This is a genomic window from Pseudomonas sp., assembly GCF_028293835.1.
Classification (GTDB): Bacteria; Pseudomonadota; Gammaproteobacteria; order Pseudomonadales; family Pseudomonadaceae; genus Aquipseudomonas.
On sequence record NZ_JAQGNX010000086.1, the window covers coordinates 57,672 to 145,887 of the forward strand.

Sequence of the window (88,216 nt, forward strand, 5' to 3'; positions counted from 1 at the left end):
GGTGTTCTGAGATCCGTTGAATTCGAAGAGAAGGTTGAAAGTCTGTGAACCCCGCCAGTCGGGCGAATTAAGCGGGCACGATCTTCTGCGAAAGGCTGTGAAATTTTTGTAGCATGCATCGGCTGAAATGTAAGCCAGCATTTCAGCCTGGGTTCACCTTTCAGCCTAGCGCTTACAGCGCCGAATCAGTCGTTACTGGGCTTGTTCACTGCTTGCAGGACGTACTGCGGCAACGCGAATGCACCGATATGGATTTCAGGATTGTAGTAACGGGTGACGATACCGCTGCCGGAAAAGCGCTGGCGCAAGGTTTCCAACGGCAGTTTACGGTAGGCTGTGCTGGTCGCTCCCCAGGCAAAGGTCATTGCGCCACCAATGTAAGTGGGAATAGCCGCCTGATAGAAATGCCAATCAGGGAACAGGCTGCGCAGACGCCCTGCGGTGGTCTGGACTTCCGTCAACTGCATGAACGGCGTGCCGTTCTGAGTGACCAGAATGCCGCCCTCGTTCAGGCAGCGTCGGCAAGCCTGGTAAAAGTTTTCCGAGAACAGCACCTCTCCCGGACCGATCGGGTCGGTGGAGTCGGAGATAATGATGTCGAACTTTTCCTGGGTGGTCGCGACGAAGCGCATGCCGTCATCAATGACCAGGTTCAGTCGCGAATCGTCAAAAGCGCCCTTGGAATGATTGGGCAAAAACTGTTTGCACATCTCTACCACGGTGCCATCGATTTCCACCATGGTGATGTGTTCGATGCTGCGGTGCTTGGCCACTTCACGCAGCATGCCGCCATCGCCACCGCCAATGATCAACACGCGTTTGGCAGAACCGTGGGCCAGGATCGGAACGTGGGTGAGCATCTCGTGATAGATGAATTCATCGGCCTCGGTGGTCTGGATAACCCCATCAAGGGCCATTACACGGCCCATGCGGGGGTTTTCGAAGATCACCAGATGTTGATGCTCGGTGCGGACTTCGTGCAGCAGTTTTTCCATACGGAACCGCTGGCCATAGCCTTCGTATAATGTTTCCTGGTAATCGCTCATGGGTAAGTCCCCGGTGAATGCTGGTGGCAACGGACAGCGGCGGCTTCAGGAAAAGCCCCGCCCCTAATAAAGGAGGCGGGCATTCTACGTCGCAGACGATGTCAGGTCGAACCTCTATTGGTCGGCCGATGGGTCTTGCCTCGCAAATGAAAAGGCGCCTGACAACGATCCGCTGTCAGGCGCCAGGGTTCAGCATTGAATCGTACTGGATGAATCAGAGGCGTACATTGCCCCGCGGTCCGGCGATGGCCCAGATGATCAGGCCCAATACCGGCAACAGCAGAATCAGCAATACCCAAATGATTTTCATACCGACTTCTGCGCCACTTTTCATTACATTGATGATCGCCCATATATCCAGCGCCAGGATAATCAGCCCAATCAAACCGTTAAAAGTGGTACCCATGGTGTTGCTCCTAAGTTGATGCTATCCAGCTTAGGATGTTTACTCGCAGCGAGGGTTCCGTTTGGCCAGTATCTTATTTTGTCGTGGGCGAGGCTCGACGGCGAATGAAGGTTTTGTGTTTGCAGCGCGACAGCGCGGCGTCGAAGACGTGGCGGACCCTCCTACCGATATCTCGAGGCCCACGCGATCTTCTGCGCGGGCCTGCATCAAACAACGGATATACAGACGAAACCCAGCGCCGACCTGGAACCGCACGTCAAACGTAAAGTGCAATCCGTAACGCTTCCAATGACGGCGCCACCGCAATCCCAACGGCCGCGCACAATTCGATTACCCGATCCACATCATTGCCGTAGACCAACACCGCCTGCATGTCATCGTCCAACGGCTGGCTGAGGTTCATCAGCACGTAACCGCCCTTCTCTTTGTTCATGGCGCTCAGCTGGATCTGAATCCGGTTAAGGGCGACCAGCGGTTCAACTTTCGCCAGCTGCCTGGGCTTGATGTTGAACGTCACGCCAGGACCAAACGACTCAACAATCTGTGCGAACAGGTCCACATAGCTGTCAGCTTGAAATAGCACGGTGTCCGGCAGGCTACCAATCACCATCCATTCACCCAACGGGATCGGGAAGCTGTCGTCGTAGTTTACGTCGGGGTTGGCGGCAAGAAACGCCTGAGGATCGGCGTAGGCGCTTGCGGCCTCGTCAGCCACGTTCGCGATTTCTTCCGCTTCCATGCAACCCGAACTGATTTTGCCGATTAATTCTATGAGTTGGTCTTTCATGGGAAATCCTGGCTGGCGGCGTAAAGCGGCTGGGAAAACAAGCCGCGCAGAATAGCCGGAAATCAAGTCCAGCTCTAGCGCGAGCCCGCACATCAGCCGGTAAGCTTGCTCAGTAGCTCGGCAGTGTCCACCGCACCCATGGTTTGCGCGGCCGCCAACGGCGTAGCGCCGCGGGTGTCTTGGGCGTTTGGATTTGCCCCTTGGGATATAAGGTAGTTAACGATTTCGGTGCGGTTGAACATAGCCGCCATCATTAACGCCGTGCGCCCATCCGCCGATGCACCTTCGACCTCGGCACCGCTCTCGACCAATAATTTGACCACGGGCAGATCACCTTTAAAGGCCGCACCGGCAATAGGGCTTTGGCCGTTGCCGTTACGAATCTCTGGGTCGGCCTTGAATTCCAGCAATACCCGAACGGCTTTTAAATGACCGTGATAGCTGGCAAGCATCAGCAGCGTGTCGCCTTTGTGGTTGCGCAAATTAGGCGTCAGGTCCCGCTCCAGCAATAGGCCCAACATCCGCGCGTCGCCCTTGCGCGCCAGATCAAACACCTGTTCGGCGAATTCCGCCGCTTCGTCTTCGGTCATTTGCTTGGCCTCAGGGGCCGGCCTGCAATCATCTGTCATGGTTTTGCTCCTTAAAAGCCTTAGGCGCAGGCCGACCAAGCGGCCTGTTGCGATTCGCCCGCAGTTTCCATAGCAACCTATTCAGGGTCAAGGTATGCCAGTGATAGAAAAGCTCTATCGCAGCCGCGTGCAATCGATGTCCACGCCAGCCGCAGCGTTTGATGTAATCCAGATTAGAGGACGAAGGGCCGGATAAATCCCCGTCGGCACTGTCACAATCATGGGGATAATTACAAATGACCTGAATATCGCATCATCGTCGAGGCAACTTACCCGCAAAATGCAGGATGCCAGATGGCCATTCATGCAATTTGCACGACTGCCCATATTTCGCCCTAGTCTAAGCCCATGATTTTAATCGCTATTTTTGATCCAGGAATACTGGCACAGACACTGCAACGGTCTCTCCAAGCTTGTTATCCCTTAAGCAACGGAGCCGCCAGACATGACCTTCATCCAAGAAAAATTTTCGTCAGTATTCTCCGAATTCGAAGTGACTACTCAGTTGCGTCCAGACGGCGGCGTGCTGCTGAGCCTGCGCAATAACGAGGGCAAACAGATCCGTCGCTCCGTGACTTATGCTCAACTGCACACCCCTGTTCAACTGGACTGGGTGATCAGCGCTATCCGCCGCGACCTCGCCGCCCAGGCCAGCGAGCTGCCTGCGATTTCCATGTTGCAAAGCCAGCACCGTTTTGATTTACCGACGTACCATACCCGCTGAAGTACAGCCCTCGGCGCTGCAACTCTGTTGCGCTTTTGAGCAACAACCCGAAGACCCTGGCGCCTAACCGGCACCGGGGTCTTTTTGTATGCGCACTAAAATAGTGTCCCGGCACAACAGTTAATAGATTCTCCGTGCGGTTTACACCTATCTGTCCGGGTAGTTTTAATCCGCTGTTGTTCGTCATAACGTTTCCCATCAAGCGCTTCGCTTGATTTAACCAAAAAGGGAAAAAAATGATGACTAAGCCCATTCTCAACCGAGTCAAACCGTCACAAAACCAAACCTTCGGTTTTTATCCGCTGACCAAGTGGTAATAACAGCACGCTAAATAACCCGTCGCGGTCTATGACAGCGGCAGGTTCTATTGAAGGTAGGGAGTTAGCATGAACCGTTTAAAGCACTTTGAAAGTTTCTTTGATTCAAGGGACATCACCTTGCTCACAGACTCTGCAGAACTGGCTGCCCATGCGTTGGCCTGTCACATCCCTGTAAGTTTGATCAACGAACTGCGCAGCCTGCCCGCCAACAGCGTGTGCATTACCGTGAGCAGACAAGGCACCGAGTCGCTGTTCCAACTGTCGGCCCGCAGTGAATCCGGACGGGCCATTTATACCCAGGCCCACGCGTTCGACCCGGCCCTGGACAGCGTGATATATACCTTCGAACAAATGTGCAACAGCGACTATCGCCAGGCCATGGGCAAGCAGGAAGAACTCTTGGCACTACTGGACGATCACCAACGACTTTGCCTTGCTGGACCGAACTCTGCCGGACGGCTGATTATCAACGAGGGCATGGCACCGTACGCGATGATCGAAGAAGATATCCAGACCGCCAACGATAAATTCATCTTTCCGCTGGCTGAGTTACTGGAGGTCCATTACACCCACATGGACCCTGATGAACCGCGCTCTTTCACCCTGAATGGCGAGTTTCAAGTCGCAGGGATTTTAACGGCGCGGGGTTATCATGATCCGTCTATTCCCATGCGCTTGATCGAGTCGCTGGCGGCGCTTTCTGACCTTGTTGCCCGTCACGGCGCCAGCGTCATTATCAAGGATAGCCAGCTCAAGTCGTTCAGGATTGCCGGCCGCGACTACTGCATTTTATTGAACGAAGCCACCGGCCCACGCGGCTTACACCTGACCGAATGCGCATTCGGAGTCAATGCCAGCATTGCAGGCACCATCGATTACCGAATCAACTCGCAACTCAACGAAGGCATTGAAGGCATGCACATTGCGGTAGGCGACGGCCGTCACGGTTACCACATCGATCTGTTGATGCCGGACGTAGTGGCGGCGCCACTGCCGTGTTAAATCATTTAAGGATGCCTTGGTACAGCGCCTCCCCCACGGCTTGTGCCCGGTTTGAAACCCCTAGCTTGCAATAGATACTTTTAAAGTGATATTTCACCGTGGCTTCGGATATCTCACGAATAATTCCGATTTCCCAGGCAGTCTTCCCCGCCCTCGCCCACTTAAGAACTTCCAGTTCTTTGTCGGTGAGTGCTTTGACATGAAACTTCCGTCCTCTACCTGCCATGTGCAAGATCGGTACGAGGCTACTGAGCAAGTACTTGTCGTTGTCGTTAAGTGGGCGAGTCATCGCATTCAGTGAACAGACCGTGATCACACCCTGACTGCCCAAGGGTTCGTTGGAATACCCATACGAAGCACCGGGCATCAGGCGGTGATCCTCAATGACCTCTTTGAAGGCTGGGGTGGGAGGGTGTAAGGCATAAACCTCATCCCACTCCAAAAAACCTAACTGTTCGCGATAGCTGCGCATCACCGGATCATCAATGTTCAACCGTGCATGGCGATACAGATCGCGCCAGATGATATCCACGTTCGACGTGATACAGGTCAGCAGTACCGGACCCTTGAATTGATAAAACATTGCCCGCTCACTGCAGCACTGGGTGCGTAGCCACTCCAATGCATTCTCGATAGCTTTATCACCATTAAGCTCGGTAATGCCAGTGACCATCTGCTGAATAAGCTGATTTAAATCGGCATTGAGTACCTCGACAGATTCCATCTATACGCTCCCTTTACCCCGACATATGTCGCTCTAGTAAGTATCGACAACTAACCTATCGACCGACAAAGAGTTGCACAGTAAAAAGCTTTTAAAAATCGGAAAAACAATAAACAGGTCCTTCTTATCGAACAACAGGATTATTCTTACAAAGCAATAAAACATGACCTACAACGATCACCCTCCTCGACGAAGAGGGCGAAGCCTTCAGAAAGCATTCAGGTCAATGACCGCGAAACTGCCTGCATTGGGGTGACCCGGCAACTCGCCATCGCCCCGAACCAGGCCACAGGTCGCCATTCCCGCCTGCTGCGCGGCATCCAGCTCTTGGACGATGTCCGACAAAAACAGGATCTGCTCAGCCGGAAAACCCATCGCCGTAATGATCGTACGATAGGACTGAGGTTCACGTTTGGGTCCTGACGTGGTGTCGAAGTAACCACTGAACAACGGCGAAAGATCCCCGGCCTCGGAACAGCCGAAAATCAGCTGCTGGGCTTGAATCGAACCCGACGAGTAGACGTATAGCGCGTAACCTTCTTCGTGCCAGCGCTTGAGTGCTTCAACGGCATCCGGATAAACATGCCCCTTCAGTTGGCCCGCCTGATAGCCCTGTTCCCAGACCATCCCTTGCAGCGCTTTGAGCGGTGTGGCTTTGCGATCTTCTGCAATCCAGTCCATCAGGATTTCGATGACGCGTTCGACGTCTGCACGCAGTTCGGCACTGTCCGCACGCACAGCCTGCAGTTGTATCGCTACACTTGGCTCGGTGGCGTGCTGACGAACGAAGTTCGGCAAATGCTCCGTGGCGTAGGGAAACAGCACCTCAAACACGAAACTGACCGCGCTGGTGGTGCCTTCAATGTCCGTCAGGACAGCTTTGATGGGCATTTGAACTCCGTGTACTTCAGTCTTCGAGGCGTGGGAATTGGCTGGCGATTTGTTCGCCGGTGAAATTCGCTACCCACCCCTCAGGATTATTGAACAAGCGAATCGCGACGAAATGCGGATGTTCGCCCATGTCGAACCAATGCCGGGTCCCGGCGGGCACCGAGATCAGGTCATTTTTCTCGCACAATACGGCGTACACATAATCGTCGATGTGCAGCGTGAACAACCCTCGCCCGGCAACAAAGAAACGTACCTCGTCTTCGCCATGCTGATGCTCGTCGAGGAACTTGGCGCGCAATTGGGCTTTTTGAGGGTGGTCACGGTCAAGGCTTATCACGTCCACGGTGACGTAGCCACGCTCGGTCATCAACTTGTCGATCTGCACCTGATAGGCCGCAATGACCTCCTCTTGGGAGGCGCCAGGAGTAATGGGCACCGATGCTTGCCAGCGGTCAAAGCCGACGCCGTGTTCGGCCAGCGTCGAGGCGATGTCTTCCAGGTGGGTTAACACCTTGTTCGGCAAGTCGGGGGAAGAAACGTGATAAACGGACAGGCTGCTCATAGCGGCAACTCCTTGACGTTAAGTAGCGAGCGGGTCTTGAGCTCGCACTCAAACAAAAACTCAAAGGCTTCGATCTGGCGCAGAGCATCGCTCATTTGCGCGCCCCAGGTGTAGAGGCCATGACCACGAATCAAGTAGCCAGGGCATTGGGGGTTGGCGTCAAGCCAAGGCTGTACCTTCTGCGCCAAGCGGGCAATGTCTTGATCGTTGTCGAAAATGGGCACGGTCACTGCTGACTCGTGGCTGACCACTCCAGCGAATGCCTTCTGCAACTCATAGTTTTCAAACAGCAGATGATCGCCCGGCGTCAGGCGCGACAAGACAGTCGCGTTGACCGAGTGGGTGTGCAATACCGCACCGACGTCTGGCCGGCTGAGATAAAGCTGAGTGTGCAGCAGGGTTTCGGCGGACGGCTTTTTGCCGGGTTCAAGGCTGTTACCGGCCATGTCGGTGACCAACACATCTTCAGGCCCCAACTGACCTTTGTGCTTACCCGAGGCCGTCAGCAGCGCCGTGGTAGCCGACAACCGGGTCGAGTAATTGCTGCTGGTGGCCGGTGACCAACCGCGGCTGTACAGAAAGCGCCCGGCTTCGATGATTTGCTGAGCGAGTTGATTGCGGGTCATGCCCTGTCCTCTTTCATTCGTGTGGCAATCATGACGGCAGCCGCCAACGCGGCAAGGCTGGCGATACTGAACGTCCAGTTTGGGCCCAACGCGTTCCAGCTGTAACCGGAATACAATGCGCCCACGGCGCCGCCCATTCCCGACAATGCGGCATACAGAGCCTGACCCTGCCCTTGTTGCCGAGCCGCAAAACTGCGTTGTACAAAATGGATCGCGGCCGCGTGAAAACTGCCAAACGTTGCGGCGTGCAACACTTGAGCGAAAATCAGCACCGGCAAGTACTCAGCGAAACTACCCAGCAGCAACCAGCGTAGCGCTGCCAATAAAAAGCTCGCCAGGAGCACCTGCCGGACGGAAAAACGCCGCAGTATTCGGCTCATCGACATGAACATCAATACTTCGGCGACGACACCAAACGCCCACAGCAGGCCGATTACCCCGCGACTGTAGCCCAAGTGTTCAAGGTGCAGTGTCAAAAAAGTGTAGTACGGGCCATGGCTCAATTGCATCAGCGCCACACAGCCGTAGAACGCCAGAATGCCGGGTTGGGTCAACTGCTGGAGAAAGCCACCACCGGTTAACGGCGGCGTAGTCGACATCGGCTGCGCATTGGGCACCCACCAACTGCTGGCGACGATCCCAGCCATGACCAACAGCAGCGCCTGTGGATAAACATCAAGGCTGGACCACTCGAACAGTCGACCCAAGGCCACCACGGTCAGAATGAAGCCGATGGATCCCCATAGCCGAACCTGGCTGTATCGGGACGTTTGCCCGTGCAGATGCGCCAGGGTGATGACCTCGAACTGCGGCAGCACGGCGTGCCAGAAGAACGCCTGCAAGGCCATGACCATGGCCAGCCAGGCATAACTTTTGTCGAACAGAATCAGCGAAAAGGTCAGCAAGGTGCAGACTGCGCCAATTCGTACGATCCCCAGACGACGCCCGGTGTAATCGCCGAGCCAGCCCCAAATATTCGGCGCGATGCAGCGCATCAACATGGGAATGGCGACCAGTTCCCCAATACGCGCGCTGGAAAACCCCAGATGATCGAAATACAGCGCCAAAAATGGCGCTGTTGATCCAAGTAACGCGAAGTAGAACAAATAGAAACTGGACAGCCGCCAATAAGGTATCGGTCCCGGCGCTGGCCCTTCTGGAAGCACTGCCACCGCTAAAGCGCCGTAGCAGCGTCACCACTATCACGCATTACAACTGGCCCAGAACGGGTGTCGACACCTGCACGTCGGCGTTTTGGCCACGGTTACGCAGCAGGTGATCCATCAGGACGATGGCCATCATTGCTTCAGCAATCGGCGTGGCCCGGATACCCACGCATGGGTCATGGCGACCTTTGGTAATCACATCCTTCGCAGCGCCATTAACGTCAATGGAGCGCCCCGGCGTGGTAATGCTGGAAGTTGGCTTGAGTGCCAAATGGGCCACAATCGGTTGACCCGATGAGATCCCGCCCAAAATGCCGCCAGCATTGTTCGACAGGAAACCCTCTGGCGTCAGCTCGTCGCGATGTTCTGTGCCGCGCTGAGCGACGCTGGCAAACCCGGCGCCGATTTCTACGCCTTTAACTGCGTTGATGCTCATGAGCGCATGGGCCAGTTCGGCGTCCAGACGGTCGAAAATCGGTTCACCCAGGCCCGGCTTGACCCCCTCTGCCACCACGGTGATCTTCGCGCCCACCGAATCCTGATCCCGGCGTAGCTGGTCCATGTAGGCCTCCAGCTCTGGAACTTTGTCTGGATCAGGGCAGAAAAACGCGTTCTGCTCCACCGAATCCCAGGTTTTGAAAGCAATCTCGATGGGTCCCAACTGACTCATGTAGCCACGAATCTGAATGCCCTGGGTCGCCAGGTACTTTTTGGCAATTGCACCCGCTGCCACGCGCATGGCGGTTTCACGGGCGGAGCTGCGACCGCCACCGCGATAATCGCGCACGCCATATTTGTGGTGATAGGTGTAATCAGCGTGCGCCGGGCGAAACACGTCCTGGATCGCCGAATAGTCCTTGGACTTCTGATCGGTGTTACGAATCAACAGGCCGATAGGGGTACCCATGGTTTTGCCTTCGAAAACTCCTGAAAGAATTTCGACCTCATCCGCTTCCTGGCGCTGGGTGGTATGGCGACTGGTGCCGGGCTTGCGGCGATCAAGGTCGCGCTGCAGGTCTAGCGATGACAGTTCAAGCCCCGGCGGGCAGCCGTCTACGATTGCAACCAATGCTGGGCCATGGCTTTCACCGGCAGTGGTGACAGTGAACAGCTTGCCGTAGGTATTGCCGGACATGCAGGACGCTCCGCGAATATTCATCAAAATCACAAGTGCGCCAGTATACGCAGGCTGCCTGCGTAGTTCATCCTCCCAGGCTGTTCTGTTCATCACCGAACCTTATACGTACGGATGCGTCCAATCGGCACTTATACTGAACGTGGCCTTCCAGATGTTACGAGTCACCGCTGTAATCCGAGTTCTCACCTTGATCCTTCCGCTTTTCACTGGCCTCGCTCAAGCCATAACCCTCCCGGCCGTTGCGCCTACGGTTATATTGCAGCGTCCCATCAGCCTCGATACCGGCACCGGCGAATTGTTCGGCACGTTGGTGCTGCCCAAGTCAGACGTCCCGGTGCCTGTGGTCTTGATGATCTCCGGTTCCGGCCCGACTGATCGCGACGGCAATAATACCGATGGCGGGCGCAACGACAGCATGAAACGCTTGGCGAAAATCCTCGCCAAACACAACATTGCCAGCGTTCGCTACGACAAACGTGGCGTGGCGGCCAGTACGGCGGCGACGCCCGATGAGCGCAACCTCAGCATCGAAGCCTATGTGTCAGATGCCGAGGCCTGGGGTCAAAAGCTTAAAAGCGACTCACGTTTGGGGCCGTTGATCTTGATGGGCCACAGTGAAGGCGCATTGGTCGCATCCCTGGCCGCGCAAAAAGCCGGGGCGGCCGCGGTTATTTCCATTGCCGGTACAGGGCGCCCGGTGGACCAGGTGGTGCGCGAACAGCTGCAATACCGCTTGCCGCCAGCGCTACTTTTGCGCAGCGAGCACATTATCGAAGCGCTGAAAGCCGGACACACCGACGACAACGTGCCACCTGCGCTGGAGGTGGTGTTCCGCCCCAGCGTGCAGCCGTACCTGATTTCCCTGTTCCGCCAGAACCCGGCCCAAGCGTTCGGCAAGCTTCAGGTTCCGGCGCTGATCATTCAAGGCCGCCATGACATTCAAGTGGGCGTTGGGGATGCAGAACTGCTGCATGCCGCGAAGCCTGACGCTGACTTGGCACTCATCGACGGCATGAACCATGTCATGCGTATTGTTCCAAACGACATCAAGCGTCAGTTAGCTTCCTATAAAGATCCGCAGTTACCCCTCGCCAGCGAGTTGTCTACGCGCATCCTGCAATTCATCGGCACGCTACCTTCCGCTTGAAGGCGCCACCGGGCGAGCAATCAGCGTTACACCCTACAGTCCTGAAAGAAACGGCCGATAGCTGATAACTGGCACCAAGTTTGCTGCTGGGTGCCAGGCCACAGGATTGCCGACATGACCGAAACTCAAGCCGTACTCGATGTTGAAGCTGATACCAAAACCGAAACCGCCCAGGCTGAGCCGGTGTCGGCGCATTTGCCGTGGGAGGAGGTCCAGCCCGACCATTTCCAGATGCTTCGCCTGTCTCCACTTGCGATCCACCGGATCACCGGCGCACGGCCCTTGCGCTTCGTGCAGTTCGGACGGGTCGAACGTCATAGCAAAGAACTCAGCTTGCTGCGTCTGGACATTCAGTTGGCCGGACAGCGGGTGCGTAAAGAACAGAACCATCTGGACGTATGGGTTGACCACAGCACTCATCGAATCAGATTCAGTCCCGAAGCTGGCTTGCAGATCGAGCCATGGAACCGCGGCATAGGGCGTTTTTTAATCGCACACAGCATCGCTTGGGCACGCCACAAATGGTCCGATTACACCGTTGATGGCATCACGCTTGCCAACAAAGATGCACTGAACGATGACACGCGGTTGCGTCGCGATTATGTCCTCAAGACCCATGGTTTTGCAGTGTCGTATGCCGATGCCCAGCACATGAAAGGCACAGTGAAAGACGTTCGATTGGGCGAACTGCACAGTTCCTGGAACAACGATAAAATTCAGGTCATGGAAGTGCTTGATGCCGCCAACATGCTCGAACAGGCCGAAGGCAAACTACTCGAGCACGAAATCAAGCAGCGCAGGCAAGAAGAAACCGTCGCCCAGTTCAAGCGTGAAGACACCGGGTTGCGCTTCACCATCGCCTGCCTGGTCGCGTTTGCGGTGTTCCAGGCGGCGCTGTTGATTTGGATCGCTACGCATCGTTAAGGATTGGCGGCCGTCACTGCGGATGGCGGCCGCCTCTGTAGGAGCCAACGTGTTGGCGAGGTAGTTCGGACTTATCGCTGACCGCCTCGCCAACACGTTGGCTCCTACTGATTTCTAACCATCACACCCGCGCGGCGAACAACCCTTGGTGCTCGCGGCATTGCGCAGCCGTCAGCAGGAACACGCCGTGCCCGCCACGTTCAAACTCTAGCCAGGTAAAGTCGACTTCCGGATAAAGCGCCTCGACGTGGATCTGGCTGTTGCCAACTTCGACAATCAGCAGGCCTTTTTCCGTCAGATGCTCGCCCGCCTGGCTAAGCATTCGTCGAACCAGGTTCAAACCGTCATCACCGCACGCCAACGCCAGCTCTGGTTCGTGCTGATACTCATCGGGCATGTCAGCGAAGTCTTCGGCGTCAACGTACGGCGGATTGGACACGATCAGATCGAAACGCTGGCCAGGCAAACCGTCAAAGCCGTCACCCTGCACCGTGTAAACACGGTCATCGACGCCGTGGCGCTCGATATTCTGGTTGGCCACTTCCAATGCTTCGTAGGAAAGATCGGCCAACACCACCTCTGCCTCAGGAAATTCGAACGCGCAGGCAATGCCGATACAGCCCGAACCGGTACACAGATCAAGAATCCGCGCAGGCTCGGTCGCCAACCAGGGTTGGAAGCGTTTTTCAATCTGCTCGCCAATAGGTGAACGAGGGATCAGAACCCGATCGTCGACAATGAACGACAGACCGCAAAACAGCGCTTCGCCCAGCAGATAGGCGGTTGGAATGCGATCAACGATGCGACGCTTCAACAACCGTTGCAGATTGACCAATTCATCGTCTTCCAGGCGGCAGTCAAGGTAGCTGTCCGCGATTTCCCACGGCAGGTGCAATGCACCGAGCACCAATTGGCGGGCTTCGTCCCAGGCATTATCGGTGCCGTGCCCAAAAAACAGATCCTCCCCATGAAAGCGGCTGACAGCCCAACGGATGTGGTCGCGCAGGGTGCGCAGGCGGGAAGTGATCACAGGCAGACTCCTCAAAAAACGACCGGCGATTCTATCAGTCATGGGCCGAACAAACGATGCCTGCGGCGGGTGAATCAAAAAGCCAAGATGGCAGTGTTTATTTCATTCGGAAACCGGCTTTGCTTGGCAAAAAGCCATCTGTCATGGCCGGGCAAATGGTCCGTAAGCCAACAACCACGCTGCTTGCAGGTATAGCCATTCACATAACCGCTCAGCCAGAGGACAATGTCACAAAAGCCCCACCCGAAGGAGCCCCAGATGTCCGATCCAAAAACGATGCTTCAACTCAGTGGCCGTGGTTACGCGGCGGCCAATTTGAGCAATGCCACGCTGATTATCATTGACGCGCAAAAAGAATATTTGAGCGGTCCGCTGGCCTTGAGCGGCATGAAAGAAGCAGTGGCAAATATCTGCAAATTGGTGGAGGCAGCCCGCGCGGCCACTTGCCCGATTGTGCACATTCGCCACCTCGGTACAGTGGGCGGCTTGTTTGACCCACAAGGCGAACGCGGTGAACTGCTTCCTGAGCTGCTGCCGGAGGACGACGAACACCTCGTCGAAAAACGTCTGCCTAACGCCTTCAACGGTACCGGCCTGGATGACCTGCTGCAGAGGCTGGGGCATCTGGACCTGATCGTGTGTGGTTTCATGAGCCACTCGAGCATCAGCACCACGGTGCGCGCGGCCAAGGACTACGGCTACCGTTGCACGCTGGTAGAAGATGCCTGCGCTACCCGTAACTTGCCAAGCAAACAGGGAGTCATCAGCGCCGAAACGGTTCATCAGACCGAAATGGCGATCATGGCCGACAACTTCGCTACGCTCGCCTTGACCACCGACTTGATCTAGGCCGCTGCCGGCTGAACCAGAACCGCCCTCGCTGCTTCGGCGGTTTTTACGTACGTAACTTGGGTTTTACCCGTGAGGTAAAACAATTAAACCGTATAACCGCCCATCCAATAATCACTTGCATTTGCCTTTGAACCCCCTTTATCGGGAACCAGGCGGTCATATACTGGTCAGAGCGCCGATACTCTGAGAGGAAAATCGGAATGAAATCATCCGATGGATTCGATGCTCGTCGCTTGCGCCCAAAAGGCCCGAGCAACTGGCGAACACGCTTTGGCGCTGCAGTTGCCGCCGTAATGGCGACCTGCGGCGTACTGCTGATGTTAGCGGGTATCGCCAGCCTGATTGGGCACCCGCCCGCCCTGGGAGATCTCAACGCCAGCCCACTCGGCGCATCATTGGTCGTCGTGGCCGGGTTGTTCGTGTTGTACATCGGCGTGTGGTTATGGCGCAGCTGCCGTCGTCGCCTGCGGCGCGCCGGCTCGTTGAACATGTCCCCACATCTGATGAAAAAGCACGATTGAACCGTGGCGCCCCCCCTTGCGGGAGTCTCGCGGCATTTTCATGACGTTTTAGTTGCGCGGAGCACGGCGTGACTTGGGTAGACTAGCCCTCCTGCGCGGAGGCTTACATGCAAGACGACGACTTTTCCCTGTTCAAGAATGAGATCCGCGGCGTAAAGCCGATCAAGCACGACCACGCCGAGGTGGGCAAACCCAAGACTGACCGTAAACACTTGGCCAAATTACGCCAGGCAGCCACCGTGCGCACTGACGCGGTGACGGTCGATGGCTTGTCGGACCAATTCGTGATTGATGTTGGCCCTGAAGATGAGCTCAGTTGGTCCCGAGACGGGGTACAAGAAGGGCAAATGCGCAAACTGAAGCTTGGCCAGATCAGTTTCGAAGGCAGCCTGGACTTGCACGGTATGTCGGTGGAAGTCGCCCGGGAAACCCTATGGGAATTTCTGGCTGAAGCCACCAGGCTGGAAGTTCGCTGCGTGCGGGTGACCCACGGCAAATCAGTTCGAACAGATGGCAAAAGACCGCTGATCAAAAGCCACGTCAACACCTGGCTACGGCAGCACCCCCAAGTCCTGGGCTTTTGCTCCTGCCTGGCGAAACACGGCGGCGCGGGCGCGCTGTACGTGGTTCTCAAACGAACAATGATGGAAGGCCGCGACGAGTAACGCCTACGGTCACGGCCTCCACGGGTTGCTCAAACCGGTTTATCTAACGTCCAGGCCCGACTGACGATCAGTAACGGCGGTTATCCGCGTAACGGTGGTCATGCCAGTGGCCGTCGTGCCAAGGTCCGAAGAAACAGCCCGACATTGATGAAAACACTGCAACAACAATTGCAACTTTGATGAGTCGACTCATTTCATTCACTCTCTTCACGGCAGGTATTTGTTACCTGATAATTCAGACAGTGGAATGCGGACGATAGCGTGCCGACGACTGTAAAGGTTGGGTAAAGAACTGAATTGCATGCATTTAATGTAACGTCCATGGCGCATGCAGCGGGTTAGCAAGCCTGCGGGCGTACCCCTGCCTGCTCGCGTACGCTACTATGTCGCCCATTATCGAACCCACATGGAAACACAGCCCTGTGACACTGGAACAGAATTACACCGCGATTTTGGGTCAACTGGGCGAGGACATTTCTCGCGAAGGCCTGATCGACACGCCAAAGCGTGCAGCCAAGGCGATGCAGTACCTGTGTCGCGGCTACGAGCAAACACTGGAAGAAGTCACCAACGGTGCCCTCTTCAGCTCCGACGCCAGCGAAATGGTGCTGGTCAAGGACATCGAGCTGTATTCGTTGTGCGAACACCATTTGCTGCCTTTCATTGGCAAGGCCCACGTTGCGTACATTCCCAACGGCAAAGTGCTCGGCCTGTCGAAAGTTGCCCGTATCGTTGACATGTACGCTCGCCGATTGCAGATCCAGGAAAACCTCAGCCGTCAGATTGCCGAAGCTATCCAACAGGTCACGGGAGCGATGGGCGTGGCCGTGGTCATTGAGGCGCAGCATATGTGCATGATGATGCGTGGTGTAGAGAAGCAGAATTCGTCGATGATCACTTCGGTGATGCTTGGAGAGTTTCGCGAAAACGCCGCTACCCGCAGCGAGTTTCTTAGCTTGATCAAATGATCTGCAGTCCAGGCGCAAATCGGTTGCGCCTGAACGACGTCATGCCTGTGTTTATTTCTTATCGCGAGGCTTTACCGTGTTTATGAAGGCTTTAAGGGTTGGCTTGGGCCAGCTCGTGCTCCTGATCGATTTCATTACCCGTCCGAGCAAGAAAAAGCGGACACCTGAAGCGCAAGCGGCGGTTGATCAATCAGCCCAGGACCTGACCTTGTATCAGTTCCACGCTTGCCCGTTTTGCGTGAAAACCCGCCGTACCCTGCGTCGGCTGAACGTGCCCGTTGCGTTGCGTGATGCAAAAAACAACGAACTGGACCGCAGCACCCTGCTTAACGAAGGGGGCAAGATCAAAGTGCCGTGCCTGCGCATCGAAGAAAGCGGCCAGACGGTTTGGCTGTATGAATCCAAAGCGATTGTCGCGTACCTGCAACAGCGGTTTTCAGCGGTTTGATCGGTAGGATGCTGGAATACCCAGCTAATCCGGACAGCCCTCCTGCCGGCACGCTACATACGCTTTTAATTGCTCGACCCGCTGCAAGGTTAATGCGGCCATGCATTGCGCGTGCAGCAGCGGCCAGATCGAGCCTGAGTCTTCGGGCTTTCCGACTTGATACAAACAATCGGCATCCCGGAACGCGATCCATTTGATCTGGGCGTTCTTCAATGCCTGCTTGCGTGCCGGGGTTGTCAGGTAGGCCATTTGGGCCTGGTACTGCCGGTTCAGATCAGCATCAGCATTGGCTAAATCTCGGCCAGCGCAGGCGTTCATTGACGCCTGGTCAGCATCACAGTCGTCAGCCATCGCCGGTTGTAAGGTTGCCAACCCCATACCCAACGTCATAACCATCGCGAACACATAGCGCATGGTGAATACTCCTTTTTGCCGCAGCATCGTTAGTCCAGCATTCCGATATAACCTGGCTGCTGCGCCACATGGGCGAGCCATTGGCGAATGGCGGGGTATGTGTCGAGGTCGAAGCCGCCCTCATGGGCAACATGGGTGTACGCATACAGGGCGATGTCGGCGATGGTGAACGTTTCGCCCACCAGAAACGAAGTGCGAGTGAGCTGCTGCTCCATCACGGTCAACGCCCGGTAACCGGCTTTTTGCATGGTGCGGTATTCGTTCATGCGCGCCTCCGGCAGGCCCAGGTAGAACTGGATAAACCGAGCGACCGCAATATACGGCTCATGGCTGTATTGTTCGAAAAACTGCCACTGCAACACTTGGGTACGCAAACGAGGCTCGCCGGGCAGGTATTGGCTACCGTCGGCGAGAAAGTTGAGAATGGCATTGGATTCCCACAGATAAGTGCCGTCTTCGAGTTCCAACACTGGAATTTTGCCGTTGGGGTTCATGGCCAAAAACCCAGGCGTCTCGGTTTCTCCGCCCAGAATATCCACCGGGACCCATAGGTATTCGACCCCCAACAGGTTGAGCATCAATTTGATCTTGTAGCAATTGCCTGAGTTGTAGTCACCGTAGACCGTGTACATGCACTGCTCCCCGCTATGTTTTTTTCAAGTGACATCACGACACCAACTGCATGACTGCCGTTATTCGTAAGATTCAACCAGGCAGCGAGTATATCTCGCTCCGACCCTTTCAAGCGGCCCGACTGCGACAGCCCACCTGTCGTCGTATTTTTTTGACTGTACGGCTCATTGTGCTGGTCGCTGTATAGCAACATGCAGTAATCACTGGGCTTAGGCTTACTCACGACCAGACGTTGTTAAGGAAACCGTATGACCGATGTCACTTCCCCTACCCGCCTGCGGCCTTTCGCCGACAGTTCGCCTTCAGCGGTAGTCGCCGGATTCATTGCGATGATGACTGGCTGTACCAGTTCGTTGGTGCTGATGTTCCAGGCCGGGCAAGCAGCGGGGTTGAGCAGTGCACAGATATCGTCCTGGATCTGGGCGCTGTTCATTGGCATGGCGGTATGCAGCATCGGTTTGTCATTGCGTTATCGCACCCCGATCACCGTGGCGTGGTCGACCCCTGGCGCAGCGCTGCTGATTACCAGCCTCGGCGGCGTCTCGTACGGCGAAGCGATAGGCGCATTCATTACCTGTGCCGTGTTGGTGACCCTGTGTGGCGTTACAGGCAGCTTTGAACGCCTGGTCAAGCGAATACCGGCCTCGCTGGCCGCGGCATTGCTGGCAGGGATATTGTTCAAGATCGGCAGCGAAATCTTTGTCGCAGCGCAGCACCGTACGGGGTTGGTGCTGAGCATGTTCTTTTGCTACTTGCTGATCAAACGCGTATCGCCGCGCTATGCGGTACTCGCTGCCTTGATCGTCGGCACCGCTGTCTCGGGCCTGCTGGGGTTGCTGGATTTCAGCGGTTTTGCCCTGGAAGTAGCCACACCGGTCTGGACCACACCGTCGTTCTCGCTGGCAGCCACTATCAGCATTGGTATCCCACTGTTTGTGGTGGCGATGACCTCGCAAAACATGCCCGGAATTGCCGTGTTGCGCGCGGATGGCTACAAAGTGGCGGCCTCTCCCTTGATTACGACAACCGGTGTCGCCTCGTTGTTAATGGCACCGTTCGGCTCCCACGGCATTAACCTGGCGGCCATCAGCGCGGCCATTTGCACCGGACCCCACGCCCATGAAGACCGCGACAAGCGCTACACGGCGGCAGTGTGGTGCGGGATTTTTTACGGGATTGCCGGGGTATTTGGTGCGACCTTGGCTGCGTTGTTCGCGGCATTGCCCAAAGAATTGGTGCTGTCCATAGCCGCACTGGCGTTGTTCGGCTCGATCATCAATGGCTTGACCGTGGCCATGAACGAACCCAAGGAACGTGAAGCAGCACTGATCACCTTTATGGTCACCGCATCGGGCCTGACGCTGTTCTCCATAGGTTCGGCGTTCTGGGGGATCGTTGCCGGTGTGCTGACGTTACTGATACTGAACAGTCGCAAGGGCTGATGATCGGCGGTGCATCAGGTACACCGCGTCATGGCATCCGCGAACAAGTACGCTCCCACCGGCATGGGGAACAACCCATGATCAGCGCCATGCGGAGATCCGGTGGGAGGGAACTTGTTCACGAAGAAGCGTGCCGACCTTATCGCAGCCTTCGGCAGTTCCTACAGCGACTGTGTTTGCTGCGCGACAGCGCGGCGTCGAAGACGTGGGGGAACCTCCTACAGCTACAGCCTGAAGTGCCCGACCATGCCTTTTAGTTCTGTGCCCAGCTGCGCCAGTTCGATGCTGGAAGCGGCGTTGCCCTGCATGGCCATGGCCGACTGATCGGCGCTGGCGCGGATGCTGGTGACGCTGCGGTTGATCTCTTCGGCCACCGAGCTTTGCTGTTCGGCAGCAGCGGCGATCTGCTGATTCATCTGCTGAATCATCGACACGGCTGCAGCGATGCTGCCCAGCGCACTTTCGGTCTGCAGTGCATCACTGACCGCCATCTTGACCAACTCGCCGCTGCTTTGAATCTGCGCAACAGACGCCTGAGCACCGCTTTGCAGGCTGACCACCAGCCGTTCGATTTCTTCAGTCGATTGTTGAGTCCGTTTGGCCAAGGCCCTCACTTCATCGGCAACCACCGCAAAGCCACGTCCCTGCTCGCCGGCCCGGGCCGCTTCGATGGCTGCGTTGAGCGCCAGCAAGTTGGTTTGCTCAGCGACGCTTTTGATCACCCCAAGCACTTTGCCAATGTTCTGGATCTCAGCACTGAGGTTCTCGATGCTATGGCTGGCGGAGCTGGCAGAGGTGGCAAGCGCCTCAATCCGCAGCATGCTTTGGCGGACAACCTGCTGACCGCTCTCGACTTTGTTGTCGGCGGTTTGCGCCGCCAGCGCAGCTTCTTCTGCGTTGCGCGCCACATCGTGCACGGTCGCGGTCATTTGATTCATGGCCGTGGCCACGTGCTCGGTCTCGTCGCGCTGGCTATGGACCTCCAGATTGGTCTGCTCAGTCACCGCCGACAGGGAATTCGCGGACGTTGCCAACTGCTCGATACCAGCCTGTAGACCGCTGACAATGCCACTCAAACTCGTGCCCATCTGCTGCATGGCCAACATCAACTGGCCGATTTCATCACGACGTTTCACTTCCAACTTAGCGCTCAAGTCGCCCGAAGCGATCTGCTGTGCAGCGCGGATCACGCTGCGTAGCGGCGACACGATCAAACGCGTAATAACCCAGGCAGCAATCAGGCCGACCAATAACGCCAGCACCGATGAACCAATGATCTGCATCGAATTGGTTTTAAGTTGCGTCTGCATCGCCTCATCTTGAGCCGCGTACGCCTCATTCACGCGCTGCACCACTTGCTTGGCGTTGTCTGCGAGTTGCACATTGACTTGGGCTTCGTTGGCGAGCAACCCGGTGTATTCGTTCAGTTTGTCAGTGAAGTTCGTAATATGGGTGCCGCATTCCGCCAGAACGGTCAGGTAGCCCGAATCCTTGATAGACCCTTTCAACTGCTCGGCCAGCACGGACGCCTGATCGGCCTGTTCGATCTTGCCTTCTTTAGGCGCCTCGCCCGAGCCTTGTTTACGGCTTTGATCCAGACGCATCCGCGCCTCGCTCATGGCTTCCAGCATTAGTCGCGAAACCTGGCTGACCTGGTTTGCCTGGTCGAGAAATTCAGAGCCTTCCTTGCCTTCGGATTTTTTCAGCGCATAAGCGCCGTCATCGGCCAATCCGCTTTGCAACACGTCAAGGTTGTTGGCCACACTGGACACAGACCAACTGGCCATTTCCAGTGCCAGGTCTTTGCTTTGGCTGATGCTGACGAACTGGTCAAAGGATTTGCGGTACGCCGTGAGCGCGGTCTGTACCTGACCCATCATCGTTTGGTTGGCCGCTGACTGACCCTTTAGCTGCTCGGCCAGGGCTTGCAGGGCATCAACCCCGGCGTGCAAGCTTTCCACTACCTTCGGGTCACCGTGCAGGCCGTAGTCTTGTTCTTGCAGTCGTACTTTGAGCAGGCCGCTGTTAAGCGCCGACATTTGCTTGAGTCCGTCAAAACGAACGCTGATGGTCTGCAGTGACCAGACCCCAATGGCCGCGACTAACGCGGTCAGCAACAGAACCAGGGTAAAACCAATGCCCAGTTTCTTCGCCATACCGAGATTGGCAAAACGTCCTTGCACGGCCGAAATCATAGCGCTCAATCCCCGTTCGAATGTCTAAGGTGCTCAGGCTATTGATCAAGCCATCATGTGCTTGTGCAGATTCTCAACGGGACCGTGCCAGCACAAGCCTCTGGCGCCGGAATAATGGCCAAAAGCTAGATGATCGTCGTTTTTAGAATGTTATAGGTCGGCTATGCATTGAACTTTTTCGGGTAACGCTTCAGCGGCACGCTGGCGCTACCCACAAGGTTCCTGCGTCGGCGTCCAACGTAGCATATGTCCCCAGTGGCACCGCGATATTTGGATCACCGTGGCCGATGGACAATCCGCCCAACACAGGAACGCCAAGGTCGCCCAATCGCTCGTTCAGAACCTCCGCCAGGCTAACTTTCCCGGACACGCCAACGGGCTCACTGAATTGCCCCACCGCAACGCCCGCGACTCTTTGCAGAATGCCGCAATTGCGTAAATGAGTGAGCATTCGATCCACCCGGTAAGCCGATTCGCCGACGTCCTCGATCAACAGGATTGCACCGTCAAGGTCAGGCATGAATGGCGTGCCGATTGAGGTACTGAGCAGGCTCAGGTTTCCACCCAGCAGCACACCATTGACGATGCCCTTACTGTGCACGCTGGCCGTGGCTTCTTTCAAATCGGCCTTGATTAGCATCGGCTCGGTGGTCATCAGCGTGTGTCTGACGCTGCTGTTGGTCAGGCCACCGCGTTCGAGTTGCGCACCTACCGGACCATGGATTGTCGCCAGTCGCACATTACGCCACAGTGCAGCGTGCAGCGCTGTGATGTCGGAAAAACCCAGGACCAGCTTCGGGTCGCGCTGCACGGCAGCAAAGTCCAAATGCTCGATAATACGCTGCACGCCATACCCGCCACGGTTGCAGATCACCGCCCGAATGTCAGGATCGGCCAAGGCGTCGTTCAAATCGGACGCGCGCTGTTCATCGCTGCCCGCGTAAAAGGAATAGTTATCCAGCGCATGGGGGTAGACCCTCGGCTGCAGACCCCAACTGGCGAGCACCTTGACTGCCGCTTCCACTCGCGCCTGGGGCACAGGGCCGGCGGGCGAAACCAACGCGACCGCATCCCCGACCTGCAGTCGTCTGGGGTGAAGTGTCGGTTGCTCACCGCGCTTTCGACTGTGATGAAAATCCATGTCTCTCAATGCCCCTCAGGTTTCGATGAGGCAGTTAAACACAAAATCGCCCGGCTGTTCCCGGCCAAGCCACGGACGGCATGAACTGATGACCGTTGTTGAGGTATGCTCAACCGGCGCTCGGTTGCTTAAGTAGCGCCCCCATTTATTCGTCAATAAAGAACGTTCATGAATATTAAAATCCCGGCTTCTATCATCGCGCTCGATCAGATTCTGCCTCAAGAACCGTTGTTGATGATGGGCGCGGGGCCTGTGCCACTGCCGCACAAAGTCGCGTACGCCAACTCGATCGTGATCAATCACTTGGGCGACGTCATGAACCAGGTCATCGACCAGGTGAAGGACATGGGGGCGTACGTCTTCCAGACCGCCTCCAAGCACGTCCTGGGTGTGGCGGGACCCGGTTCGGCGGCGATGGAGATGGCGATTTGTAACCTGGTGACACCGGGCAGCAAAGTGCTGTCCATCAGCAATGGGTATTTCAGCCGACGCATGGCCGAAATGGCCACGCGGGTTGGCGGCGTGGTGACCGTTCTGGAAGTACCGGATAACCAGGCAGCCGACCCTGAGCTGGTCGAACAGTATTTGAAACAGGGCGACTTCCGCACACTGACTATCGTCCAGGGCGAAACGTCGAACACCGTTTATAACCGCGAACTGGAAACCATTTCCCGGTTGGCGCACTCCTACGACTGCGCGGTGATCGTCGATGCGGTCTGTACCTTGAGCACCATGGCGTTCGACATGGATGAGTGGCAGGTCGACGCGGTGATTACTGGCGGACAGAAAGGCTTGTCCTCGATCCCCGGGGTTTCGCTGCTGGCATTTTCCGACTACGCGTGGGAACGCATTGAGGCCCGGAAACAGCCCATCGCCCACTGGTGCCTGGACGCCGTGCTGGCTGATAAATTCTGGAACAAGCGCTCGTACCACTACACCGCACCGGTTTCCGGCATTCTGGCGTTACATGAAGCGCTGCACCTGGTGTGCGAAGAAACCCTCCCGCGGCGCTTCCGTCGCCATGAACTTTGCTCCAAAGCGCTGCAAGCGGGGATGCAGGCCATGGGCCTGGAATTGTTGGTACCGGAAGAGGTGCGCCTCAACTCGGTGATCGGGATCAAGGTTCCGAACGGCGTATCGGCCGATGTGGTTCGGGACCATATGACCTCCGTGCATCGGGTCGAAATCTCTGGGTCGTTTGGCTTGAACATCGTGCGCATCGGCCAAATGGGCGAGCAAAGCCGGGTGCATAACCTGTTCCGCACCTTGCATGCCCTGGGCTCAAGCATGCGGCATGCGGGCGCATCGCTGGACCTGCCCACCGGCATCTCCGAGCTGGAACGCTATTTGTCTCGGGACAGTTTGACCGCAGCCGCGGCCAACTGACGGCACCCCTCTGTAGGTTTTGGTATGCAGCGCAAATCCTTGGGAAGTAGGCAATCAGACCGGGGGCTGCGTTCGGTTCACGCTTTTGCGCAGCCAGTTCAGGAAGCCGCCCGGTTCGATTTCAACCGGTTTGTGCAGCAGCAACATTGAAGCCCTGGCCTGAGCCCGGAAACGCGACAAACCGACCAATGCGCCACGTAGCTCTGGATGCTCGTCCAGCCAGGGCTCAAGGTCTTTGGCATCCATGAGGTAAACCAGGCAATCGGTTCGGGCGGTGAAACGCACCGCCGACGCCGACTGGTCGATAATCCCGCTTTCCCCCAGCACTTCCCCAGGTCCCATACGGCCCAGCTCGCACAAGCCATCCGCGCGCTCGATGTCCACCGACACTACACCGGACTCAATGATCAGCAGCGACTCGGGCACCACGCCCTGAGGCAAAATGACCGCGCCAGCCGGGAAAGAACTCAAGCGCATATGCCGTTCAAGCTCCAAACAGTCTTCATTGCTGAGCCCGCGTAACGCGCTGACGCTGTTGAGTGCCGCCAGCGCGCGGGTAGCCGGCTGCAGTTGCGTTCGGTTTTGACGAATGGTTTCCGAAGCGTTCAATTGACGGTAAATCAGGTCGTACAGCTGGTTACTCACCGCACCACGGCGATCCCGGGATTTGACGTAGCCGGTCACTTCGTATTGCACGCTGCGTAAACCGGATCTTTTGACCACGGCGCTACCTTTGGGCTTGGCCAGTAGTTCGCGGCAGCCCTGTATGGCTTTGTCCAGGGAATCCAGCACCAGATTCGGGCGCAAGCGAACCGGTAGTTCGATGGTCAGTACCACGGAATGAAAATGGTCTGGGCGGCTGAGGTTGATGATGCGGGTTTTGGCCGCCATGGCGTTGGGGATGACTACCGTACTGCCGTCGGAGGTGAGCAAGTAGGTCGAGCGCCAATCGATTTCGATGACTTTGCCTTCGATGTCATCGACGCTGATCACGTCGTCAACCCGAAAGGGTTTGGTGGCGTTGAGCACAATCCCGGAAAACACGTCGCCCAACGTGCTCTGAACGGCAAGGCCGAGAATGATCGCCACTGCCCCGGAGGTAGCCAGTAGGCCCTTGACTGGGAGGTCGAGGATGTACGCCGCCGCTGCAACGATTGCGACCAGAAAAATAATCGCGCCCATCAAATCCTGAAGTAAGTGCCCTTTGCCGCCGATGCGCGGTTCCAGCACCACTACCGCCAACGCAGTCAGTGCTCGCGCCCCAAACAGCCACCATATGATGGCCAGCAGCGTGGCCAGCGTATGCCGCGCCGGGCCTAAACCGTCGGGTACCGGAAACAGAGGGCTTAATCCGCCGTTCAACAACGCCATGCTAAACAGGACAAACAGCACCAGACGCGCCACCATTTTGCGGCGCATGTACCTGGGGTCGACCCATTGCCAAAAGACCAGGTCGATAATCAGAAACAGCGAAGCGCTCGCCAGCGGATAAGCGAACCACAGGGAATCCATCGAAACACTCCAGACACATCGGCAGCCGTGAGCAGCGAGCTTAGCCGATGAGCCTCTGTAGCAGCCAACTTCTTGGCGAGGCGGCGTATTTAGCACGCCGCGTTGGCTTCTCGCCAACAAGTTGGCCTTACAGAACCGGGTATCAGAACGCCGTAACACCGCCGTCTACGGCCATAGCAATACCTGTAGTGAAGCTGGCGCCATCGCTGCACAAATAAAGCACTGCGCTGGCGATTTCGTTGACCGTGCCGACACGGCCGACCGGGTGCATGACCGCAACGAACTCGGCTTTCCTGGGGTCGGCTTCGTATGCGCGGCGGTACATGTCGGTGTCGATCACCGCTGGGCAAACGGCATTTACGCGGATCTTCTTTTTCGCAAATTCAATCGCCGCCGACTTGGTCAGGCCGATGACCGCGTGCTTCGATGCACTGTAGATGCTCATCTTCGGCGCAGCTCCCAAACCGGCCACCGAAGCAGTATTGACGATAGCGCCGCCGCCCTGGGCCAACATCAGCGGCAACTGGTATTTCATGCACAACCAGACCCCTTTGACGTTAACTCCCATGATTGCGTCAAATTCGGCTTCGCTGCCTTCGGGCAAGCGACCTTTTTCGATCTCGATACCAGCGTTGTTAAACGCATAATCCAGACGACCGTAAGCATTCACCGCCTGCTCCATCAGGTTTTGCACATCAGCTTCCAGGGTAACGTTGCAACGTACAAACAGCGCATCGCCGCCCGCAGCACGGATCAGTTCTACAGTGGCTTCGGCGCCCTCGGCATCGAGGTCCGCCACCACCACTTTCAAGCCCTCGGCGGCAAAGGCCAACGCGGTAGCGCGACCAATGCCAGCGGCTGCGCCCGTCACCAAAGCCACTTGTCCGGAAAAAGTCATGCTCATGTAATGGTCCTCTGACGATGGGTGATGCAGCAGTTTAGCCAGCGGCCGTTGGGGCGCGTCAGCACTATTCCGGACCCGGTTATGTACTTATGCGCCCGGGTGATTAAGCCTGTGAGGGTTTAATCACGGCGCTGGATCGATGCGCATTCGCCAGACGGACAAACCTTGCCTGAACGCCGGGCAGCGACTATCACGTAGCAGTTATTACCTCCTCCTACAAAAAGAGCGACCGCCATGACAACCCCACTCAATCGCCAATTTCTGCTTGCGAAACGCCCTAGCGGTGCAGCGACCAGGGAAGACTTCACTTACCAGCAAGTGCCTGTTGGCGAGGTAGTGGCAGGTCAAATTCTGGTCAAAAATGAATATTTGTCCCTGGACCCGGCCATGCGTGGCTGGATGAACGAGGGCAAATCGTATATTGCGCCGGTCAACCTCGGCGAGGTCATGCGCGCGCTCGGCGTTGGCAAGGTGATCGAATCCCGGGACCCGAAGTTCGCCGTGGGTGATTACGTACAGGGCGCGCTGGGTGTGCAGGATTTCTTTGTTGGCGAACCAAAAGGCTTTTATCAGATTGACCCGACATTGGCCCCGCTGCCGCGCTATCTGTCAGCGCTGGGCATGACAGGCATGACCGCTTACTTTGCGCTGCTGGACGTCGGCGCGCCGAAAAGCGGCGACACCGTGGTGATCTCCGGGGCCGCGGGGGCCGTGGGAAGCGTGGCTGGGCAAATCGCTAAAATCAAAGGCTGCCGGGTGATAGGTATTGCTGGCGGCCAGGAGAAATGCCAATTGCTGATCGATGAACTGGGGTTCGATGGCGTTATCGATTACAAGAATGAGGACGTGGTGGCCGGCCTGAAACGCGAGTGCCCGAAGGGTGTAGACATTTATTTCGATAACGTCGGCGGCGACATACTCGACGCAGTATTGTCCCGTTTGGCGCCCAAAGCACGGGTGATCATCTGCGGCGCAATCAGCCAGTACAACAACAAGGAAGCAATCAAAGGTCCGGCAAACTACATGTCGCTACTGGTCAACCGCGCCCGTATGGAAGGATTCGTAGTGATGGACTACGCCACACGATTCGCGGCCGCTGGACAAGAAATGGCCGGCTGGTTGGCCTCAGGTCAACTCAAAAGCAAAGAACACATCGTCGAAGGCCTGGAGAGTTTTCCTGAGACCTTGCTAAAGCTGTTCCACGGCGAGAACTTCGGCAAGCTGGTGTTGAAGGTTTGATCTTAGGCTCGCAACATTTTCTGTAGGAGTGAACTTGTCCGCGATCGGCTGCGCAGCAGTCGTGATTCACTGAGCGGATTTCTTCCCGTTAAACCGGGTTTGGCATTGGGGATCGCTTCGCGCTCCATCGCGAACAAGTTGCTCCTACCGTTTGATTTGCGCCAACAAGTTGGCTTCTACAACTATCTGTGCCAGCGCTTTGGCCGGGTCGGCGGCCTGGCTGATCGGGCGACCAATGACGAGGTAGTCGGAGCCTGCGTCCAGGGCCTGGCGCGGGGTCAGGATGCGACGTTGGTCATCCAATGCGCTGCCTGCCGGACGGATACCAGGGGTGACCAACTGCAAGGTCGGATGGGCCGCTTTCAACGCCTGGGCTTCCAGCGCGGAACAGACCAGACCATCCATGCCGGCCTTTGCCGCCAGTGCCGCCAGACGTAACACCTGCACTTGTGGTTCGACATCCAGACCAATATCGGCCAAATCCTCACGCGCCATGCTGGTCAACACCGTGACGCCGATCAGCAACGGTTTCGGTCCGTTGCGCTGATCCAGCACCTCACGGCACGCCGCCATCATGCGCAAGCCACCTGAACAATGAACGTTGACCATCCACACGCCCATCTCCGCTGCCGCCTTTACCGCCATGGCGGTGGTATTGGGAATGTCGTGGAATTTCAAATCGAGAAACACCTCAAAACCCTTGTTGCGCAGGGTTTCGACGATGTCAGAGGCGCAGCTGGTGAATAGCTCTTTGCCCACTTTGACCCGGCACAACGCGGGGTCCAACTGGTCGGCCAATTTCAACGCGGCGTCGCGAGTAGGGTAATCCAGGGCGACGATGATAGGAGTCTGGCAGGCGGACATGAGTGGGCTCTCGGGCAAGTCGAAATCGGCGCGGCATTGTAGCCGAACTGGTGCAACATCGGCAGCGCGCAATCTGCCTGGTGCTCAATTCTTAACAAACCTGGTGCGAGACGCCTAGAATTGAACCACTGGCAATGCAGATTGCTCTATAGCAGTACCAAAACAAGGAGAGCTTTTATGCCGTGGTATGCGTGGTTAATTCTAGTTGTCGCAATCGGCTCGGTGGTCGGCGGTTTGTTGATGTTGCGCGACACCGCGACCAAGGTCGACATGACCGACGAACAGCTCAAACGCGTCAAGCAGCGCAACGCGGAAATGGACGCCAAAGAAGCAAAAGACCGCTAATCGACCTTATCGATTACCAGCGCACGGTGCATCGGAAGCGGTGAAACGGCGATGCGGAATGGCTGGAATATCTTGAACATTTGGCCGTTTTCCCGAAGCTGTTGTAACAGCGCACTGAACTGAGCGCCTGTGATTGCGGCGTTGGGGCTTAGCAGAGCGAAGTGCCGATAGACTTGGTCAATGCGGTCAGACACTAGCAATTGGCTGGCCTCGCTGCGGTTGCGCGCCATGTAATCGCTGAGGTAAGAGCGGGTGACCAATGCAATGTCAGTGCGATCTCGCAGCACCATCAGCAGATTGGCGTCGTGTGAATACGTCAACGTGGCGTCAAAATGCTCAGCCAGGTACTTGGGGTCCGCGTTGAAGTTGGCAAATTCATAGTGGTAGCCGCTGAACAAGGCCAGGCGCTTACCGGTGAGGTCATCGAAATACGCCTGGGTACGACCGTCGGCACGTTTGGCGACAAAGATTTCAGCGTCTTCAAGACCCATATCGACATCCACGTGAGGAATGTCCTTCCAGCCCCAGTCTGGATTTTCGAAAACGGCCATGTCGATCCGGCCCTGCTCAAAATCCCGAAAGCGACGGGGAATAGAGGTCGGCACCAACAAGAACTGAAAGTCGGTTTGCAGCCCGTTCAATGCTTCCACCAGCTTGGGTAACAGGCCGGTGTCTTCACCTTTTTCGGGGCGAACGGTATAGGGCGGAAAATGCGCCGCGCCCACGCGAACCAATTGCGACGCGCCGGACTGTAACGTCCATAGCGCGCAGACCAACAACAGTAACCCTCGGGAAGCTGTTCGCAACAGCGAATGGATCAAGACAGCGCACCTTCTCAGTAACTGGACCCCGGCTAAACTATGCGTTTTTGAGCCTTTAAACAACGTCAATGCGCGATATTCACCGCCCGTACGACCTACCCGGCAAGCGCTCGGGCGGTTGCACGTATTCCAACCGCTACATGCCATTGGACTTAGTTGGTTTATTGTGGCTACGCTCAGACTATCTTTGCGCTGTTTGAACGGAGTTCGACATGCCACATTGGCTGGTGATTGATCTGGAGGCCACAACGGAGGAAGGCGGCTGGCCAGTAGCCGAGATGGAAATCATTGAGATCGGCGTCACCCTGGTGAATAAAGACGGTCGGGAACTGGACCACTTCGAGCGTTTCGTTCGGCCTGTGCGGCGCCCATTATTGACCAGCTTTTGCCGCGAGCTGACGCACATCAGCCAGGCCAACATCGACAGTGCGCAGCCCTTGACCACGGTCTGGCCGCAGTTCGAGCGCTGGCTCGGCAATCACCTTCCAAGAGTGGAAGGCTGGGCCAGCTGGGGCGACTATGACCGTCGGCAATTGGAGCAGGAGTGGCAACATCACGCGCTGATCAGCGGTTTGAGCACACTGACGCATATCAATCTCAAGCAACGGTTTATCGAGGCCCGCAAATTGTCGCGGCCATTAGGTCTCAACGCGGCGCTGCAATTGGCAGGGATGCAATTTCAGGGGCAACAACACCGGGCATTAGCAGACGCGCGCAACACGGCGCGGCTGTTGCCATTGATTCCGCCGCGCTGAAAGGTGACGCATTTCCTAAAGCGGATGACGGCCTTTTATACGTTCGGCATACTGAACGACCTTTTTTAGCCCTTTTCTCAAGGAATCGACCATGTTCAAAGTTAACGAATATTTCGACGGTACCGTTAAATCGATTGCTTTCAGCCAAGCAGAAGGTCAAGCCACCATCGGCGTCATGGCCGCCGGCAACTATGATTTCGGCACTAGCCAACGGGAGATCATGCACGTCATTTCCGGCGCGCTGAAAGTCAAACTGCCCGACAACGATGAGTTCGAACACTTTGTCGCAGGTACTCAGTTCAACCTGCCGGCCAACTGCAAATTCAAACTGGAGGTTGAAGTCGATACCGCCTATCTGTGTGAATACCGCGACTGACAGGTATCTCAATCTGTAGGAGCCAACTCGTTGGCTCCTACAGAGATGAACTTAAACCACCTCCTCGGAATGCGCATTGAATTGCAATGCGGCCAACCGCGCGTACAGCGGGCTGCTGGCAATCAGCTGATGATGGGTGCCCACCGCGACTAAACGTCCTTGATCAATTACCGCGATGCGGTCTGCGTTTTGTACGGTGGCCAAGCGGTGGGCAATCACCAAGGTGGTACGGCCTTTCATCAGGCTGGGCAAGGCTTGCTGTATCAAGTACTCGCTTTGCGCATCCAGAGCACTGGTGGCTTCATCGAGCAGCAGAATCGGTGCATCCACCAGCAACGCCCGGGCAATGGCCAGACGCTGGCGCTGGCCGCCCGACAGGCCCAGGCCACCGTCACCCAAATGGGTCTGATAACCGTCGGGCATCTGCATGATGAACTCATGGGCATGGGCGATACGCGCCGCTGTTTGCACCTGCTCAGTGGTTGCGCCAGGATTACCGTAACGGATGTTCTCTTCGACGCTGCCAAAAAACAGCGCCGGGGCCTGTGAAACCATGGCAAAGCAGCGTCGCAGGTCCAGCGGGTCAAGCTGAGTGATGGGCAAACCTTCCAACAGCACGCGCCCCTGCTGAGGGTCGTAAAAGCGCAGCAGCAAATCAAACAACGTCGACTTCCCGGCCCCCGACGGCCCGACCAACGCCAGGGTTTTACCGGCTTCGATGGTCAAGCTGAACCCATCAATGGCATTGCGCTCCAGACGAGACGGGTAAGCAAAACTGACATTTTCCAAGGTGAGCTGACCACTGACCCGCTCTGGCAATCGCAGCAGATCACTTACCGGAGGCGTAATCTCGCTAGTCGCCTGAAGCAGCTCGGCGATACGTTCTGCCGCACCTGCCGCCCGCTGCAACTCACCGATGACTTCACTCAAGGTGCCCAAAGCACTGCCTACAATCAGGCTGTAAAAGACAAACGCCGCCAACTCCCCACCCGAAATGCGCCCGGCAATGACGTCCATGCCACCGACCCACAGCATCACCCCAACCGCGCCCAACACCAGCACAATCACCAGTGTAATCAGCCATGAGCGCTGCAAAATACGCTTGCGCGCGGTGTTGAACGCCTCTTCAGCGGTGTCTCCAAATCGTTGTTTGTCCTGCTGCTGATGGTTATAGGCCTGGACCGTTTTGATCTGCCCCAACGCCTCGGCGACATAGCTGCCGACGTCAGCGATCCGGTCCTGGCTCAAGCGTGACAAGCTGCGCACCCGACGACCGAAGATCAGGATCGGCGCCACCACCAATGGCAACGCCACCACCACAATGCTGGTAAGTTTCGGATTGGTGAAGAACAACAAAACGATGCCGCCAATTACCATCAACACGTTGCGCAAGAACAACGACAGCGATGACCCGATCACTGATTGCAACAGCGTGGTATCGGTGGTCAGCCGCGACTGGATTTCCGAGCTGCGATTATTTTCATAGAACCCCGGATGCAGATTGATCAGGTGGTTAAACACCTGCTTGCGCATATCGGCAACTACCCGCTCACCAATCCAGGACACCAGATAAAACCGCGCAAACGTGCCGATGGCGAGACCGATCACCAGGATCATGAAAAAACCGATGGAGCGGTTCAGCAGTGCCGGCGATTGCGTCAGGAAACCCTGATCCACCATCAGCTTGATTCCCTGCCCCATGGACAAGGTAATGCCTGCAGTGATGATCAGCGCCAGCAAAGCGCCCATGGCCTGCCAACGATAAGGGGCAATATACCGCAACGCCAGACGGACGGCGTTGCGTTGGCGACTGGATAAAAGTGAAACCATGAAAGGACCTGCCTGCCGGAAGACGTAAGCCCGAGAGCCTACACCCGTGGCCGGAACGAATGGCGGTTACTCTCACCCCTGCTCGAAATAACGGACCTGACGAAGGTTTTTATTACCTGACAGAATGAACCTTAGACAGTATCGATCTAACTCATCACTGGCGATTACCCTGAGTTTCTGGTCGACTTGGAATGCCGTTGGATGAGCACTAAGGAACTGTCACAGCGTAGTCATCCAATGGGATTAGCTTAAGCGCACAACCTGATGAGGAGACAGGCCATGAGCTTGCAAAACAGCACCAATCACGTACCGGTAGTTCGAACCACCCCGACGCTGGCAGTCGGTGGCGCCATTCTCGACGAAGACGGACGCGAAACTCTGATCACTGAAGCCATGGTGCAGACCGCGTGTCAGGAATGCGATAAAAACTGGGTCAACCCCGAAAAACAAGATTGATGCAGCATTCAAGAATCCTTAAGCCCGGCGTTTGCCGGGTATTTTCTGTCTGGTAATTCGTAACTTACAAGGTTGTCGGCGACGAACTAAGGGTAGCTCCCAGCGCTGTAACCAACTGCCGCAACGGTTCGGATGTTCCATTAATTTGCACAAACAAACCCTCGATCTCGCGACGCGGCGGGTAATGTTTGCGCAAGGCATCAAAGGCCAAACGCTGGCTGGCGGTATCACCCACTAAACTACGACGAAAGTCCGCATCGTCACGGCGCGGGTCATAAACGCCACGGCACACCATTGCCAACGCCCATGCCGGGTCGCAGTTGGCGTTCAGGGTAACGTGCGTCAGCCAGGGCTGGGGCAACAGGTCCTGCAAGCTGATGCTCGGCGTGCGCTCGAAGTGCGCACAAAATGCCTCATAGATTTGCGCCGTTCCGCGCTGCCGGCCATCCAGGCTGTAACCGGCGATATGAGGCGTCGCCAGCACACACAATTCAGCCAGGGCTACGTCGACTTGCGGCTCGCCCTCCCACACATCAAGCACGGCTTGCAAGTCTTCGCGCTGCAACAACACTTCACGTAGCGCCGCGTTGTCTACTACCGCACCGCGGCTGGCGTTGATCAACCATGCGCCCTCCTTGAGTTGGTTCAGGCGCTGCCGATCAAACAGATGCCATGTCCGCAAGTCACCGGTTTTGGTTAAAGGCGTGTGCAAACTGATCACATCGCACTGCTCGACGATCTGCTCAAGGCTGACGAAATCACCGCCTTCTGCCGCCTGGCGGGGCGGGTCACAGACCAGCACGTTCCAGCCCAGGCCACGCAGTACATTAACCAGTCGTCCGCCCACCTGACCGGCCCCGACGACGCCATAGGTACGTTGAGTAAGCTCCACGCCCTCGATTTCGGCCAGAGTCAACAGGCTTCCCAGTACGTAATCCACTACCCCACGGGCGTTGCAACCAGGGGCGCTGGACCACTGGATCCCAGCCTCCTGGAAGAAGTCCAGATCCAGATGGTCAGTGCCGATGGTGCAGGTTCCGACAAAGCGAACTGAACTGCCTTCCAGCATGGCCTTATTGACGTTAGTCACTGAGCGCACCAGCAGCACATCGGCATCCGCCACCGCAGCTTTGTCGATGGCGCGGCCCGGCAATCGCCGGATGTCACCGTATTGAGCAAAAAAAGCATCGAGCAGCGGGATATTTTCGTCGGCAACAATGCGCATGATAGGGCTCCGTGGGTCGGCGGCAGTGTAGGCTTGGCTCGCCATCCTGCATGGGATCAACCGCCGACACAACTTCGATTCCTGACCCTAGTGTCAAGCGGGTAGAATGCTCGGCTTTCCGTGCCGCTTTTGGATTGTACTGACCGTGAATTCTGCTACGACGCCAGCCGCCCCATCCCTTCCACGCTCGCTGAGTCGCCCGGCCCGCGTGCGCCTGGAGCTTCGCTCGTTGATGGCACTGGCAGTGCCAATCATCATCGCGCAGTTGGCGTATACCGCCATGGGCTTCGTCGACGCGGTGATGGCAGGCAGTGTCGGCCCGCGAGACTTGGCCGCCGTCGCGCTGGGCAATTCGATCTGGGTGCCGATTTATCTGCTAATGACCGGAATATTGCTGGCGACCACACCCAAAGTCGCGCAACGGCACGGTGCCGGACAAACCACAGAAATCGGTTCGGTGGTGCGCCAATCGCTGTGGCTGGCTTCAGCCGTTGGAATCATTGCCGCATTGCTGCTTCTAAGCGCCGAACCGGTGCTGCACCTGATGAAAGTCGATCCGGTGTTGATCGATCCCTGCATGCGCTACTTGCGCGGTATTGCCTGCGGCATGCCAGCAACGGCACTGTTCTATGTGTTGCGCTGCCTCAGTGACGGCCTGGGTCGAACCCGGCCAAGCATGGTGTTGGGCTTGTGCGGCCTGGCGCTGAACATTCCGCTGAACTACGTCTTCATCTATGGCCAGTTTGGTATGCCGGCGTTGGGCGGTGTCGGGTGCGGATGGGCGACCGCCATCGTGATGTGGTGCATCCTTTTAGGCATGGTCGCGTGGGTACGACGCGCGCCGGTATACACGCCGAGCGCGGTGTTCAGCCGCTTCGAACGGCCACAATGGGCGGTGATCAAACGCCTGGTGGATATCGGCCTGCCGATTGGCATAGCGGTGTTCGCCGAGTCCAGCATCTTTGCCGTGATCGCATTGCTGATCGGCAGTCTGGGTTCGAATGTAGTGGCCGGGCATCAAATCGCGCTTAATTTCAGCTCGCTGGTGTTCATGATCCCTTTCTCACTGGGCATGGCTGTAACCGTACGCGTCGGCCAGGCATTGGGTGCCAATGCGCCGCGAGACGCACGTTTTAGCGCGGGAGTCGGAATGGCAACCGCATTGCTCTATGCGTGCTTCTCGGCGAGCCTGATGTTGCTGCTGCGAGAACATATTCCAAAGATCTACACCGCAGACCCACAGGTGATTCAGATGGCTGCTTCGCTGATTGTGTTTGCAGCGCTGTTTCAGTTTTCCGATGCCATCCAGGTAACGGCCGCCGGCGCCTTGCGCGGTTATCAAGATACACGGGTAACGATGATGCTGACCTTGTTCGCTTATTGGGGCATTGGCTTGCCGGTAGGTTACACCCTCGGCCTGACCAACCTGCTCGGCCCCGCCAGCGGGCCCAGCGGGTTATGGCAAGGGCTGATCGTCGGCCTGACTTGCGCGGCGTTGATGCTGACCCTGCGATTGGCCAGCAGCGCGCGTAAGCGCAATCGCAGTCTGTAGGAGGTTCCGCCACGTCTCCGACGCCGCGCTGGGGCGCAGTTCAGATTTTTTCAAGTCACTAAGTAATGCGTTGTTTCATAAGAGGCAGGCATCATTCGTCGCTTTTCTTGCGAATCCAATAGGTATAAGTCCCGCCTTCAGCCTGACGTTCAACCAGTTGATGCCCAAGAAACACGCAAAACTTGGGAATGTCGCGCTGGGTCGAGGGGTCGGTGGCGATGACTTTGAGCAAACCACCCGCGTGCAGGTCACGCACTTTTTGGTGCAGCATCATCACCGGTTCCGGGCAGCTCAGGCCGCTGGCGTCGAGAACGGCGTCAACCGGCAAGGTATCGATGAGTTCGGGCATAAGTCTCTCCAAAAACTGGCGGGCATTGTTACCCGATTCAGTGAATGCCGCCAAATGATGTGGGTCGAATCTGGATCAGCGGCGCTTGCCGTCCAATCGACGCAAGTGGCAGGTCACTTCTTCCCGATCGTGGTACAGCTGCTTGCAACCGATGCTGACCTTGATACCCCGGTCAGTGAAGCCTTCCTCAATGCGTAACAACAGACGCCGCACTTCGGCATAACGCTGTTTCATCGGCAGTTTAAGATTGACCACCGCCTCGCGACATAGGCCTTCGCCCAGCCAGGTTTCCAACAGCGCCGCGTTACGCGCTGGCTTTTCGACGATGTCACATACCATCCAGTCCACCGGATGACGCGGCTTGAAGGTAAAACCATCCGCCATCAAATGCTGAACCAGACCGGTGTCCATCAAGCTCTCGGCCATTGGCCCGTTGTCGATGGCGGTAACCAACATGCCTCGACGCACCAGTTGATAAGTCCAGCCACCCGGAGCAGCGCCGAGGTCGACGGCGGTCATCTCGCCGGACAAACGCTCATCCCATTGATCCCTGGGGATGAAATGGTGCCACGCCTCTTCCAGCTTCAACGTCGAACGGCTAGGTGACTCTCGGGGAAACTTCAAGCGCGGAATGCCCATTGGCCACATCGCGGAGTTTTCCGCGTCTGCCATGCCAAGGAACACTTCGCGCCCGCTTTTAAAGGTCAGCAACAGACGCGGCTTGTGTGCGTCTTCTACCAGTTTGCCCGCCTGAGTCAACGCCTTGCGCAGCGGCCCTTCGAATTTCTTGCAGAAATTCGACAGTTCTTTTCCATCATTGGTGTCGACCACTTCCAGCCACAGGCTGCCACAAGTAGGGAAGTTGCGCAGTTGCGCCAGAATAACGCTGATACGGTCGGTTTCCGGTAAATCGAGGAACACCCCACGGGCCCACTGCCGAGGAAAAATCAGCTCGGCGAAACGCTGACCCTTCATCAGCCGTTCAGCGCCGTCCTCTTCAGTGCAGACGAACTCGGCACAAGCCGCATTGGTTTTGGCTTTGGCGTATCCCGCTACGTTCAGACGAGCAGCATGCTCGGCAATTTCTGAACAGACTTCGCTTTCGAAGCCCGGCCGGCAGTGCATAAACAGGGTGTGCATTCATTTCTCCTGAGCAATGGCAAAACATTTTAGCCACCGCGCGGCACTTGGGGTGAGCCCCAAGGCTCAAAACCGGCGCATGATAGCCCAATCGTGAACCACTGGCTCCGTTCTGCGGTCCAGTGATACTCAAGAACCTGTTCGATTCCCCTGGTCCGTGCCGTGCGGACTCGTCAAGGAGTTATTTCATGCCCTCCCTCGATAGCCTGAAAAGCCTCAAAACATTAGAAATCGACGACAAGACCTATCACTATTTCAGCCTTCCGGAAGCCGCCAAATCATTGGGCGATCTGGACAAGCTGCCGATGTCCCTGAAAGTACTGCTGGAAAACCTGCTGCGCTGGGAAGACAACAAAACCGTCACCGGCGCCGACCTCAAAGCCATCGCTGCCTGGCTCACCGAGCGCCGCTCGGACCGCGAAATCCAATACCGTCCGGCGCGGGTTTTGATGCAGGACTTTACCGGCGTACCGGCGGTGGTCGATCTGGCCGCCATGCGCGCCGCAGTGGCCAAGGCCGGTGGCGATCCACAACGAATTAACCCGCTGTCTCCGGTGGATCTGGTCATCGACCACTCGGTGATGGTCGATAAGTTCGGCGACGCCAGTGCGTTCGGCCAGAACGTCGACATCGAAATGGAGCGCAATGGAGAACGTTATGCGTTCCTGCGTTGGGGCCAAAGCGCCTTCGACAACTTCAGCGTGGTGCCGCCGGGCACCGGGATCTGTCACCAGGTCAACCTGGAATACCTCGGTCGCACGGTCTGGACCAAAGACGAGGACGGCCGTACGTACGCCTTCCCTGACACCCTGGTCGGTACCGATTCCCACACCACGATGATCAATGGCCTCGGCGTACTGGGCTGGGGCGTGGGCGGTATCGAAGCAGAAGCGGCCATGCTCGGCCAGCCGGTGTCGATGCTGATTCCGGAAGTCATCGGTTTCAAACTGACCGGCAAGTTAAAAGAAGGTATCACCGCCACTGACTTAGTACTCACCGTTACCCAGATGCTGCGTAAAAAAGGCGTGGTCGGTAAGTTCGTTGAGTTTTACGGCGACGGCCTGGCAGACCTGCCACTGGCCGACCGCGCCACTATCGCCAACATGGCCCCGGAATACGGCGCCACGTGTGGCTTCTTTCCGGTGGACGAGATCACCCTGAACTACCTGCGCCTGTCCGGTCGCCCAGCGGAAACCGTGAAACTGGTGGAGGCTTACAGCAAAGCCCAAGGCCTGTGGCGCCTGCCTGGCCAAGCGCCAGTGTTCACTGACAGCCTGGAACTGGACATGAGTAGCGTCGAGGCCAGCCTCGCCGGGCCGAAACGCCCACAAGACCGGGTCGCGCTGCCCAACGTCGCCCAAGCTTTTACTGACTTCCTGGGGCTGCAATTCAAGCCCTCACATAAAGAAGAAGGGCGCCTGGAAAGCGAAGGTGGCGGCGGTGTCGCCGTGGGAAATGCTGACTTGATCGGCGAAGCGGACTACGAGTACCAAGGCCATACCTACCGCCTGAAAAACGGCGCAGTAGTCATCGCCGCGATCACCTCTTGCACCAACACCTCGAACCCCAGCGTGATGATGGCCGCCGGGCTCGTGGCAAAAAAAGCAGTCGAAAAAGGCCTGAAAAGCAAACCGTGGGTCAAGACCTCCCTGGCCCCTGGCTCCAAAGTCGTCACCGACTACTATAAAGCCGCGGGTTTGACTCAATACCTTGATGCCCTGGGATTTGCGCTGGTCGGCTACGGATGCACCACCTGCATTGGCAACTCCGGACCGCTGGAAGCGCCCATCGAGAAAGCCATTCAGCAATCTGACCTGACTGTCGCCTCGGTGCTGTCCGGCAATCGAAACTTTGAAGGCCGCGTTCACCCACTGGTCAAAACCAACTGGCTCGCCTCGCCGCCCCTGGTGGTGGCGTATGCCTTGGCGGGCAGCGTGCGCACGGATATCAGCACGGAACCACTGGGCGAAGGTTCAGACGGCAAGCCGGTGTATCTGCGCGATATCTGGCCGACCCAAAAGGAAATCTCCGACGCCGTCGCGCAGGTCAACACCGGCATGTTCCATAAGGAATACGCCGAGGTGTTCGCCGGTGATGCCCAGTGGCAGGCGATAGAAGTGCCACAGGCCGCCACTTACGTCTGGCAGGGTGACTCCACCTACATCCAGCACCCGCCGTTCTTCGACAACATCGCCGGGCCTTTGCCAGTGATCGAAGACGTCAGCGGCGCGAGCATTCTCGCGTTGCTGGGAGACTCGGTGACCACGGACCACATTTCCCCCGCTGGCAATATCAAAGCCGACAGCCCTGCCGGGCGTTATCTGCGGCACAAGGGCGTCGAACCCAGGGATTTCAACTCCTACGGTTCACGCCGGGGCAATCACGAAGTGATGATGCGCGGCACCTTCGCCAACATCCGTATTCGCAACGAAATGCTCGGTGGCGAAGAAGGCGGCTACACAATCCATATTCCTACTGAAGAAAAGCTGCCGATCTACGACGCCGCCATGCGCTATCAACAGGATAAGACACCATTGGTGGTGTTTGCCGGGCTGGAATACGGCACTGGGTCAAGCCGGGACTGGGCGGCAAAGGGCACCAACTTGCTGGGTATCAAGGCCGTCATCGCTGAAAGCTTCGAGCGGATTCACCGCTCCAATCTGGTGGGCATGGGCGTATTACCGCTGCAATTCAAAAACGGCCAAAGCCGCAAAACCTTGAACCTGACCGGCCACGAAAAAATCGACATCAGCGGGCTGACCAACGCTGAACTGCGCCCCGGAATGAGTTTGAAGTTGACCATCACCCGCGCAGACGGCAGCCGCGAGGACGTCGATGTGTTATGCCGAATCGACACCCTCAATGAAGTGGAGTACTTCAAGGCGGGCGGCATTTTGCATTACGTGTTGCGACAGTTGATTGGCAATACCGGAGAGCCACAGGCGCTGGCTATCTGAATAGGCAATAACGGTAGGAGCTGCCGAAAGCTGCGATTCGACCGCAAGCCGGTCGCTTTCGGGATCCGCTGAAGGTCGTACTGGTCGCCCGTAACCCCGACCTGGCGCAGCCTTCGGCAGCTTCTTCAGGCGTTTGTGTTTGCCGGACGACAGCGCGACATCACATTGCCCACCCGATATGCCGCAGAATACGCCACCGCCCTTCCCTTCTACGGCAATCGATTTATGGATGCTCTCAGCAACCTGATCCACCTGGCACGGCCACAGGCCAGTTTGGAACTACGCTGTTCGCTGGAGGGATCGTTCAAGGTCGAGCATGAACCCAGCGACGGGGCCAACGCGCCGTTTCATCTGGTGTTATCCGGTGGATGCCTTCTCAAAACCGAAAACAAGTCGCCCATAAGCCTTCAGGCCGGGGACTTTATTTTGCTGCCCAATGGCGAGCGCCACCAGATACTGTCGGATCGCTCGAATGCCGGCAGTACACGTCCCATCATCCTGTCCAACGACGGCATGCTGCCGCTTAAAAGCAACGGCAGCGGCTTTCCGGACGTGGATTTGCTGTGCGGCAGCTTTTCATGCCCTCCAGGACCGGCGCGCCTGCTGTTTCGGTTAATGCCCGACCCGGTGCATGTGTCCCTTGCCGCCAGCCAATCGGCGAGTGAACTGCACACCCTGGTGACGTTGATTCGCAATGAAGCTGAAAGCCGCAAGCCCGGCGCAATGGCCATCGTCACGGCACTGAGCCAAGCCTTGTTTACCATGGCGCTGCGCATTCTCAGCGAAGACACCTCGAACAAAGCCAATTCATTGGCGCTGCTCTGCGACCCACGTTTGGCGCCCTCGATCCAGGCCTTACTGGACCAGCCCGGACGCCCGTGGACCATCACCGAACTGGGCGCCCTGGCGGCAATGTCCCGCGCGACCTACGCCAGGCACTTCGTGGAAAAAGCCGGCATCACCGTTTTTGAGTTTCTAACAGAAATCCGTATGACTATTGCGTGTGGCCGGCTGCTGGAAACACAACGCAGTGCCGGTGATATAGGCATGGACGTCGGCTACCAATCGGAAGCAGCCTTTGGCCGGGCGTTTAGCCAGGCCGTTGGAATGACGCCCGGCCGCTACCGAAAACACCACCGCCAGCAGACCGGCAAATAAACGTATCGACACACCGCATCCAGCCCCTCACAGCGAATCGCGAGCAAGCCCGCGCCTACGCCGTGAATAGCAGTTTTACTGCTGCACCGAGCCTAAACCCTGAATACGCTCTTTAAGCACTGCCCGGGCAGAGTCTGAAATCATCACTATGCCGGCCGCTAACATCAATATGTCCTTGAGCACTAATCGCCCGCCCCCTGACAAGTAAGGGAAACCGAATTGTGCGTCACCCAAGTTGCCCACCCACGCTTCGGGTGTCGTAAACAAGAACGAAAGCGTGACCAAGGGCGTCAGGAATGCCAGTATTGAACCCGCCAAGCCAAAACGCCGCGACCACGCGTAGGACAGTACCAGCAAGCCAATTAAAATCTCCACCGTGCCCAGGCCTTGGGAAAAACGGTAAGTATTATTAGCGGTTTGCCAGTCACGCTTAACCGGGTCCAACTGTCCTTCGTGGGTTAGATGTGCCTGATAGCCTTCCGGGTGTGCATAGAAAAACGACATGACCGGGCTGTTCGCCACGAAGGGCGTAATGCTGTCGGCCTCATAGGGCACAAACTTCAGTGCTCCGATCCAGAGAAATATAATCGCGACGCCTATACGCAGCAAATGAGTGCCCAAAGTGTCGAGCTTGCCAAGTCGCAACAGTAACGTGTCGATGCGGTTCATGAATACAACTCCATCCTGATTAAGTGGCGGCCAGTTTACGAACGCCGCCAATAATCAATTAGTGCGAAACACTCAGGTTTTTGCTCCATCGTATCGATGTGGAACAATCCAATTTTTGAGGACGGGACCGGTTAGCAGTCTCAAGCAATGGCAACAAATGGTATTGAGCCACCCTCCAGCAGTCATGACTTCCCGGTCATTACTGAAAAGAAAGCTCAATTTTTTGCTTATTTTGCCGATAGCCCGCCATAGCCCAGCGGACCGGACAACCTCATGCGCAACAATCAGCCTATCACCCAACGCGAACGGACGTTTCCTGCGCAACAGCGGTTGATTTCAACCACCGATGCCAAGGGGCTAATCACCTACTGCAACGATGCCTTCACCGAAATCAGCGGATTCACCCGCGAAGAGCTGATCAAGGCGCCTCACAATATGGTCCGTCACCCGGACGTGCCCTCAGCCGTTTTCGAGCACATGTGGAGTACCCTCAAGCTCGGGCAGCCGTGGATGGGGATCGTTAAAAACCGCAGCAAAAATGGCGATCACTATTGGGTGAACGCCTACGTGACCCCGGTGCTCGAGAAAAATCAGCTGGTGGGCTATGAGTCGGTGCGGGTCAAACCGAGCGCTGAACAGATCCGTCGCGCTGAAGCTTTATATGATCGTTTGAACCGGGGCAAAACCGCTGTTCCAAGCCGGGATAAGTGGCTTCCAGTGTTGCAAGACTGGCTGCCGTTCATTTTGGTCAGCCAGATCAGCTTTTTGATCGGCACCTGGCTGAACTCTAATTGGGGTTTCGGGTTGGCAGCGGCCCTGTCGGTGCCATTGGGGCTGCTCGGTTTGAGCTGGCAACAACGTGGCATCAAGCGCCTGTTGAAGTTGGCTGAACAAACCACGTCTGACCCACTGATTGCCCAGATGTACACCGACAGCCGTGGTCCCCAAGCGCGTCTGGAAATGTCGATTCTGAGCCAGGAAGCACGCTTGAAAACCTGCCTGACACGTTTGCAGGACACCGCTGAACACCTGACAGACCAAGCCAAACAATCCGATACCCTCGCCCACGCCAGTTCCACCGGGCTGGAGCGGCAGCGGGTCGAGACCGAGCAAGTGGCCACCGCAGTCAACCAAATGGCTGCCACCACTCAGGAAGTCGCCAGCCACGTCCAACGCACCGCCGACGCCACCCAACAAGCCAATGAACTGACTCGCCGTGGTCGCGATATCGCTGGTGAAACCCGCGCCGCGATTCAACGCCTGTCCGCCGCTGTCGGTGAAACTGGGCTGACCGTGACCCAACTGGCCAAAGACAGCAACGAAATCGGCAGCGTCGTAGACGTCATCAAAGGCATCGCCGACCAGACCAACCTGCTGGCGCTAAACGCCGCCATCGAAGCCGCCCGCGCCGGTGAAATGGGCCGCGGCTTCGCCGTCGTCGCCGACGAAGTCCGGCAACTGGCGCAACGCACCGCCGAATCCACCGGGCAGATCCATGGCCTCATCGCCAAACTGCAACAAACCGCCACCGCCGCCGTACAAACCATGGACGCCGGCCATCGCCAGGCCGAAGAAGGCGTCGCCAAGGTCATGGAGGCTGACCAGGCCTTGGTAGGCATCAGCGAAGCCGTGGCCAACATTACCGACATGACCACCCAGATTGCTGCGGCAACCGAAGAGCAAAGCGCCGTTGCCGAAGAGATCAGCCGTAACATCAGCACCATCGCCGAACTGGCGGACAAGACCTCCGACGAAGCCCGGCGATCAGCGCAGTTAAGTGGAGAACTGACCAGCACTGCCCATACGCAATATTCGTTGGTGGAGCGTTTTAATCGGTAGAGGCTAATAGTTGTGAAAAACCCCAACAGGCTTGTTTGTTGGGGTTTTTTATTGGGTCGGGATAGTACCCTCCTAAAGCATTTTCCTTTGTTGATGTAGGAATAATTCCATTGTTGTAAGTTAAATCCTACGCACCCCTTCTATAATAAATACATACGAACACAGGACCAAGGCTTACGCCTTGACAAATCAAATCCGCCGTATTAAATGTAGCCCCCACCTTGCTCTAACCGGCACACCTTACAACCCGTAACAACGCTCGTAACAACCTTAACTAGAGGAAACCATATATCAGGGTGCACATCTGAATATTGACGCCACGCTTGGTCACACACGGCAATGTATTCAGTCGCATTAACGCGTCAACGTGACCTATACATTTGGTGCGGCAGAATTTAATCCCCCTGAAAAATAGGAATCCGCTATGGATGATAAAAACCCAAGCAGTTCTTCTCTCCCCAAAACCAGTAAGGGCACAACCACTGACGGCCGTCCCGCACGGCGAGAGAGTCAACAAAAACCAGGCGTTCCGATCGGGCCACCGTTGTCGGCAGAAGCCCACAGCAACCCTAACGCTCAACCTGCTGCGCAAGAGTTGGCACTCAACTACCTGCAAGCCGCTCTCGCTGAGCACCCTTGTGAGCATCTGTTACCGGCTCTTATTTCCGATCACCTTGCAGCGCCCACGCTGGACGGGCTAGATCCCGATTTATTGACGCTGGCGCAAGCGAAAAAGGGCTTCAACGTCTTGATACCAGGCTCTGCCTACCTGAAGCCTGGGGATGAATTCAATCTACTATGGGGCGGCACAACCTACCCGACTCAACTCGTCGATGAGGTCAACGTCAAACAAGCGGTGATGGGCACTCAGTGGCTATTTTCCAGCCCGACCTCTCACCTTCGACAAGGCAAGGTTCAAGTCTGTTATGACGTGTTCCGTGATGGATTGAGGATTGGTACCTCAGCGATCTTGCACGTCAAGCTGCAGGATTTCTATTCGATCAACGACAAGCAGAAAAGTCGTAAGACCTCTTTCCAACGTAAAAACCGTCCGAAGAAACAGGATGACTGAATGAGAAAACCCCCGCTGGATAATCACCAGTGGGGGTTTCAAGTACGCGTCAGGCGTTAACCTGTGTTGAATCCATCAAAAGGCCAATCGCAGCCCCACATTCGCCCCCCACGGTTGCTCAACATTGCCGCCTTTCATGTAATCAAAGTCGGCATGCACTTGCAGGTTCTTCGACAATGTCACCGCAACCCCAACGCCCAACTCTGCCCGTGAGCCGAACAGATCGTTATTGAAGCTCGTGTCGTTGACTGTCACTTTATTGTTGCGTGCGAATTCATGGGCAACCGCGGCGCGAAGGTACGGTTGCACAACCCCGCCGTCCTTGAGTGCAAAATTGCGACCCACTGAACTACCGACCTTACCCACTACCGACTGGGTACGATCATTCTTCGCTTCAAGGCCGTTATCCAAGGTGTAGCTGTCCCCTTGGATCACCACTGCCGCCATCTGCGCATAGGGTTCGACAAAGTAATCGTCGCCCAGCTTGATGTGTTTACCGACCTCAAACGAGCCACCAATAGCCGTGTTGGAGTAATCACCCTCGGCCTTGGTCTGATCGCTCATGGCAACCTTCGACTCGTTTTTTAACTTGTTAAGCTTAAGCACCGCATCGACGTAGTAACCCTGGTCCGACAACCACGTGCCGTACGCGCCTACGTAGTAGCTGTCTACCTTGCCCGAACTGCCGCGACTCAAGTCCAGATCCGACTTGCTGTAACCGCCCAGCAAACCCACTAACAACTGACCATTGTTCACAGGAACCGGGGCGTCCGCACCGAATGACATTCCGCTTTGTTGCTGACGATATTCAACGCCCGCACGGGTGCTCGCGTTGAAGCGACTGCCGTAGGCCCGCATCCAGCCCCCGCCTTCACCGCTGCCGCGCACTTCACCCATACGGCTGCGCAACGTGGTCAGCTCACTCATGAAAATTGTCGGCGCCGCGTTGAACAGCGCCAATGCGGTCTGGGTGGAAGGGCTGATGGTTTTGCCGGAACCGACGATGAACCAATCATTACCTTGTTTTTCCAGTTCGTAGGAGAAAGCGCCTAGATCCACCTTGTCGCCAAGCAGGTTGAATTGCGCGTCACCGCCTTCGGTATGGACGATTTTCAGGGGTTGAATGTCGGGGGAAACCGGTTCAGCGCCGGTGTTTTTTACCTTCAGGGTAAAATCGCCGTTGGCTTGGCCGTTGACGCTTAGCAGGTCACCCACACCAGCGTCCAATCCGATCTTCATCCCGAAAACGCCGGTGCCAGACAACTCACCCAGAGACAACGTATGAAAGCCATCGAGACCGAATCTAACCTGACCGCCGTCGAGGTTCATGGACCTGACTGAGTTGTCGCTAACCATCTGCCACCGGGCGCCGGAATTAATCGACAGATTGTTTCCGTTGATGATGTCACCGGTGAGGCTGGCGTTTTTTTGCAGGGTAACGTTAAGGATGCTTGTTTCGTCGGCAACAAGGTTGCCGGTTAGGCTACTGTTGTCGACTTTCAGGTTGGCAGTACTGCCACTTTCGACCTCTAGAAGATTACCATTGCCGGACAACAGGCTTGAATGGTTTTGGAGGGTGATGTCGGCGATGGCAGGGAGCTTCTGTACCGCCAAGGCAGTCACTTTGATTGCAGGACCGCTCAAACCCTCAACACGTGAGTTATCTATTACCACTGTGCTGTTAATAACAGGCGGTCTATCCCCTTCATCAACTTCGTCATCTCTGGCACCTTCAGCTATGATGAACAGACCGCTATTGCTTCCAACAACCGTACTGCCATTCGATACGTTTGCTATTGCGCCCGACAATATAATACCGGACCCATAAGCACCATCCGCACCATCCGCACCATCCGCACCAGCCAACTGACTGTTACTCACATTCAAGATACTTCCACGACCCACACTCGCCGCAACCGTTCCAAACACAGAACTATTACTTAAGTTAAGTATAGAAACACGACCCTCTGACGTCCCTACAAGCAAAGCAACGGACTTTGACACTACGCTCGATTGATTAATATTTATTAAACCTCCCGCAGAACTTATGCCACCTTCAACAATGCCTGATTCAAAATTTAGAGTGCTTCCAGGCCATACGGCAACATTGTTGACCGTAGCGCCATTTGCAATCAATTCGCCCCCATTCCTAACCAGATATCTATCTGCCGGTGTCGACGCATCAATAGCCCATACGAAACCGTCAATATCATATATCTTTGTGTCGGGTATTCTTCTCGGCGGTGGGCCAACCCTCTGCAAACTTGTTTCGGTTATTTCAACGTTAAACGTAACGCTCTCAGCGACTACATAGCTACTGAAAGAAGCTCCCAATGATACACTTGCCAGCCCTAGACCTATCCGAACCATCGGGCGGCATGAAGTTTTTGGTTTCAATATATATCTCCTCAACAATGGGTCCGACTATTTTGGATGTCATACGCAAGCAGGCAAGGCAAAGAGGACATTGTTCGTGTAGGACGCGTCTTATAAATTTGAAGGCCAAGCCCTACAGACGAGATCTATTGCAACTGAAATTCGATAAGCCTCGAAAAAAGTCAAACCTCACCACTTGACAGTCGCGCTCGATTGCTATTGGTTAAATCCAAGACCGCCATCCATAACTATGTGTTACCCGACAGTTGCGGAGCGTGGTCTTCACTTAATGTTTCAAAGAAAAAATCAGTCGATTGCTTTAATTAAGACGGCAGGAATAGCTGATTCAACCCCAAGGAGAAATCACATGAGCAGCAAAGAAAACAACACGACCTACCTCTATATACCGCGTCCTCTTTTAGCCCCCACCGCTCTAGGCACAGACCCTGTGGACGGGCTTTTACAGGCTGCGGATTTACAAAGGCCCATTACCGTTACCTTCCCTATCTGGCGGGAAGGCGTGGAAGGTGATTATTACCAACTCAAATTTGATGGCAACATCGTAGGTCTGAGAAAAAACCTAGGCCCAAATCCAACTGTCGGCGAGATGCTCAGCCTTGAGCTCTTTATTGATGCATCCTGGAGAGAGGGAGAGCATGAATTAGGCTATTTCATCCAACGCTTCATTGGCGGCAGCCCCAGCACATCACCCACCATCCCCCTTATCATCGACCGCATCCCACCCGGAGGCGGCACCCTCGCGCCACTGACTTTTCCGGCCCAGGCCGAAAACGGCCTGACGTCCCTCGAACTCACCGCCATGGGCAATATTTTAGTGGCGACGGTTCCACGTTATGTCGACGTCAAATGGGGCGATGTCATTCGCAGCTACTGGGCAGGCCAGGCAGGACCGGTTCATACGGTACTGGCTGAACAAGTCGCAGGTCCGGACACCAGCTTGAGTTTCGATCGGACCTATCTGGAATCGCTGGAGGATGGCGAGGTTGCCGTGACCTACACCGTGACCGACCGCGCCGGCAATATTTCGGTAACGTCCCAAGCCGCCAGCCTTGTGCTGCGGATAAAAAATACGCCGACCGGCAAGCCAACTCATTAGAAGCTGGCGTCTATGTCGACATGCGCGAGCCCGCTGCGGGATGCTGAATAGACGTGTATCGAGCCGATCAAAAACAATATTTGTTTACCACCCACTGTTGACAAGCCTTAAGAATCTCTATTAGTTAATTAACAGATGGAGCTAATACAAGCTTTATCCAACCACCATTATCCGGTGCATTTCAAACGTCGTAACCCACGCAACTTTTACAGTAAAGGTCGCTGACCTCTTATTGCCTAAAATTTGCAGATCGTATTAACGCGAAACGCCACGTAACAACTTTGGAGAACTAACCATGTGTAACTCAAATACTTCCGTTCGCCGCCGTTCGCCACGCATCCCTCGTGCGTTGGCTTCACCAGTAATACCTAGCGCATTTATCGATGGGCTTTTACCGGCTGCGTTACTGAGCGCTCCCGTTCCTGTAACCTTTCCGGTATGGGACGAAGCTGTCGGTGGCGACGCTTACCAATTATCACTGGACGGTATACTTATCGGTGTAGAACGGCAGCTTCCAGCTAACCCGATCCCGGGTTCTGAACTGGTACTGGACATTCTGGTTGATACATTAACCAGCACGCAAGATGGTAATCACACAATAGCCTATCGCACCGAGCGATTTATTGGGGGCACGCCAAGTATGTCGGCCACGATTCCTGTCGTCATTGATCGTCAAGCGCCAGGCGGGTCGCTGATATCACCGCTGATTTTTCCGAGGGTGGTCAATGACGGCCTGACCTCGGAAGAATTAGCGGCAATGGCTGATGTATTAATCGGCGAAGTGCCTGCCTACTTTGATATCAAAACCGGTGATGAGATCCAAACTTACTGGGCCGGCAAGGTAGGGCCAACGCATACAGTGCGACAAACCGAAGTACCGGGCGGCGGCGTGTTGCCTGAGCGGATCACGATTGGGTTCAGTCGTGATTTTCTAGAAGGAATAGGTGATGTTAAAGCAGACGTGTATTACGTCATTACTGATCGTGCCGGTAACGTTTCAGTTGAATCGGAACCGGTAGCGTTCCAACTGGCACTGAACGAACCTGCGGCCGATCTGCCCGCGCCGATTATTGCCCAAGCCGATGACGGGGTTATCAGCGATGTCGACGCCAAGCAATCTGTCAGCGTAGATATTCCCGCCTACGGCGATGTACGACCAGGTGATGAGATCACGCTGTATTGGGGCGCTAACAAGTTGCCGGTGCAACCCGTTAATCCTGGGGATGAGGATGAAGACCCTATTTTTACCCTGTTGATTGCTTACGCCACCATCGCACTGACACCTGACGGCAATGTTGATGTGTATTACGAGGTACGTCGCAACACCTTGCTGTTGGGCACCTCCGCAGTAAAAACGGTCACGGTACTGCTCGCTCTTCCAGGACCGGTGAGCCCTGAAAAGCCAATTATCCGAGGGGCCAGCGCCAATCCCGATGACAACGACAACGTAATCGATGAAAACGATTACCTGCAATCGGCCACTGCCGTTATCGCCTGGAAATCCGGATTTATCGAGGATGACCAACTCAACCTGTTTTGGGGCCAGCAGCCAGCACCCGTGCAATACCGGATCACCCTTGCGGACGTCACGGCAGCTAGAGACCTGTCATTGACCGTTCCCAATGCGCTGATCATTAGCGAAGGCACGGGCACCGATATCCGAGTTAATTACACCGTAACGCATGCGGGCAATCCCAACACCACCTATTCAGCGTCCCAGAGCGTGGTCGTTAGGCGCAAAGGCGAGTTGCCCGGTGGTGAAAACGGTCTGCCACCGCCGGAGTTTCAACGAGTTACCGAAAACGGCGGTATCGGGGCGATTCTCAATCCTAATGGCGCCACTGTTCTGGTCAAGCCTTACGAAAACGTTAAAGTGGGCGACATCTTGAGTTTTACATTTTTGGGGTGGACGGGTTTGTTTGAGGGCCCGCAAGTTCCGGGTGCAACTTACACCTTTACCACCGAGCCGTTGACGGAGCCACAAACCCGCGAAGATTACGAGTTTACGGTGCCTGACGCGAACCTGCGCCTGATCTGTTTCGGCCGCGCCGAAGCCATGTTTAAAGTTGATAGCGTTACTGGCCCTGCGACGTCGGGTATTGCCAAAGTCTTTATTGACATGGTCACGGCGGGCGAAGGTTGTTCCGGCAATTAACTTGTCAAGTGGGCCGCCGTGAAGCGGTCCACTTAATTAACATACTTATTAACAATAACGGGACAAAAAAATGACGTTATTTCAGAAGATTTTATTACCTCAACCAAAATTGCACAATACCAACGACCCTAGTGGTATCGGCCACGTTGACACTCTGGACCCGGCAGTCCCAGTGCAGATTCGGATTGGTCCTTATATTGGAATGATGGCCAGTGACTATATCGAACTGTTTTGGGGTGATCGGGACGGATCGATTGCAAACTATACCGTTAAACCCGGTGATACTGCCGAAGGGACGGGTTCCTTTGTCACTCTACCGGTTGATCAACAATACATCGCGCCAAGTGCAGACGCCAATCTCCACTATCAGGTAGACGCTTGGTATACAATAAAAAGACTGATAGGGGGTACCGTCAACATTTCCGAACGGTTAACGATCACTGTCAAATTGACGGTTCCTGGTGGAGTTGATAAAACGCCTGATACACCTTATACCAATGAAAGCCTTAGTTTATCCACGACAACCCCAGAGGGCACTATCGGGAACGAGCACCTCGATCAGGTGACGGTCAATATTTCGGCCTACGAAAACATGGAGGTCAATGATGCTATTACCGTTTTCTGGAACGGAATACCGGTGAGGTTATTGCTGGGTGCGCTTCCTGCGACGGGTGAACCCATCCGGGTGCCGATACCTAGAGAAACGATCATTTCAGCAGGCGATTCTGACGCGCTCGTGGTGATGTATGAAGTTCGCGACGTAGTCAACAACTGGTCTCGATGGTCCCTACCCACGTACCTCGAAGTAGAAGCCGGCAACTCTACCCTCCCCGCCCCGGTCGCTCCGCAGGCCGTCAACCTGGAACTAGACCTCGCCCTTCTAGGCGGGGCCGACGTAAAGGCGCTAGTACTCCCCTACCCAGATATCCACCCCACCGACGAGATTACTCTGACCCTCGAGCGCAACACTGCGGAAGGGATGGGGCTGGAACCTTACGTTTCAACACTAAACGTAGATACATCCATTGGGTTTGTGCAGTTCCTGATCCCCAATGAGCAGTTCGCGCCGATCGCCCAAGGCCGGGCGCGGCTTAAGTACAAGGTCAAGAAAGCAGCTGGCGACGAGTTGCGCTCGAAAAGCCTGCCATTGACTATCGTCGGCGAAGCCCAGGTATTGGCAGCACCGAAGCTGCCTGCTGCCGAGCATAATGGTGGTGTGCTTGATCCGGCTGCGCACCATGTCATCGCGCAGGTTCCGCCGTATTACTTCATGGCTGATGGCAATGACGTCAATCTGGTATGGATGGGCAAGACGGCCAGTGGCGCCAATGTAATCCACGAAGAATTGAAAAACCTCAACAGTGATGACGTTGGGGAGACGGTGGCGTTCTTGATCCCTGACGAAAAAGTGAGCGCTTTAGCCGGTGGCACGCTTGAGTTGTATTACACGGTGACGACGTTCGCGCGAGCGTTTTTCAAGTCGCCATCTTTGCATGTTCAGGTAAGCGCGGGCGGGGGTGCTCTGCTACCCCCGGCGACTGTCGACGGGGTGGGTGCCGACGGTGTACTCGATCCGACGGATATCGTTTTGGAGGCCATCGTCCGTATCCGACCGTTCAGCGGTATGGCGCCGCTGGATAAAGTGACGCTTCATTGGGTTGGTCAATCCCCAGGCAGCACGTACAGCGCCAGTACCACGCTCAACAGTGGCACCTCGGGCAAAGAGGTCATTTTCCGAGTTAAAAAATCCTATGTAGACGCCAACCTGAACGGCAACGTCGAAGTGTCTTATCTGGTAGAGCGAGGCAATCAACGATTCGCCTCCAGTGTACTGCTAGTTAAAGTGGGCACGCCCGATCTGACATTGTTGCCAAAACCCACCGTCGCCGGCGTCGATGCCAACGACACCCTAACCCCGGAAAACATCCCCGACTCCGGCGTTCAGGTCACAGTCCCGCGCTACACCGGCATCGACACCAACGACAGCATCATCGTCAAATGGGTTGGTAACCAGTCCCACATAACTGCGGCTAAGCACCCCGGTGCTGAGGGAGAAATTGGTTTCGCCGTGCCTAAATCCATCGCCATTGGCAGTGCGGGCGGCTCCGTTCAGGTCACTTATGAGGTAACTCGCAATAACGCCGCGCCGGTGGTTTCGGTTGCGACAATGTTCAACGTACAGGCGCTAACCCCTCCATTGATTATCGACACATCAGAGATGGTCCTGAACGCTCGACACTTGCGAGCAGCGGCAACACCGAAACATCCTCCTGCCGGAGCGTTTGCTCTGCGAGTGGCTTCCGGTGGCGTGGCGCCTTACCTTTATCATTCCAGCGCGCCTGACATTGCCGAGGTCGATGCGACAGGTCGTGTTATGTCTGTCGAGAACGGTACGGCGACTATCAACGTGACTGACAGCTCGGGCCAAACCGCCAGTTACGAGGTGAAAACATCCAACGTGCTGACGTTTGTGTTGTTGGCTTTTCATACCTATTCGGAGGGTGCAAAAGCCGTCAGCAACGGCGGCGCAAATATGCCTTCCCTGGCAGATTGGGATGCGTTGCGTGCCAATTACGGCGGTGATCCCCTCCTGACTTACACCGGCGGCGCGGGCCGAGAACACCGCGCTTGGGCGACGGATGGCGCGGGTTTCGGCAGGCGCTGGGCGATCTTTCCTGAGGATGGTCGCAAGGTGACGCTTAAAGATGTGGGCTTCGGTGGAGAGACGGCCAATGCCTTCGGCATGAAAGGCTAATTTAATTCTGGGGTTTAACCATTAAGCCTGCCGACCTGGCGGGCTTAATGCGCTATTTGGTTACCTGTTGATAAAATCCACCACCGTATCCGCCACCCCATCCAACACCGCCGCATCGCTCACGCCCAATGATTTCAGCGGCTTCAAATCATGATTGGCCGTTGGCACCCATTGAATCTCGATTGCTGTCGACAATTCATACTTCTCGACGGTCTGCCTATTACCTAACGTGTCCCTTTCCCCCTGCATAATCAGCGTCGGTGTTTGCAACGCGGCCAGGTGCGCGGTCCGAGGTTTTTCCGGTTTTCCCACGGCATAGAACGGGTAGCCCAAACAGACCAATCCATCCACGCCCAATTCATCGGCCAGCAAACTGGCCATCCGCCCCCCCATGGACTTGCCACCAATGGCTAAACGCCCAGCGACGTGGGGTCGCAGCTGCGCGTACACCTGTCGCCAACAATCGAGCAACTGGACTTGCGGATTGGGCGGGCGTTTGCGGCCATCGATTCGTCGCTGGGCCATGTAGACAAATTCGAAGCGCAATACGTTAACGCCACGGGCAGCAAGGCGCTCAGCCATGCCGTTCATGAAATCACTGTCCATGGGCGCCCCTGCGCCGTGGGCCATGATCAGGGTCGGCGCAGGCCCATCATCGCGCTGTTCCGCCGAACTCCATAACCAGCCATTGCCGCGCGCCAGCTGCACACATTGATCCTCGTCAATACCGGCCCTTTGCCCATTGTTCATGCTTGCCTCGCTGTTGATCAGTCTGATAACTCGGCGCTATGACCCGGAGTCTGCCCCGGATCTCTGTTACGCCGCGCTGTTACGGAACGGGCAAAATAGGAACACACCTAAATGAACACAACCAACAGTACCGCCTACAACTATCAGGTGGTCCGCCAATTCGCCATTATGACGGTGGTATGGGGGATCGTCGGCATGGGGCTCGGTGTTTTTATCGCCGCGCAATTGGTTTGGCCCGAACTCAACTTCGACTTACCGTGGACTACCTTCGGCCGGCTGCGCCCGCTGCACACCAATGCGGTGATCTTCGCATTTGGCGGCTGCGCGCTGTTCGCCAGTTCCTACTATTCGGTGCAGCGCACCTGCCAAACCCGGCTGTTTGCACCGAAACTCGCGGCGTTCACCTTTTGGGGCTGGCAACTGGTCATTGTGCTGGCCGCCATCTCCTTGCCGCTGGGCTATACCAGCTCCAAGGAATACGCTGAGCTGGAATGGCCGATTGATATTCTGATCACCATTGTTTGGGTCGCGTACGCGGTGGTGTTTTTCGGCACGCTGAAGAAGCGCACCACCAAGCACATCTACGTCGGTAACTGGTTCTTTGGTGCGTTCATTCTCACCGTGGCGATTTTGCACATCGTCAATAACCTCGAAGTGCCGATCAGTATGACCAAGTCCTACTCGATCTACTCCGGCGCGACCGACGCCATGGTGCAATGGTGGTACGGGCACAACGCGGTAGGCTTTTTCCTCACCGCAGGCTTTTTGGGGATGATGTACTACTTCGTTCCCAAGCAGGCTGAGCGTCCGGTGTACTCGTATCGGCTGTCCATCGTGCACTTTTGGGCACTGATCACCCTGTACATCTGGGCCGGTCCGCACCACCTGCACTACACCGCATTACCGGATTGGGCGCAGTCGTTGGGCATGGTGATGTCGCTGATTCTGCTGGCACCCAGCTGGGGCGGCATGATCAACGGCATGATGACCCTGTCGGGCGCCTGGCATAAATTGCGCAGCGATCCGATCCTGCGTTTCCTCGTGGTCTCCCTCGCGTTCTACGGCATGTCGACGTTCGAAGGTCCGATGATGGCGATCAAAACCGTCAACGCCCTTTCCCATTACACCGACTGGACCATCGGCCATGTTCACGCCGGGGCGCTGGGTTGGGTGGCGATGATTTCCATCGGCGCGCTTTACCACATGATCCCGAAAATCTTCGGCCGTCCGCAGATGCACAGCATGGGCTTGATCAATGCGCACTTCTGGCTGGCTACCATCGGCACGGTGTTGTACATCGCGTCGATGTGGGTCAACGGCATCGCCCAGGGCTTGATGTGGCGCGCCATCAATGAGGACGGCACGCTCACTTACTCGTTTGTAGAAACCTTGGTCGCCAGCCATCCCGGCTACGTGGTGCGGCTGATCGGTGGCGCAATTTTCTTCAGCGGCATGCTGCTGATGGCCTACAACACATGGCGCACCGTGCGGGCCTCCGTGCCTGCCGAAGCCATCGCCGCTGCGCAAATGGCCTGAGGAGCTCGCCATGAAACACGAAGTAATCGAGAAAAACGTTGGCTTGTTAATGCTGTTGATGGTCCTTGCGGTGAGCATCGGTGGTCTGACGCAAATCGTGCCACTGTTCTTTCAGGACGTGACCAACAAGCCAGTCGAGGGCATGAAGCCTTACACCGCGCTGGAGCTGGAAGGGCGTGACATCTATATCGCCAACGGTTGTGTCGGCTGCCACTCGCAGATGATTCGACCATTTCGCGCTGAAACCGAGCGCTATGGGCACTACTCGGTAGCCGGTGAAAGCGTGTGGGATCACCCGTTCCTGTGGGGTTCCAAGCGCACCGGACCGGACTTGGCACGAGTCGGCGCGCGCTACTCGGACGACTGGCACCGCGCGCATTTATACAACCCGCGCAACGTCGTGCCCGAGTCGAAAATGCCGGCCTATCCGTGGCTGGTCAATCAACCCCTCGACAGCAGCCACACCGAAACCAAGCTCAAGACCATGCGCAACTTTGGCGTGCCCTATACCGATGGCGACATCGCCGGGGCAGTTGCATCGCTCAAGGGCAAGACCGAAATGGACGCATTGGTTGCCTATCTGCAAGTGCTGGGCACTTCGATCAAGAGCAAGAGGTAAGCCATGACAACCTTTTGGAGCACCTACATCTGTGTGTTGACCATTGGCACGCTGATCGCCCTCACCTGGTTGCTGATCGGCACCCGCAAGGGCGAAACCAAGGGCAGCACCGATCAAACCATGGGCCACAGCTTCGACGGCATCGAGGAGTACGACAACCCGCTGCCGCAGTGGTGGTTCGTATTGTTCGCCGGGACGATTGTGTTCGCGGTCGGCTACCTGATCCTTTATCCCGGTCTGGGTAACTGGAAAGGCATCCTGCCCGGTTACGAAAACGGTTGGACCGGGGTCAATGAATGGCAGAAGGAGATGGACAAGGCCGACGCTAAATTCGGACCGATCTTCGCCAGGTTCGCCGCCATGCCCGTTGAGGAAGTGGCCAAGGATGCGCAGGCATTGAAAATGGGCGGACGTCTGTTTGCCTCCAACTGCTCGGTGTGTCACGGCTCGGATGCCAAGGGCGCGTACGGCTTCCCGAACTTGACCGACACTATCTGGCGCTGGGGCGGCAGTGCCGACACCATCAAGACCACCATCATGGGCGGGCGCATTGCGACGATGCCTGCCTGGGGACCCGTTCTTGGGGAAGAGGGCGTGAAAAACGTTGCAGCGTACGTGCGTCACGGACTGGCTGGTCTACCTCGCTCGGCCGACGATACCGCCGACCTTCAAGCCGGCCAGCAAACATTCAATACCACCTGCGCCGCCTGTCATGGCTCCACTGGGCAAGGCACCCAGGCCATGGGCGCGCCTGACCTGACGCAACCGGCTGGTTTCATCTACGGCAGCAGCCTGGCGCAATTGCAGCAAACCATTCGTTATGGACGTCAGGGGCACATGCCTGCGCAAACCGACCTGTTGGGGAACGACAAAGTGCAATTGTTAGCAGCCTATGTTTATAGCTTGTCGCAACAGACTCCTGAAGCAAGTGATCAAACCGCTCAAGTGAAATAACGATTCAGCAGTGAATTACCCTATGCAGCGTTATCGCTGCCACTTCAGGGACAGGAGTGGCAGCTTATTTTTTCCGCGACCTAGTGTCGCACCTATTATGGGTACACCTTCCCACCCTAGACATTCCAGACTAAGCTCCTCCGCACAGTGGACGACCCGATTGTAAGCCGCCCGTAACGTGACACGGATGTGCAATGCAGATAGTCAAGATTGCACGCAAACGCCCTATCCAACGGTCCTTGGCCGCTGAAACTGGTATGAGCGTGTAGTTTGGCTTGCAGCGCACTACATATCACCCGCAGGGAAGCGTTACATGGTATGTCTGCCTGAGCCTTTCCTCAGGGTGCCAAACGGCCCTCTGAGCAGGCTGGAAAGGCCGCAGAATCAGCTTCAGGGAGCAATTGCAAAGCGTTGACCGCGTTGCAATGGATACCTGCTTTCTCCATACTTGCGACCGCTTTTTATTCCAAAAAAATACTCCAACCGTGGAACCTTAGAATGAGCACAGCAATCAGTCCGACTGCTTATAACTATAAGGTAGTCCGCCAGTTCGCCATTATGACGGTGGTCTGGGGGATCCTTGGCATGGGTCTTGGTGTCTTTATCGCCTCGCAGCTTGTATGGCCCGATCTGAATCTGGGTTTGCCGTGGACGACTTTCGGACGCTTACGCCCCTTGCACACAAACCTGGTGATCTTCGCCTTTGGTGGTTGTGCACTATTTGCCACTTCTTATTACGTCGTGCAGCGTACCTGCCAAACGCGTCTTATTTCCGACGGCATGGCGGCCTTCCATTTTTGGGGATGGCAAGCGGTCATTGTCGGCGCAATTATTACGTTGCCGCTGGGTTATACGACAACTAAGGAATATGCCGAACTGGAATGGCCTCTTGCCATTTTGCTGGCCATCGTCTGGGTCACCTACGGTGCGGTGTTCTTCGGAACCATCGTCAAGCGCAAGACCAAACACATTTACGTCGGCAACTGGTTCTACGGCGCGTTTATTGTGGTAACGGCGATGCTGCACATCGTCAACCACGCGTCGCTGCCGGTGTCGTTCTTCAAGTCTTATTCGGCTTACGCGGGTGCAACTGACGCCATGATCCAATGGTGGTACGGCCACAACGCAGTAGGTTTCTTCCTGACCACCGGCTTTCTGGGGATGATGTACTACTTCGTTCCCAAGCAGGCCGAGCGCCCGATCTACTCGTATCGCCTGTCCATCGTGCACTTCTGGGCGCTGATCACCCTGTACATCTGGGCCGGCCCGCACCACTTGCACTACACCGCGCTGCCCGACTGGGCTCAGTCGCTGGGTATGGCGATGTCGATCATTCTCCTGGCACCTAGCTGGGGTGGGATGATCAACGGGATGATGACCTTGTCGGGGGCGTGGCACAAACTGCGCACGGACCCGATCCTGCGCTTCCTGGTGGTCTCCCTGGCGTTCTACGGCATGTCGACGTTCGAAGGCCCGATGATGGCCATCAAGACGGTTAACTCGCTGTCCCACTACACAGACTGGACCATCGGCCACGTACACGCCGGCGCATTGGGCTGGGTGGCGATGATTTCCATCGGTGCGCTGTACCATATGATTCCGAAAATCTTCGGCCGTCCGCAGATGCACAGTGTCGGCCTGATCAACACGCACTTCTGGCTGGCAACCATCGGTACCGTCTTGTACATCGCTTCGATGTGGGTCAACGGCATCACCCAAGGGCTGATGTGGCGTGCAATCAACGACGACGGCACCCTCACCTACTCGTTCGTCGAAGCGTTGCAAGCGAGCCACCCGGGCTACATCGTGCGCGCCATTGGTGGCGCTTTCTTCGCCAGCGGCATGCTGTTCATGGCGTACAACGTGTTCCGCACCGTACGCGCCTCGGACCCGGTTGAAGCTGAAGCCGCGGCTCAGATCGCTGTTGTTGGAGCTCACTGATGAGACACGAAGTACTCGAGAAGAACATCGGCCTGCTGGCCTTCTTCATGGTCATCGCCGTCAGCATCGGCGGCTTGACCCAGATCGTTCCGCTGTTCTTCCAGGACGTCACCAACAAGCCGGTCGAGGGCATGAAGCCACGTCCGGCGCTGGAACTCGAAGGCCGTGACGTGTTCATCGCCAACGGCTGTGTCGGCTGCCACTCGCAGATGATTCGCCCATTCCGTGCTGAAACCGAACGCTACGGTCACTATTCAGTGGCCGGTGAAAGCGTCTGGGATCACCCGTTCCTGTGGGGTTCCAAGCGCACCGGTCCAGACCTGGCCCGTGTTGGCGGTCGTTACTCTGACGACTGGCACCGCGCCCACTTGTACAACCCGCGCAACGTCGTGCCTGAATCGAAAATGCCAGCCTACCCGTTCCTGGTAGAAAACAAGCTCGATGGCAAAGACACCGGGAAGAAAATGGAAGTCTTGCGCACGCTTGGCGTTCCCTACACCGACGAAGACATTGCCGGTGCAAGCGCTGCCGTGAAAGGCAAAACCGAAATGGATGCATTGGTCGCCTACCTTCAGGGCCTTGGCACCATCATCAAAAGCAAACGGTGATATTGATGGATATCGGGATGATTCGAGGCCTTGGCACTGTCGTCGTGATGGTGGCGTTTATCGGTCTGGCACTGTGGGTATTCAGCGGGCGACGCAAGTCCGAGTTCGACGAGGCAACCATGCTGCCTTTCGCGGATGATCCCGAAGCCGTCAAGCACGTCGAGCAAGAACGCGCGTCTAGGAGCAACAAAGAATGACTACTTTCTGGAGTCTGTACGTCACAGTCCTCAGTTTGGGCACCATTTTCGCCCTGACCTGGCTGCTGTTGTCGACCCGCAAGGGCCAACGCAGTGAATCCACGGAAGAAACAGTGGGCCATTCCTTCGACGGTATCGAGGAATACGACAACCCACTGCCGAAATGGTGGTTCATGCTGTTCATCGGCACCATTATTTTTGCCTTGGGTTATCTGGCGCTGTACCCAGGCCTGGGCAACTGGAAAGGTTTGCTGCCGGGCTATGGTTACCTGGATAACGACAAGAAAACCGAGTTTGCCAATGGCCAGACCGGTTGGACAGGCGTTCACGAATGGGAAAAGGAAATGGCTAAATCGGACGCTCGATTTGGTCCGATCTTCGCAAAATTTGCGTCGATGCCCATTGAGGAAGTAGCCAAGGACCCCCAGGCCCTGAAGATGGGTGGTCGCCTGTTCGCCTCCAACTGTTCGGTTTGCCACGGCTCTGATGCCAAGGGCGCCTATGGCTTCCCTAACCTGACCGATGAAGACTGGCGTTGGGGCGGTGATCCGCAAACCATCAAGACCACGATCATGGGTGGCCGTCATGCGGTCATGCCAGCGTGGGGAACGGTGATCGGCGATCAAGGCGTACGTGACGTTTCAGCCTACGTCATTACCCAGCTGGACGGTCGCAAACTGCCTGCGGATGCGAATGCCGATCCCGTTGCGGGTCAAAAAGTCTTTGCCGCTAATTGCGTGGCCTGCCACGGCGCGGAAGGCAAAGGTACGCCGGCAATGGGCGCACCTAACCTGACCCATCCGGCAGCGTTCATTTACGGTTCGAGCTTTGCGCAACTGCAGCAAACCATCCGTTATGGCCGTCAGGGTCAGATGCCTGCGCAGGAACTGTTGCAAGGCAATGACAAGGTTCACTTGCTGGCCGCGTACGTTTACAGCCTTTCCCATGGAGAAAAGGCTGCTACTGCTGAGTAAGGTTTGAAGGCAACGCACAGCGGCCCCGCCAATGAATATTGACGGGGCCGTTTTTTTAAGTGTTTTACTGCGTCTTCAGCGTTGCGATGGGACGGCGAGCGCGCCAGTCGTTATTTTCCACAACGCTGACCGTCAACCAGGCGTTGTCCTCAGACAGGGTGGCGATCAGATAGCCACCCCTGAACGCGGCGCTGCTCAAGTACACCGGGACTTTGCCAAAGGTACGAGACTCAGTCGTGTATTTTCCCAAGTGCGAGTGAAGATGACCCGCGAACACCGCCACCACACCATAGCGCTCGATCATCTCCCTGAATCGATGGATCATCCGACTGTCACCTTTCCATTCGTTAGCGCTCCACCGGTTCGGCTTGTGCATGTTCAAAATGATGATTTTGCCCTGCGCCCGTGCGGCTTGCAGGTCACGTTCAAGCCAGTCAAGCGCGTGGGTAATTTCATACTCGCGCTTGTTGAACAAGAACGGGTTACCGGCGGTGAATTTGACCTCGTAAGTAGGCTCGTTATTTAACTGCACCCAATGTACGTTCCCCATAGTGCGCGAGTACGCCAGGCTTCCGTAGTAAGCCCTGCCAAATGTTGCATCCCTGGCGGCGAGGTCCATGCCGTCCACCTTGCCCCAGTAGCGATCGACAAAGTCGCTGACACTGCCGCCCGCACAGGCATTGAGCAGGCAATCGTTTACATTGTTGGCGTAATCATGATTGCCCAAACCGTAGTCATATTCGTCATTCAACAGTTTCGCCAGCGTCCCACTAACATAACTACGTTCGGAGGCATGCCCATAGGCGGTCATGTCGCCGTTGATCATCACCGGCACTGCTTTGCTGCCACCATGATGGTCGCGGAACTCCCGAATGCTGGTGTATTGCGCTTCAATGAAGGCAGCCGAACGAGTGTTCCTGTCCGACGCTGTTTCTTCGCCGCCGTCATGGGACTTATCGGTCCAGGGGTATTGAGGATCTGACGCAAACACCATGTGGGTGGGCGTGTCGTCGGCGTACGCCAGAGGCAAAAATGTGGCACATAACAGCAGCGCCATACAAGCGGAGCGCCTGGTAGTCGAAGGTGAGTTGCTTGTTGAGTTGTGCATGGAAATCCTTTTCCTTTATTGCCCGAAAGTACGTTAAAAATGGCGTCATCCATTGACCCCGAAACAGTAAACCCAAGGCCGGCGACGCCGTCCAGCGACCTGATGGGTTCTTGATACTTTCATCCAGATCATACGGCCCAAGGGTGATTCTCTCGCACGTGAACGGCCAGTGGACCACCAACACCGGTGCCGCATGTGGCGGTTTGAGGGCGCCTTAGCAAGCGTGATGGCGAACATGCGATATCAGACACAACAGCGCGAAACCGTGCGTACCTAAACCAACAGTTCCACCAAAACTGCCCATAATTCTTACATTCATTGATACAGGTCACCTACATGCACGTTCACATTCGCCCAACGCGGCCAAAGGTCGCACACTTGAGCTAGAGTCAAAGGCGTATCATTGGCGCCTTGGCGACACTTCTTTTTGACCCCGGCTGGCATGTACTGGCCGAGGCATTTTTCCACTGCCGTGGGACGCATTAATGAGCAATCAGATTCCGGTTCACAACGTTACGCCGCCTAAAAACGACAACAACACGGTCGATCTCTACGCTTCACGAGAAAAAATTTATACCCGCGCTTTCACCGGCCTGTTTCGTAACTTGCGGATGGCGGGCGGCGCCGGTTTGTTTCTGCTGTATTTCGGCACGGTCTGGCTCAATTGGGGCGGTCACCAGGCCGTCTGGTGGAACCTGCCAGAGCGCAAGTTCTACATCTTCGGCGCTACTTTCTGGCCACAGGATTTCATCCTGCTGTCTGGAATTTTGATCGTCAGTGCCTTTGGCCTGTTCTTCATTACTGTGTTCGCCGGGCGTATCTGGTGCGGCTATACCTGCCCGCAAAGCGTCTGGACCTGGATTTTCATGTGGTGCGAAAAAATCACCGAAGGTGATCGCAACCAACGTATCAAACTCGATAAAGCGCCGATGTCGGCCAACAAGTTTCTGCGCAAACTCAGTAAACACAGCCTGTGGCTGGTCATTGGGTTTGTCACCGGCCTGACTTTTGTCGGCTACTTCGCCCCCATCCGCGAACTGACACTCGAGTTTTTCACCGGACAGGCGGACGGCTGGTCGTATTTCTGGGTCGGCTTCTTCACCCTGGCCACTTACGGCAACGCCGGTTGGTTGCGCGAGCAAGTGTGTATCTACATGTGCCCGTATGCGCGCTTCCAAAGCGTGATGTTCGACAAAGACACACTGATCGTGTCCTATGACCCGCGCCGCGGTGAAAAGCGTGGCCCACGCAAGAAAGACATCGACTATAAGGCGCAAGGCCTGGGCGATTGCATCGATTGCACAATGTGCGTACAAGTTTGCCCGACCGGGATCGATATCCGTGACGGGCTGCAAGTTGAATGCATCGGCTGTGCGGCATGTATCGATGCCTGCGACACGATCATGGACAAGATGGACTACCCACGCGGGTTGATCAGCTACACCACCGAGCACAACCTGTCGGGGCAAAGGACCAACAAGCTGCGCCCGCGCCTGATCGGTTATGCACTGGTGCTGCTGGTGATGATCGGTCTGTTGGCCAGCGCATTCTTCATGCGCTCGCTGGTGGGTTTCGACGTCAGCAAAGACCGCGTGCTCTACCGGGAAAACGCTGAAGGACGGATTGAAAATGTCTACAGCCTGAAAGTGATGAACAAGGATCAGGTCGATCACACCTACGTGCTCGACGCCACCGGCCTGCCTGACTTGAAACTTCAAGGTCGGCGTGAATTCAAGGTGCCTGCCGGTGAGATTTTCACCATGCCGTTCGAGCTGTCGAGCGCGCCGGAGCAACTGCCGTCGAGCACCAACGAGGTGACATTCATCCTTAAGGACGCCGATAACAATGGCAGCCAGGTTCAAGCCAAGAGCCGCTTCATCGGCCCACACATTCGATAAGAGACAACTGTCATGCCCGTAGCAACTGCCTCTAGCCCCTGGTACAAGCACATTTGGCCATGGATCATTATCGGCATCCTCGCGTTCTCCACGACCCTGACGTTGGCGATGGTCACCATCGCGGTGAAAAATCCGGACAACCTGGTCAACGACAACTATTACGAAGCCGGCAAAGGCATCAACCGTTCGCTGGACCGCGAACTGTTGGCGCAAACCCTGAAAATGCACGCCTCTGTACACCTCGATGAGTTGACCGGCGAAGCCGACGTGCGATTGGTCGGCGATAGCCAACCCGAAACCCTGGAGCTCAACCTGATCTCCCCTACCCAACCGGAGAAAGACCGCAAGGTCGCGCTGACTCGCAGCGCCTCGGAGCCGGGGCGTTATATTGGTCAATTGGCCGACAAGGTCGAAGGGCGGCGTTTTGTAGAGGTGCTTGGCGAGGACAAGGGTCAAACCTGGCGTCTGTTCGAGGAAGAACAAATCAGCCATGACAAAGACCTGACCCTGGGCGACGAGCCGCTGCAAGGTGCGGAAGATTTGAAAAACTGATCCATGTCCATTCCAACCCCCTGCTACCACTGTGCACTGCCGATTCCTACCGGCAGACGCTTTACCGCCGATGTACTGGGTGAAACTCGCGAATTCTGCTGTCCGGGCTGTCAAGCAGTGGCCGAGGCGATTGTCGCGGGCGGTCTGGAAAGCTATTACCAGCATCGCAGCGAAGCATCGTCCAATCCCGCCGAACTGCCGGTGCAGTTGGTCGATGAACTGGCGTTGTATGACCGGCCCGATGTTCAAGCGCCATTTGTGCGCCATGACGGCGAACTCGCCGAAGCAACGCTACTTATGGAAGGCATCAGCTGCGCCGCTTGTGGCTGGTTGATCGAGCGCCATTTACACAGCCTGCCCGCCGTCGCCGAAGCCCGTTTGAATTTGTCTAACCACCGCCTGCTCGTGCGCTGGACAGACAGCGAGATGGCGTTGAGTCAGGTACTTAGCGAATTGCGCACCATCGGTTACGCCGCGCACCCTTATCAGTCAGACCGCGCGGCCAAACAACTGGCCAGCGAAAATCGCCTGGCCTTGCGTCAGCTCGGGGTGGCGGGTTTGCTGTGGTTCCAGGCAATGATGGCGACCATGGCCACGTGGCCGGAATTCAACATGGACCTTAGCCCGCAGATGCACACCATTCTGCGCTGGGTTGCGATGTTCCTCACCACGCCCATCGTTTTCTACAGCTGCACCCCGTTCTTTCGTGGCGCCCTTCGTGATCTACGCACCCGACACCTGACCATGGACGTCTCCGTCTCGCTGGCCATTGGCAGTGCCTACGTTGCCGGCATCTGGACAGCGATCACCGGGGTCGGCGAATTGTATTTCGATGCGGTGGGCATGTTTGCCCTGTTTCTGCTGGCGGGTCGTTACTTGGAGCGACGCGCCCGGGAACGCACGGCGGCAGCCACTGCACAGCTGGTCAATGTGTTGCCGGCGTCCTGTCTGCGGCTCGGCAGCGACGGTCATAGCGAACGTATCCTGCTCACGGAATTGCGTCTCAACGATAAGGTATTGGTCTATCCCGGTGCGGTATTACCGGCCGATGGCAAAATTCTCGAAGGCATTTCCAGCGTCGACGAGTCGCTGCTGACCGGTGAATATTTACCCCAGCCGCGGAGTGTTGGTGACTCGGTAACGGCGGGCACGTTGAATGTCGAGGGCGCGCTGACGGTGCAGGTTTTGGCGCTGGGCCACGACACACGACTGTCTGCCATCGTTCGCTTGCTCGAGCGCGCCCAAGCGGAAAAACCGCGTCTGGCAGAAATCGCTGACCGCGCTGCCCAATGGTTTCTGTTGTTATCGCTGATGTCGGCGGTGGTGATTGGGCTGGTCTGGTGGCAGCTCGACGCTTCACGAGCGTTCTGGATTGTCTTGGCCATGCTGGTCGCAACTTGTCCGTGCGCGCTGTCACTGGCGACGCCCACGGCACTGACGGCGGCCACCGGTTCATTGCACAAGCTGGGGCTGCTGTTGACTCGCGGGCATGTGCTGGAAGGCTTGAATCAAATCGATACGGTGATTTTTGATAAAACGGGGACCCTTACCGAGGGTCGATTGGCAGTGCGCACGATCTTGCCCCTTGGTCGAATAGACGCCGACGCTTGCCTGGGCTTGGCGGCAGCACTGGAAAACCGTTCGGAGCACCCGATAGCTCGGGCTTTCGGTCGTGCTCCGGTCGCCGCTGACGACGTGCATAGCACGCCGGGTCTGGGTTTGGAGGGCGTCGTCGGCGAACGTCGCTTGCGCATTGGCCAGCCAGCTTTTGTCTGCGAACTCAGCGGGTGCAGCGTTCCGCCAATCCCCGACGACTCTGGCCAATGGCTGTTGCTCGGCGATACTCAGGGTGCCCTGGGCTGGTTCGTACTGGACGACCGCCTGCGTGCCGATGCCCCCGCACTGCTGGAGGCCTGCCGGGCTCGTGGCTGGAAAACCTTGCTGCTGTCCGGCGACAGCTCGCCGATGGTGGCCAGCGTTGCCGCCGAACTGGGAATCGACGAAGCACACGGCGGCCTGCGCCCGGACGACAAACTCAAACTACTGCAAGAACTGCATCGACAAGGTCGCAAAGTATTGATGCTCGGCGACGGGGTCAACGATGTGCCGGTGCTCGCCGCCGCCGACATCAGCGTGGCCATGGGCTCGGCCACCGACCTGGCTAAAACCAGCGCCGACGCCGTGTTGCTGTCCAACCGCTTGCAGGTACTGGTCCAGGCGATCAATCTGGCGCGGCGCACGCGCAGGGTAATCATCGAGAACCTGCTGTGGGCCACTCTGTACAATGGGCTCATGTTGCCGTTTGCCGCCATGGGCTGGATTACCCCCATCTGGGCGGCGATCGGCATGTCCCTCAGCTCGTTGACGGTGGTCCTGAACGCCTTGCGCCTGACCCGAGTGAAGGGTATGCAAGATCAGACCACGTCATTTCACACCCGCCCGTTGCCGACATGAGTCGACAACCGGCTTCGGAGGCTTCATGCCGGCTCTCTATGTGATGATTCCTGCGGCGCTGCTGATCGTCGCGGTCGCCATTTACATTTTTTTCTGGGCGGTAGACAGCGGCCAGTACGACGACCTCGATGGCCCGGCGCACAGCGTGTTGTTCGACGATCAGGACCCTCAGCACTTGGCCGCCATGGAGCAAGCCTCGGGTCACAAACCTGAAGCCCATAAACCCCAACCTGACGCCGAAGCCAACGTCGAGAAACCTCCCCATGCTTGAACTGGCGCCCCTGCTGGTGTCGGCGCTGATCCTCGGCTTGCTTGGCGGCGGGCATTGCCTGGGTATGTGTGGCGGCCTGATGGGCGCGCTGACCCTGGCAATCCCCAAGGAACAGCGCAGCCGCCGCTTTCGCCTGTTACTGGCCTATAACCTGGGGCGAATTCTCAGCTACGCCACCGCCGGTTTGTTGATCGGTCTCGCAGGCTGGGCCGTGGCCAGCAGCCCTGCCGCCATGGCGCTGCGCGTGATTGCGGCGTTACTGCTAATCGCCATGGGCTTGTACCTGGCGGGTTGGTGGAGTGGCCTGACGCGTATCGAGAGCCTCGGTCGCGGCCTGTGGCGTTATATACAGCCCGTTGCCAGCCGTTTGCTGCCGGTATCGAGCCTGCCTCGGGCATTGCTGCTGGGCGCGCTCTGGGGCTGGTTGCCCTGCGGCCTGGTCTACAGCACCCTGCTGTGGTCGGCCAGCCAAGGTAATGCGGTTGACAGCGCGTTGCTGATGCTGGCTTTTGGCCTTGGCACTTGGCCGGTACTGCTCGCCACCGGGCTGGCAGCGGAACGCACCACAGCGATTCTGCGCAAACGCGGCGTGCGCATGGCAGGCGGCGTGCTGGTCATCCTGTTTGGCCTGTGGACTCTGCCGGGACCACACCAACATTGGCTTATGGGTCATTAGCTCGGTTCTGCATAGGCCTGCGGGAGGTCGCCCGTCGTCCAGACGCCGCGCTGTCGCGCAGCAAACACTATGAACTGCGCCCCAAAAGTTGGACACCTTCCAACAACTTGGCTCCTAAAGAGATCTAGCACACGGCTGTTTGATGTATATCAACATCGATAAAAGCACTCATCCCTAGACTTGCAGCCACTGTCAGCCTCTCTGGGGAATGTCCGCATGCTCGATGCCATCCATTGGGATTCCGATCTGATCCGCCGCTACGATCTGGCGGGACCGCGTTATACCTCCTACCCCACCGCCGTACAATTTCAGACGAAGGTCGGCGCCTTCGATTTGTTGCACGCCCTGCGCGACAGCCGAAAAGCGTTACGTCCGTTGTCGGTTTACGTGCACGTGCCGTTCTGCGCAAACATTTGCTATTACTGTGGCTGCAACAAGGTCATTACCAAAGATCGGGGGCGGGCACAGCCCTACTTGCAGAATCTGCAGCGCGAGATCCAGGCGATCGCTTGCCATCTCGACCCACGGCAGCGTGTAGAACAGCTGCACTTGGGTGGCGGCACGCCGACGTTCCTTAGCCATGACGAATTACGCCAACTGATGGCGCACCTGCGCAAGCATTTCAATTTGCTGGATGACGATTCAGGCGACTACGGCATCGAAATCGACCCGCGGGAAGCGGATTGGTCGACCATGGGCCTGCTGCGGGAGCTGGGCTTTAACCGGGTCAGCCTCGGCGTGCAGGACCTGGACCCTGACGTGCAGCGGGCGGTCAATCGACTGCAAAGCCTGGAAGAGACCCGCGCTATTGTCGACGCCGCGCACACGTTGCAATTTCGCTCGGTGAACATCGACCTGATTTACGGCCTGCCAAGACAAACCCCTGAATCCTTCGCCCGTACGGTGGACGAGATTATCGCGCTGCAACCAGATCGCCTGTCGGTGTTCAATTACGCGCACCTGCCCGACCGCTTCATGCCACAGCGGCGGATCAACAGTGAGGACTTGCCGTCAGCCGGACAAAAACTGGAAATGCTTCAGCGCACCATCCATCAACTGACCGGCGCCGGTTATCGCTACATTGGCATGGACCACTTCGCCCTGCCCGATGACGAGTTGGCGATTGCCCAAGAGGAATCAACCCTGCAACGCAACTTCCAGGGCTACACAACCCACGGCCATTGTGACTTGATCGGTTTAGGCGTTTCAGCGATCAGCCAGATTGGCGACCTGTACAGTCAGAACAGCAGCGACCTGAGCGAATATCAGAGCTTTTTGTCCAGCGACCAGCTCGCTACCAGGCGCGGCCTGCTGTGCAATGCCGATGATCGTCTGCGCCGGGCGGTCATTCAGCAATTGATATGCCATTTCAACCTGGACTTTGCTGGCATTGAATACGCCTTCAACGTCGATTTCAGAGGTTATTTCAGCGAGGTGTGGCCGCAACTGACCGCCATGGCCAACGACGGTCTCATCGCAATCGATGAGAAAGGGATAACCGTGTTACCTGAAGGTAGGTTGCTCGTGCGCTCGGTGTGCATGGTCTTTGACGCCTACCTGAACCCGCACAATCGGCAGCTCTTCTCTCGCGTCATATGAACCTGTGTTCATACGAGCCGAGGGTGCTCTGAGCGTTGCCCCGATGTGACGAGGCAACGTTCATGGCCGGGTAAGATCAGCCGCTTTGTTGCAGCAGTTGGGCCAACTGAGCGGTGGCGGTGCTTAACGAGGCGTTTAATTGACCCAGCGTCGCCTGAAGAGCACCTGCCTCAGCTTGTTTCTGCTCAGCTGTCAGATTTTTGTTTGCCTGAATCTTGGACATTTCAGCCTGTTGCTGAGCGATCTGTTTTTCGATGTCCTGGATACGCTTTTCCAAAACCTTAACCGGGTCCGTGCTATCCGCAGCGGCTTTGGAAAGTCCTGCGCCGGAAATATCGACTTTGACCCCAGGCTTGGCGCCGCTGGCGGTAGCAGTGTCTGCGGCTGCACTGGCAGTGGCGGCGGCCGTGGCAGCAGCGGTGGCTGCAGCTGCTTTGGTGGCCGGTGTAGAAAGCTGCAAACCAGTGGTGCTGGTGGATCCGAGGTTGACGGACAACATGGGCGAAGCTCCTGGGAGGATGCGATTACCGTCTATCGGCAGTATTTTCAGGATCTTTAATAAAAGTAAAGCGCGCATCTGCATTTACTGTCTCAAGAGATTGCATCGGCACTGGCAGAAATTACTCACGCTGAGTTACCCTCACAACTAATGCGTGTTTACCAAAAGGATTTTCCGATGTCCGAGCCAGTCAAACTGCGCGCTCACAATCAGGCACACTGCAAGGACTGCAGCCTCGCCCCTTTGTGCCTGCCCCTTTCCTTGAATCTGGAAGACATGGACGCCCTTGACGAGATCGTCAAACGAGGCCGTCCGCTGAGAAAAGGCGAATTTCTGTTTCGCCAGGGTGACGCATTTGGCTCCGTATACGCGGTACGTTCCGGTGCGCTCAAAACGTTCAGCTTGAGTGACAGCGGCGAAGAACAAATTACCGGTTTCCACTTGCCCAGCGAACTGGTTGGCCTGTCGGGCATGGACACCGAAACATACCCCGTCTCTGCGCAAGCGCTGGAAACCACCTCTATCTGCGAAATTCCCTTCGAGCGCCTTGATGATTTGTCGGTGCAACTGCCGCAGTTACGTCGGCAGTTGATGCGGGTGATGAGCCGGGAAATCCGCGACGATCAGCAAATGATGTTGCTTCTGTCAAAAAAGACTGCGGACGAACGCATTGCTACGCTGCTGGTCAACTTATCGGCCCGTTTCCATGCCCGCGGGTTCTCGGCCAATCAGTTTCGCCTGAGCATGTCGCGCAACGAAATCGGCAATTTTCTGGGTTTGGCGGTGGAGACGGTGTCCCGTGTATTCACCCGCTTCCAGGGCAGTGAGCTGATTGCGGCCGAAGGCAAAGAAATCCAAATTCTCAACCCTATCCAACTCTGCGCGCTGGCCGGTGGCGCAATGGAGAGCTGAAACGTGGGATTCAGGGCGGCTGGGCGTTAGACTAGCGCCAGCCACCCTGCCCAGGATCTATTCGATGATTTTCGACGAATTCAGCTTCAAGTCCCTTATTCGCCCCGTACTGGACTTCCCCAAGCCAGGCATTATCTTTCGTGACATCACACCGCTGTTTCAATCGCCCAAAGCCCTGCGCCTAGTGATGGACAGCTTCATTCAGCGCTATATCGAGGCCGACTTTACCCACATCGGTGCGATGGATGCCCGTGGGTTTCTGATTGGCTCGATCATCGCCTACGAACTGAACAAGCCGCTGATCCTGTTCCGCAAGCAAGGCAAACTGCCGGCAGATGTGTTGTCGCAGGCTTATCAGACTGAATATGGCGAGGCCTTTCTTGAAGTGCACGCGGACAGCCTGTGCGAAGGCGACTCGATTGTGATGTTCGATGACCTGATCGCCACCGGCGGCACCCTGATCGCAGCCGCGAGCCTGGTACGGCGCATGGGCGCACACATCTACCAAGCGGCCGCGATTATCGACCTGCCGGAGCTGGGCGGTTCGCAGCGTCTGGAAGAAATGGGGATTCCAACGTTCTGCCTGACCAGTTTTTCGTTGTCAGAGAAGTAGATCCGCAACAGTAGGGGCGCGCTCCTACAGGGCTATCGGCTTACGCCCTGCAAACGAATGCGCCAGGGTGCCGCCGTCCACCAATTCCAGCTCCCCGCCCAAGGGTACGCCGTGGGCGATGCGTGAAGTGATCAAGCCTTTGTTGCTGAGCAGCTGAGCAATGTAGTGCGCGGTGGCTTCGCCTTCGACCGTGGGGTTGGTGGCCAGGATGATTTCGCTGAACGTACCCTGCTGTTCGATACGGGACAGCAACTGCGGAATCCCGATGGCCTCAGGACCCAGCCCGTCCAGCGGCGACAAGTGGCCTTTAAGCACAAAATATCGACCGCGAAAACCGGTCTGCTCTACGGCATATACGTCCATGGGGCCTTCGACCACGCATAAAATAGTGTCATCGCGACGGACGTCAGAACACTGTGGGCACAGATCGTCTTCGGTCAGGGTGCGGCACAATCGGCAGTGGCCTACGCCTTCCATGGCTTGGCTCAACGCCAGCGCCAGACGCGAGCCGCCGCTGCGGTCACGCTCCAGCAGTTGCAGGGCCATGCGTTGCGCAGTTTTTTGCCCGACACCTGGCAATGTACGCAAGGCATCGATCAATTGACGAATCAGGGGACTGAAGCTCATGGAGAAAGGTCCGACAAAACAACGAGACGCGGTTTATACCCGCGCCTCTGGTTAGCGTCAATTCAAGCGTCAGCCACCTTGACCACCAGCTTGCCAAAGTTACCGCCATCGAGCATGCCGATAAAGGCTTCGGGCGCTTGTTCCAGCCCTTCCACTACGTCTTCACGGAACTTGATATTGCCCTCTTTGACCAGTGGCACCATGGCCGCAAGAAACTCGGCGTGTCGATCGCCATATTCTTCGAAGACGATAAAGCCCTGAACCCGTGCGCGCTTGGTCAGCAGCGTGCGCATCAGCAGCGGCATGTAATCGGGCCCTTCAGGCAGCGGCGGTGCGTTGTACTGGGCGATCAACCCGCACAACGGTATGCGTGCTCGGGCATTTAGCAATGGCAGAACGGCACGGAACACTTTACCGCCTACCAACTCAAAATAAATGTCAATGCCATTGCCACAGGCTTGCGCCAGCTCTTCAGCGAAATGCTCACTTTTGTGATCGATACAGGCATCAAAACCTAACTCGTCGACTACGTATCGGCATTTTTTGTCACCGCCAGCGATGCCCACTACGCGTAAGCCTTTGAGCTTCGCCACTTGACCCACCACCGAGCCCACAGCACCCGACGCTGCGGCCACTACCAGGGTTTCTCCGGCCTTGGGTTTACCAATGTCCATCAGCCCCATGTAAGCGGTGATGCCGGGCATGCCCAACACACCCACGGCCATGGAAGGGCTGGGCAAGTCTTTCGGCAACGGCAACACTTGAGTGCCGTCGCAGATGCTATGGGTTTGCCAGCCGGTCATACCGACCACCAGATCACCTTCTTTGAAGTGCGCGTTGCGTGATTGCTCGACACGACTGACCGCGCCACCGGTCATCACATCGTTGACCTGAACCGGCTCGGCGTAGGACGGCGCATCACTCATTCGACCCCGCATGTAGGGGTCCAGCGAGAGGTAGAGCGTACGCAACAACACTTGGCCCTCTTCCAGCTCCGGCATGGCTTCACGTTCCATGCGGAAGTTCTCAGGCGTCGGCGTACCTTTGGGCCGCGAGGCCAGAACGATGCGTTGGTTGAGGATCAGTTCTTGCGGCATCGAAGCCACTCCTTCAGCAATGAGTCGGAATCATACAGAGCAGACCATGCGGGCGATTGGGCGTTCGGTAAACCTCCTTGTAAGAGCCAACTTGTTGGCGAAAATCCAGCGCGGCAGGCCGGATACGCTGGATACGCCGCCTCGCCAATAAGTTGGCTCCTACAGTTGCGCCCACAAAAAAGCCAGGCACTGGGCCTGGCTTCGGGTGTCACGGCTGCCGCTTAGAACGGCAATTTCATGCCTGGAGGCAGTTGCATGCCTGCAGTCATGCCGGACATTTTTTCCTGGCTGTTTTGCTCGACCTTGCGCACGGCGTCGTTGACGGCGGCGGCGATCAAGTCTTCGAGGACTTCTTTGTCTTCCTGCATCAGGCTATCGTCCAGGCTGATGCGTTTGACGTCATGTCGACCGGTCATCACGACGCTGACCAGGCCTGCACCCGATTGGCCAGTGACTTCGGCGTTGGCGAGTTCTTCCTGCGCCTTGGCCATTTTTTCCTGCATCTGCTGTGCCTGCTTCATCAGGCCGGCCATGCCACCTTTCATCATGAGCATTCTCCTCGATCTTGTGGGGTCTGGACTGCGCGACGCCCTACAGGCTTCGCGCGCATTAGTTAATGGGTCTGAGCCACCGGAGCGTCTACAGGTTCAATCGTATCCTCTCGAATCACCGCGCCAAACTGTTGCACCATTTGTTGGATGAACGGATCTGAGTGAATCGACGCTTGCGCTTCGCTCTGACGCTCGGCCCGCAGGCGTGAACCCGCCTGGGCCGGGGTTTCCTGCTCAGGCTTGATCAGCTCGATCGTCAGGTTCAACGTGCGCTCGTGGTATTGATTTAAGGCGTCATTGAGCCGGCGTTGCTGGGTCGAGTTGAACAGCGCGCTGTGGGCCGGGTCCAGGTGCAGCAACCAATTATCGCCCTCGACGGCGATCAGTGTGCAGTTGGCTGCAATGCTGCCGGTCATGCCGGAAACAGGCAACCTGGGAAACAGGTTCAGCCACTCTAGGGCCAGACCCGTCGCGGGCATCAGCGCAGGCAGCGGCTCAGTTTCGATGACTTCAGGGACACTGTCGTGGGCCAACTCGTCGAGGTAACTGTAGGACGCCGGATCGATATCAAGCTCGCCGTCGAAGTAGTCATCGTCAGGTGGCTCGTCGTCGCGGTCCATCGGCGCCGACGCAGACGACGAGGCGTCAGGTACGTGTTCAAGCATAGCCGGTGTCACCGCAGCGGCGGGCATGGCTTCGGGCTCCGCCACTTCAGGCGCATCGGGCACTGGACTGGCCGGTGCCGGGGCTGGCATCGGCGTCAGGTCCGGTTGCTCGGCGACAGTGTCGAGCATCGGCTCGGGTACTGACTCAGCTACAGGTTCCGGCTCAACATCAGCGTCTGCGCTGGCTTCTATTGCAATCACCGGCTCGGGCGCACGCTCGTTCCACGGCAAATCCACTTCCACAGCGGCAACGGGCGCAACCACAGCAGGCGCAACAACTGGCTCAGGCGCTTGCACGATCGGCTCAACCGCAGCCACCGGAGCGGCAGCTGGAGGAGTAACAATTGGGCCAGTAACAATCGGGTCAGCAACCACCGGCGCGGCGACAACTGCCGGTGCAACAGGGGTTACACCGGCCACGGCTTGGGCGGAATCAACCGTGGCCTGGTTGATTCCCACCGGCTTTAGCGGCCGCCTCGGCGCATCGCTGCTGTCTGCCGGCCGGAAAGCCAGCATCCGCAACAGGACCATTTCAAATCCACCTCGCGGGTCTGGTGCCAGGGGCAAATCCCGGCGCCCAATCAGACCCATCTGGTAATAAAACTGTACGTCTTCGGCAGGCAACGCCTGGGCCAATGCCAACACCCGGTCGCGGTCGCCGTGGCCGTTATCCACGCCTTCCGGCAACGCCTGGGCAATTGCCACACGGTGCAACACATTGAGGATTTCCGAAAGCACGCCGTTCCAGTCCGGGCCTTGTTCGGACAAATGCCGTACGGCTTCGAGCATGCCCCGTGCATCACCACCCAATAGCGCGTGTAACAGGTCATAGACCTGGCCGTGGTCAAGCGTGCCAAGCATCGCCCGAACATCCGCAGCCATGACTTTGCCTTCACCAAACGCAATCGCTTGATCGGTCAGGCTCATGGCATCGCGCATCGAACCATCGGCGGCGCGGCCTAACAACCACAACGCATCGGCTTCGAACGGTACGTTTTCGACCCCCAAGACGTGGGTCAAATGCTCCACCACACGTTCCGGCGTCATGTTTTTCAGGGAAAACTGCAGGCAACGGGACAGAATGGTAGCGGGCAGTTTCTGCGGGTCAGTGGTCGCCAGAATGAATTTAACGTAGGGCGGTGGCTCTTCCAGGGTCTTCAACAAGGCGTTGAACGAGTGGGTGGAAAGCATGTGCACTTCGTCGATCAAGTAGACCTTGAAGCGCCCGCGGCTTGGCGCGTACTGCACGTTATCGAGCAGTTCGCGGGTGTCTTCAACCTTGGTCCGGCTCGCGGCGTCGATTTCGATCAAATCGACAAAACGCCCTTCGTCGATTTCGCGGCACACCGAGCACTCACCACACGGCGTCGAGGTGATGCCGGTTTCACAGTTCAGGCATTTCGCTATGATACGTGCGATGGTGGTCTTGCCTACACCGCGCGTCCCGGTGAATAAATAGGCATGATGCAACCGTTGGCTGTCCAGCGCATTGATCAGGGCCTTGAGCACATGGGTCTGGCCGACCATTTCGCGGAACGAGCGCGGACGCCATTTTCGTGCAAGAACCTGATAACTCATCGATAACCGTCGCGACTGAAAGCGGAAGACCGCTAATGCTAGCGGAGCAGGGGCAAAATTGCATCCGGTGTGCGGCGCTAATATAGCTACGCTGTTCAAATCAATGCTTGCTGGGGATTGAATCTGACTTGAATAGCCTTGAATTGCTCATGCCAATGTACCGATTACGGCTGTTGTTGAGTGCTTTGCTGCTACTGTCGAGCCCAGGCTTCGCCGCCGAGGCTCCGTTGCGATTCGTGCTCGCCGACAGCTGGTCAATGCCCATATTACTGGTCGAGGATGGAAAACCGTACGGAGGTTTTCTGTTCGACATCATGGAAAGTCTCAGCAATCATATGGGAAGAAGTGCCGAGTACCAGGTGCTGGCACGCAAGCGGGTACAAAGTGCCTTGGAGCAAGGCGAGGTCGACATTCGCTGCTACGCAGCGCAATCGTGGGTACCAAACATGTCCGGCGACTACATTTGGAGCCTGCCACTGGTAACCCAACGCGATCTTTTGATCAGCACAGCCAACAACGCCACGCCCGTTAGGCCCGATCAGCTCGACAAAGAGAACATCGGCACCGTCCTGGGCTACGTCTACCCTTCCCTGCAAGCTTTGTTCGATAGCCACCAGCTTCACCGCGAAGACGCCCGCAGCCAAGATCAAGTGTTGCTAAAACTGGTCGCAGGGCGCTATCGCTACGCCGTGGCCAATCAATGGTCGATGGACTGGTTCAACCGCAACCTGGCACCGGACAAACAACTGCGCGGAGTTTCCATCCTTGAAGAACAAGGGGTAGGCTGCGTTGTGCGTGACGACCCGAATGTTCCCGTGCAGCGAATTTTGCGAACATTACTGCGGATGAAAATGTCCGGCGAGATAGAGCAGATACTTGAACGCTACGGCGCTCAACCACCCATTGCCATACGTCATGCCGCACCCTTGTAGTCATTCATGTCTGCCTTTCAGCGTTTAAAAATCACTGCACATCGTTGTAGCATTGCCGTCATATTGCCTCGCTACGCTCCTTCGAAATAACTGAAAACGATCTCAGCCAAGTACGCAGGGAACCGCCATGAGCGACAAAAAAGAAGAAGAAACATCGCAGCCACTTGCCGGCGATACTCCTCCTGACGTCGGTAGACGGCGCTTTCTCGGCGGCGTCGCGGCGCTGAGCGTGGGCGCAACCCTCAGCGCTTATGTCTCTGCGCAAGAAACACCGCTGGCCCTTGATGCTCCGCCGCTAACCGGTGCAGACCTGGATCAGGCGTTGCGCGACAACGTGAAAACGGTGGTAGTGATCTACGCCGAAAACCGTAGTTTCAACAACCTGTTCGGAAACTTTCCCGGGGTTGAAAAGCCACTGGCAGATCTCGACCCCAGTGCGTATCAACAGCGCGACCGTGATGGCAAGTTGCTGGAAACCTTCCCGCCGATCTGGGGCGGTATATTGCAGCTCGGGCCACAAACCGTGGACGGCGTGACCTACCCCGCCGGCACCCAATTTCAGGAACACCTGCTCAACGAGCCCTACGCCTTGCAAGGACCCAATGGCGAAGACTTGCCCCTGGGTCTGGTGACTCGCGACCTGTGGCATGTGTTTTATCAGAACCAAATGCAGATCAACGGTGGCAAAAACGACCACTTCGTCGCCTGGGCGGACTCGGGCGCCCTGACCATGGGTCACTACGGGCAAACCGAGTATTCATTACGCCTGTGGGACGTGGCGTCGGAATTCGTTTTATGTGACAACTTTTTCCAAGGCGCCTTCGGTGGCTCGTTTCTCAACCACCAGTACCTGATTTCTGCGGCTGTACCGTTTTACCCGGATGTCGCCAATTCACCGGCCAAGCAACAGATCGCCACGCTACTAAGCGATAACCCCCAAGATACGCGACTTAAGCCACTGGAGAAATCCCCCGCCAGCGCCATGGACGGTCCGCCACAGTTTGGTCCGAGCCTGCTGACGCCGGACGGTTACGCAGTCAACACCATGGCGCCGCCCTACTGGCCAACCTGGATCCGCGATCCGGAGCGCCCGGACTATGCAAAAGGTGACGTGGCCAACGTGTTGGTACCGCAGGTTCACGACCACATCGGCGACAAACTGTCGAAGAAAAACGTGGATTGGGCGTGGTACGCCGGCGCCTGGCAGGTCACCCTGGATCAATTCAAAGACTCGGCCGGTATTCCGAAAATCCCCAGTTTTCAGTACCACCATCAGCCGTTCAATTACTTCAAAAAACAAGGCCCGGAAAACCCGAGCGAACGCAGCAAGCGCCTGCGTGATGCGGGGTTGGGCGATGAGTCCAGCACCAACAGATTCCTCGCCGATGCCCAGGCAGGGAAACTTCCGGCAGTCACTTTCTACAAGCCTCAGGGCAACCTGAACATGCACGCCGGTTACGCCGACGTCGCCTCGGGCGATCGCCATATCACTCGCGCCATTAAAGTGCTGCGCAACAGCCCGCAATGGGAAAACATGGTAATCGTCATTGCCGTCGATGAAAACGGCGGTTGGTGGGACCACGTTGCGCCGCCCAAAGGCGACCGCTGGGGTCCGGGCACGCGTATTCCGGCGATTGTGGTCTCACCGTTTGCTCGCAAAGGCACGGTTGACCACACCACCTACGACACAGCGTCGATTTTGCGACTGATTACGCGGGTACATGGGTTGGAGAAACTCGACGGTTTGAAATTACGTGATGAGTCCATGGCCACCCGGGGCCAACAACCCATGGGCGATTTGACCAACGCGCTGCAATTTTTCAGCTGACAGATCGCAAGGCCTAAAAAAACCGTCCCGTGAGTGGCGGTTTTTTTTGGAGCGCGTTAGCCGCCGCTTCGTTAAGCTGCCGACAACCATTACCGTATGTAAAAAGGCTCAAATGAAATGCTTGGGATGAACCGCCTGCGCTTGTTGATGGCGGCTAGCGCGCTGTGTGTCTTGACCACCGGTGCAGATGCCGCAACCCCTACTTCTGCCGACTCCGCCACTCCCAGACAAACCGCCGCGCAATTCATGGCCACCTTGAAACCGCAACACGGCATCATTGACCTGCCGGGTGGCGTGGCAACTCTCAGTCTGAATGATGATTTTTACTACCTGACCCCGGACGATACCGAACGCTTGATCGTTGAAGGCTGGGGCAATCCACCTGGCCACACAACCTTGGGCATGATCGTGCCGCAAGCCACCAGCCCCCTGTCACCTGGCGGCTGGGGCGTATTGGTAAGTTACAACGATGACGGTTACGTCTCTGACGAGAATGCCGCCAAGATTGATTACAGCGAAATGCTAAAGCAAATGCAGGACGACGACGTCGAGAACAATATCGAGCGGCGTAAACAAGGCTACGCCGGTTTGCAACTATTAGGCTGGGCCGAACCGCCGCGCTACGACGATCAAAGCCACAAGATGTATTGGGCGCGGGAACTGAAAGCTGACGGCAGCGCTGAAAATACCCTCAATTACAGTATCCGGGTGCTCGGTCGCCAAGGCGTGCTGGAACTGAATGCCATCGCCGCCATGAACGATCTGCCCACCATTCAAAGAGAAATGCCCCGCGTGTTGGAATTCGCCAACTTCACCGACGGCAACCGCTATGCCGATTACGACGCAGGCACCGACAAACTGGCCAAATACGGATTGGCTGCGTTGGTGGCCGGTGGCATAGCCGCTAAAGCGGGGCTGTTCGCCAAGTTGGGGTTGCTGCTGTTGGCGGCGAAAAAATTCCTGGTGGTTGGGGTGGTAATCGCAGCAGGCTTTATTCGCAGGTTTTTTAACCGTAAGAAGTGAATGAGGTAATCCCAGTAGTAGACGCCGCCAGGAGCCGGCTGCTGCGCAGATGATTGCGAGCAAGCCCGCTCCTACGACGTCAACGATTTTCAGCGGGTTGTGCGTTGGTAGCAGGAGCCACCGGAAGGGTTAGCGCTCACTAATGCCGGCGGGTCAGAAGAAATTCAACCGCTTACTCAAAAAGATCGACACCCAACGACAAATGCTCGAAACCTGGCAGAGCGTAATGTCTACCTGCCAGACGCTGTGGAGCACTGACTTTCAACCGTTAATGGGTCTCCACCGCGAAGAAGACCGGGTGCTGGTGTATTTTCTCGACGATGCCAGTGATCGAATCAAATTCAGCAAAAAAGACCGGTCTACGCTGCAAGACATCATTTGCGAACTCGCTGAATCGCTAACGAGAAATGAAGATGACGAGGCACTGAAAGGCATCTTTAACAAGCACGCCGAGTACGATTTGGAGACGATTCGAAATCAGCAAAACGCGCTGCTCAGGGCGTCGCTAGAGAAAAATTTCGGTGTCGATTTGGGCGATGGGGTTAATTATGAGTCGGTAGAGGAATTGACTCAACGAGTCCGCGAAAAGCTCGCCGAGGCAGCTAAAGAAACAAGAACAAGAAAAAGGCAGCCAATCCATACGCGACGTTTATCGCAAGCTGGTCAGCGCTCTGCACCCTGATCGGGAAACTGACGCCACCGAGCGCGAACGTAAAACCGTACTGATGCAACGCGCCAATCAGGCTCACGCTGACAGCGACCTGCTCAGTCTTTTACACCTGCAGCTCGAAGTCGAACAGATCGACCAGAGCCATATGGACAACAAATAGCCTGCGTCATGACGGGAGGGATGACGTGAATTCGACCCCCTTAGTCGCTTAAACCGCCGCTGATCAGCGGCGACTGGCCTAGACTCATTGATCCGGCACCGATACACGGCTTGCTAACCATGAGTAGTTGCAATCGCCATGACCGACCCCCTCCACGTATCCAGACTCGACGCCGCGCATCGGCAACTGAACCTCGCCATCCGTTTGTTATTCGCCAGCGCCGACCCAGTGGCGATCCTGACATTGGTGGGTGCCGCGGCGACCATTCTGAACAACGCTTCACAGGAGCAAGGCAACGGGCTGGCGCCGCCGGAGTTTTACCGGATGACGCACAAGGCGCAAAACCTGTTCAAGCACGCCGGAATGGACTTGGAAGCCATGTTCGAACTGGACCCAAGCGACAGCGAATCCCTGGCGTTTTGGGCGGTGATGAACGCCAGTGAACTGGGGCCGTTGTCCCTGGAACAACAGCTGTACCAACGCTGGTATATCGCTTCTCACCTGATGCACGGCGAAGAACACGAAACGTTGCTGAGCGGAGCGCTTCAAGCGTTTGGTGATTTGAGTGCCAAGTCTCGGCGAGAACAGTTGCAGGCTGGGGCACGGGGGTTGGCTGAACTGGAAGCCAGTGGACCGTCGGATTCAACGCACTGGAAGCGTCAGGGAGAGTATCAATAGCCGGAGGTGGGGCAACCCGCCGAGAGTGCTTAAGAACTAAAGCCAATAGCGCCCCAACGATCCCTGCCCGTCATCTGTTAATCTCTCGTTTTTCAGGCTCGTTTCGTCGCCTGCACAACTATTGATGACAACAATGCCCATTGCTGACAAAACTCCGCAACCACAAGCTATCCTTCGGCCCCTCACCAGCAGCGCGATTTTCATCGTTGCCACAATCACCCCCGGCAGCGATTCCGCCCAGAAAGTACGGGGCTGGTGCGCAGACATCGCGGCCCTGACGAGATCGGTCGGCAGACGTGTCCCCGCAGGTAATTTGTCGTGCGTTTGCGGCTTTGGCTCCAGCGCCTGGGACACACTGTTCAGCGGCCCGCGCCCAGCCTCGCTGCACCCATTTCGCGAGTTCGGATCGGAAGGCCGCCAAGCCCTCGTAACCCCTGGCGACATCCTGCTGCACATCCGCGCGGAGCAAATGGACCTGTGCTTTGAATTGGCGACGCAATTGCTCTCGGCGCTTGGCGATGCGGTCTCGGTTGTTGATGAAGTCCAGGGTTTCCGTTATTTCGATATGCGCAGCATCATCGGCTTTGTCGATGGTACTGAAAACCCGGAAGACCATGAGGCCTTCGGCTTCACCATAATTGGCAATGAAGACCCCTCGTTTAGCGGCGGCAGTTACGTGCTGGTGCAGAAATACCTGCACAACATGAACGCGTGGAACGAATTATCCGTTGAGGCACAAGAACGGGTTATCGGACGAACCAAATTGTCCGACATCGAACTGGATGACTCGGTTAAACCGATTTCGTCCCATAGCGCGTTGACCACCATCACCAAAGATGGACAAGAGGTGAAAATCCTTCGGGAAAACATGCCGTTCGGCCGTCCAGGCGCGGGAGAATTTGGCACCTACTTTATTGGCTATGCGCGTTCGCCGGAGCCGATTGAGCGGATGCTGGAGAATATGTTTGTCGGAAGACCGGCCGGGAATTACGACCGGTTGCTGGATTTCAGTACGGCGGTAACGGGGGGATTGTTCTTCGTGCCTTCGGCAGACTTGTTGGAGGAGCTGGCTGACCGGATGAGTTAGGTGTTCTTTCCGGGCACGACAAAACCGAGCGCGGATTGACGCTTGCGCTCGGGTAAAACAATTCAGGGATTTGCAAAAGCGTTATGGAGGCAACCCCACCAGCCACACCCCGGCACACAATGTTCCCGCTGTGGCTGCTTCCTTCCGGATCTGACCAGGTTCACGGGTAATCGTTGCGGGGGGACCGATGGGGTCACCATAACGACGCTCACCTGACGGTGAACGGCGCCATTGTACCGGTCTGGCGATAAGTTACAACCGTTGCTTGAGATTAAAAATCTGAAGGGGCTCAAGCACTTGTGTAGCGGGGCTTGGCAGTTGGTCGGAACCGTCGCACATCACCTGAGTAGCCGCCGTTCTTGCAGAATCCCGATAAACTGCGCGCACATTGCATACGCAACGCACTGTTGAAGGATTCAATCGATGCATAACCAATTGGTCTGTTATCAGGACTTGTCGGATGTTCAGCGGCAGCAGTTGACGCACATCAAAGTCATGGACGCACAGAAGTCTTTTTCCGGGGACATTCATGGGGCGCTGAACTCGCTGTTGGTGAATGCCACGGCGGATATTCGGGGATTTGCATTGCTGGCGGATCAGCAGCCGGTGGGATTTCTGTTGCTTAAGCGGGGGATTTACCTACCGGCGTGGGCGGCTGCCGATGCGGCGACCTTGCATGCGCTGCAAATTGATCGACGGATGCAGGGGCAAGGTTTGGGCAAGGCCTGCTTGCAGGCGCTGCCGGAAACAACGCGGCGGGTTTGGCCTGATATCAGGCAGCTGATGTTATCGGTGGATGAAGATAATACGACTGCGCTGGGGTTATATCTGAGCCAGGGCTGGGTGGATACCGGTGAGGCGTATCGTGGGCGGATTGGGTATGAGCGGCGGTTGGCGTTGAACCTTTTGGGGTGAGGGTTCGGGGAACTAAGGTGGATTTTTCCCGAATGAATTCGGGAAGTCGACAGCGTGGTGTACCAGACAAACCGCGGCGCCTACCCCGCGAACAGTTGGCTGCCACCGGGATTGGGCAGGTCCGAAAATACTGCGGCGCTTTCTTCGCAGGCAACCTCTCACAGATTTTTTTCAAACGTGTACTCACTCACATCACCCGCTAACACTTGGGCTTTGGCCTGCAAAAATCCGACAATGAATTCGTGTGACAGCTCGAGGTTCTGCTCTGCGATACGACCCAGAGTAGCCCAGTGTTCAATCTGTTTCGGGATTGAACGATGCGCCGCTGAAGCATAGATGCGGGCCCGCTGCTCACTGCGCTTGCAGCACTTCATCCGCCTTGCCGCCGGCCTGCTGTATCACCAAGTGAATGAAATGCAGTTTGGTAATGACCGAAGGTGACAGAACGAAAGGATAGAAATCCGCCTGGCCCATGCTGCGGGAGAGTTCATTGAGCATGCCGGCGAGTTCGATCCAGGCGTTGACGAATGACAAGAAGGCCGGGCCACCGGGGTGTTGGGGGTCGTAGAGTGTTTCCAGCGGAAACGGTTGATAGTCCAGGTCCATGTCCCGTGCACTCATGCCAAATCCCAGCGCGGTGTCGACGGCGTCCATCATGTGCAGATAATGGGCCCAGGTTTCGGCCCAGTCTTCCCATGGGTGCATGGTGGCGTAGGCGCTGACGAAATGTTGTTGCCAACCGGCCGGCGCACCGTTTTGATAATGATGCTCCAGCGCCTCGGCATAACTGGCGCGATCATCGCCGAACAGGTTGCGAAAGTTATCTTGCCAATGGGTGTCTGCGATGAGTCGGTCCCAGTAATAGTGGCCGACTTCATGACGGAAATGTCCCAGCAACGTGCGATACGGTTCGTGCAACTGTACGCGCATGGCTTCGCGATGGGCGTCGTCTGCTTCTTCGATGTTGAGGGTAATCAAGCCATTGGCATGGCCGGTAGTGGGCATTTTCCCTTCGAGATCGACGCCGACAAAATCGAATGCCAGACCGGCTTCTTCGTCCTGGTCTTTAGAAATAACGGTTAAACCAAGCGCTATCAATTGTGCGACCAGGCGCCGTTTAGCGGTTTCGACTTTGCACCAGCGACCGGCGTTTTCCGGGATCGACAGGTCGGGGATGGTCCGATTAAGGCTACAGGCGCTGCAGAATTCGCTGGTGTCCAGGGACGGCACCAGCCAGTTGCAGGCTGCCGGGGTGTCGAGGTTGGCGCAGCGCCGGTAAAGCCCCGCCTGAGGCTCATCGGTGAGACGCCAGGTGTTCGGCTGCCCACTGGCTTCTAACGAGACCAGCTTGCCCTGCTGCGGCAGATAGCCCAGCGCGGATGAGCACGCCAGACACTGAGTATTGGCGAAGAAGATCGATTGCCCGCAGTGGCATTGCCAGACTTTGCTGTTGCGCTTGGTCTCACCTGCAAAGGGTGCGGCGATGCGTGAGCTGAGTTGTTCAAAGAAGCGGTACATGACGATCTCCTTGTGGTGTGCCAGCACTAGATCATGTGTCGCTGCGGGGGTTCAGTGGTTCTGATGGGGCGCACGGCGATTAGTCCTGCGCCCGCAAATCCGCTCAATCCACTTCGATACCGTGTTTTTTCAGAAACCCCACAAACGCCTCTTCGTCCAATACCTTAAGGCCCAACTCGCTGGCCTTGGCCAGTTTCGAGCCCGCGCCTGGCCCGGCCACCACGCATTGTGTCTTGGCCGAGACCGAGCCGGATACTTTGGCGCCGAGGCTTTCAAGTTTTTCCTTGGCGATGTCGCGGCTCATCAGTTCCAGGGAGCCGGTCAGTACCCACGTCTGCCCGGCCAGGGGCAAGCCTTCGACGACCTTCTTCTCGCTCTGCCAATGCATGCCGAAGGCTTTCAACTGCGCTTCGATTGCCTGCGCGCGCTGAGCATTGGTTTCTACATCGAAGAAGTCGCGCACCGCTTTCGCCTGTTTCTCGGCCAATGCCTGACGCATGTCCAGCCAATCGGCGTCGAGGATGCCTTGCAAGGTGACAAACTTATCGGCAAGTTTTTGCGCCGCGCCCGGTCCGATGGCCGGAATGTGCAGCTTATCGATCATCCCGCCCAGGGTCGTGCTGGCGGCAAACTCGGCCCCCAGCTCCCCCTGCTCCTGGATTTCCAGGCCCCGCGCCTGCAATTGCTCGATGACCTTGATGTTGTGCGCATCGGTAAAGAAGCTATGGATCTCGTGAGCCACTTCCAGCCCGACGTCCGGCAAATAGGTGAGTACTTCCGGCTGCGCCTGCATTACGCGTTGCAGCGAGGCCAACGAGCGCGCCAACACTTTGGCCGTTTCTTCGCCGACATCGGGAATGCCCAAGGCGTAGATAAAGCGCGCAAGGGTCGGTTGCTTGCTGTCGAAAATCGCCTTAAGCAATTTGTTGCTGGAGACTTCGGCGAAGCCTTCCAGGTCGACGATCTGCTCAAACGTCAGCGTATAGAGATCGGCAGGAGAAGCCACCAGCCCCTCGTCGACCAGTTGCTCGACGCTCTTGTCGCCCAGGCCTTCGATGTCCATGGCGCGACGCGAGACGTAGTGAATGATCGCTTGCTTGAGTTGGGCGCCGCAGGCCAGCCGGCCGACGCAACGATACACCGCGCCTTCGCTGATGGTTTCTTTGCCCTTGCTGCGTTTGATCAGCTGCGTGCGTTCGACATGGGAACCGCAGACCGGGCACTTTTCCGGTATCTGCACGGCGCGGGCGTTTTCCGGGCGGCGCTCAAGCACCACCTGCACCACTTGCGGAATCACATCCCCAGCGCGGCGGATAATCACGGTGTCGCCGATCATCAGCCCCAGGCGCGCAACTTCATCCATGTTGTGCAGGGTCGCGTTGGCCACGGTGACGCCAGCGACTTTTACCGGCTTCAAGCGCGCCACTGGGGTGACGGCACCGGTGCGCCCGACCTGGAATTCAACGTCGAGCAATTCGGTCAGCTCTTCCAAAGCCGGGAATTTATGGGCAATGGCCCAGCGCGGTTCCCGGGCACGGAACCCCAGTTCGCGCTGGGAAGCCAGGCTGTTGACCTTGAACACCACGCCATCGATTTCGTACGGCAGCGACAGACGTCGCTCGCCAATGTCGCGGTAGTAATCCAGGCATTCACCGATGCCATTGGCGAGTTTCAATTCACGGCTGACCGGCATGCCCCACTGCTTGAGCTTTTCCAGATTGCCAATGTGCGTGTCAGCGAACTCTTCCGAGATCTGGCCTAAACCGTAACAGCAGAATTCCAACGGGCGGTTGGCGGTGATCTTCGAGTCCAACTGACGCAGGCTGCCCGCCGCGGCGTTACGTGGGTTGGCGAAGGTTTTACCGCCGATATCCAGTTGGCTGGCGTTGAGCCGCTCGAAGCCGGCTTTGGACATGAATACTTCACCGCGTACCTCCAGGGTTGCTGGCCAGCCGCTGCCATGCAATTTGAGCGGGATGTTGCGCACGGTGCGCACGTTGACGCTGATGTCTTCGCCGGTGGCGCCGTCGCCACGGGTCGCGCCGCGTACCAGGGCGCCGTCGCGGTACAACAGGCTGACGGCCAAACCATCAAGTTTCGGCTCGCAACTGTATTGGACGTGGGCGCCTTCACCGAATAAATCGCCGGTGGGCAAATCCAGGCCTTCGGTCACACGGCGGTCGAATTCGCGCATGTCATTTTCTTCAAAGGCGTTGCCCAGGCTCAGCATGGGGACTTCGTGACGCACCTGGGTGAAGGCTGACAGCGCCGCGCTGCCGACCCGTTGCGTGGGCGAATCCGGGGTGACCAGGTGTGGATTTTCGGTTTCGAGCGCTTTGAGCTCGTGAAACAGGCGGTCATATTCGACGTCGGGAATGCTCGGCTGGTCGAGTACGTGATAACGGTAATTGTGCTGATCCAGCTCGGTACGCAATTCCAGAATGCGGGTTTCGGCGGCGTTCATACGGGTGTTCTCTCAAAAAGCAAAAAAGCAGCCGAAGCTGCTTAATGTTGGTTCGGCTTATTTAATGGACCTTCGGTCCATCGCAGCCTTCGGCAGCTCCTACAGGCGAGGCGGTGTGCATCAGACCTCTCAGTTGGCTCCTACAGGGGGGGCTGTCAACGGCGATGCGTCAAGGCGCGACGTTCGAACTCGACGATGCGTTGGCGGTAATGTTCGATGGTCTGCGCGGTCATGACGCTGCGCTGGTCATCTTTCAATTCGCCGTTGAGTTCGTGGGCCAGCTTGCGGGCTGCGGCCACCATTACTTCGAACGCTTGCTTAGGATGACGCGGACCCGGCAAGCCCAGGAAGAAACTTACGGCACGGGTGCTGAAGTGGTCGATATCATCAAGATCGAACACGCCCGGCTTGACTGCGTTGGCCATGGAAAACAGCACTTCGCCGTTACCCGCCATGCTTTCGTGGCGATGGAAAATGTCCATTTCGCCAAAGCGCAAACCGCTTTCCAGAATGTTCTGCAACAACGCCGGGCCTTTGAACCCAGTTTCATCGCGGCAGATCACACTGATCACCAGGACTTCTTCAACCGGAGCCAAATCTTCAGCACGGCGCATCGTATCTTCCGAGCGACGACCAGGCTTGTCGTCCGGGAAATCGTCATCACGGCCGGCGAAAAGACCAGGACCTTCCTGATCGAGATTAAGGTCGCCCTGTTGTGGCTCGTCCTTACGTTTGCGTTTCGCATCACGTGGCGCAACGTTCACCGACGGCAAATCATGCTCGTCCAATTGTGGCTCTTTCTGGTCCAGCACACGTGGCGGCCCCAGCACCTCGGCGGACGAAGCTTCGTCGTCATCCGATACGTTGGAAAAACTTCGGTCGAGCCTGAATTTCAGTTTTCCTTTGCCGCCGCGCATCCGGCGCCAGCCATCAAAAAGAATACCGGCAATGACAATAATGCCGATGACGATCAGCCACTCGCGCAGACCGATTTCCATGTAATCCAGTG

The 88,216-nt window shown here is 56.7% G+C and carries 82 protein-coding genes and 1 other RNA gene; 46 read left to right on the top strand and 37 right to left on the bottom strand.

Annotated elements, in window-relative coordinates:
- Positions 1–185: 185 nt before the first annotated feature.
- The 4 genes from speE to JWR17_RS10935 form a co-directional block, all read right to left on the bottom strand.
- A complete protein-coding gene (speE, locus tag JWR17_RS10920) occupies positions 186–1,046 on the bottom strand; it encodes a polyamine aminopropyltransferase (RefSeq protein ID WP_299831050.1) in 861 nt (286 codons plus the stop codon).
- A gap of 214 nt (positions 1,047–1,260) precedes the next feature.
- Positions 1,261–1,452, bottom strand: a complete 192-nt coding sequence (locus JWR17_RS10925; protein ID WP_299831052.1) for a PLDc N-terminal domain-containing protein — start codon at positions 1,450–1,452, stop codon at positions 1,261–1,263.
- A 256-nt stretch (positions 1,453–1,708) separates the two neighbouring features.
- Entirely contained in the window at positions 1,709–2,239 is a 531-nt protein-coding gene (locus JWR17_RS10930) for a hypothetical protein (RefSeq protein WP_299831054.1), read from the bottom strand.
- A 92-nt stretch (positions 2,240–2,331) separates the two neighbouring features.
- A complete protein-coding gene (locus JWR17_RS10935) occupies positions 2,332–2,868 on the bottom strand; it encodes an ankyrin repeat domain-containing protein (protein ID WP_299831056.1) in 537 nt (178 codons plus the stop codon).
- Positions 2,869–3,313: 445 nt separating this feature from the next.
- Here JWR17_RS10935 and JWR17_RS10940 point away from each other — a divergent pair, with 445 nt between their 5' ends.
- Positions 3,314–3,592 carry a DUF3509 domain-containing protein gene (locus JWR17_RS10940; protein ID WP_299831057.1) on the top strand — a complete coding sequence of 93 codons (279 nt, stop codon included), beginning with the start codon at positions 3,314–3,316 and terminating at the stop codon, positions 3,590–3,592.
- 386 nt (positions 3,593–3,978) lie between these two features.
- Positions 3,979–4,914 (top strand): hypothetical protein, encoded by a 936-nt coding sequence (locus JWR17_RS10945; protein WP_299831059.1) that lies wholly within the window; start codon positions 3,979–3,981, stop codon positions 4,912–4,914.
- A gap of 1 nt (position 4,915) precedes the next feature.
- Here JWR17_RS10945 and JWR17_RS10950 read toward each other — a convergent pair whose 3' ends face one another.
- The 6 genes from JWR17_RS10950 to aroC all read right to left on the bottom strand — a co-directional run bounded on the left by JWR17_RS10950 (position 4,916) and on the right by aroC (position 10,018).
- On the bottom strand, positions 4,916–5,638 hold the full coding sequence (locus JWR17_RS10950) for a LuxR family transcriptional regulator (RefSeq protein WP_299831061.1): 723 nt from the start codon (positions 5,636–5,638) through the stop codon (positions 4,916–4,918).
- 207 nt (positions 5,639–5,845) lie between these two features.
- A complete protein-coding gene (mtnC, locus tag JWR17_RS10955; RefSeq protein WP_299831063.1) occupies positions 5,846–6,529 on the bottom strand; it encodes an acireductone synthase in 684 nt (227 codons plus the stop codon).
- 16 nt (positions 6,530–6,545) lie between these two features.
- On the bottom strand, positions 6,546–7,091 hold the full coding sequence (locus tag JWR17_RS10960) for an acireductone dioxygenase (protein WP_299831065.1): 546 nt from the start codon (positions 7,089–7,091) through the stop codon (positions 6,546–6,548).
- On the bottom strand, positions 7,088–7,717 hold the full coding sequence (locus tag JWR17_RS10965) for a methylthioribulose 1-phosphate dehydratase (protein WP_299831067.1): 630 nt from the start codon (positions 7,715–7,717) through the stop codon (positions 7,088–7,090). The genes JWR17_RS10960 and JWR17_RS10965 overlap by 4 nt, the downstream gene beginning before the upstream one ends.
- Positions 7,714–8,853, bottom strand: coding sequence for an MFS transporter (locus JWR17_RS10970; RefSeq protein WP_299831267.1), 1,140 nt, complete (start codon positions 8,851–8,853; stop codon positions 7,714–7,716). The genes JWR17_RS10965 and JWR17_RS10970 overlap by 4 nt, the downstream gene beginning before the upstream one ends.
- Positions 8,854–8,926: 73 nt before the next feature.
- Positions 8,927–10,018 carry a chorismate synthase gene (gene aroC / locus JWR17_RS10975; protein ID WP_299831070.1) on the bottom strand — a complete coding sequence of 364 codons (1,092 nt, stop codon included), beginning with the start codon at positions 10,016–10,018 and terminating at the stop codon, positions 8,927–8,929.
- Positions 10,019–10,172: 154 nt separating this feature from the next.
- On the opposite strand from aroC, the gene JWR17_RS10980 reads away from it, so the two are divergent.
- Together JWR17_RS10980 and JWR17_RS10985 are read left to right on the top strand one after the other, a co-directional pair.
- A complete protein-coding gene (locus JWR17_RS10980) occupies positions 10,173–11,168 on the top strand; it encodes an alpha/beta hydrolase (RefSeq protein WP_299831072.1) in 996 nt (331 codons plus the stop codon).
- 114 nt (positions 11,169–11,282) lie between these two features.
- The gene (locus JWR17_RS10985) at positions 11,283–12,092 is read left to right on the top strand and encodes a hypothetical protein (RefSeq protein WP_299831074.1); all 810 of its coding nucleotides are present in this window, start codon (positions 11,283–11,285) and stop codon (positions 12,090–12,092) included.
- 121 nt (positions 12,093–12,213) lie between these two features.
- Here JWR17_RS10985 and prmB read toward each other — a convergent pair whose 3' ends face one another.
- Positions 12,214–13,122, bottom strand: a complete 909-nt coding sequence (gene prmB, locus JWR17_RS10990; RefSeq protein WP_299831076.1) for a 50S ribosomal protein L3 N(5)-glutamine methyltransferase — start codon at positions 13,120–13,122, stop codon at positions 12,214–12,216.
- A gap of 258 nt (positions 13,123–13,380) precedes the next feature.
- Here prmB and JWR17_RS10995 point away from each other — a divergent pair, with 258 nt between their 5' ends.
- From JWR17_RS10995 to JWR17_RS11015, 5 genes are all read left to right on the top strand, one after another.
- The gene (locus JWR17_RS10995; protein WP_299831103.1) at positions 13,381–13,971 is read left to right on the top strand and encodes a cysteine hydrolase family protein; all 591 of its coding nucleotides are present in this window, start codon (positions 13,381–13,383) and stop codon (positions 13,969–13,971) included.
- Positions 13,972–14,174: 203 nt separating this feature from the next.
- Positions 14,175–14,495 (top strand): hypothetical protein, encoded by a 321-nt coding sequence (locus tag JWR17_RS11000; protein ID WP_299831105.1) that lies wholly within the window; start codon positions 14,175–14,177, stop codon positions 14,493–14,495.
- A gap of 107 nt (positions 14,496–14,602) precedes the next feature.
- Entirely contained in the window at positions 14,603–15,160 is a 558-nt protein-coding gene (locus JWR17_RS11005) for a Smr/MutS family protein (RefSeq protein ID WP_299831107.1), read from the top strand.
- Positions 15,161–15,582: 422 nt separating this feature from the next.
- Positions 15,583–16,128 carry a GTP cyclohydrolase I FolE gene (folE, locus tag JWR17_RS11010; RefSeq protein ID WP_299831109.1) on the top strand — a complete coding sequence of 182 codons (546 nt, stop codon included), beginning with the start codon at positions 15,583–15,585 and terminating at the stop codon, positions 16,126–16,128.
- A gap of 76 nt (positions 16,129–16,204) precedes the next feature.
- A complete protein-coding gene (locus JWR17_RS11015; RefSeq protein ID WP_299831111.1) occupies positions 16,205–16,576 on the top strand; it encodes a glutathione S-transferase N-terminal domain-containing protein in 372 nt (123 codons plus the stop codon).
- A 24-nt stretch (positions 16,577–16,600) separates the two neighbouring features.
- On the opposite strand, the gene JWR17_RS11020 is transcribed toward JWR17_RS11015, so the two are convergent.
- Both JWR17_RS11020 and JWR17_RS11025 read right to left on the bottom strand, forming a co-directional pair.
- Positions 16,601–16,990 (bottom strand): lysozyme inhibitor LprI family protein, encoded by a 390-nt coding sequence (locus tag JWR17_RS11020; RefSeq protein ID WP_299831113.1) that lies wholly within the window; start codon positions 16,988–16,990, stop codon positions 16,601–16,603.
- A 29-nt stretch (positions 16,991–17,019) separates the two neighbouring features.
- Complete coding sequence (locus JWR17_RS11025) at positions 17,020–17,622, bottom strand: glutathione S-transferase family protein (protein ID WP_299831115.1); 603 nt, start codon at positions 17,620–17,622, stop codon at positions 17,020–17,022.
- A gap of 249 nt (positions 17,623–17,871) precedes the next feature.
- On the opposite strand from JWR17_RS11025, the gene JWR17_RS11030 reads away from it, so the two are divergent.
- Positions 17,872–19,065 carry a benzoate/H(+) symporter BenE family transporter gene (locus JWR17_RS11030; protein WP_299831118.1) on the top strand — a complete coding sequence of 398 codons (1,194 nt, stop codon included), beginning with the start codon at positions 17,872–17,874 and terminating at the stop codon, positions 19,063–19,065.
- Between the two features lie 224 nt (positions 19,066–19,289).
- Here JWR17_RS11030 and JWR17_RS11035 read toward each other — a convergent pair whose 3' ends face one another.
- Together JWR17_RS11035 and JWR17_RS11040 are read right to left on the bottom strand one after the other, a co-directional pair.
- Entirely contained in the window at positions 19,290–21,260 is a 1,971-nt protein-coding gene (locus JWR17_RS11035; protein WP_299831120.1) for a methyl-accepting chemotaxis protein, read from the bottom strand.
- A 190-nt stretch (positions 21,261–21,450) separates the two neighbouring features.
- The gene (locus JWR17_RS11040) at positions 21,451–22,401 is read right to left on the bottom strand and encodes an LD-carboxypeptidase (protein WP_299831122.1); all 951 of its coding nucleotides are present in this window, start codon (positions 22,399–22,401) and stop codon (positions 21,451–21,453) included.
- A 168-nt stretch (positions 22,402–22,569) separates the two neighbouring features.
- Here JWR17_RS11040 and JWR17_RS11045 point away from each other — a divergent pair, with 168 nt between their 5' ends.
- Positions 22,570–23,787, top strand: coding sequence for an alanine--glyoxylate aminotransferase family protein (locus JWR17_RS11045; protein WP_299831124.1), 1,218 nt, complete (start codon positions 22,570–22,572; stop codon positions 23,785–23,787).
- Positions 23,788–23,841: 54 nt separating this feature from the next.
- On the opposite strand, the gene JWR17_RS11050 is transcribed toward JWR17_RS11045, so the two are convergent.
- Both JWR17_RS11050 and JWR17_RS11055 read right to left on the bottom strand, forming a co-directional pair.
- On the bottom strand, positions 23,842–25,299 hold the full coding sequence (locus tag JWR17_RS11050; protein WP_299831125.1) for a mechanosensitive ion channel domain-containing protein: 1,458 nt from the start codon (positions 25,297–25,299) through the stop codon (positions 23,842–23,844).
- 142 nt (positions 25,300–25,441) lie between these two features.
- The gene (locus tag JWR17_RS11055; protein WP_299831127.1) at positions 25,442–26,203 is read right to left on the bottom strand and encodes an SDR family oxidoreductase; all 762 of its coding nucleotides are present in this window, start codon (positions 26,201–26,203) and stop codon (positions 25,442–25,444) included.
- Between the two features lie 234 nt (positions 26,204–26,437).
- Between JWR17_RS11055 and JWR17_RS11060 the strand changes: the two genes are divergently transcribed.
- Complete coding sequence (locus JWR17_RS11060; protein ID WP_299831129.1) at positions 26,438–27,442, top strand: NADP-dependent oxidoreductase; 1,005 nt, start codon at positions 26,438–26,440, stop codon at positions 27,440–27,442.
- A gap of 144 nt (positions 27,443–27,586) precedes the next feature.
- On the opposite strand, the gene pyrF is transcribed toward JWR17_RS11060, so the two are convergent.
- The gene (gene pyrF / locus JWR17_RS11065; protein ID WP_299831131.1) at positions 27,587–28,306 is read right to left on the bottom strand and encodes an orotidine-5'-phosphate decarboxylase; all 720 of its coding nucleotides are present in this window, start codon (positions 28,304–28,306) and stop codon (positions 27,587–27,589) included.
- A 177-nt stretch (positions 28,307–28,483) separates the two neighbouring features.
- Here pyrF and JWR17_RS11070 point away from each other — a divergent pair, with 177 nt between their 5' ends.
- Positions 28,484–28,651: a DUF2897 family protein gene (locus JWR17_RS11070; protein WP_297831017.1), complete on the top strand. Its 168-nt coding sequence runs from the start codon at positions 28,484–28,486 to the stop codon at positions 28,649–28,651.
- On the opposite strand, the gene JWR17_RS11075 is transcribed toward JWR17_RS11070, so the two are convergent.
- Positions 28,648–29,430 (bottom strand): transporter substrate-binding domain-containing protein, encoded by a 783-nt coding sequence (locus tag JWR17_RS11075; RefSeq protein ID WP_299831270.1) that lies wholly within the window; start codon positions 29,428–29,430, stop codon positions 28,648–28,650. The genes JWR17_RS11070 and JWR17_RS11075 overlap by 4 nt on opposite strands.
- Positions 29,431–29,684: 254 nt before the next feature.
- On the opposite strand from JWR17_RS11075, the gene JWR17_RS11080 reads away from it, so the two are divergent.
- Complete coding sequence (locus JWR17_RS11080; protein WP_299831133.1) at positions 29,685–30,227, top strand: exonuclease domain-containing protein; 543 nt, start codon at positions 29,685–29,687, stop codon at positions 30,225–30,227.
- A gap of 91 nt (positions 30,228–30,318) precedes the next feature.
- Entirely contained in the window at positions 30,319–30,603 is a 285-nt protein-coding gene (locus tag JWR17_RS11085) for a pyrimidine/purine nucleoside phosphorylase (RefSeq protein ID WP_299831135.1), read from the top strand.
- Between the two features lie 51 nt (positions 30,604–30,654).
- Here JWR17_RS11085 and JWR17_RS11090 read toward each other — a convergent pair whose 3' ends face one another.
- Positions 30,655–32,433, bottom strand: coding sequence for an ABC transporter transmembrane domain-containing protein (locus JWR17_RS11090; protein WP_299831137.1), 1,779 nt, complete (start codon positions 32,431–32,433; stop codon positions 30,655–30,657).
- Positions 32,434–32,712: 279 nt separating this feature from the next.
- Here JWR17_RS11090 and JWR17_RS11095 point away from each other — a divergent pair, with 279 nt between their 5' ends.
- On the top strand, positions 32,713–32,889 hold the full coding sequence (locus tag JWR17_RS11095) for a PA1571 family protein (protein ID WP_299831139.1): 177 nt from the start codon (positions 32,713–32,715) through the stop codon (positions 32,887–32,889).
- Positions 32,890–32,953: 64 nt separating this feature from the next.
- Here JWR17_RS11095 and pdxB read toward each other — a convergent pair whose 3' ends face one another.
- Positions 32,954–34,114, bottom strand: coding sequence for a 4-phosphoerythronate dehydrogenase PdxB (gene pdxB / locus JWR17_RS11100; protein WP_299831141.1), 1,161 nt, complete (start codon positions 34,112–34,114; stop codon positions 32,954–32,956).
- Between the two features lie 145 nt (positions 34,115–34,259).
- Here pdxB and JWR17_RS11105 point away from each other — a divergent pair, with 145 nt between their 5' ends.
- A complete protein-coding gene (locus tag JWR17_RS11105) occupies positions 34,260–35,666 on the top strand; it encodes an MATE family efflux transporter (RefSeq protein WP_299831143.1) in 1,407 nt (468 codons plus the stop codon).
- Positions 35,667–35,757: 91 nt separating this feature from the next.
- On the opposite strand, the gene tusA is transcribed toward JWR17_RS11105, so the two are convergent.
- Entirely contained in the window at positions 35,758–36,015 is a 258-nt protein-coding gene (gene tusA / locus JWR17_RS11110; RefSeq protein ID WP_299831145.1) for a sulfurtransferase TusA, read from the bottom strand.
- Positions 36,016–36,090: 75 nt separating this feature from the next.
- A complete protein-coding gene (gene rlmM / locus JWR17_RS11115; RefSeq protein WP_299831147.1) occupies positions 36,091–37,155 on the bottom strand; it encodes a 23S rRNA (cytidine(2498)-2'-O)-methyltransferase RlmM in 1,065 nt (354 codons plus the stop codon).
- Between the two features lie 188 nt (positions 37,156–37,343).
- Between rlmM and acnA the strand changes: the two genes are divergently transcribed.
- Positions 37,344–40,112, top strand: coding sequence for an aconitate hydratase AcnA (gene acnA / locus JWR17_RS11120; protein ID WP_299831149.1), 2,769 nt, complete (start codon positions 37,344–37,346; stop codon positions 40,110–40,112).
- 225 nt (positions 40,113–40,337) lie between these two features.
- Complete coding sequence (locus JWR17_RS11125) at positions 40,338–41,270, top strand: AraC family transcriptional regulator (RefSeq protein ID WP_299831151.1); 933 nt, start codon at positions 40,338–40,340, stop codon at positions 41,268–41,270.
- A gap of 75 nt (positions 41,271–41,345) precedes the next feature.
- Here the strand turns inward: JWR17_RS11125 and rclC are convergent, their stop codons facing one another.
- Positions 41,346–41,939 carry a reactive chlorine resistance membrane protein RclC gene (gene rclC / locus JWR17_RS11130; protein WP_299831154.1) on the bottom strand — a complete coding sequence of 198 codons (594 nt, stop codon included), beginning with the start codon at positions 41,937–41,939 and terminating at the stop codon, positions 41,346–41,348.
- A 273-nt stretch (positions 41,940–42,212) separates the two neighbouring features.
- Between rclC and JWR17_RS11135 the strand changes: the two genes are divergently transcribed.
- Both JWR17_RS11135 and JWR17_RS11140 read left to right on the top strand, forming a co-directional pair.
- Positions 42,213–43,778 (top strand): PAS domain-containing methyl-accepting chemotaxis protein, encoded by a 1,566-nt coding sequence (locus JWR17_RS11135; protein ID WP_299831157.1) that lies wholly within the window; start codon positions 42,213–42,215, stop codon positions 43,776–43,778.
- Positions 43,779–44,202: 424 nt separating this feature from the next.
- Complete coding sequence (locus JWR17_RS11140) at positions 44,203–44,850, top strand: hypothetical protein (RefSeq protein ID WP_299831161.1); 648 nt, start codon at positions 44,203–44,205, stop codon at positions 44,848–44,850.
- A gap of 75 nt (positions 44,851–44,925) precedes the next feature.
- Here the strand turns inward: JWR17_RS11140 and JWR17_RS11145 are convergent, their stop codons facing one another.
- Entirely contained in the window at positions 44,926–46,899 is a 1,974-nt protein-coding gene (locus JWR17_RS11145; RefSeq protein ID WP_299831273.1) for an autotransporter outer membrane beta-barrel domain-containing protein, read from the bottom strand.
- A gap of 694 nt (positions 46,900–47,593) precedes the next feature.
- On the opposite strand from JWR17_RS11145, the gene JWR17_RS11150 reads away from it, so the two are divergent.
- The 3 genes from JWR17_RS11150 to JWR17_RS11160 all read left to right on the top strand — a co-directional run bounded on the left by JWR17_RS11150 (position 47,594) and on the right by JWR17_RS11160 (position 53,253).
- Positions 47,594–48,343, top strand: coding sequence for a hypothetical protein (locus JWR17_RS11150; protein WP_299831164.1), 750 nt, complete (start codon positions 47,594–47,596; stop codon positions 48,341–48,343).
- Between the two features lie 295 nt (positions 48,344–48,638).
- Positions 48,639–50,498 (top strand): addiction module component, encoded by a 1,860-nt coding sequence (locus tag JWR17_RS11155; protein ID WP_299831167.1) that lies wholly within the window; start codon positions 48,639–48,641, stop codon positions 50,496–50,498.
- A gap of 70 nt (positions 50,499–50,568) precedes the next feature.
- The gene (locus JWR17_RS11160) at positions 50,569–53,253 is read left to right on the top strand and encodes an Ig-like domain-containing protein (RefSeq protein WP_299831171.1); all 2,685 of its coding nucleotides are present in this window, start codon (positions 50,569–50,571) and stop codon (positions 53,251–53,253) included.
- A 60-nt stretch (positions 53,254–53,313) separates the two neighbouring features.
- Here JWR17_RS11160 and JWR17_RS11165 read toward each other — a convergent pair whose 3' ends face one another.
- Positions 53,314–54,003: an alpha/beta family hydrolase gene (locus tag JWR17_RS11165; protein WP_299831174.1), complete on the bottom strand. Its 690-nt coding sequence runs from the start codon at positions 54,001–54,003 to the stop codon at positions 53,314–53,316.
- Positions 54,004–54,114: 111 nt separating this feature from the next.
- On the opposite strand from JWR17_RS11165, the gene ccoN (JWR17_RS11170) reads away from it, so the two are divergent.
- The 7 genes from ccoN (JWR17_RS11170) to ccoP (JWR17_RS11200) all read left to right on the top strand — a co-directional run bounded on the left by ccoN (JWR17_RS11170) (position 54,115) and on the right by ccoP (JWR17_RS11200) (position 60,832).
- Positions 54,115–55,539: a cytochrome-c oxidase, cbb3-type subunit I gene (ccoN, locus tag JWR17_RS11170; protein WP_299831177.1), complete on the top strand. Its 1,425-nt coding sequence runs from the start codon at positions 54,115–54,117 to the stop codon at positions 55,537–55,539.
- A 10-nt stretch (positions 55,540–55,549) separates the two neighbouring features.
- Positions 55,550–56,158, top strand: coding sequence for a cytochrome-c oxidase, cbb3-type subunit II (gene ccoO, locus JWR17_RS11175; protein WP_299831180.1), 609 nt, complete (start codon positions 55,550–55,552; stop codon positions 56,156–56,158).
- Positions 56,159–56,161: 3 nt separating this feature from the next.
- Positions 56,162–57,112 (top strand): cytochrome-c oxidase, cbb3-type subunit III, encoded by a 951-nt coding sequence (ccoP, locus tag JWR17_RS11180; RefSeq protein WP_299831183.1) that lies wholly within the window; start codon positions 56,162–56,164, stop codon positions 57,110–57,112.
- Positions 57,113–57,610: 498 nt separating this feature from the next.
- The gene (ccoN, locus tag JWR17_RS11185) at positions 57,611–59,053 is read left to right on the top strand and encodes a cytochrome-c oxidase, cbb3-type subunit I (RefSeq protein WP_299831185.1); all 1,443 of its coding nucleotides are present in this window, start codon (positions 57,611–57,613) and stop codon (positions 59,051–59,053) included.
- Positions 59,053–59,661 carry a cytochrome-c oxidase, cbb3-type subunit II gene (ccoO, locus tag JWR17_RS11190; RefSeq protein ID WP_299831188.1) on the top strand — a complete coding sequence of 203 codons (609 nt, stop codon included), beginning with the start codon at positions 59,053–59,055 and terminating at the stop codon, positions 59,659–59,661. The genes ccoN (JWR17_RS11185) and ccoO (JWR17_RS11190) overlap by 1 nt, the downstream gene beginning before the upstream one ends.
- 5 nt (positions 59,662–59,666) lie before the next feature.
- On the top strand, positions 59,667–59,858 hold the full coding sequence (locus JWR17_RS11195; protein ID WP_299831191.1) for a cbb3-type cytochrome c oxidase subunit 3: 192 nt from the start codon (positions 59,667–59,669) through the stop codon (positions 59,856–59,858).
- Positions 59,855–60,832 (top strand): cytochrome-c oxidase, cbb3-type subunit III, encoded by a 978-nt coding sequence (ccoP, locus tag JWR17_RS11200; RefSeq protein ID WP_299831194.1) that lies wholly within the window; start codon positions 59,855–59,857, stop codon positions 60,830–60,832. Before JWR17_RS11195 ends, ccoP (JWR17_RS11200) begins: the two co-directional genes overlap by 4 nt.
- 64 nt (positions 60,833–60,896) lie before the next feature.
- Here the strand turns inward: ccoP (JWR17_RS11200) and JWR17_RS11205 are convergent, their stop codons facing one another.
- Complete coding sequence (locus JWR17_RS11205; protein ID WP_299831197.1) at positions 60,897–61,889, bottom strand: metallophosphoesterase; 993 nt, start codon at positions 61,887–61,889, stop codon at positions 60,897–60,899.
- A 536-nt stretch (positions 61,890–62,425) separates the two neighbouring features.
- Here JWR17_RS11205 and ccoG point away from each other — a divergent pair.
- From ccoG to hemN, 6 genes are all read left to right on the top strand, one after another.
- The gene (gene ccoG, locus JWR17_RS11210) at positions 62,426–63,838 is read left to right on the top strand and encodes a cytochrome c oxidase accessory protein CcoG (protein WP_299831200.1); all 1,413 of its coding nucleotides are present in this window, start codon (positions 62,426–62,428) and stop codon (positions 63,836–63,838) included.
- A 12-nt stretch (positions 63,839–63,850) separates the two neighbouring features.
- Positions 63,851–64,390 (top strand): FixH family protein, encoded by a 540-nt coding sequence (locus JWR17_RS11215; protein WP_299831203.1) that lies wholly within the window; start codon positions 63,851–63,853, stop codon positions 64,388–64,390.
- 3 nt (positions 64,391–64,393) lie between these two features.
- A complete protein-coding gene (locus tag JWR17_RS11220) occupies positions 64,394–66,844 on the top strand; it encodes a heavy metal translocating P-type ATPase (RefSeq protein ID WP_299831206.1) in 2,451 nt (816 codons plus the stop codon).
- Positions 66,845–66,869: 25 nt separating this feature from the next.
- On the top strand, positions 66,870–67,115 hold the full coding sequence (ccoS, locus tag JWR17_RS11225; RefSeq protein WP_299831209.1) for a cbb3-type cytochrome oxidase assembly protein CcoS: 246 nt from the start codon (positions 66,870–66,872) through the stop codon (positions 67,113–67,115).
- Entirely contained in the window at positions 67,108–67,791 is a 684-nt protein-coding gene (locus tag JWR17_RS11230; protein WP_299831212.1) for a sulfite exporter TauE/SafE family protein, read from the top strand. The genes ccoS and JWR17_RS11230 overlap by 8 nt, the downstream gene beginning before the upstream one ends.
- A 216-nt stretch (positions 67,792–68,007) precedes the next feature.
- Entirely contained in the window at positions 68,008–69,390 is a 1,383-nt protein-coding gene (hemN, locus tag JWR17_RS11235; protein WP_299831214.1) for an oxygen-independent coproporphyrinogen III oxidase, read from the top strand.
- A 76-nt stretch (positions 69,391–69,466) separates the two neighbouring features.
- Here the strand turns inward: hemN and JWR17_RS11240 are convergent, their stop codons facing one another.
- A complete protein-coding gene (locus JWR17_RS11240) occupies positions 69,467–69,889 on the bottom strand; it encodes a hypothetical protein (protein ID WP_299831217.1) in 423 nt (140 codons plus the stop codon).
- A gap of 177 nt (positions 69,890–70,066) precedes the next feature.
- On the opposite strand from JWR17_RS11240, the gene fnr reads away from it, so the two are divergent.
- Together fnr and JWR17_RS11250 are read left to right on the top strand one after the other, a co-directional pair.
- Positions 70,067–70,801, top strand: a complete 735-nt coding sequence (gene fnr / locus JWR17_RS11245; RefSeq protein ID WP_299831220.1) for a fumarate/nitrate reduction transcriptional regulator Fnr — start codon at positions 70,067–70,069, stop codon at positions 70,799–70,801.
- Positions 70,802–70,865: 64 nt separating this feature from the next.
- On the top strand, positions 70,866–71,414 hold the full coding sequence (locus tag JWR17_RS11250; protein WP_299831223.1) for an adenine phosphoribosyltransferase: 549 nt from the start codon (positions 70,866–70,868) through the stop codon (positions 71,412–71,414).
- Positions 71,415–71,438: 24 nt separating this feature from the next.
- Here JWR17_RS11250 and recR read toward each other — a convergent pair whose 3' ends face one another.
- The 4 genes from recR to dnaX form a co-directional block, all read right to left on the bottom strand.
- On the bottom strand, positions 71,439–72,041 hold the full coding sequence (gene recR / locus JWR17_RS11255) for a recombination mediator RecR (RefSeq protein ID WP_299831226.1): 603 nt from the start codon (positions 72,039–72,041) through the stop codon (positions 71,439–71,441).
- A gap of 62 nt (positions 72,042–72,103) precedes the next feature.
- Complete coding sequence (locus tag JWR17_RS11260; RefSeq protein ID WP_299831229.1) at positions 72,104–73,138, bottom strand: NADP-dependent oxidoreductase; 1,035 nt, start codon at positions 73,136–73,138, stop codon at positions 72,104–72,106.
- Between the two features lie 221 nt (positions 73,139–73,359).
- Positions 73,360–73,686: a YbaB/EbfC family nucleoid-associated protein gene (locus JWR17_RS11265; RefSeq protein WP_299831232.1), complete on the bottom strand. Its 327-nt coding sequence runs from the start codon at positions 73,684–73,686 to the stop codon at positions 73,360–73,362.
- Between the two features lie 65 nt (positions 73,687–73,751).
- A complete protein-coding gene (dnaX, locus tag JWR17_RS11270) occupies positions 73,752–75,932 on the bottom strand; it encodes a DNA polymerase III subunit gamma/tau (protein ID WP_299831235.1) in 2,181 nt (726 codons plus the stop codon).
- 155 nt (positions 75,933–76,087) lie between these two features.
- Here dnaX and JWR17_RS11275 point away from each other — a divergent pair, with 155 nt between their 5' ends.
- From JWR17_RS11275 to JWR17_RS11300, 6 genes are all read left to right on the top strand, one after another.
- Positions 76,088–76,864 carry a transporter substrate-binding domain-containing protein gene (locus JWR17_RS11275; protein WP_299831276.1) on the top strand — a complete coding sequence of 259 codons (777 nt, stop codon included), beginning with the start codon at positions 76,088–76,090 and terminating at the stop codon, positions 76,862–76,864.
- A gap of 127 nt (positions 76,865–76,991) precedes the next feature.
- Complete coding sequence (locus tag JWR17_RS11280; RefSeq protein ID WP_299831238.1) at positions 76,992–78,692, top strand: acid phosphatase; 1,701 nt, start codon at positions 76,992–76,994, stop codon at positions 78,690–78,692.
- Positions 78,693–78,818: 126 nt separating this feature from the next.
- Positions 78,819–79,715: a DUF2167 domain-containing protein gene (locus JWR17_RS11285; RefSeq protein ID WP_299831241.1), complete on the top strand. Its 897-nt coding sequence runs from the start codon at positions 78,819–78,821 to the stop codon at positions 79,713–79,715.
- A gap of 142 nt (positions 79,716–79,857) precedes the next feature.
- On the top strand, positions 79,858–80,397 hold the full coding sequence (locus JWR17_RS11290; RefSeq protein ID WP_299831244.1) for a hypothetical protein: 540 nt from the start codon (positions 79,858–79,860) through the stop codon (positions 80,395–80,397).
- Between the two features lie 286 nt (positions 80,398–80,683).
- Complete coding sequence (locus JWR17_RS11295) at positions 80,684–81,223, top strand: hypothetical protein (RefSeq protein WP_299831247.1); 540 nt, start codon at positions 80,684–80,686, stop codon at positions 81,221–81,223.
- 133 nt (positions 81,224–81,356) lie between these two features.
- Positions 81,357–82,310 carry a Dyp-type peroxidase gene (locus tag JWR17_RS11300; RefSeq protein ID WP_299831249.1) on the top strand — a complete coding sequence of 318 codons (954 nt, stop codon included), beginning with the start codon at positions 81,357–81,359 and terminating at the stop codon, positions 82,308–82,310.
- A gap of 93 nt (positions 82,311–82,403) precedes the next feature.
- Here JWR17_RS11300 and ffs read toward each other — a convergent pair.
- Positions 82,404–82,500, bottom strand: an RNA gene (gene ffs, locus JWR17_RS11305) — signal recognition particle sRNA small type.
- A 233-nt stretch (positions 82,501–82,733) separates the two neighbouring features.
- On the opposite strand from ffs, the gene JWR17_RS11310 reads away from it, so the two are divergent.
- Positions 82,734–83,225: an N-acetyltransferase gene (locus JWR17_RS11310; protein WP_299831252.1), complete on the top strand. Its 492-nt coding sequence runs from the start codon at positions 82,734–82,736 to the stop codon at positions 83,223–83,225.
- 158 nt (positions 83,226–83,383) lie between these two features.
- Here JWR17_RS11310 and JWR17_RS11315 read toward each other — a convergent pair whose 3' ends face one another.
- From JWR17_RS11315 to zipA, 4 genes are all read right to left on the bottom strand, one after another.
- Positions 83,384–83,599: a hypothetical protein gene (locus tag JWR17_RS11315; RefSeq protein WP_299831255.1), complete on the bottom strand. Its 216-nt coding sequence runs from the start codon at positions 83,597–83,599 to the stop codon at positions 83,384–83,386.
- Positions 83,577–84,743, bottom strand: coding sequence for a putative zinc-binding metallopeptidase (locus JWR17_RS11320; RefSeq protein WP_299831258.1), 1,167 nt, complete (start codon positions 84,741–84,743; stop codon positions 83,577–83,579). The genes JWR17_RS11315 and JWR17_RS11320 overlap by 23 nt, the downstream gene beginning before the upstream one ends.
- A gap of 103 nt (positions 84,744–84,846) precedes the next feature.
- Positions 84,847–87,207 (bottom strand): NAD-dependent DNA ligase LigA, encoded by a 2,361-nt coding sequence (gene ligA, locus JWR17_RS11325; protein WP_299831261.1) that lies wholly within the window; start codon positions 87,205–87,207, stop codon positions 84,847–84,849.
- Positions 87,208–87,362: 155 nt separating this feature from the next.
- A complete protein-coding gene (gene zipA / locus JWR17_RS11330; protein ID WP_299831279.1) occupies positions 87,363–88,205 on the bottom strand; it encodes a cell division protein ZipA in 843 nt (280 codons plus the stop codon).
- Positions 88,206–88,216 lie beyond the last annotated feature (11 nt).

Excerpts from the sequence above, each read along its gene's own strand:
- speE (WP_299831050.1), bottom strand. The coding sequence starts at position 1,046 with ATGAGCGATTACCAGGAAACATTATACGAAGGCTATGGCCAGCGGTTC.
- JWR17_RS10925 (WP_299831052.1), bottom strand. The coding sequence starts at position 1,452 with ATGGGTACCACTTTTAACGGTTTGATTGGGCTGATTATCCTGGCGCTG.
- JWR17_RS10930 (WP_299831054.1), bottom strand. The coding sequence starts at position 2,239 with ATGAAAGACCAACTCATAGAATTAATCGGCAAAATCAGTTCGGGTTGC.
- JWR17_RS10935 (WP_299831056.1), bottom strand. The coding sequence starts at position 2,868 with ATGACAGATGATTGCAGGCCGGCCCCTGAGGCCAAGCAAATGACCGAA.
- JWR17_RS10940 (WP_299831057.1), top strand. The coding sequence starts at position 3,314 with ATGACCTTCATCCAAGAAAAATTTTCGTCAGTATTCTCCGAATTCGAA.
- JWR17_RS10945 (WP_299831059.1), top strand. The coding sequence starts at position 3,979 with ATGAACCGTTTAAAGCACTTTGAAAGTTTCTTTGATTCAAGGGACATC.
- JWR17_RS10950 (WP_299831061.1), bottom strand. The coding sequence starts at position 5,638 with ATGGAATCTGTCGAGGTACTCAATGCCGATTTAAATCAGCTTATTCAG.
- mtnC (WP_299831063.1), bottom strand. The coding sequence starts at position 6,529 with ATGCCCATCAAAGCTGTCCTGACGGACATTGAAGGCACCACCAGCGCG.
- JWR17_RS10960 (WP_299831065.1), bottom strand. The coding sequence starts at position 7,091 with ATGAGCAGCCTGTCCGTTTATCACGTTTCTTCCCCCGACTTGCCGAAC.
- JWR17_RS10965 (WP_299831067.1), bottom strand. The coding sequence starts at position 7,717 with ATGACCCGCAATCAACTCGCTCAGCAAATCATCGAAGCCGGGCGCTTT.
- aroC (WP_299831070.1), bottom strand. The coding sequence starts at position 10,018 with ATGTCCGGCAATACCTACGGCAAGCTGTTCACTGTCACCACTGCCGGT.
- JWR17_RS10980 (WP_299831072.1), top strand. The coding sequence starts at position 10,173 with ATGTTACGAGTCACCGCTGTAATCCGAGTTCTCACCTTGATCCTTCCG.
- JWR17_RS10985 (WP_299831074.1), top strand. The coding sequence starts at position 11,283 with ATGACCGAAACTCAAGCCGTACTCGATGTTGAAGCTGATACCAAAACC.
- JWR17_RS10995 (WP_299831103.1), top strand. The coding sequence starts at position 13,381 with ATGTCCGATCCAAAAACGATGCTTCAACTCAGTGGCCGTGGTTACGCG.
- JWR17_RS11000 (WP_299831105.1), top strand. The coding sequence starts at position 14,175 with ATGAAATCATCCGATGGATTCGATGCTCGTCGCTTGCGCCCAAAAGGC.
- JWR17_RS11005 (WP_299831107.1), top strand. The coding sequence starts at position 14,603 with ATGCAAGACGACGACTTTTCCCTGTTCAAGAATGAGATCCGCGGCGTA.
- JWR17_RS11020 (WP_299831113.1), bottom strand. The coding sequence starts at position 16,990 with ATGCGCTATGTGTTCGCGATGGTTATGACGTTGGGTATGGGGTTGGCA.
- JWR17_RS11025 (WP_299831115.1), bottom strand. The coding sequence starts at position 17,622 with ATGTACACGGTCTACGGTGACTACAACTCAGGCAATTGCTACAAGATC.
- JWR17_RS11030 (WP_299831118.1), top strand. The coding sequence starts at position 17,872 with ATGACCGATGTCACTTCCCCTACCCGCCTGCGGCCTTTCGCCGACAGT.
- JWR17_RS11035 (WP_299831120.1), bottom strand. The coding sequence starts at position 21,260 with ATGATTTCGGCCGTGCAAGGACGTTTTGCCAATCTCGGTATGGCGAAG.
- JWR17_RS11040 (WP_299831122.1), bottom strand. The coding sequence starts at position 22,401 with ATGGATTTTCATCACAGTCGAAAGCGCGGTGAGCAACCGACACTTCAC.
- JWR17_RS11045 (WP_299831124.1), top strand. The coding sequence starts at position 22,570 with ATGAATATTAAAATCCCGGCTTCTATCATCGCGCTCGATCAGATTCTG.
- JWR17_RS11050 (WP_299831125.1), bottom strand. The coding sequence starts at position 25,299 with ATGGATTCCCTGTGGTTCGCTTATCCGCTGGCGAGCGCTTCGCTGTTT.
- JWR17_RS11055 (WP_299831127.1), bottom strand. The coding sequence starts at position 26,203 with ATGAGCATGACTTTTTCCGGACAAGTGGCTTTGGTGACGGGCGCAGCC.
- JWR17_RS11060 (WP_299831129.1), top strand. The coding sequence starts at position 26,438 with ATGACAACCCCACTCAATCGCCAATTTCTGCTTGCGAAACGCCCTAGC.
- pyrF (WP_299831131.1), bottom strand. The coding sequence starts at position 28,306 with ATGTCCGCCTGCCAGACTCCTATCATCGTCGCCCTGGATTACCCTACT.
- JWR17_RS11070 (WP_297831017.1), top strand. The coding sequence starts at position 28,484 with ATGCCGTGGTATGCGTGGTTAATTCTAGTTGTCGCAATCGGCTCGGTG.
- JWR17_RS11080 (WP_299831133.1), top strand. The coding sequence starts at position 29,685 with ATGCCACATTGGCTGGTGATTGATCTGGAGGCCACAACGGAGGAAGGC.
- JWR17_RS11085 (WP_299831135.1), top strand. The coding sequence starts at position 30,319 with ATGTTCAAAGTTAACGAATATTTCGACGGTACCGTTAAATCGATTGCT.
- JWR17_RS11090 (WP_299831137.1), bottom strand. The coding sequence starts at position 32,433 with ATGGTTTCACTTTTATCCAGTCGCCAACGCAACGCCGTCCGTCTGGCG.
- JWR17_RS11095 (WP_299831139.1), top strand. The coding sequence starts at position 32,713 with ATGAGCTTGCAAAACAGCACCAATCACGTACCGGTAGTTCGAACCACC.
- pdxB (WP_299831141.1), bottom strand. The coding sequence starts at position 34,114 with ATGCGCATTGTTGCCGACGAAAATATCCCGCTGCTCGATGCTTTTTTT.
- tusA (WP_299831145.1), bottom strand. The coding sequence starts at position 36,015 with ATGCCCGAACTCATCGATACCTTGCCGGTTGACGCCGTTCTCGACGCC.
- rlmM (WP_299831147.1), bottom strand. The coding sequence starts at position 37,155 with ATGCACACCCTGTTTATGCACTGCCGGCCGGGCTTCGAAAGCGAAGTC.
- acnA (WP_299831149.1), top strand. The coding sequence starts at position 37,344 with ATGCCCTCCCTCGATAGCCTGAAAAGCCTCAAAACATTAGAAATCGAC.
- JWR17_RS11125 (WP_299831151.1), top strand. The coding sequence starts at position 40,338 with ATGGATGCTCTCAGCAACCTGATCCACCTGGCACGGCCACAGGCCAGT.
- rclC (WP_299831154.1), bottom strand. The coding sequence starts at position 41,939 with ATGAACCGCATCGACACGTTACTGTTGCGACTTGGCAAGCTCGACACT.
- JWR17_RS11135 (WP_299831157.1), top strand. The coding sequence starts at position 42,213 with ATGCGCAACAATCAGCCTATCACCCAACGCGAACGGACGTTTCCTGCG.
- JWR17_RS11140 (WP_299831161.1), top strand. The coding sequence starts at position 44,203 with ATGGATGATAAAAACCCAAGCAGTTCTTCTCTCCCCAAAACCAGTAAG.
- JWR17_RS11150 (WP_299831164.1), top strand. The coding sequence starts at position 47,594 with ATGAGCAGCAAAGAAAACAACACGACCTACCTCTATATACCGCGTCCT.
- JWR17_RS11155 (WP_299831167.1), top strand. The coding sequence starts at position 48,639 with ATGTGTAACTCAAATACTTCCGTTCGCCGCCGTTCGCCACGCATCCCT.
- JWR17_RS11160 (WP_299831171.1), top strand. The coding sequence starts at position 50,569 with ATGACGTTATTTCAGAAGATTTTATTACCTCAACCAAAATTGCACAAT.
- JWR17_RS11165 (WP_299831174.1), bottom strand. The coding sequence starts at position 54,003 with ATGAACAATGGGCAAAGGGCCGGTATTGACGAGGATCAATGTGTGCAG.
- ccoN (WP_299831177.1), top strand. The coding sequence starts at position 54,115 with ATGAACACAACCAACAGTACCGCCTACAACTATCAGGTGGTCCGCCAA.
- ccoO (WP_299831180.1), top strand. The coding sequence starts at position 55,550 with ATGAAACACGAAGTAATCGAGAAAAACGTTGGCTTGTTAATGCTGTTG.
- ccoP (WP_299831183.1), top strand. The coding sequence starts at position 56,162 with ATGACAACCTTTTGGAGCACCTACATCTGTGTGTTGACCATTGGCACG.
- ccoN (WP_299831185.1), top strand. The coding sequence starts at position 57,611 with ATGAGCACAGCAATCAGTCCGACTGCTTATAACTATAAGGTAGTCCGC.
- ccoO (WP_299831188.1), top strand. The coding sequence starts at position 59,053 with ATGAGACACGAAGTACTCGAGAAGAACATCGGCCTGCTGGCCTTCTTC.
- JWR17_RS11195 (WP_299831191.1), top strand. The coding sequence starts at position 59,667 with ATGGATATCGGGATGATTCGAGGCCTTGGCACTGTCGTCGTGATGGTG.
- ccoP (WP_299831194.1), top strand. The coding sequence starts at position 59,855 with ATGACTACTTTCTGGAGTCTGTACGTCACAGTCCTCAGTTTGGGCACC.
- JWR17_RS11205 (WP_299831197.1), bottom strand. The coding sequence starts at position 61,889 with ATGGCGCTGCTGTTATGTGCCACATTTTTGCCTCTGGCGTACGCCGAC.
- ccoG (WP_299831200.1), top strand. The coding sequence starts at position 62,426 with ATGAGCAATCAGATTCCGGTTCACAACGTTACGCCGCCTAAAAACGAC.
- JWR17_RS11215 (WP_299831203.1), top strand. The coding sequence starts at position 63,851 with ATGCCCGTAGCAACTGCCTCTAGCCCCTGGTACAAGCACATTTGGCCA.
- JWR17_RS11220 (WP_299831206.1), top strand. The coding sequence starts at position 64,394 with ATGTCCATTCCAACCCCCTGCTACCACTGTGCACTGCCGATTCCTACC.
- ccoS (WP_299831209.1), top strand. The coding sequence starts at position 66,870 with ATGCCGGCTCTCTATGTGATGATTCCTGCGGCGCTGCTGATCGTCGCG.
- JWR17_RS11230 (WP_299831212.1), top strand. The coding sequence starts at position 67,108 with ATGCTTGAACTGGCGCCCCTGCTGGTGTCGGCGCTGATCCTCGGCTTG.
- hemN (WP_299831214.1), top strand. The coding sequence starts at position 68,008 with ATGCTCGATGCCATCCATTGGGATTCCGATCTGATCCGCCGCTACGAT.
- JWR17_RS11240 (WP_299831217.1), bottom strand. The coding sequence starts at position 69,889 with ATGTTGTCCGTCAACCTCGGATCCACCAGCACCACTGGTTTGCAGCTT.
- fnr (WP_299831220.1), top strand. The coding sequence starts at position 70,067 with ATGTCCGAGCCAGTCAAACTGCGCGCTCACAATCAGGCACACTGCAAG.
- JWR17_RS11250 (WP_299831223.1), top strand. The coding sequence starts at position 70,866 with ATGATTTTCGACGAATTCAGCTTCAAGTCCCTTATTCGCCCCGTACTG.
- recR (WP_299831226.1), bottom strand. The coding sequence starts at position 72,041 with ATGAGCTTCAGTCCCCTGATTCGTCAATTGATCGATGCCTTGCGTACA.
- JWR17_RS11260 (WP_299831229.1), bottom strand. The coding sequence starts at position 73,138 with ATGCCGCAAGAACTGATCCTCAACCAACGCATCGTTCTGGCCTCGCGG.
- JWR17_RS11265 (WP_299831232.1), bottom strand. The coding sequence starts at position 73,686 with ATGATGAAAGGTGGCATGGCCGGCCTGATGAAGCAGGCACAGCAGATG.
- dnaX (WP_299831235.1), bottom strand. The coding sequence starts at position 75,932 with ATGAGTTATCAGGTTCTTGCACGAAAATGGCGTCCGCGCTCGTTCCGC.
- JWR17_RS11275 (WP_299831276.1), top strand. The coding sequence starts at position 76,088 with ATGTACCGATTACGGCTGTTGTTGAGTGCTTTGCTGCTACTGTCGAGC.
- JWR17_RS11280 (WP_299831238.1), top strand. The coding sequence starts at position 76,992 with ATGAGCGACAAAAAAGAAGAAGAAACATCGCAGCCACTTGCCGGCGAT.
- JWR17_RS11285 (WP_299831241.1), top strand. The coding sequence starts at position 78,819 with ATGAACCGCCTGCGCTTGTTGATGGCGGCTAGCGCGCTGTGTGTCTTG.
- JWR17_RS11290 (WP_299831244.1), top strand. The coding sequence starts at position 79,858 with ATGCCGGCGGGTCAGAAGAAATTCAACCGCTTACTCAAAAAGATCGAC.
- JWR17_RS11295 (WP_299831247.1), top strand. The coding sequence starts at position 80,684 with ATGACCGACCCCCTCCACGTATCCAGACTCGACGCCGCGCATCGGCAA.
- JWR17_RS11300 (WP_299831249.1), top strand. The coding sequence starts at position 81,357 with ATGCCCATTGCTGACAAAACTCCGCAACCACAAGCTATCCTTCGGCCC.
- JWR17_RS11310 (WP_299831252.1), top strand. The coding sequence starts at position 82,734 with ATGCATAACCAATTGGTCTGTTATCAGGACTTGTCGGATGTTCAGCGG.
- JWR17_RS11315 (WP_299831255.1), bottom strand. The coding sequence starts at position 83,599 with ATGAAGTGCTGCAAGCGCAGTGAGCAGCGGGCCCGCATCTATGCTTCA.
- JWR17_RS11320 (WP_299831258.1), bottom strand. The coding sequence starts at position 84,743 with ATGTACCGCTTCTTTGAACAACTCAGCTCACGCATCGCCGCACCCTTT.
- ligA (WP_299831261.1), bottom strand. The coding sequence starts at position 87,207 with ATGAACGCCGCCGAAACCCGCATTCTGGAATTGCGTACCGAGCTGGAT.
- zipA (WP_299831279.1), bottom strand. The coding sequence starts at position 88,205 with ATGGAAATCGGTCTGCGCGAGTGGCTGATCGTCATCGGCATTATTGTC.